Origin of the sequence: uncultured Pontibacter sp., assembly GCF_947499215.1 — a bacterium.
Lineage (GTDB): Bacteria > Bacteroidota > Bacteroidia > Cytophagales > Hymenobacteraceae > Pontibacter.
Window position 1 is genome coordinate 1,672,009 of sequence record NZ_CANMNI010000001.1, and the last position, 115,343, is coordinate 1,787,351.

Below are 115,343 nucleotides of genomic sequence, written 5' to 3' on the forward strand. Positions count from 1 at the left end.
GATCAGGGTAGTCCCATTTGATCTTGGCTTTGCGCAAACGGGGAAAAATAAACAGAAACTTATCCTCCCGCAGACTTAATGGCTTTGCCGGCTTGGCAGTACCCATCCAAGGCATCACCGGCTGCAGCGCCGGGTAGCGGTATAGGTCGTGCTGCAGCGAATCGCGGAAGCCGGCCAAGTTGTTGGTAAGGGAGCGGGAGCTGAAATACACACTGCCCTGTACCCGCGGATTATCGCGCAGGTAGCGCACTTGGTTAGGGAGCTGCTGCCGGTCACGCCAGCCATCGCGGTCTTCCATGGCGCGGTAAGCACCCTGCCCTATGTACACATGTTTGCCGTTGGCGTTGGCAGCCCACCAGTCGAGCAGTTTCTCATAAGGAGCCGGCGCATAGCCAAACGGGAAATACAGCTGTGGGTTAATATAGTCTACCCAGCCCTCCTGCACCCATTTGCGGGCATCGGCATACAGGGCGCTATACCCTGACAGACCGTTGCTCTCCGAACCCAGCGGATCCTGCGACTTGTTGCGCCAGATACCGAAGGGGCTGATACCGAACTTCACATGCTTTTTTTCAGCTTTGATGCTCTCGGAAAGGTCTTTGATGAGCTGATCCACATTGTGGCGGCGCCAGTCCTCTATGTTCTTATACCCTTGCGCATGTAGTTGGAAAGTAATTGAATCAGGCAGCAGTTCTTTACCCGGGTACGGGTAAAAATAATCGTCGAAGTGGATGCCGTCTACGTCGTAGTTGCGAACTACGTCCATGATCACATCCACGAGATAATGCCGCACCTCGGGCAGACCGGGGTTGAAGTACTGTTTCTCTCCATAGGTAAAGAACCAGTCGGGCTGCACGCGGGAGATATGCTCGGTGCTCACAAGCGAATCAACGAGACTGGTGGAAGCGCGGTATGGGTTGATCCAAGCGTGCAGCTCCATACCGCGCTTGTGGGCTTCCTCGATGGCAAACTCCAGCGGATCGTAAAACGGCTCAGGTATGGTACCCTGCTTGCCCGTTAGGAACATGCTCCACTGCTCCCGGCCCTTGGCATAGAAGGCGTCGGCTGAGGGGCGCACCTGCAGCATAACGGCGTTTATACCTGTTTTTTGGTGAGCGTCGAAAATATCGATCAGCTCCTGCATCTGCTGTTCGGAGTCTACGCCCTGCTTCGGTTTGGATGGCCAGTCGATGTTTTGCACGGTAGCGATCCAGACGCCTCTGAATTCGCGCTTAGGTGGTTCCTTGCTTTGCTGTGCATACAGACTTGCCGAGCTGAGCAGCATTGCAAGTAATAGGATCAAGTTTCTGTTCATTGTTCCGGTTAGGTATAAGGGTGGCATATAGTGAAAAACCCTCCGTCACTGCATGATCGAGAGGGTTTTTCTTATCTAATCATATTCAACTGGTAAACATTTTAAAACAGGCCTGCAAAGGCCCAGTGCACAGGGGGTGAATTAGTACTTTCTCCCCATTGCATCATTGGCGGCTTTCAACAGAGAGTTAGAACCGTTCGCATCTTGGTAGAACTCCCACATCATGAGGCCATTTGCTTCTTCTTTGGCAAACGCAGCCTTCTGCTTCACGGTCTCAGTGCCATTGTAGTAGTAGGTTGCTCCGTTGCTGTGCGTAAAGCTGTCTTCAGCCGGATTGGCCCCCGCCCACAGCAGATCGCGGTAGGTAATGGCAGCATTGGTGCTTATGTGTCTTCCATAGGCTGGCAAACCAAGTACAGCCTTCTCTTTAGGAAGACCTTTCTGCTTCCAGATATCCAAACTCACCTCCATCATTCTGTAAGAGGCGTGCTGGTTTGGATCTTCCGTATCCCAGCCTCTGCCATCGTACATCATGATGTTGAAGAAGTCGATATATTCCATGGATTCCTCAGCGATACCGTCGCGCACAGAGCCTGGGTACACAGCTGGTGTTACAGCCACGCTCACGAACTTGTGCCACTTGTGCAGCGAGTCAGACATCTCTTTCACGAGTGCGTTGAACGTGATGTTATTAGCTTTGGAAGCACGTGGGTACTCCCAGTCGAGATCGACTCCGTCTAAGTCGTTATCCAAAACAAATTTAAGCACATTTTTCACAAAGTTGGTACGGTAACCCGGATTAGCGGCCATAGCAGAGTAAGTACCCTCAGGTCCCGCCAATGAAATACCTACTTTCACACCGTTCTCACGCGCCACTTTCATTACTTGCTGGAAACGCTCCGGCTGATCAAGCGGCTTTAGGCTTCCGTCCACATTCGGGTACAGGAAGGCATAATTCAGATGGGTAATCATTTTATACTTGCCTACCTCTACTGAGTCCGGGTTGCGACCAGCGGGGAAGTAAGCCACTATTTTAAAGGAATTGTCTGCGGTATAAGCGCCTGCCGGAGGAGTTTTTGCTTCTACCGGCATATCGTCCGGCACCCAGTCAATCTCCTTTTCACAGCCCATCAAACCGAGCAGCGCTGGCACTAATAGATAAAAGATACGCTTCATGTTGCTATTCTTAATCGTTCCGCTTCCCGACTGGGAGGCGGAACGGGTTATACATTTATTTATGACAGGCTTATCTTCTCACGTGGTCGATGGCGATACCGTAAGGTATAAAACCCTTCACGAAGAACTCGGCGCTTCCTCCATTCAGTGGATAGCGTTTCACACCAGAGTTGCTGCCGTCGCCTACCACAACACCCGACGCGCTCACATCAGAGGCATCGCGGAAACCATAGTATAGGTAACCTGCACTGCCATCGTCCGGGTTTGTGTCAAGTGCCATATCTGTCACATAGGTCTGCTCATTGGCACCACCCTGCTCCGAAAAGCCAGCCAGATCATCGATCAGCTGAATATTCGTACCATCAATGTTACTTACATACAGGCCTTTATTCAGGCCGCCACCTGCAAAGTTCACAGCGAAGTAAATTTTGCCGTTTTGCGTATCGATCGCAAAACTTCTGAGGCGCACATCCTGCAGCGGCGTTATTGACTCTATAAACTGACCAGCCGTGTTGAACTTGTAAAGACCTCTACCGGCAGAACCATGCTTCGAGTACCATACGACACCATCAGCAACCTGTACATAGCCATCTAACCAACCGAATACTGATGTGGCACCGGCATGGGCAGCGGCAAGCGTAAACTTAGCAGCAGGGTATGGCGCTTCTCTGGAGGCGATTGGTGCGGAGAACACACCGTTTCGGCGGGTTACCCACCACACGTTGCCGTTCTGGTCTACTGACGAAGAGAAGGGGTCATTCTGATAGTCGCCTGTGCCGGATGTGATTGTGTATTCGTCCTGTCCGTTAAGGTCTGTTGTAAACACGCGGCCATCGGCTGCACCAGCGGCAGCAAATGACACGTTTGCACCCGCGTTTGACATGACAACACGGTTGTTGTAAACACTCACACCAAGTGGATGCTGGCCAATATTCACTGGCAATTGCATCGGCTGGCTTTCCTGTGCCTGTGTGAAGCGCTGCTTATAGAGACGGCCCGTGCGCACATCCGTAAAGTAAATCGTCTTCACGAGTTCGCCTTTCACAACAGCGGCAGCCGTAGTTGTGATTGTCTCCTGTCCGTCGTTGATGGTAAGGGTAACGGTATAAGTACCCGCATCTTCAAACACGACTGTCGGACGGGCTTCTGTAGATACTACACCATTGCCGAAGTCCCACTCGTAAGTCACTGCCTGCCCCGGATACTGGAACACCTCAGCACTAAACTCCACATCCTGTCTGAACAGAATATTTTCAGGCACAATAATACGTGGCTGCAACTTGAGCACCTCAACAGTCTTTGTAAGTGAGTCAACTGTCCCGCCCTGCTTTGCGATTACACGCACTTTGTAGGTGCCCGGCAGTTCGTACACAATGGTGTCTGGCACCACACCTGTGCTCTTGCTCACATCCTGTATTCCATCAGCTGTCAGGGCTTTTCCTCCCGGAAACTCCCATTCGAAGCTTTCGCCATACTTAGAGCGGTTGGTCAATACCACTTTGGCAGGTGCGTAAATCGGGCCTTCAGGAAAATCGAAGTTCGCCAAGAACTCGCCATCAGGGGCGATGGTGGTGATATCATCCTTATCACAGCTTACCGCCGTGAAAAGCATTATCATCAAAAAGAATAGTCTATATAGTTTCATACCTTCTGCTTAGTAAGTCGTTTTAAACTCGCTGCTTGTCTGGGCTGACACGCCGGAGTCGGTTGTTACCCGTGCCGTTACGATAGAGCCCAGCGCACCTTCTTTTCTGATTGTCTTAAAGCCCTTCTCGATCAGAAGCGCCTTGCTCAGGTTATCTTGCAAGTAGGCTCTTCCCTCTGCTGAGATACCCGTGCGCGTGGTACCAGACATGGTAAAGTGGCTGTCCGGCGCTTCCGGGAACAGGTTGTTGTATTCCGCCACAGAGATGGCATAAGACAGCTGGTTCAGCAGAATGCTGTAGGCCTCAGCCGGCAACTGGTTCAGCAGCTCCTCGCCTTCAGCGCTATAGGTACCGCCTTCTGGCTTAAAGTGGGTATAGTCTGCCTGCACCACGTAGTCGTTTGTGCTCGTCACGAAGTAGTCGTTCAGCGTTTTGCCGCCCTCAGGCACGCTTCTCCAAGCTGTGTTCTTGGCGATCGTATCCGTCACTACCATCAGCGGGTCGGTTTCGCTCCAAGTCTGCAGCTTGGTGGTCTCCAGTTCAAAGTACACCCCGAAGTCCTCGTACAGCTTGTGCAGAAGTTCGATCTTCGCAATTTTATCATTGCGCTGCCACGTGCTTACCGTGAAGGTAACTGTGTCGCCCAGCTCAGGATTGCGGTTGCTTAAAGACATGCGCACTTCCGGTCTATACTCGTCCGTGTATTTTCCCAGCATTTCGATAGGCTCGTCCTTCTCGCAGGCCACGAGCGACAGGGCAGCCACCGGAATCAAAAATAATCTATATAGTTTCGTCATTTCTCAGAAATTTTAAAGCGATGAATTCTCAAAAACCCACATTGGTTTAGTCACCCAATCGCGCGCCGTGGCACCCAATCGCGCTACTTCCTGCGGGTTGTAGATGTACTCTGTCTGCGGGTCGTATGGCAGGCGCTGGATCCAGCGACCGGCGAACTCAGGCAGTACGTTGGAAGGATATTCGATACCCGGGTATGCTGTTGCTTGGTACTGGTATCTTCTCATGTCCACCCAAGCCTCCGGCTGCAGGTATAGCGCAATGTACTTCTGTGTCATGATGTCGCTGATCTGCAGCTCGGCAGCCGTTTTCTTCACCTTAGGTGAAGCCATGTAATTGTTCAGGCTGTCCTGTGGCACGTTCAGGCGCTGCATGTTCGTGGTGATACCCTCTCGGTAGGCCTCAAAAGCTGTTCCTTTGTCACCTTTATGGAAAGCTGCCTCTGCTTTGATGAAAAGAAGCTCCTCTTTCAGCATGTAAGGAAGTGGGGAGTTATCAGATGTCCAGTAGCCGTTGTAAAGGTTAGGAAAGTCATCCATTACCTTGCCTTCTAAGCCACGCGATACGACAGCACCTTGGTACACATTGTTCTTACCCGGCGTCATGAGCTTGTACACACGCGGGTCACGCTTGATGTTCGGCTCATTCACGATCAGGTAGTTCATAAAGAAAGTGGTCGGCACCGTGTTGTCCAGCATGTTTACCACATCGGCGAAGTTCCACTGCGGGCTAGCCTTAGCAGGCCCCCACATGTTGCGCTCCCAGTCACGCTGCGGATTGGAGCTGTAGTTGTAGATCGGATCTCTCCAATTGTTCAGAGCCAGATTCACGTGGTTCAGCACATTGTCGTAACCATTGTTGAAGCTGGCAGTGTGTAGGTACATGCGCGCCTTCAGGCCATTCGCAAAAGCCACCCACTTACCCAAGTCACCTTGGTAGATCAGGTCAGAGGCTGCATTCATGGTACGCGCCTCAGCACCACTGCGCTCAATGTCGGCTATACCTTCGTCAAGCAGGCGGGCCACCTCTTCGTACACATACTCTTGCGTATCGTACAGTGGGCTAAAGTCACCTGTATAAGCTTCCTTAACCGGCATTTCGCCAAAAGAAGAAGTTGCAGTCAGGTAGGAGAAGCCGAGCATGATCTTGGCCACACCCATGTAGTTAGCAGAGTTTTCTAACTCAGCACGGTCAATCAGACCAATTGCGTTGCTTCCCACATCAAAGTAGTGCCAGCGCCAAGCACCGAGACGGGTGATTTGGTTGTAGTCCCAGCGGTCTTCAATGGCACGCGTTCCATACCTGCTCGTCAGGTACATGGAGTGATAAGAAGAGAAGCGGGCATGGGAATAGATGTGGTAGGCCATGTTTCCCTGAATGCCCGGCAGCATGAGGTTGGCCGAGGTGGTAACAGGCTGTACCGGGTTCGTATTGATGTCGAGCTTGTCCTCACAGCTCATCAGCGCCATCAACAACACCGGAAGTATATAAAATATGCGTTTCATATCTGAATGTGTTCTTAGTCTATTGGAAATACTAGAATCCTACTGTGATACCGAATGAGTAAGACTTAGCCAGCGGGATAGCACCGAAGTCTACACCCATTGTACTGCCACCCTCGGCTCCACCGGCGTTAGGACCGGCACTGTTCACTTCCGGATCGCCTCCAGAATAGTTGGTGAATAGAAGCGGGTTCTGAGCGGAAAGCTCCAATCCTACCTTGCCTACCTTCGCTAAGCTGGTCAAGTGAGAAGGCAGCGTATAGTTCAGCGTCACGTGGCGCAGTCTGGCCCAGTTCACTCGCTCCACGAAGTTGGTTCCTACGGCAGTGTAGTTTGTAGCGAAGTAGTTGTAGTCCAGCACTACCGTCTTGGTGTTCTTGCTGTAGCTTCCATCGCCGTTGTCAACCACGCCGTTGAACACGAACTCACGGTCTCTCCATTGGCCTACATCCTCCGAAATACCGTTAGAGATCATACCCAGACGTGTTGCGTTATATACATCGCCGCCGAAACGGAAGTCCCACAGGAAGGAAAGCGAAAGGCTCTTGTAGTTCATTCTGTTCAGGAATCCAAAGTTCAGTTTCGGCTCTCTGTTGCCGATGTACTGCTGCCTGTCAGCAGAGTTAATCACCGGATAACCATTTTCACCGATGACCATGTAGCCGTCTTCGTTGCGCAGGTAGTCTGTGCCTACTATACCCAGCACTGGCTGGTCGAGGGCAGAGGCGGCAATGGCCGACGAGTAAGGCTGACCAAAGGTATAAGGGAACACGCGCACTTGGTCCGGCAGCTCGAGCATGCGGGATTTGTTTTTCCAAGTATTCAATGTTACGTTCCAGCTGAAGTCACCGACCTGCACTGGCGTACCGCCTATGGAAATCTCGAAACCTTTGTTGCGGATGCTACCTGCGTTAAAGGTCTGGATAACATAACCTGTCGTGAGCGGCACTCTGGCTCTGATGATCTGGTCTTCGCTCATGGCATCGTACAAAGTGGCGTCGATGCTCAATCTGCTGTCGAAGAATCTGAACTCAGCACCGAGTTCTTTCTCGGTGGTAGTTTCTGGCTTCAGGTTAGGGTTACCGGCTGTTGCGTCTTTCACGAAGCCGCCGCCTATACCCGGATATTTGATCAGGTTGGCATCAGTGCTGTAGATCGGGGCGTCCTTACCTACCTGTGCGTAGCTGGCGCGAAGCTTACCGTACCAGCTCTGAGACGGCAGCAGCTCAGAGAAAGCGAAGCTGGCGCCATAGGAAGAGTAGTAGAAAGATCTGTTGTCGCGAGGAAGCGTGGAGCTCCAATCGTTACGACCAGTGTAGTTCAAACTCACAAGGTTTTTGTACTCCAACTTGAAGTCGCCATACGCGGCATAACGTCTGCGGCGCGGGTTACCTTCGCTTGTCACGATGTTGATCGGCTCGATTACGTTGACACTGTGGATGTCCGGGTTTTGGAAACGCTCACCGGAGATGGCATTGGTCTGCGCCTCATAGTACTCTTGGCTTGTACCCAAGATAACCGTGGCGTGGAAATCGTTCAGGAAAGATTTGCTTATAGTCGTATTCAGGATGGAGGTTGTGTTCACAAAGTTGCCCTTGCTCTCGTACAATCTGCCTTCCCAACTTCCCGGAGTACCCGGAATGTATACATAACCGTAGTCTTGGTTGTAGTAGTCCTGACCCAATCGGTAAGACACGTTCAGCCACTCTGTCGGATTGTAGTTCAAGAGACCGTTCAGCACGATGCGGCGCGTCTGGGTGTTGCGCGGGTTGCGCATCACGTTCCACATTGGGGAGATAATGGCTACGTCGTCAATCGCCACATCAGGCGTCTGGTTGTCGTAGTAGTACTCGTAGTTCGGAGCACCGTTCGGGTACTGGTAGTTACGGATGTCGTAACGCAGTGGATAGCGGTAAATACTATTCGCCCAACCACCTGAACCAGAGCCGATCAGACCCTCCTGAATTGTATTGTCGATGTAGTTAGCTGAAGTTGTCAGTTCAAGTTTCTTAGAAAGCTTGGCAGAGCCTTTGATCAACAAAGAAAGACGCTCACTCTCTGTGTTCGGGATAGTGGCTGTACCGCCACGGTAGTTACCGGACACATAGTAGTTATAGTTTTCCGTTCCGCCGTTCACGTTAAAGTTCACGTCGTTCACTACACCCGTCTGGAAGAAACGGGAAGGGTTGTCATAAATCAGCTCATCGCTGCGGAATTTTCTACCCCAGTTCGACGTGGTGCTTGGGTCGTATATACCGCCAAAACCAGAGGTATACAGTTTCTGCTGCTCAGGCAGGCGTCCCACTGTCTCTACAAAAGACCGTACAGAGGCATTGATCGCCATTTTGCCAGCCTTGCCTTTTTTAGTCGTGATGATGATGGCGCCCGAAGCGGCGTCGATACCATAAAGCGCCGATGCGGCGGCACCTTTCAGCACGGTAATATTGTCAACGTCCTCAGGGTTAAAGTCAGCCAGACGGTTTACTGTGCCGTTGGTAGAGGCATTACTCACACGGATACCGTCCACGATAATAAGCGGCTGGTTGTCTCCTGTCAGGGAAGAAACACCACGTAGTACGATTTCAGAAGGAAGGCCGGGCGAACCACCGGAAGAAGAGATCTGCGCACCGGCGATCTGGCCTTGCAGGGAGTTCACGATGTTCGCCTGATTAGAGCTGCGCAGGTCCTCACCCTGAATATTCTGTATGGAATAAGTCAGTGTTCTTCTATCACGCTCAATACCGAGGGCGGTCACCACCACCTCACCCAGACTCTGAGCGTCATCTTCGAGGGCCACATCAATGGTAGTGGCGTCTCCGACTGTCCGCTCCACCGGCTTCATACCGATAAATCGGAATACAAGCACATCTTCTGGGCTGGCTTGGATTTGATAAGCACCATTTGGGTCGGTGGCAGTACCTCGCGATGTTCCCTTAACAACAACCGAAACCCCCGGAAGAGCGGAGTTATCGGATGTAGCGGTCACTGTTCCACTCACCGTAGTGCCTTGAGCGGCACTTTGGAAATGAACCAGCAGAAAACAGACCACCCATAACAGGCAGTAACGTATTTGTTTTATCATAACAGCGTGGCTATTGGTTAAGATTATTGTGAGAAAAACTATTTGAATTCTTTTTAAAAACTGCAATGTCTCAAGCAAACAGTCACTTATAAAAGAGTAAGCTGTTATGTATACACGGAGTGCATCTATACGCCCCCTGTTATGCACCAACTCATTGACTGCGGAATCAACTCCTCCTGCTTAGCAAACTCATCAACTACACTTTCGATGTCTAACACTTGATTTCCAACAGCTATCTCTCTGTTCCACAACACGATACTGCCCGTCAACACTGCATGAACCTGCATGTTTATACTTGAGTCATGCGTTTTCACACAATAAAGTAAAGAATTTTAGACCTTTAACTCCAAAATTTCTGCTCATTATTTTGCGAAATCCGCAAAAACATGCATTAAACCAACTTAATAATTGCCAATTTGTCAACTAAGGCAAAAAAATAAGGGCAGGTACAGCTTGCGCCATACCTGCCCTCACGAACTTGAGTCTAGGGTCTACCCTACCAGAAAATAATGTAGATAGCCGCCAGCGCCAGCACGATAGCAAAAGAAGCTACGTTGAAAATCATATCGGTTTTGAACAGAGCCCTGTCATATTGAATCGGATTAGCTGGCACGATGCCCCGCACTCTGTTTTCGTAGAGCGAGTACACGATCATAAGCGTGGCCAGCAACAGGAATACAATGCCCATCTGGTCAAGGAAAGGCATAGCCGGGAACAGCTGGTCGATAAAGATACTGAATGGTACCGAAGCGATGGCCGTAGCCAAGGCAGCATTTGAAGTGGCTTTTTTCCAGAACAGACCAAACACGAACAGCACCACGATACCCGGGCTCACATAGCCGGTATACTTCTGGATAAACTGGAAGATCTGCTCCTCTCCGCCCAGTAGTGGCTCGGCCACCAGCACGGCAATCGTTACAGCCGCCAAACTCACCAGTCTGCCAATAATCACGAGCTGCTTCTCGTTGGCGTCCGGCTTCAAGTGGGCTTTGTAAATGTCCATAGTAAAGATGGTCGCCGTGGAGTTCATCATAGAACTGAGCGAAGACAGGGCCGCCGCCATCAGTGCCGCAAAGGCCAACCCTTTCAGGCCAGTTGGCACCAAGGTGTTCAGCAACCATGGATAAGCTTCGTCGTAACGGCTGATCTCGGCGTTGAGGGCAAAGGCGGCTATACCTGGAATTACCACCACCAACGGAATAAGCAGTTTCAGGAAAGCGGCGAATACCAGACCCCACTGCACTTCTTTCAAGCTTTTGGCCGCCAAGGCGCGCTGCACGATGTACTGGTTAAAGCCCCAGTAGCTGATGTTGGCGATCCACATACCACCGAACAGTACCGTCATACCCGGCAGGTCTTTGTAAAAGGGATTCTCCTCCGAAAGAATCATGTCAAACTTCTCCGGAGCCTTCGCCAGCAGCATGCCCATACCGCGCATCGGCCCTTCGCCTCCACTTACAGCATCCAAAGCCAAGTAGGTAGTTACTAAACCACCCATTATCAGAAACACCACTTGAATTACGTCGGTCCAAGCCACGGCCTTCAGACCACCGTAAATTGAATAGGAAACAGCCACTACAGCGAGGCCTACAATAGCCCACATCGTACTCACACCGAATACCACGCTCAAAGCCAGCGCCGACAGGTATAGCACGGTGGTCAGGTTCACGAAAATGTAGAGCATGATCCAGAAAATGGCCAAGCTTGTGCGGATGCGGTCGTCGTAGCGCAGCTTCAGGAACTGCGGCATCGTGAAAATCCCTTCCTTAATATAAATTGGCAGGAAGAACTTAGCCACGATGATGAGCGTGGCCGCCGCCATAAACTCGTAACTGGCGATGCCCAGACCGATGGCAAAGCCCGAGCCAGACATACCTATGAACTGCTCCGCTGAAATGTTGGAGGCGATGAGTGAGGCGCCTATCGCCCACCAAGGCAGCGACTTACTGGCTAAGAAGTAGTCGGTTGAGTTTTTGATGTGTCCTTTTTTCTCGCGGGACACCCAAATACCCACCGCGATGATGAGCACGCAATAGCCAATGAAAATGGCAAAGTCAAGAGTAGAAAAATTCATTACACAGTTATTTAGAATAGCTAATATATAGTATATGTTTTTAATTAAAGAGTCTATAGCCTGATTATTTTAAAATAGGCTGTTCCTCATCCATATTATCACTAGCTCTTATCCAGCTGAAAACTTAACGCCTGAGGGCTCATGCCTTCCTTAAAACCAGACCTTTGTTATTTATAATTAGACTAATCCGTGAAATCATCTTTTCTAAAGTGCTCTGCGGCGATTAGTGTTTTAAGGGCTTTGTTTAAGCCTTAAGTCTTTGCTAATTTAGGGGCTTCTAAATGAAGCACACGCTGCACTCCATGCTGTCTTTCAGTATACACGCTATACATCTCTCCGGATTTTGCCCCCTAGCTAGGCGGCTTTAGCGACGTGATGCCCAGTCCCGGCAGCCTGATTTTGAAGCTACCAGTGTTTAAACATACTTACATCACCCGAATTGCACACCTTACCTTATATGAAAAAGAGTTTACTTCTTTTTTCTGCCCTGATCTTACTTATTAGCCAAGTAATTGCCCAAGAGACGTCCTCCGGCAAATCTTCCAAGTCGCAGAAGCCAAGCAGCATGAAGCTGATTTTTCCGAACAACCTTGGTTGGAATATTTTGAAAGAGGGACAGCAGCTCCAATTTAAGTTGAAGACCGCAGGAGGATCGGACACCCTGTACACGTATAGCATTAAGCAGGGCAAGACAGAAGGCATGGTCTTCGACTCGCTCGGCTATTTTTCTTGGACACCCGGCTTTGATTTTGTGGATCGCCTGAGCGGCGGACGCACGGTGCAGTTGATATTTGAGGCCCGCAACGAAAGCGAGGAAAGTGTGAGTCAAGTAGTGGACTTTAAAGTAGAGCACGTGAACCGCCCGCCGGTAGTGGGTGAGCTGAAACCACTTTATGTACGCTACAATACCCAGAACACCTATACCATAGAGTCGGCGGCAGTGCAGGACGAGGACGAAGACCCAATTGTTTTTGTGCCAATACCTGACGGTATGCCCGAAGGTGCGAAGCTCTCCTCACAGGGCGAATTCACTTGGAAGCCGTCGCTAACGCAGTTTAACCGCCTGCGCAACAACCCGATCAAAGTGGAGTTCTATGTGGAGGACCAGCCTAACAAAGCTCGTACTCGAGGTAGCTTTAAGGTAGAGGTTACACAGCAGGATCTCCCTCCTTCCCTGCAGATGATCCCATCGCAGAAGCGATTTGTGTATAAGGAGGACGCCACCGTGAACCTTAAGTTCCAGATCTACGACCCGAATGGCGAGGCCGATATTGCCTCGTTCAGCTTTATATCGAGTAACACCAATGTGCCCGCCACCGCCTTGGTAAAGAACACGCCATCGCAGTATGAGTTCATCTGGAAGCCGGGTTACGACTTTGTGCGCGACCCGCTCGACTCAGTGGCTTTTGACGTCACGTTTTTTGTGCTCGACAAATCGAACAGACGCGATGAACGCTCTGTCTCCTTCACCATTCTCAATGCCGTAAACGAAGGTGAGAAAGACCAGAAGCTATACAATGAGTACCGTGCGGCGCTGGTAAGGGCATGGGACCTGATGGAGCAGCTCAAAGAAACGGAGAAAGATCTCAAAAAGAAGTATAACCGCGCCCGCAAAGGCAAGAAAGGACGCTCGCTGGCCAATGCCTCCATGGGTGCCGTAACCGGTATCGCACCTGTAATAATAGACGAGCCGACCACCAGCAAGAAGATTACTACCATTGGCGGCACCACCGTGATGACCATCGGCACGCTAGAGGCTACGGAGGTAATCGGCCGCTCCACCAAGGATCTAGTGGAACGCCTGAACTACATCATTGAGAAGCGAAACGAACTACAGACCAAAGGCGATGTATTCGCCCGGAAGTATGCCCTTAAATCATCGCGCCGCAAACCGGACTTCCTTAAAGATGTGGATGACTTCGTAGCCCTCATGAACTTGAAAGGCTTAGTAGCGCTGGAACTGGATGCCAACTGGAAAAACAAAAGCAAGGCCTCAGACGAGAACATAGCCAAGACCTTCAAGGACTTTGGCTACGAGAGCCAGAACTAAAAACCGAAGTCATTGATTGGCCAAAAGAAAATCTAAAAGGACAAAACATCTCTGACCGTATTCTTAGCTCCATGTAAACAAAAAGCTGAAAGCAAACCTTACGGTGCTTTCAGCTCTTTTACTTTTAGCCAAACTTTGATTAGAGTGTCAGAATCTTTCTGGCCAGTACCAATTCTTCCTGCAGAATAGTATGCGGTCTGCCCGGGTAGACTTTGCGGGTCACCTGCGCCCCCATACCTTCCATTTGTTTTACGGTTTCATCGACCCGGCTTACCGGCACATGCGGATCGGCGTCGCCGGTGGTAATGAGCACAGGTGTGCCTTCAAAATTTCCGTTGTAGTTGCCGGTGTCCAACTGCTGTCCGATGAGGCCACCGGTGAAGATGAGCAGCCCACCGTAGCGCTTCGCATGACGTGTGGCATATTCTGATGTGAGGCAGGCACCCTGCGAAAAGCCCAACAGGTAAATGTCCTTACTGGCTATACCTTGGCGCAGTATACCTTGCACGGTCTCGTCGATCAGTTCGAGAGCCGAGTCGAGAGCGGGCTGGTTCTGCACCGTGGGTGCCATAAAGCTGTAAGGATACCATGTGTTGTTGGTGGCCTGCGGCGCGTATAGCGTGAAATCATTCGCCCCCACTTCCTGTGCCAAAGGCAGTATGCTGGCAGCTGTGGCCCCTCTCCCGTGCAGCAGCACGAGCGCCTTGCCGGTTTCCTCCAGCGGCTTGCCCTTCGTCAGGACTTTCTTTTCGTGTGTATACATGTTCTCAAGTATAAGGTCAGTGTAACAAAAAGGCTTCTAGTCCAGCTTCGGTAAAACCGCCTCTATCTTGGCGCGGTGCGGTTCATACTGTGGTGGCAGCAACAGCTTTTGGCCCAGCTCTTCCACGGATTCGTCTATGGCGAAGCCCGGATTGTCAGTAGCGATTTCGAAGAGCACGCCGCCCGGCTCACGGAAATAGAGCGAGTAGAAGTAGTTGCGGTCGATCTTTTCCGTAATGTTATGGCCTTTCGCCAGTACTTTCTCTCTGAATTGCATCAGCACCTCCTCGTTTTTCACCCGGAAAGCGATGTGGTGGTTGGTACCGGCACCGCCTTCGCCACGACCAATATTCGGATTCTCTACGATATCGATAATGCTGGCTCCTTCCACGGCATCGGTGCTATACCTGTAGTTGCTACCTGCCTGCCCCTGCAAGGTATAGCCAAAGATGTCGGTCAGGATAGCCGCTGTCTTTTCAGCCTTTTGCAGCGTGAGCGTCACACTATGGAAACCCTTGGTTGCCACGTCGGCTTTCACCTCCTCGGTTTCCCAAGGTTTGCGGCTGTCCGTGTTCTTAGGTATAACCAGTTCCAAAAACAGTCCGTCCGGGTCTTGGAAGGGCAGGTACTGCTCCCCGAATTTCTCGGAAGGACGACCATAACTCACTCCATGTGCTTCGAAGCGCTTCATCCAGAAATCGAAGCTGCCCTCCGGCACGGCATAGCCGATGTGCGTGGCCATACCTGTTCCGGCTTTTCCGCGACGGGCTGTTTCGTAAGGGAAAAAGGTCAGGATCGTTCCCGGACTGCCCGCCTCATCGCCATAGTAAAGGTGATAGGTGCTGGGGTCGTCGAAGTTGACCGTCTTTTTGAGCAGCCTCAAGCCCAGCACCTTGGTATAGAAATCAAGATTCTTTTTGGCTGAGCTGGCAATGGCCGTGATGTGGTGTATACCTAATATGCTGTCTTCCATGATAAAAATTTTAGCCGTTTTAAGGTATACGCATGCCACCTCAGTCACTGTTCGAACCAGTGCCGACTTTCTGGCTATACCTTATAATAAAAAGGGAATGATAATAAAGGGGAATGGTCAGCCGCTGCGGTGCAGCCGACTACCATTCCGTTCTAAGCTTAGCCCTGCTTTACCAGCTGCACTTCAGCCTGCAGTTTGATCTCATCGCTCACGACCACGCTGCCAGCCTCGGTTACGGCATTCCAAGTCAGTCCGAACTCTTTACGGCTAATCTTGCCTGTTACCGTGAAACCGGCTTTGTGCTGTCCGTAAGGGTCTACTACCGTACCGCCGAACTCCACATCCACTGTCACTGGCTTGGTCACGTCACGGATAGTCAGATCGCCGTGCAGTTTGTAGTCGTTGCCGCCCACATTCTCGTAGCTTTTGCCCACAAAGCGGATCTCATCGTGCTTCTCCACATCGAAAAAGTCAGCTGACTTGAGGTGCGTGTCACGCTGCTCGTTGTTGGTGCTGATCGAATTCACATCGGCTGTGAACACGATGTTGCCAGCGCCGTTGAAATTTTCGTCTTCACTCTCCGCCTCTACCGTGAACTTCTCGAAATAACCTGTCACCGTGGTGATCATCAGGTGCTTTACTTTAAACTGTACTTCGCTGTGCATTGGGTCAACCGCCCATTTTACGTTTGCCATAATGTTGTTTCTTATTTTGGTTATTGATATTTCGGTTGCAAATCTACAATAAATGTATAAACCTTTAATGTATATACATGTATTTTTTTAAAAAGGTTCGTTCATGTCCGTCTGATAGCCACTATTTGCATCAAAAAGGCCATTAAACCCCACGTTTCACTAATTGTGGTTTTTCTGCTAGTGACACATACCTTTGCTGAGCCTATGGCTGTCACGAGCGCTTGGATTGTAGACAGTGAAGTTTGCATGGACAAAAAAAGCCCTCGCATGACATCATACGAGGGCTTTTCTAAATCATGCGGTAACTTATCCACCGAATTGTTTTGGCTATAGCACCTGTAACTCGGTTACCTCTTTCAGGTTATAATAGTTTTTAGCAGAAGGAACAAACACTTCGATATCCTGCCAGCTGATTCTCACCGTTTTACCAATATAATTCTTGGTGTTACCCATAAACTCGTCAGATCCGGCAAATTGGCGAAGCCAGATAAAGGATTTCTCCTTGTTGCTATTGTCGGTAATCACAAAGTAATTAAAATCTTTCGTCTCAATTCTTTTTAGGCGACCCTCAATCACGCCGCTCCCGATATCACCTGCTGTCTCAGTCTGAGCCATGGCCATCGACAGCTTCATAAAACCCTCGCAATTCTGCTGCATTAGATTTTTGCCGATCCCAACTCCCAGTGCACGCATCGCCGGCTGATCCGTGATCTCCACATTACGCTCATTGGCCACATCCAGTATCATGCTGCCCTGTGACGCGAAGCAGTCCATAAAAGCTTTTTCAGCGGTTTGCTTGTTTGTGACTTTGCTATAATCGAGCCTAGAGATACAATCGCAGATATTATCCGTGATTTGCTGTTCTTTAGGCCCCGGCGCTGTTTGCGCCCACAGTAATGGTGTAATCAAGAAAGTAAATAATAACAAGAGTAAAGATTGCTTCATAAAAAGGTACTTGATAAAGATTGATAAATGGGTTAGTTATAGAATATAGCTTATGCTATATAATCAGGAAACAATATACCTGTAATTATGATATTGCCGAAGATTTTCCTTTAAAATAGTCGGACAGCCGTCTCACTGCTAAACAAAAAGGCCCTGCCAGTTTATCACCGGCAGGGCCTTTTAGCTTAGGATTAGTGGAGTAGCAGGGATTCGAACCCTGGTCCAGACAAGGAAATCAACGGGCTTTCTACATGCTTAGACTTATTCGGATTGTCGGGAGCTTGCAAGTATAAGTCAAACTTATGCGCACTCCTTAGATGCTTTATTTCGCCTGTGTACCACACCCTTACACAGACTAGTCAATCGAGTCGAAGCCTCTGATGTGCAAGCAGATTCACGAAACCTGCACGAGACTATGGCTAGTGCTTAATACCTAGATTAAGCAGCCATGGCGTAGTTATATTCGCCAGTTATTGTTCGAACGGATTTTTAACAGGTGGTACGTTCATCACCCGACATGCTTACACGCAATCTGCACAAGCTGTCAATTCCAGTCTACCCCATAAATTAAAGAACGTCGTATTCTTACGTGTTATACTTCAAGAAGTATGCCACAAAGATACACTATTTCTCCGGCATTCCTCCCTTTTGCATACGCATAAAACATCCTTGCACCCGCAATTAGTTTCCTTTTATTATACCGAGACTGTGTGCTATGTTTTCGCCTCTAGCCCTCCCTGTCCACTTATTTTTATCTCATTGCATACCAATCACATAAGCAATTATCGCTTAGTAATTTGACTTGTAGAACCTGCTGAAAAAGCTGCCGTTACATGCCTATATAGGAGCTTACATATTTTTAAAAGGGAAATTCTTGTGACATGAAGCAGCAAAGTCTAAGGCAGCAGGTTACAGACATGTTGGCAACAGCGGGCATAAAAGTGAACGGTCCTGCCCCTTGGGACCTGCAGGTGCATGACGACAGATTCTACAAAAGGGTGCTCAGCCAAGGTTCACTGGGTTTGGGGGAGGCCTATATGGACGGCTGGTGGGACTGTGACCGAATAGATGAGTTTGTGTTCCGAGTTATCCGCGCAGACTTATATAGACAAGCCAAGTTTGGCTGGAAAACTATACTTGAAGTACTGTTGGCCAAAGTCGTCAATCTGCAACCCAAAGGCAAGGCCGCCCGAAATGCCCAGCGCCACTACGATATAGGCAACGGTTTGTACCAGCGCATGCTCGACAAACGCCTCGTCTATAGTTGCGCCTACTGGAAAGATGCCACTACCCTTGATCAGGCACAGAAGCACAAGCTCGACTTGGTATGCAGAAAGCTCCGCCTGCGGCCCCGGCAGCGGGTGCTCGACATTGGCTGCGGCTGGGGCAGCTTTGCCAAGTATGCGGCTGAAAGGTATGGTGTAGAAGTCGTGGGTGTAACCGTGTCAAAAGAGCAGGCGGCACTGGCAAGTGAGCTATGCAAGGGGCTGCCCATCGAGATACGCCTGCAGGACTACCGTGACGTGCGCGAGCAGTTCGACCATGTGGTTTCGATCGGTATGGCGGAGCATGTGGGCTACCGCAATCACCGCACTTATATGCAAACGGCAGCACGCTGCCTCAAAGACGACGGCCTCTTCCTGCTGCATACCATCGGAGTCAACTTCTCCAAAACCTCCCCCGACCCTTTCATCGACAAGTATATTTTCCCGAACTGCCTCATCCCCTCGCTCCGGCAACTCAGTGCCGCCATGGAGCACATTTTTGTGGTGGAGGATCTACACAACTTCGGCCCGGACTATGACCGCACCCTAATGGCTTGGCACCACAATTTCAATCAGCATTGGCCTGAACTGCAAGGTGAGTACGAAGAGCGCTTCTATCGGATGTGGAACTACTATCTCCTCTCCAGTGCAGGCTCCTTTCGGTCGCGCAACAACCAGCTTTGGCAATTTGTGCTCTCTAAAAAAGGTATACTGGACAGATATGAAGCAGTGCGGTAGCATTTAGCCATAAATAGACAGCCCTAGCTGAAGCAGTTTTGGCATCAGCTAGGGCTGTCTATTTCCCCTTAATCAGGAACGCTCTATTTAATCAAAAGCATCGTGCCTGAGCGAGTACTGCTACCGTTCACGATTCTGTAGATGTACATACCGGTCTCACGCCCTACCGCATTAAATGTCTGCTTGTAGGTTTCGCCTTGTTGCACATCCCCTTCAAATAGTGTCTCCACTTCCCGGCCTGTGATGTCGTATACCTTGAGCACAGTATGACCCGACTCCCTTGCTTTAAAGCTGATCGTAGTGCTTTCTGAGAACGGATTAGGGTAGCTCATTAAAATCTCCCGCTCGTTCAGGTCAGAAGATTCTAGGGCTTGGCTTGCTGTTGCAGTGAGCGAATAGTTTTCCGGAAGGTCAAAAGCCTCCACTTGGTCAAATCTGTAATAGCTCAAACCTTGGCTGGCGCTATAGCCCACTCCTCTTCTGGCGAAGGCTCTCCAGATGAGCTCCTGATTTGCACCGCCGTAGTTTAACTGATCAGCCAAAAGGATAGCATCGCGACCATCTACGAAGCCAGGGTAGCATGGCTGTAATTTCAAGCCGTCAATTACCAGCTGCATCGCCATGTTGTTACCGCCTTTGCCATTGTACAGGTCCTCGTCAAAGCCATACTGATCGATCATGTCCCAAGTTATCTCCCAAAGAATGGTCGCAAACACAAAGCCGATACCGTGCGGCGCTGATAGCGATGGGTTATTGGTGGCGCCGTAGGTATAGCTGTTTACGCTAAAGTCTGTAGTGTAAGGTGCCGGTCTGATGCCACGCCCTGTAGTTGGCTCATTGATGGCGTAGGTGCCGATGCCTCTGATCTTCTCGCGGGTATCGCCCTTCTTCATGGTCATCATCAGGCCGAACCAGTCACTCCAGCCCTCTCCCATTTGTTCGGTTGTCAACACTTGGCCGCTGGCCAGCACCTGCGTCGGAAGACAAGACGTAGTACCGGGACCGCCTGTCAGTCTGTTGGAGATACCATGGCCGTATTCGTGCACGATAATACCATTGTCGAAGTCCCCATCCACTTCAGGGCCTGAACCATCATCCTTCAGGCTTACAGTCACTTCTTGGTTATCATCCAGCAACGCTCTGATGCTGGCACCGATCACGTCACTGATCATAACAGAAGGAATCGTGACAGAGGGGTCAGCTCCGCCCATGGCACCTGGAGCACCCGGCGCGTTGTTAATAACCACCACCGCGATGGCACCGGCATCCTGAGCGTTTTTAACTTTGATTGTAAAAGCACACGTACCTCTGTAAACCACCGCTATGTTACCTGCCACATCTGCCGCATTAAGTACCGCACCGCATCCCTCCACAGCGCTTGCGCCTTCGCTGTTTACCAGTACTAACTTTCCGGTTATTGGAGTTGGGGAAAGAGCAGGGCCAAAAGCCGCTGTTCCCGCAGGATAGCTGCCCGCGATAGAGGCTGGAGCCGTTATTTGGAACTTGTCCGGATCCGGCTTGCCGCTCCAGAGGTACATCTGCATTCTTGGCCGTCTGCCATCGATGGGTGTCGCGAAGTTGGCGTTGTTTCGGGAAACTCCATTTCTGTTATCCTGCGCCTCTGCCATTACATGGTCACCACCGAGTCCTCCTTTCCCAAAGTTGTCTGTCTGGAAGTTACCACTCGCCTCATCAAAACCATACTGGTACCACATGTCGTGTATAATGTTATTCCAGTAAAAGAGGTTGGTGATAGCGGCATCCCGATAAGCTTCTGGCTCTTGCGAAAAGTCCACAGGATATTTAAAGACCCGCTGTGTGCCTCCATCTGGGCTATGGCCGTGCACCACATCCGCACCATTATCATTGTTGCTGGCTATGTGGCCTGTATTATTCGGGTCTTCATAAGCATACACGTTGTTGCCTCTGGTAATCGTATAGCTTGTGCTTCCCGCTGTGTGCCAGCCTGACGGAGAGGCTATCCTATCCGTTACCGCGGCCGCATTCATTGGTTTGCGGTTGCCATGTATTGGGCTTTCGATGGGCATTGGGTATACCTCGTACAGGCCGGGGGTATTTCCATTGTTTACCGGTCCAGCCGTGGGTGCGTAGGGGGCCATGTCCAGTTCCTGCTCAAGCGGAGACGAGGTTGCGTGACGATGCGTGTCGTGCATCAATTTGCCATCTGCCCCATCGTTTTCAAAAAGGCAGTGCACTACCATGTTATCCTTGTCCAAGAGTTCACCTGTGGAGGCATCCACTCTTAAATTCCACCAGTTCTGAGCGTCTAACTCATAAATGGACACTTCCCAAGCAAGTCGAAGTGTACCGTCCAACATGGGCTGGTAAACCAGCTTGGCAGGTATAGGCTCTAGTGAAATGCCTCCATTAGAAAGCAACACTTCTCGATTCTTAGCATTGGTATTTTCCAGCACGGTCAAGGACTCGCTCACTGAAACACCAAGATGGCGGGCCGCCGCCGCCACAGCTCCATTTGCATCGAGGGCAGGCTGCTTCCCACTAACCTTACTATCAATATCCTCTTGAAAACGATTGCCAACCGTCACCACTTCACCACGGCTGTTAACGCTCATGTTCGTAATAGCACCATGGATTTCGATGCCGTCATACTGCTGCTTAATGTAATAGTGCTTGACACCGCTTCTTTTACTTTCGGATTCACCGCTAAGCGCTAGATCCGACACGTCTTTGTCTTTTACCTTAAGCTTTGCCTTGTTTTTATTAATGTGGTCAAGTGCTACTTGGGGTACCTGCTTTTTACCTGCCGGTCTGTTCCCCTGCGCAAAAGAAACGGTGGTGCCTGACAGCATAACCACAATAAGGGCTAGCTGCAAATACATGCGTAATGCTCTGGTCATAGTCAATAATTTTAGTTAGGAATAAAAGAATATGAGATAGAACTTTATTACGCCGTTTTATACCTATAGTTATATTATAATACTTTATTCTATAAAAAAAATTTCTTTTATAACAATTGACAATCAACCACTTATAATTAATATAAATCTATATTGCTATATACTGATTGCACTAATCATCTTGTATAATGCAAAACACCATACTCATTCAAACACCCGGTGTTATGAGATCTGCTTTGTGGATAACCTCTTGGATAACTACTGGATAAAAAGCACTCCCATCTGAGCTTCAGATTGATTATCTTTGTAGTAATGGAAAATTTTGTAGTATCAGCGCGTAAATACCGTCCGGCCACGTTCGATAGCGTGGTGGGGCAGCACCATATCACCAACACCCTCAAAAACGCCATAAGCAGCCACCATTTGGCACAGGCTTTTCTTTTTTGCGGGCCGCGTGGCGTGGGCAAGACAACCTGTGCCCGAATTTTGGCAAAGACCATTAATTGCCAGAACATCACTCCGGAGGTAGAGGCCTGCAATGAATGCGAGTCGTGCCGCAGCTTCAACTCTAACAGCTCGTTCAACATCCACGAGCTCGATGCCGCTTCCAACAATTCCGTGGAGGACATCCGGAACCTGGTTGAGCAAGTGCGCTATGCGCCGCAGACCGGCAAGTATAAGATCTACATCATAGATGAGGTGCACATGCTCTCGAATCAGGCCTTCAATGCATTTCTGAAGACCCTCGAGGAGCCGCCTGCCTATGCCATTTTCATCCTAGCGACCACCGAGCGCCACAAGATCATCCCGACTATCCTGTCGCGCTGCCAGATCTTCGACTTCAACCGCATCCGGATCGAGGACATGGTGCGCCACTTAGGCAACATCGCCCAAAAAGAGAACATACAGGCCGAGCCTGACGCCTTGCACCTAATCTCGCAGAAAGCGGACGGCGCTCTGCGAGATGCGCTGTCTATCTTCGACCAAATGGTGACTTTCTCGGGCCACAACGTGACCTACAAAGCCACGGTCGAGAACCTGCACATACTCGATTACGATTACTATTTCCGCCTGACAGACCACCTGCTGGAGCAGAACCTGTCGGGGGCGCTACTGCTGTTTGATGAAATTCTGAAAAACGGTTTCGATGCCCACAACTTCCTGATAGGTATAGGCGAGCACTTCCGAAGCCTGCTGGTATGCAAAGATCCGCAGACGGTACAACTGCTCGAGGTATCGGACAACATCAAGGCTAAGTATGCCGAGCAGTCGCAGAAGTCCTCGGTGTCGTTCCTGCTATCAGGGCTCAACTTGGTGAGCACTTGCGATACCAATTACAAGAGCAGCAAAAACCAGCGCCTGCATGTGGAACTGTGCCTGATGAAAATGGCGCACCTCAATGCGGCCTTTAGTTTTGCGCAGGAAGGAGCTGAATTAAAAAAAGCTAAGGTAGTAGCCCCGGCACCAGCCGCTACCAAACCTGCAGGTGCCCCAACTATACCTTCGGCGGCGATGCAGCAGCCGAGTGCCGGCACAGTGCCATCAGCTGCCATGCAGGGCGGTGGCGGTATTCCTTCCGTGGGTTTGCAGCAGCCGCACCAGCAGGGCCATGTGCCTTCCGAGGATTTGCAGCAGCCACATAAGCCACAACAGGTAACGCCGGATGCCCATCTGTCGCCGCCAGAGGCAAAGACAGCCCCTGCCCCTACTATGCAGCGACCGTCTATACCTGTGCCGCCGCAGAAAAAACTTGGAAAACTGCCTAGCCTCAAGGACCTGCAAAACCAACCTGTGACTGTGGCCGACACTGCTGTGGCCGAGGAGGAGGAAGACACTAATTATGGCACTGTAGTACCTTTGGACCCTAGCCGTGTAAATACGGTATGGCATGCTATCCTTCGCCGCAAAAAGGCGGAAAACATGATGGAGTATACCTTGCTTAACCGTCAGTTTCACATAGGCCAAGACAACGAGATCGTCCTGCACTTGGAGAACCACGTGATGATGGACCAGTTCACCAGCCTGCGCCCGGAAATACTCCGCGAATTGAAAAAAGAAACGGGCAACCGCAGCATCAAACTGAAGGCGGAGGTAATAGAAGTGCAGGAAGGAAACAAACTTTACACTTCGCAGGACAAATTCAACTACTTGGCCGAGAAATACCCAGTGCTCGTCGATATGAAGCAACGCTTTGGCCTCGACACTGATTTCTAATTGAAGAAAAATTTTATATTTGTAAAGTTCTAATTAAAACACAGTGGCAAGTCACGGGGTTTTCCAATTGAAGACCCCATGACTTGACATTCTTGTTCTCAAAATCCTATACCCATACCCTAACAACAAACCCATGAAAAAAGGATTATCGTTGTTTTTGGTTGCGTCTTCTCTTGTGCTGACGCAATGCAAGAACGAAACGTACCAGACAACCTCTTCTACCGAGACAGCTACGGCGCAGAAGGAATATAAGTATGAGTCTGTACCCAACGACCCGCTCAACGCTCGTGTCTATACCTTGGAAAATGGTCTGAAGGTATACCTGACAGACTATGAGGACGCACCGAGAGTACAGACTTATATTGCTGTGCGTGCCGGAAGCAAGAATGACCCGGCCGATGCAACGGGCCTAGCCCACTACTTGGAGCACATGGTGTTTAAAGGCACTAGCCAGCTCGGAACGCAGGATTGGGAAAAAGAAAAAGCAGAACTCGACAAGATTGAGGCACTGTATGAGCAGCACCGCAACACCACCGATCCAGCGCAGCGCAAAAAAATCTATCACCAGATCGACTCTATCTCTGGTGTGGCGGCTACCTACGCCGTGGCTAATGAGTACGACAAGATCTTGGGTGCCATCGGTGCCAAAGGAACCAACGCCTATACCTCAGTGGAGCAAACAGTCTATACCAATGACGTCCCTAGTAATCAACTGGAGCGTTGGGTGGCCTTGGAAGCGCACCGCTTCGGTGAACTTGTACCTCGCTTATTCCACACAGAGCTGGAGGCGGTGTATGAAGAGAAAAACCGCACACTCGACAACGACGGCTGGAAAGTGATGGAGACGCTGAACGCTGCTATGTTCCCAACGCACCAGTACGGCACGCAGACCACCATTGGTACTGTGGAGCACTTGAAAAACCCTTCTATCACAGAGATCAAGAAGTACTTTGATGCCTACTATGTGCCAAACAACATGGCTATCGGTCTGAGCGGTGACATCGACTTTGACGAAACTATCCGTGTAATTGATGAGCACTTCGGCAAACTGAAGCCTAGTGCCGCCCCTACTTTTACAGTGGCACAGGAGCAGCCGATAGCACAGCCGATCGTGAAAGAAGTAACCGGCCCAAGCGCTGAGAACATCTCTATTGCTTACCGCTTCCCGGGCATGAGCTCACGCGACGCGCAGGTACTGAGCATGATCAGCGCCATCCTCTACAACGGACAGGCTGGCCTGATCGACTTGAACCTGAACCAGCAGCAGAAGGTGTTGCAGGCTTACGGTTACGACAACCAGATGAAGGACTATTCTGTTTTCCGTTTGGGTGGTTCGCCACGTCAGGGCCAGAGCCTCGACGAAGTAAAAGACATGCTGTTGGCGCAGGTGGAGCTAGTGAAGCAGGGTAAGTTCGACGATGACCTAATCCCGGCTATCATCAACGACAACAAAATCAGTTTGATGCGTGCCTACGAGCGCAACTCAAACCGTGCCGACGCTTTTGTGACTGCTTTCATTTATGACATTCCGTGGGCCGACTATGTGAACCGTCCGGAAGAGTTTGCCAAGATCACAAAGCAGGATGTGATGGCGGTTTCCAACAAGTACCTCAACAACAACTACGTGCAGGTATACAAGCGTACCGACAAGAACGCCGCTGGCCAGAAAGTAGAGAAACCAACCATCACGCCAGTGCCGGTTAACCGTGAGGCCCAGTCAGCTTACTATAGTGAGTTTATGGCCAAAGAGGCTTCTGAGCTTTCACCTGTTTTTGTAGACTATAAAACCGACATCAAAGAGGCTAAGCTGAAGAACGACATTCCGCTGCTATACACCAAGAACAGCGAGAACGGCTTGTTCCAGCTGTACTACATTCTGGACATGGGCACTGACAATGACCAGAAACTGGGCATGGCCGTGAATTACCTCAAGTTCTTGGGCAACGACAAGTACACGGCTGAAGAGCTGAAGAAAGAGTTCTACAAGCTGGGTACTTCTTTCAACGTGTCCACTTCCGGCGACCAAGTATATGTGACGCTGTCTGGGCTTGATGAGAACTTCGAAAAGGCGTTGGCACTGTTCGAAAACACCCTGCAAAACCCGAAAGCCGACCAGAAAGCTTTGGACGACATGGTGCAAGGTATACTGAAAGCCCGTAACGATGCGAAGCTGAACAAAGGTGTGATTCTGAACCAAGCATTGGTAAACTATGCCAAGTACGGTCCTAAGAATCCGTTTACAACGGTTCTTTCTGAGAAGGAACTGAAGGCAGTGAAGCCGCAGGAACTGGTGAATCTTATTAAAAGCATACCTACCTACGAGCACCGCGTGCTTTACTATGGCCCACGTGAAACAGACAATCTGGTAGCTGCTCTTAATGCAGGTCACATTGTGCCAGCTAAACTGAAGCCGGTTCCTGCCGAAAAGGTATACGCCGAACTCGACATCAAGCAGCCGATGGTCTATTGGGTAGACTACAACATGGTACAGGCCGAGTTGATGTTCCTAACCAAAGCAGATGCCTTCAACAAAGCCATGGTACCGACCATCCGTCTGTACAACCAGTACTTCGGGGCAGGTATGAGCTCAATCGTGTTCCAAGAGCTGCGTGAGTCGAAGGCCCTCGCCTACTCTGCCTACTCCAGCTACAGCACAGCCGCCAAGAAGGACCGATCTAACTACATCATGTCATATATCGGTACGCAGTCAGACAAACTGCCGGAGGCGATGGCAGGTATGCAGGAGCTCCTAACGAACATGCCATTGGCGGAGGCTAACTTCGAAATCGCAAAGGCCTCGCTGCGCAACAGCATTTCTTCGGAGCGTATCACGAAGTCGTCTATCCTGTTCGACTATGAGCGTGCCAAGCGCCTCGGACTGGACTACGACATCCGTAAGGACGTCTACGAAAGCGCCAACAGCTTGACATTCGACCAGCTGCAGGCATTCCAGAAGCAGTTCGTGAGCGGTCAGCCACAAGCTATTTTGGTGATCGGTTCAAAGGATCGACTGAACTTCAAGGAACTGGAGAAATACGGCAAGGTACAGCAACTGACACTGGAGCAGGTGTTCGGTTACTAAGCCTTAGTGCTATACCTTATAAATGGAAGCGGCAGCCTAGTTGGGCTGCCGCTTTTGTTTTAACGCTACTCTCATCTCTACTGGCCTTTGCCATCGCTCAAATTAAGCCAATCATCTTTCGTAAGCGACCTGAAAAAGCTGTTATCGGCTGTTACCAGATCGGTGGCGAGCTTAGATTTGTTCTGCTGCAGTATCTGTATTTTCTCCTCCACCGTGTTAGGGCAAATGAGTCGCACGGCGATCACTTTTTTCTCCTGACCGATTCTATAGCTTCGGTCTATGGCTTGGTTCTCCACAGCTGGGTTCCACCATGGGTCCACAATGAACACATAATCGGCAGCGGTTAGATTAAGGCCCGTTCCGCCCGCTTTCAGGCTCACTAAGAACACACGGATCTCGTCATCCGTCTGAAACTGGTTCACGACCTCGCCCCTGTTGCGGGTACTGCCTGTGAGGTAGGAGAATTTGATATTTTCCTGCACTAGCTCTTTCTTGATCAGGTCCAGCATGCCCACAAACTGGGAGAAAACCAGCACCTTGTGGTACCGCGCTACATTCTGTATCTGCTGCATAAGCACCTGTATCTTGGCAGAAGTATCCGAGAAAAGCTTCGCATCGCCAGTGAGGAGAGGTGAGTTGCAGATCTGCCGCAGTTTGGTGATGCCACGTAACACGTGCATCGGGTGCTTAGTCAGTTCCTCTTCCCCATTGGCTGTAATGTAGTCTCTGAATTCCTGCTCGGCAGTGTCGTATACTTTGCGCTGCTCCTCTCCCATTTCGCAGTAAAGGATCATCTCTGTTTTGTCGGGGAGTTCTTTGGCTACCTCGGCCTTTGTTCTTCTCAGCACAAAGGGACCAATCTTTTCCTGCAGGGCCTTCGCACTTTTCCTGTCCTTAAACTTATCGATGGGCATGGCATAGGTGTTCCGGAAGTAGGTCCGGGTGCCCAGCAAGCCGGGATTGGCAAAGGAAAGCTGCGCATAAATATCGAAGGTGTTGTTTTCGAAAGGCGTACCTGTGAGCACGACCCTGTTGTAGGACTGCAGTAGACAGGCTGCTTTATAGCGCTGCGAGTTCGGGTTCTTGATGTTCTGCGACTCATCTAGGAAGGTATATCCGAACCCGAACTTCTTTAGAAATCCAATGTCGGAGAGCAGGGTATTATAGGTGGTAATCACCACATCATACTCCTGAAAAGCGACTGTGTCTTTTGCTCTATTCGGACCGTGGTGTATGTGCACTTGCAAAGACGGAGCAAACTTTTGCAGTTCAGCCTGCCAGTTCGGTAGGAGCGAGGTGGGCACGACCAGCAGATGTGTTTGCTTCTCCCGCTTCTCACGTAGCAATAACATAAACGCGATCACCTGCACTGTTTTACCCAAGCCCATGTCGTCGGCGAGACAGCCGCCAAACTGCAGGTCGTCTAACAAGTTGAGCCAGCTCAGACCTTGTAGCTGGTATGGCCGGAGTGCGGTCTGCAGACCAGTTGGTACGGGTGCCAGGGCAATATTTTCCACGTTGCTCAGCTGTGCTTGGTACCACCATAGCTCTTTCTGTACCTGCTTGTTCAGCATATAGTCCTCGAACAGCTCTGTGAGCACGGCAAAGTTTGTTTTGGGAATCAGCAGCTCCTCCTCCACGACCGTCCCTGTTTCGAAGTAGCCCTGCAGCCGCTGCAGCCACTCTTCAGGTATAATGCCCATGGTGCCATCGTCGAGCAGCACGTATTTGCTTTTGTTTACAACGGCTTTCTTCAACTGTTTGATTGAGGCCTTTTTGCGGCCAAATTTTACCTGAACAGTCACATTAAACCAGTTTAGGCCGCTGTCTACTTGAATGGCCACCGTGGCTTTGTGCTGGTTGAGCTTGTTCCCCTGCAGGTCGTTGAAACCCAGAATAGTCACGCCATGCGCAGCCAGATTGTCAAAGGCATCGAGAAACCACATCTCGTCCAGAAATCGCGTCTTGTGCAGGTAAAAGTAATCAAGCATGTTGTCCAGCTGCTCCCAGAAGTGCGGGTGTTGCTGTATCAGCAGCTTTGTAAAGGCCGCTTCCATCTCTGTGTTACGCGCCACAAAGAAAGGCCTGCCCATGTTGTCTTGGTCATAAATCAGCTTATTAGATAGCAGTGGGATCTCGATTTCACCATAGCGCATAAAAGGATGCAGCAGCACGTAGTTCTCGGACTCTATCAGGTATAGCACCTTTTCCGGCGGCTGGTTAAAGCCTCTGCTCCTGAGTTGAGCTTTAGAGGCTGGTTTGAGGTAGGTATGCTCCACAGGCACATGAGACTCCATTTTGGAAAGCACCTGCCGCTGAAATTGCAGGAAGGCATCGTGCGATAGCTGAAGCTCGTTCCCGTGCTTTTTGAAATAAGCCACCACAGAAGGCAGTTGCGGTTTAGAGCACAGGTACCAAGCATCGTCGGCCACCAAAAAATGATCATACCGGACGCTGATGCGGCTAAGGGGGTAATAAGTACCGTTTATAAACAGATCGCTTGTGACACTGAACACGTCACTATCCAAGCCGATGCGTACTTTAAAATCCATCTGCGGCTGCGTAACCTGAACAGGTACAATAGAGCGCGGCGTTATTTTCTCGGAAACTTCGCTGTCGTGCAGGTAGAAGGCGTAGCGGAGTGGGTTGCGCACCAACGCCTTTAAGCTGGCTGTATCGGTAGCTGATTTCTCGTAGAAGCTCTGAAAGCGGGTAATGGCACTGTAAAACTTTAATTCGTCCTGCTGCTCGGTTCGCCACACTAGTTCAAGGGGGTTTAGCACAGTAAATGGTGTTTTTAACTCACCGGTGCTACTCAGGCTGCAGGATACGAGCTGGGTGCTGAACAGGTTGTAATAGCGGTGCCTGCCCATCACAATGATCGTTTTGGAATCAGCAGAAGCCCCGGCCAGCTGTGGTTGAGAAGCAAGGTGCGCGGCAAAGAGCGACTCCGGGTCGTTTGTGCTGTCAAAAGGTTCGAAAGGTGGATATTGCTCTTCCATTGTTACTTCTTAGGCAGCCGCTGTACTACAGGAGTTGGCTAGGCCTTAGCTTCAAAGTTAAGCAAATGCAAATTCAGACGCCGGATTTTAGCTGCTTATTCACATCTGACACCACTCTCCTGTATAAGAAATATGACGGAAGGCTTTCTGATGCTTAATTTGCAGAATTCAGTCCGAAAAGTGACTTATGAAGAGCGTTGGGAAGCCAAACCAACTAAGCGTGCAATAACAATTGCCGGAAACAAAATTCCAATAGCGGACAGGAAAGTAGCCAGCATTTTAGCAGCTGTACTTATAGGGTAAATATCTCCAAAGCCTACTGTGGTTAGCGACGCGAGACTAAAGTAGATGAAGTGACCATAATCCCGATCTGTCCCTGTGAGTAGGACATTGCCTCCTATGGAGACACCTGTAACAGCATGAATTACCTCCAGCGTGAGTGCTCCCATAAGTGCCAATAGCAGGTACACATTAACTGCTCCTATGATGCGGTATATATTTACGCTTTGGTCACGAAACAGTAACCGCAAGTTGATATACAGGAATACTGCGGTGTTGGCGATGGCTATCACGTTTTCCAAGGCGTAGTACGAATAAGGGTTCTCTCCGAAGCGAATGAGGCGCAAGGTCAGGTGCACACCGAATAAAACCGCGGAGAGCATCATCACCCAATAATTGTTAGTTGCAAAAATTCCTGACAGAAACACGCTTAACAACAGCACATTGAACAACAGTACGCCATGCTCGCTGATTTCCATCACAATGGGAAGCACAAATACGACCGCAGCCAGCATGACCAACAAAACGACAAAACTGACATCGCCTAACCAGTAAGACCGGAATTTCTTGAGCAAGTGAAGCATAGGGTATACACAGCTTTGTTAGTTCTCTAATCGACAACTCTAATGTCGTCCACAAAATAAGTATATTAACCGGACTAACATAAATAAGAAAGGCTGCCCAATCGCTCAGGCAGCCTTTCCTTTTCTATAATTTATACCTAATGACCAAAAGCTAGCCGAAGCCGCATCAACGTCTCAACTTGGACTTATGGCTTTGCTGACTTTAACAGAGAAGGTACAAGTTTCAAACTTGTACTAGCTTTGAGGTTTCCCTGCTATTCAGAAAATTGGCAAACCGAAGGATCCCGATTAAATACCTGCTGACCTTGTCACGACAAATCAGAAGCCTAACAACAACTGGTTTTAAGCCCTTAAAGCATAAGCGGCGACCCTACCCAAGCCGCCGCTTATGCTTTCATCCAATGCATCAATCTGCCGATGTTTGACTTGCTATCCATAAATCAGCTCAAATGCCCACTCATACTGTTCACCATTTTCTGGACGGCACTAACAAAAAATGTAGAACAAACTGAATAACAAGGTGTTAAATAATACAAAGACGCGACCAAAATGTATTATTTTTTACCTTTAACCATAATGCCTATGTTGAACAACCTATCCAAAATCAACATTTTTACGCTAATGTTGGTGCTCAGCACCGTTGTCCTTACCGGTTGTAAGGACGATGACGACTCTCCATTGCCTTTCCCTAATACGAAAGTATATGATCTGGAATCAGTAGCGGTTGAAACAATAGAAGGTACCGCCACATTTGTGAGATTAAATGAGAGGACAACCTCCATCACAATAGTTTTAACAGGAACGCCCACAGGAGGCAGACACCCAGCCCACATACATGCCAACACGGCTGCAGAAGGAGGCCCTATTGTTATATCATTGACACCAGTAAATGGTACGACTGGAACTAGTACAACTATCGTTCAGAGGGCAGATGACGGAACACCGGTATCATTTGAAGACCTGATGCACTACGATGGTCACCTGAACGTGCATTTTAGTGCAGAACAGCTGGATGTTATTGTAGCGCAGGCCGACATCGGGCAGAATGAGCTGACAGGGAAGTCCAAGCGATATGACTTGGAAGAAGCAGCTGTACCGGGCATAAGCGGCTTCGCTCTCTTTGAACAAAGAAGGAATGGAGAAGCCTTAGCCACCTTATCTTTGGTGAACACACCTGAAGGAGGCGTGCACCCTGCACATATCCACAGAAACTCAGTTGAAGAAGGAGGAGGCATTGCGCTAACTTTCAATCCTGTGAATGGCACCACAGGCATGAGCAAGTCCAACGTGGCTGAACTAGATGACGGCACGCCTTTCGGATATAAGGATGTGCTGAAATACGACGGTCATATTAATGTGCACCTGAGTCCTGAACAACTGCAAGTCTACGTTGCGCAAGGTGATATCGGCTCCAACGCAGATTAGACATATATTTAATAAAAAGGAAAGGCTGCCCAATTTCTCAGGCAGCCTTTCCTTTTTATTAGTAACTCTTCAGATTAGAAGCTAGCCAAAGCCTTATTCAAGGTCTCACTCGGACGCATGGCTTTGCTGGTTTTCTCTTCATTCGGGTGGTAGTAACCGCCGATATCAACGGGCTTGCCCTGTGCGGCGATCTGCTCGTCTACGATCTTCTGCTCGTTGTCGGTCAGCTCCTGCGCCAGCTTCGAGAACTTGTCTTTGAGCTCTTGGTTCTTTGACTGTTCCGCCAGCGCCTGTGCCCAGTACATGGCCAAGTAGAAGTGGCTGCCGCGGTTGTCGATGCCGCCTACTTTACGAGCTGGTGACTTGTCGTTTTCCAAGAACATGGCGTTGGCTTTGTTCAGGGCTTCTGCCAGTACTTCAGCTTTCTCGTTTTTGGTCTTGTAGGCCAAGTCCTCCAGCGATACGGCTAGGGCTAGGAACTCACCCAATGAATCCCAACGCAGGTAGTTTTCTTCAACGAACTGCTCCACGTGCTTCGGCGCAGATCCACCGGCACCTGTCTCGAACAAACCACCACCATCTAGCAGCGGAACGATCGAAAGCATTTTGGCACTAGTGCCCAACTCTATGATCGGGAACAGGTCAGTCAGGTAGTCGCGGAGTACGTTACCGGTTACCGAGATGGTATCTTTGCCCGACTTAGCACGCTCGCAGGTATAGCGCATGGCTTCTACCGGCGACATGATCTTGATCTCAAGACCGTTGGTATCGTGGTCCTGCAGGTATTTTTCTACTTTTTGGATCAGGTTGGCATCATGCGCACGCTGTGGGTCCAGCCAGAAGATAGCAGGTGTGTTGGTGATACGGGCTCTTGTAACGGCCAGCTTCACCCAGTCCTGAATCGGAAGGTCCTTTGTCTGGCAGGCTCTGAAGATATCGCCTTCTTCTACTTTCTGCTCCATTAACGTGTTGCCGTTGGCATCTATAATGCGAACAGTACCAGCAGCTGCCATTTCGAAAGTCTTGTCATGGGAGCCGTACTCTTCAGCTTTCTGGGCCATCAGACCAATGTTCGGCACAGTACCCATGGTTGTCGGGTCGAAAGCACCGTTTTCTTTATTGAACTGGATGACCTCTTGGTAGATCTGGGCATAAGAGCGGTCCGGAATGATCGCTTTGGTGTCATGCAGTTTGCCGTCCGGCCCCCACATCTGGCCAGATGAACGGATAGCGGCAGGCATAGAGGCGTCAATGATCACGTCACTTGGCACGTGGAGGTTAGTGATGCCTTTGTCGGAGTTTACCATTGCCAGTTCAGGGCGCTTCTCCATCTCCGCTTTCAAATCAGCTTCGATCTCAGCACGCTTCTCTGCTGGCAGATTTTGTATTTTGGCGTATACGTCGCCCAAGCCGTTGTTCGCGTCAACACCAAGTTCTTTGAACGTAGCGCCGTGCTTCTCGAAAGTCTCTTTGAAAAACACTGTTACCGCATGGCCGAACATAATAGGGTCAGATACCTTCATCATGGTAGCCTTCAGGTGCAGCGACAACAGGATGCCTTGCTCCTTCGCTTCCGCAATTTCCTTCTCAAGGAAAGAACGCAGGGAGTTGCGGCTCATCACAGAAGAGTCCATCACCTCACCAGCCTTCAGGGCCACTTTGTCTTTCAGCACTTTAGTCTCGCCATTGGCGCCAACAAACTCGATGCGCACGTCGGTTGCTTTATCAACCACAACAGACTGCTCGCTGCCGTAGAAGTCGCCGCCTGTCATGTGGGCTACGTGCGTTTTAGAGTCAGAAGACCACTTGCCCATGGAGTGCGGGTGCTTCTTGGCATACTGCTTCACGGCATCGGCCACACGGCGATCCGAGTTACCTTCACGCAGCACCGGGTTCACGGCGCTACCCAAAATCTTGGCGTAGCGGGCTTTCACGTCTTTCTCGGTGTCGTTTTTCGGGTCGGCCGGGTAGTCAGGTATGTTGTAGCCCTGCGACTGCAGTTCTTTTATGGCCGCTGTCAGCTGCGGAATAGAGGCGCTGATGTTTGGCAATTTAATGATGTTAGCCTCTGGTGTTTTAGCCAATTCGCCTAGGTATGCGAGATCGTCCGACTGCTTTTGCGCTTCGGTTAGGTTCTCTGGGAAAGTAGCAATAATACGGCCGGCTAGGGAGATATCTCTAGTTTCTACTTCAATATCAGCGGCTTTCGTGAAGGCCTGCACAATCGGCAGGAAAGAGCGCGTTGCCAAGGCAGGCGCTTCATCCGTAATGGTATAGATGATTCTAGATGCTTTTGTCGTCATTATCAGGTCTAGTTTTTAACATTTTACAGCCAATCCTTATAGGGACCAAGGAGCTGTCGTGCGCCCTGAGTCTGTAGTGATTGGTTCAGTTAGCAAATATAAGAGTCTTTTTGATACCGGCTAACCTTCGCTTCGTGTTTCCATTACGCCGGTTTTTGTTTTCTTCAACCAAACAGAATTGCACAATTATAAGCCGACCCCAATTCAAAATTGTAACAGAATTCTCTACTTCTCGTTTTTAGGGTCAACCTATATTCACCTTTTTTGAATTTGCTTACATCATATGTTTTCAATAATTAAACAATATCAGAAATCTGTTTTCTTTATTCTATTTGTACTACTCTCAGCTAGTTGCACCGATGATGAGTCTCGGGAGGAGATAGAGCCTCAACTAGAACCAAAAACCCTGCAAATCATGACCTTGGGAAATTCCATCACGCAAGGTGGGGAGACGCACCCAAGTTACCGCTATGAACTTTGGAAGATGCTGGTCGATGCAGAGATTAATTTTGAGTTTGTGGGCTCAATGGACACGAACTGGTATCGCAATGCCCCCGACACGGAGCAGGGTGCAGACGTTGCCTCTCCTGTAATGGGAGAAGAGTATAAAGGCAAGACCTTCACCAACAAGCACGAAGGCCACTGGGGCTGGACGACACAGGAAATCCTGAATGGAAAGGAAAACCCGACGAGTTACAAAAGGGACAAAGGGAAACTGAACGACTGGTTGAAGGGCTACACACCGGATGTGGTGCTCATGCATCTTGGCACCAACGACATCATCCATAGCAAAGGGACTGTCAACACTATTGAAAGAATAGAATCGATAGTGAACCAAATAAGGGCCGACAATGATGAAGTTGTTATTCTACTGGCTAAAATCACCCCTATACCTGCCACTTATGCCCCTGCGGACTCGACGCAGCGCTTCTTATCACTTATACCCCAGCTTGCCTCCAGACTTTCTAGCTCTAAATCTCCGGTAATAGTGGTTGACGTCAACACTGGCTATAACCCCGACACACATACCTTTGACTCGCTTCACCCCAACCAAGCAGGCGAGAAATTTATAGCCAAGCGCTGGTTTGATGCCATTATGGCCAACAAAGAGGACATGTAAATAACTTAGAACAACAAAACCTTAAAAATTGTATTAGCTGCACGCTTTAGAAATCCTCTAGCGGGAAAGGCCAAGCGCTTATTATAAGTGTCTGATTAAGGGTATAGTCACAACCCACTGGCTGTATAGTCGTTTTAAAGAGCTACTCAGTACCAATTACTTAGCTTACACTTTATGCGCTCCAAATTGTACCGCTTCAGAAAACAAGCTTTCAGCTTCGTAATCACTCTTTTTGTACTAATCAGTTTCGAGGCCCAAGCTCAATCCGAGCCTTTGAAGATTATGCCGCTTGGGAATTCGATTACGCAGGGGAACATGCAGCATGTTAGTTACAGATACCCTCTTTGGAAAAAGCTGCTTGACGCTGACGTTAATTTTGAGTTTGTAGGTTCCCATACTGAAAACGATGGAGGAGCACCTTCTTTTAATCCATATAAAGGACAAACGTTCAGCAACAGAAATGAAGGTCACTGGGGGTGGAGTACTGATGAGGTTCTGAATGGTAAAGATGGAAAAGGAAATCTTTCTCAATGGCTGCAGGGCTATTCCCCAGACATTGTGCTGATGCATTTGGGCACGAACGATATGTTTCGTAATCAAGATATTGAACAGACTATAGGCGAAATAGAAACCGTCATCAATACAATTGCTGAAAAATCCCCCGGGGTGACTATTTTTATAGCAAAGTTAATTCCAGCTCACTTACAAAAAGTTGGACCAGACGCTGTTAGAAATATCGAAAATCTCAATCAACGCATTGAGCAATTTGTAAAAGAGCAAAGCTCAAATGGACCGCCTATTATTTTGGTAGATCAAAATACCGGCTTCGATGCAACAGAAGGTGTAGACACTTATGATGGAGTTCATCCCAATGGCAGTGGCATGGAAAAAATGTCTCAGCGCTGGTTCGATGCCATTCTGGATGAAATCATTATCCCGCTTCCGGTAGAACTGGTTAGTTTTAAAGGCAAACCCACTCTCAACGGCGTCAGCCTTTCTTGGCAGACCGCCTCTGAGCTCGACAACCATTATTTTGAGGTACAGCGTGGAGAAACCTCTTTCGACTTTAAAGCTGTAGACCGTGTGGAAGGCAGTGGCACAACATCGCTTCCGCAGCAGTATACTTTTGAGGATAAGAAAGCCACGAACGGGGTTAACTACTATCGTCTTCGTCAAGTGGATTTTGACGGAACGGAGAGCTACTCCCCTGTTATAGCGGTCAGTCTAGTGCAAGCTACTACAGAAGACATGCGCGTATACCCGACGCGAGTACAGAGTAAAACACCTGTCACACTTCAGTTGCTGGCACTTCAGCCCATGGAGAAATTCAATATTGGTATTTATACCCTAGAGGGCAAGCTGATCAAAGAGTTTGAAGCCGAGGCCGATGCGAGGGGAAATTTTATTCAGCTTATTGATCCTTCAGAATTGGGTGATGCCACCATGTACATGGTACGGGCAACCTTGCCGGACCGCTCCTTTATCCGTCATTTGCTTGTAGACCGTTAGGCTGGTGCTATACCTATTCTGTGGCCGCCTGATGCCGCAGCAGTTCAATTACCTCTTCATCGCTTGTTTGCGAGAATTCTAGGTAAAACTGCCCCACCGCCTGAAAAAAAGGAGGCACCAGTAGGCAGACTACCTCATCTACAATGGCTTTGAAGCGCTCGATGGCGGAATAGGGCGCAACAGGTACCGCCACAATTATTTTTCTAGGGTGCTTTTTCTTTACCATCTCCAACGTGGAGAGCAGCGTTTTACCTGTCGCGATGCCGTCATCGACTATAATCACAATGCGGTCCCGCAAATCAACCGGTTGCCGGTTGCCCATAAAGAGCTTATACTTCTTGCGCAAGCTCTCCTGCAGCCGGGCTGTTTCGGCCCTAATGTATTCTTCGGACACGTCAGAGCGATGGTCTACCTCCACATCCTCCAAACTAACGGCGCCAATGGCAAACTCTGGGTTAGCCGGGTGTCCGATCTTTTTGGAGACAATCACTTCGAGGGGCATACCTAAGCGTTTGGCGATGGGCGCAGCCACAGGAACCCCGCCCCGAGGTATAGCCAGCACTACTCCCTTCTGCCCCTTATATTGTGCCAGCCGATCGGCCAGCATCTCTGCCGCCTCCTCTCTGTTTCTAATATAGTCCATGGTTTCTTAATTTTGAATGACTGAGATATTAACTTACTCTCTCAGTGGGTGCTGTTTGCCCGGCTCGAGGTATTTCCTGAACCAGTCTGTCGCCAGTTGGGCCGCCATTTCGAGTGCGCCCGGTTCTTCAAATAAATGCGTGGCGTCGGGCACGATTTCAAGGTCCTTGAGACATTGCATCTGGTCCTGCGCCTGTCGGTTGAGATCCAACACTTCCTCATCCAGCCCGCCTACAATGAGCAGCGTGGGGCTCCGCACTTCTGCCAGCACAGGTCCGGCTAGATCGGGTCTACCACCCCGGCTAACCACTGCAAAGATAATATCGCTGCCCAACGCCGCGGCTGCACCAAGGGCAGAGGCGGCACCCGTACTGGCTCCAAACAGACCAATATGCAAGTCTTTAACTTCATCCAAGTGCTGCACCCAATTAACTACATCAACTAGGCGCGTGGTAAGCAAGGTGATATCAAAGCGGTTTTCCCGGTACTGATCTTCTTGTTCGGTCAACAGATCGAAAAGCAGTGTTGCAAAGCCGGAGCGCTGCAAGTGCTCCGCCACAAAGCGGTTGCGGGAGCTGAGCCTGCTGCTACCGCTGCCGTGCGAGAATATTACAAGACCCTTAGCCCCTTCCGGCACGGCTAGATCGCCGGTTAGCTGCACACCACTTATCGTAATGCGCATACTATCATTGAATTTTAAGTTTGCCATTGTGTTTGTTTTCATACGTTAGCTACTACCTACACCCTATTAATTAAATTTACGTCTTGGTATTTTTATAGTTAAGATAAACCTAACTATCCTTCGCTATACCTGAGTTCAATCCAAGGGCAAATGACCGCGTATAGACAGTATACCTCCACCTGTTTAATATGACTCGCTTCCGATATACTTACCTTACTTTGACACTAATGCTGCTGTGGCTAGGGGCTTGTGGTACCCGAGAGGACAGCTTGGCGACTGAACAGTCGGAAGAACAGAAGCGGCTGGAGGAAGTGCAGGAGGAGCACCTGCGCCGGAACAATGCAGCCGGACCCGACACGGTTAGCTTTGAAACTGCTTTTGCCCGTTTTTTTCAGGCACTACATGCTTCTGATACGGCTGCGGTCAACCAGTTTATACACCCCGATTATGGTATATGGATCATTGAACAGCCCGGCGCTATGCCCAAAATGACGCACACTACAGACATCCGACACTTTAAGCGCGAGTACCAAGACAGGTCTCTCTTCACAGTGCGGGAAGAGGTAAAGGCTTGTGACCTTCAAGATGAAGCATGGCCGACCTTTGACTGTGCTGACATGAATTATGACAGTGGCCAATCAGGGTATAGCAAAGACGGCTGCTTTGTATCTGGGCCTGATAAGTTTCAGAAAAGCGGTTACTGGGACTACGCCAGCTTATCCGAGCCCGACATCAAACGTATCAGAGCCTCCTTGCCTCTTCTACAAAAGTCGGTTCTCCATACAGCCACCTCCTTCGAATTTCATTTTGGACAAGTGGAAGGTCAATGGCAGCTGCTTTTCGCCAAACTGATTTACCCCTGCAGTGCGTGACTAATTTTGAATGAGTGATTGAGTGGATGGTCAAATTGGCTTTACACCTAATTCCAATGTCTTTTGAGGAGAGGAGCAGAAGAAGATGCACAATAAATTGAACCGCTCTGAACCCCCAACGTAATCCCGAATTAAAAATATTCACTTATCTACTCATCCACTCAATCACTCATTCAAAATTCACCTCCATGGCCTACTACCGACGCTTCGACGAGCCTGCCCCCGATCCTGTCTTACTCGCCCAGCTTAAGGCACAGCAACAAGAAATGCAGGCGCGCGTCATTCTCCAGAAACCTGATTTCGACTTGAGACTCATTGCTGGTTGTGATTCTTCTTTTGTAGGAGAAGACCATATTTTGTCGGTGTTTGTATTGCTCTCTTATCCTGAACTAGAAGTGCTGGAGAAGGTATGGCACTACGGTGAGGTGGAGCTTCCGTACGTCCCCGGCTTCCTCTCCTTCCGCGAGGCCCCGAATTTGCTTGAAGCCTACGAAAAGCTGCAGCAGAAACCCGACCTGATCATGGTCGATGGCCACGGCATCTCCCATCCACGCCGCCTAGGTATAGCCACGCACTTGGGGTTGCAGTTGAACACACCCACCATGGGCGTCGCCAAAAAAGTACTGGTCGGCAAATACAAAGAGCCGGATTTGCTCAAAGGCGCTGTTTCGCCGCTGGAGTACAAAGGGGAAGTGGTGGCAAACGTGTTGCGTACCAAAGATAAGGTAAAGCCCGTGTTCGTATCTCCCGGTCATCTCATGGATCTAGCATCAGCCACGGAGATAGCCATGGCCTGCGCCGTAAAGCACAAATTGCCCGAGCCGACAAGGTTGGCGGATCATTATGCGGCGGTGTTTAAAAAGGATGTCTGAATCAGACAATTTGGCTGCAATTCAATTGCCGTTATTATTAAAACCTGTCATAATTTCAGTAAAATCACCTTTAAATCCCATTGGTGTATCCTTTGCTGTGGTGCTCGTAGAACTAAAACTAGAGGGAAAACAGCAAAGGCTATGAACTTTAACAACTATACCATCAAAGCGCAGGAGGCCATCCAGAAGGCCACTGAGATAGCAGGCGGCTTCCAGCAGCAGGCTATCGAAACTGGGCACATTTTAAAAGCGATTCTGGAGACGGACGAGAACGTCACCAGCTTTTTGCTGAAGAAACTTAACATCAATGGAAACATACTGCACACCAAGCTGGACGAGGTAGTAGCGGCTTACCCGAAAGTAAGCGGAGGCAGCCCGTACTTGGCCAACGATGCTGCGGCTGCATTGCAGAAGGCAACTTCTTATCTAAAGGAATTCGGCGACGAATATGTGGCCATCGAGCACATCCTGCTAGGCATCATGGCGGGCCGCGAGAAGGTGGCCGGCCTGATGAAGGATGTAGGCTTCAACGAAAAAGACCTCAAAAAAGCCATCAAAGAACTGCGCGGCGGAGCCAAAGTAACCGACCAGAATGCTGAGGCGAAGTACAACTCGCTCAAGCGTTATGCACGCGACCTGAACGAAATGGCCCGCAACGGTAAAATTGACCCGGTGATTGGACGTGACGAAGAGATTCGCCGTGTGCTGCAGATCCTGAGCCGCCGCACCAAAAACAACCCGGTGCTACTTGGTGAGCCCGGTGTGGGTAAGACCGCCATCGTGGAGGGCCTTGCCCAGCGCATCGTATCAGGCGACGTGCCCGAAAACCTGAAGTCCAAGACCCTGATGAGTCTGGACATGGGCTTGCTCGTGGCAGGCGCCAAGTATAAGGGAGAGTTTGAGGAGCGCCTGAAGGCCGTGATCAAAGAAGTGGTGGATGCTGAGGGCGATATCGTGCTCTTCATCGACGAGATCCATACCCTGATCGGAGCTGGTGCTGGTGGTGAGAGTGCTATGGACGCGGCCAACTTGCTCAAGCCGGCACTGGCGCGAGGCGAACTGCATGCCATCGGCGCGACGACACTCAAAGAATACCAGAAGTATATCGAGAAGGACAAGGCGTTGGAGCGACGTTTCCAAGCCGTGATGGTGGACGAGCCAAGCGTACCGGACGCCATTTCAATCCTGCGCGGTATCAAAGACAAATACGAAGTGCACCATGGGGTGCGCATCAAAGACGACGCCATCATTGCGGCTGTAGAGCTTTCACACAGGTATATCACCGACCGCTTCCTGCCCGATAAGGCCATTGACCTGATGGACGAGTCGGCTGCGAAGTTGCGCATCGAGATCGACTCGCTGCCAGTGGAACTGGACGAACTGCAACGTCGCATCATGCAGCTTGAGATTGAGCGTGAGGCTATCCGTCGTGAAAATGACAAGGACAAGGAGACTATACTCTCTAAGGAAATCGCCGAGCTCTCGACCAAACGTGATGACCTGCAGGCCAAGTGGCAGAATGAAAAGCAGATTATCGAAGGCATCCAGAAAGCGAAGGAAAACATCGAAAACTACAAGCTGGAGGCCGAACAGGCGGAACGCTCTGGTGACTATGGCCGCGTGGCCGAGTTACGCTACGGCAAGATTCAGGAAGCTGAGGCTCACCTGAAGGAATTGCAAGAGCAAGTGCACCAAATGCAGGGCGAAAACCCGATGCTGCAGGAGGAAGTGACCGCTGAAGACATTGGTGAAGTGGTAGCCAAGTGGACAGGTATACCGGTAAGCAAAATGCTGCAAAGCGACCGTGAGAAACTGTTGCACCTGGAAGAAGAACTAGGTAAACGTGTAGCCGGACAGGAAGAAGCCATACAAGCCATTTCCGATGCGGTGCGCCGTAGTCGTGCCGGTCTGCAGGACCCGAAACGCCCGATCGGTTCGTTCATCTTCCTCGGCACTACCGGTGTAGGTAAAACCGAGCTGGCCAAGGCGCTGGCCGACTACCTATTCAACGATGAGAACGCCATGGTGCGTATCGACATGAGTGAGTACCAAGAGCGCCATGCTGTGAGCCGTATGATCGGAGCGCCTCCGGGCTATGTGGGCTACGATGAAGGTGGTCAGCTGACCGAGGCCGTGCGTCGCAAGCCATATTCCGTGGTGTTGCTCGACGAGATCGAAAAAGCGCACCCGGATGTGTTCAACATCCTGTTGCAGGTGCTCGACGATGGTCGCCTAACCGATAGCAAAGGCCGTGTGGTGAACTTCAAGAATACGATCATCATCATGACTTCCAACATCGGTTCGCAGATCATTCAGGCGAATTTTGAGAAGATGACACCGTTCAACCAAGACGAAATGCTGGAGCAGACTAAGGACGAGGTGTTTGAGATGCTGAAGAAGTCTGTAAGACCGGAGTTTCTCAACCGCATCGACGAACTGGTGATGTTCCGTCCGCTGAGCCGTGGCGACATCCGCAAGATCGTGACCATACAGTTTGCTCACATTCAGGAGCGATTGGAAGAGGCTGGCATACAGCTTGTCGCGACCGACGAGGTGCTGGACTACTTAGGCGAACAGGGCTACGATCCGCAGTTTGGTGCCCGTCCGCTGAAGCGCGTGCTGCAGCGTCAGGTGCTCAACGAGTTGTCCAAAGAGATATTGGCCGGCCACATTAATAAAGATTCTGTGGTAGAGGCGGTACTAGACAAGGGACAGATTCGTTTCAATAACGTGAACATTGAGTTACCCACCGAAGGGTAAGTTGATTGTGTAATAAGATTAAAGTTTAGTTGAGCAAAAGGCCTTCCCGCTTGGGAAGGCCTTTTTGTTTTTAAGAACCACAGGTATAACTCAGCCGTAACCAAAGCACGAGCAATCTCTAAACCCTATACCTCTATGGACGAATTCATGCAACTGGCGATTGACGAAGCGAAGAAGGGCCGTAGCGAAGGCGGTATACCTATCGGCTCGGTGCTGGTGAAGGACGGCAAAGTAGTAGCGACGGGGCATAACAAGCGGGTGCAGGAGAACAATCCGATTCTGCACGGCGAGATGGACTGTCTGAACAATGCCGGCCGCATCGGATCCTACCGCAACACCGTGATCTACTCTACTCTGATGCCTTGCTACATGTGCGCGGGCACTATCGTGCAGTTCAAGATCCCGAAGGTGATTGTGGGCGAGTCCAAGACCTTTAGCGGCGCCCGTGAGTTTATGGAGTCACATGGCGTGGAAGTGGTCGACCTGAACCTGCCCGAGTGCATCGAGATGATGGAGGATTTTATAAAAGAGAAGCCAGAGCTTTGGAGTGAGGATATCATGGAGCTGGAGTAATTGCCTACTTCTCCCCTTCTAACACATATTTCATTGCTTGTTGTTTGTCCGCTAGGTCGAAGTAGCGTATGCCATGTTTCTTTACTGTGCTGGCGAGTTTGGCGGATAGCTCCTGCCACTTTTTCTCTCCCACCATGGCCACCCGGCCGTAGTCCAGCCCATGGATGATGTCGAACAGCCCATTTTCAATCGCCGCCACGGGATTTATCCAATCCACATCCACCATCTCGTAGTAGATGTGCGTTTCCTTGTTCTTGAGCATCAGGTCGCGCACCATGTTGCGGTACTTATCAAAATCAGGTATAGACAGTTCTCCCTTTACCCGCACAGCGAGCATGTTATCGTGGGTTTCAGGCAGTATTTCCAGCATAGATCTCCGAATTAAGTTAAACCGTCTTCCCTTTTACGAAACTTACTTCTTCCATAGCAAAGATTCACCGATGCAGTTCTCCAACTTGCGCCCAAATTCCTTATTTTGCAGTTCCGCTATACCTTATAGATAATGCAACTCATCCGCTATACCCTCACCCTACTTTTCGCGCTAATTTTCTTATCCGCCCAAGCCAAAGTTGATACCCTCGCCATCCAAAGCCTTTCGATGCAGAAAACTTTAAAAGCTGGCGTTGTGACACCCGAAAGCTATCAGAAGAAAAAGAACGGTCCTTACCCGGTGCTATACCTGTTGCACGGCTACGGCGGCAATTTCAGCAACTGGCTAAAGGTGCCACCCAAAAAAGACTTGCTCCAGAACATGGCCGACAAATACCAACTGATCATCGTGACACCCGACGGTGGCAACAGCTGGTACTATGACAGCCCCATGGTCATAGACAACCAGTATGAGACCTTTATCACGCAGGAGTTGCGACAGGAGATTGAACGCAGGTATAGGGCTGTATCGGATCGCAGCGGCCGCTTTATTTCTGGCTTGAGCATGGGCGGACACGGGGCGCTGTACCTATCGGCACGTAACCCGGAGCTATACCTAGCCGCCGGCAGCATGAGCGGCTCCGTGAATGTGGCAGGTATAGACCGCCAGAATTTACTGCCTAGTATAGAGGCTGCGCTCGGTCCGAAGGCGGAGTACGAACAGGTATACCGTGCTAACTCCATCGTGCACATGGTGCCACAACTCAAGCAAAGCGGCGTGCAGTTGATCATCGATTGTGGCGTAGACGATTTCCTGATAGAAGACAACCGCGAACTGCATCGCCGGCTGGTCTACGAAAAGGTGCCCCACGAGTACATCGAGCGCCCCGGAGCACACAGCTGGGCTTACTGGGGTAATGCACTGGAATACCATTTATTGTTTTTCCAGAAGGTGCAGATGGCCACCCAGCAGCAACAGGCTTTTAATTAGTCAATGGCCTTACCTAAATGCTGGTACTACCTGCAGGCATACTGGTTTCGACACTTTCACCTCCTGCCCGGTAGGCATTAAACGACCGCTGGCTTTATCCACTTTAAAGGAAACTATAGAATTGGAGCGCTCGTTGGCGACCAGCATGACGTTGCCAGTCAGGTCGAGGGTAAAATCGCGGGGCCAGTCGCCGGATGTGTCTTGGTGCTGCACCAGCGTGAGTTTTCCGGATTCGCCATCGATGGCGTACACCACAATGCTATTGTGCCCTCTGTTGGAGCCATACAGGAATTTCCCGTCTGCCGATACTTTTACGGCCGCACAATAGTTCTCTCCTTTGTAATCAGCGGGCAGGGTGCTGATGGTTTGAAGCTCGTTGAATTCACCTTTCTCGCCATCATAAGCCAAGGATGTCATTGTAGAGTTAAGTTCGTTGATAACATAGGCAAAACGGCCGCTCGGATGAAAAACCATGTGCCGCGGTCCTGCACCGGGCTTGGCGGCAAAGGCAACAGCTTTACTATAGGTTTCAATTGTTACAGCCGACCTTTCCGAGTTAAGTTTATACCGCAAGACCTCATCTGTGCCTAAATCCACTGCAAAAGCAAATTTGCCATCCGGGCTGGGGCCGATCCAATGCGCATGAGCTGACTCTTGGCGTTCTTTGTTAGGGCCTGAACCAATGTTTGGGGGGTGAACAATTGGCTGTTCCCCTACAGTCCCATTTTCCATAACAGGAAATGCCACAATATTGCCGCTTGTATAATTGGCCACCATGATCGTTTTATTGGGTTCATCCAAAGAAATGTGGCAAGGCGCCATTCCTTGCGAAGGCACTTTGTTCAACAGCTTCAAGTCCCCCGTTTTCTGGTTGATGGCAAAAGCAGTCACAGCGCCATTTTTCTTACCTTGATAATCATTTGTTTCGTTCACGGCATACAGGAAGCGTCGCTCCTTGTCCAGCGCCAGATAAGACGGGTTTTCACCCGCTTTTAAACCCAGCACCTGTTGGAGTTCGCCAGTTTCTGTATTGAGCCTGAACAGCCAAATACCCTCCTGATTATGTTCAGCATAAGTGCCCACGTATACCATGGCGGTGGTTGAGTTTTCAGTAGATTGAACAGTGGCTGTATTGCCTGTGTCATTCTTTTCAGATTGGGGCGCATTACAGCTTGCTAGTAAAAGAGCTATACCTGCCAGAACCACTTTCCCATAACTGCGTTGCGTGTGTATCATATACCTTATCTTTTACCAAACCTTAGGCTGAATGCTCTAATAAACAGAAAAAAACTGTAGTAAACATCAGGTATATAACATCAACCAAATGATTATCTTTTTATACCTACGCGACTGCCAATTTTCAGCAACGAGCTATACCTACCGCCGCACTCTTGCAAACGTCCCAAGTATGCATTAATTTGCACCTTAGCTTTATTCACCTTTTTGTAATCCACCATTTTGTCTTCGGTTTTCTCTACTTACATCGAGCTGGGCTTTTATCATATTTTTGATTTCAAGGCCTATGACCACATGCTCTTTTTGCTGGCCCTTTGCGCCATTTATACTTTGAGCGATTGGCGTCAGGTAGTAGCGCTTGTGACCAGCTTCACCATCGGACACTCCATCACGCTGGCGCTTTCCACTTTCAACATCATCAAGTTCGATACGGCGCTTATCGAGTTTCTGATCCCGGTTACGATTCTGTTCACCTGTGTTATCAACTTTTTTAAGCTGAATGGTGCCGCTTCGAAACAGCACCCGATCTGGTCATTCCATAATTTACTGGCGATCACCTTTGGCCTTATCCATGGCGTGGGCTTCTCGAACTTCCTGAAGTCGATGCTCGGCCGCAACGGTAACACATGGCAGCAGCTATTGGCTTTCAACATCGGCATTGAGTTGGGACAGCTTTTGATCGTGAGCATTTTGCTGGTGGCCGGCTTCCTAATTATGAACCTGTTCCGGGCTAAAAAGCGCGACTGGATCTTAGTGCTCTCGAGCGCCGCAGCAGGCATTTCACTGATCCTGATGATCGAGACCAATATTTTCTAGACAGCACTTAAATTTAAAAAACACACAATCTATACCTACACGCTAATCTAAACACACCTTATACCCTCCATGAAAAACCTAATCAGAGGATTGGCATTTTTCGGTTTGCTAGCCGGGCCTTTTGCAGCCATGGCACAAGACACCAAATTCGGCCAACTTGGGCAGGAGCTCCCTACCCCGAACACTTACCGCACCGCTTCGGGCGCTCCCGGCCACCAGTATTGGCAACAGCGCGCCGACTATACCATCAAGGTAGAGCTCAACGACGAAAACCAGTCCATCACTGGTTCCGAGACTATCACCTATACCAACAACTCACCTGACGTGCTCACCTACTTGTGGGTGCAGCTCGACCAGAACATCTACGAGCCGAAGTCGATGAGCAACGTGACGCGCACCGGTGAACTTCAGGAGCGTATGTCGACTACGGCGATTGACTACATGACCCGTGAGGCTTTTGACGGTGGGTATAAAATCAAAGCGGTGAAAGACCGTGGCGGTAAGGACCTGAAGTATACCATCAACAACACGATGATGCGTATTGACCTGCCTGCGCCGCTCAAGCCGAAGCAGTCCTATACCTTCAGCATCGACTGGTTTAACTTCATCAACGACCAGAAGGCACTGGGTGGCCGCGGCGGTTACGAGTACTTCCCGGGCGACAACAACTACCTGTACGAAATGGCGCAGTGGTTCCCACGCATGGCCGTATACGATGACGTGAATGGCTGGCAGCACAAGCAGTTCCTGGGAGCCGGTGAGTTCGCGCTGCCTTTCGGCGACTACAAAGTGAGCATCACCGTACCGGCCGACCACATCGTGGCCTCTACCGGCGAGCTGCAGAACGCCAGCCAAGTGCTAACTTCTGCGCAGCAGAAACGCTTTGCAGACGCTGCCAAAGCCGACAAGCCAACCCTGATCGTAACACAAGAGGAAGCTACACAAGCTGAGAAGAATAAAGCGAAAGGCAAGAAAACATGGGTATATAATGCCAAGAATGTTCGTGACTTCGCATGGGCAAGCTCCCGCAAGTTCATCTGGGATGCCATGAACGTGAAAGTGGGCAACCAGAACGTACTCGCCATGTCATACTACCCAAAAGAGGCGAACCCACTTTGGGGCCAGTATTCTACCGAGTCTGTAGCGCACACCCTGAAGGTATACTCGAAGCACACCATCGACTACCCATACCCAGTGGCCATTTCGGTGCACGGCCCGGTGGGCGGCATGGAGTACCCGATGCTGTCGTTTAACGGCTACCGCCCGGAGGCAGACGGCACGTACTCGGCCAACACCAAGTATGGTCTGATTACGGTAATCATCCACGAAGTAGGCCACAACTTCTTCCCGATGATCATCAACTCCGACGAGCGCCAATGGACGTGGATGGACGAGGGTCTGAACACCTTCATGCAGTACATCACGGAGCAAGAGTGGGAAAAAGGCTATCCATCGCGCCGCGGTGAGCCTGCCGACATTGTGGACTACATGAAGAGCGCCAAAAACACGCAGGTGCCGATCATGACCAACTCAGAGTCAGTACTGCAGTTTGGCCCGAATGCTTATAGCAAACCTGCTACTGCCCTGAACATTCTGCGCGAAACCGTGATGGGCCGCGAGCTGTTCGACTATGCCTTTAAAGAGTATTCGAACCGCTGGGCTTTCAAGCACCCGATGCCAGCCGATTTCTTCCGCACCATGGAAGACGCATCCGGCGTGGACCTTGACTGGTTCTGGAGAGGCTGGTTCTACACCACTGACCACACCGACATTGCCATCGAGGGCGTGAAATGGTATACCATCGACTCGCAAAACCCAGATTTTGTAAACGCCCAAAAGCGTGAGCAGCAGAACAAAGCGCCTCAAACGCTTTCACAGCAGCGCAACCTGCAGGACATCCAGCGTACCAGATTGGACGAGCGCCCTGAACTGGCTGACTTCTACAACAAGTATGATCCATTAGCTACCACGGCTACTGACAAAGAGCGCTACCAGAAATTCTATGCTTCGCTGTCTGATAATGAGAAGAAAGTGCTGGACTCTGGTCTGAACTTCTATGAAGTAGGCTTTAAGAACGTCGGCGGACTGGTAATGCCATTGATCGTGCGCATGGAATATGAAGACGGTACTGACGAGGTAGTGAACATCCCCGCCGAGATCTGGCGCTACAACAACGAAGAAGTGACTAAGGTGTTTGTAACCGAAAAGCCGGTAGTGAGCTTCACGCTGGACCCGTTCCTGCAAACAGCTGACACGGACTTGTCGAACAACAGCTACCCACGCCGCATGGCACCTTCTCGTTTCGACATTTTCAAGCAAAACCGTCAGCAGCAGCCAAACCCAATGCAACAGCAGCGTCAGGAAACGAGCCGCAGTGGCAATAGTAATAGCGGTTCAAATCGCTAAGGCTTACTCACACTGGCTTAACCTGCCCCTCCCAATAGGGGAATAAAAAAAACGCCTCGGATAAGATTATCCGGGGCGTTCTTGTTTGAAGGTATGTTGTGTGATTACTCTTGATTAGTAATAACCTTAGCTATCGAATCTATCCCAGTTTCTCTGTTGAGCCGCCTTGTAGGTTTCCGGTATTGCGCAGCGATATTGCGACCGTCAGGGTAGCAAAGGAAAGATACACAGCGGCGATGCAGAGAAACGATGCCCCGCGGCATGAGCGCTCCGAGTGAAAGACGAAGCTGTACATGTAAGAGCACTGTATTAGCATTATCTATGCGACGAATATGGCGAAAGCCAACCACACTCCCCCTACTCCATATTATACTTATTAATAAACTGCCGCTTCGTTCGATCCCCTTTCCGGACGAAAGGCCGGATGATCAGGCGGGTGCCGTTCTCATAAGTAAAGAACTTATAGACCCAGTTGCTGAGCACGACCAGCTTGTTGCGGAAACCGATCAGGTACATGATGTGTACGAACAGCCACGTCACCCACGCAAAAAAACCACCCAAGTGGATGTCTTTCGGCAAGTCAGCCACGGCGCGGTTACGTCCGATAATAGCCAGTGAGCCTTTGTCGAAGTACTCAAACTCTTCCAGTTGATCCCCTTTTATCAATCGCTTCAGGTTCTTGGCCAGCAGCTTTCCTTGCTGAATCGCAGGCTGTGCCACGCCCGGATGCCCTTTTGGCCACTTGTCCGTTTTCATCAGGGCTATATCACCGATTGCGAAGATGTCATCATAGCCCAGCACCTGATTGTAGCGGTTTACGAGAATGCGTCCGCGATCCACCGACTCGGCAGGCAGACCATCAATGAGCGCTCCCTGCACACCAGCTGCCCACACCAAGGTCTGGGTATGGATCTGTTCACCGCCTTTTATAGTAGCCACATAGCCATCATAAGACTCAACCAGCGCATTCAACTTCACCTGTATACCTAGTTCCTGCAGGTATTTAAGCGTCTTCTCACTCGACTCCGGCGACATAGGCGGCAACACGCGGTCCATACCCTCTATCAAGTAGATATTCATTCTATTGAAGTCCACACCCGGATAATCTGTCGGAAGGATGTGCTTGCGCATCTCGGCCAAGGCGCCGGAGGTTTCCACACCAGTCGGGCCGCCCCCTACAATCACGAAGTTAAGGAGACTTTGTTGTAACTCTGGGTCAGCGGTCATGCTGGCCTGTTCGAAGCACTGCAACAGCTGACTGCGCAGGTTCAGGGCATGTGGAATCTGTTTGAGCGGAAAAGCATTCTTCTTTACCTCCTCATTGCCGAAGTAATTGGTTTTGGTGCCCGTCGCGATGATCAGGTAATCGTAAGGTAGGTCACCTACCAAAGTATGCACAGTCTTCGCGATAGGGTTCACGCCATTCACTTTTACCAATCGGAAGTGGAAATCCTCGAACTCGTCGCTGCCGAACATTTTGCGGAGCGGCTCAGCGATGGAGTCAGGTTCGAGACCGGCAGTGGCTACTTGGTAAAGCAGCGGCCAGAAGCCGTGGTAGTTCTGGCGGTCGAGCATCACGACCTGAAAGTCTTTGCCTTTCAGTTTCTGGGCTACGTTTATCCCACCAAATCCGCCACCGATAATCACGACGCGGGGTTTGGTGGTATCAGGTATATTGAGCGATAATTTATCTACATCAAGCATAAGGTGATTTTTATTTATTTGAAAGCACGCAAGGCCGAAGCCATGGCGAGGTCAATCTGTATACGTTTCTTTCTATATTGGGGGATAACGCAGCCGGTTAATGTTGGTTACTTTCAGTGCAATTCGGTGCTATGCGCTTGTCCTGCAGGCCATAAAAAAGCCCGGCTCAGGTACAACTGTACCTGAGCCGGGCTCCTATAAATCCTTAGACGATTACTTCTTGTTATTAAACTCTCCGTTTTTGAGCATATCGAGCAATTTGATGATCGCGAAGGGACTGACCGTCGGGAACATATTCCGTTGCTCCTGTCGCTGCACGTGCTGCATGTTCCAAGCCCTGAAGTTGGCGTTTCCGTCCATCGGTGTTACGCTAAAGAGCTCTTCCAGCCGTTTTGGATCAAGGTTACGCATAGCGATGGCCATGCCGTCGTCCGGCAGCTTCACAGCCAGCACGGCCTCCCGAAAATCGCGCTCCGTAGGCCATGGGAACACCGTAACCTCGGGCAGCTGCGTCGGGTCTTCCTGCATCTGCATAATAATGGAGTAACTCTGGCTCTGGTAGTTCTTCGGTATTTTCAGGTACTGTTTCTTGTAACCAATGGCGCTGAACACGACACTGTCGCCAGTGAGTACAGGCACTGAGAAAAACCCATAGGCATTGGTTTGCGCTCCACGGCTGGTTTTCGGCACATACACGTTCACGCCGGCAACCCCGTAGAGGCTGTCGCCGATGGTCACGAAGCCAGTCAGCTGTACCACCCGTTTGTGGCCCTGCGCCGCCGCCTCGTTAGGCGCCCCCATCATCAGGAAAGCAAAAAAGGCCAAGGGCAACAGAAAGCCGAAGGCGCGTTTATTCGTAAGTAGTAGTCTTTGTAAATCGGGCATCATGTAGTACAATAATACTTCATATAATTTTATTATAGCATCTTTTGGCTAATTTTGTTCTGACACGCTTTCAATTATGAGGCTCAAACACTTCAGTCTTACCTTCGGAGAACAGGTTTTAAAAGCACTCGCAGACGACTCGCGGCTACGCATGCTGCACCTGATTCTGCGCAACAAGGAGATGTGCACCTCAGACCTAGAGCATGTGCTGGATTTCACCCAGACCAAGACCTCGCGCCACCTCGCCTACCTGCGTAATGCCGGGTTGGTAACGCCCCGCAAACTCGATCAGTGGGTATACTATTCCCTAAAGGAAGAAGCCTCCGATTTCGTTCAACAGATCTTTACATACCTCGAGCGCGACACCATCCTGCAAAAAGATCAGGAAACTTACCGTATCCTGTACTCTAACCGTGAACTGGCCGTTAACCGCATGCAAACCCGCCGCTGGACAGACAGTTAGCTACTGTAAGACAAATTTCTGGTTCATTGGTTTAAACAGTGACATAGAACTTTTAGTATACTTTAGCCTGTTGCTGTTGCACATATTTTTTAAACATACCGCCCGCCAAGTCGTTTCTATTTAGCTGAGCCCTTACTTATGAAGCCATACAAACACATATTTTTTGACCTCGACCACACCTTGTGGGACTTTGAGAAAAACTCCGAGGAGACACTCTATACCTTGTACCACGAGTTTGGCTTGGCTGAGTTTGAAAACTTATTCAATCGCGAATCCTTTTATAAAAAATATAAGTTCGTGAATCACCTCCTGTGGGATCTCTATAATAAAGGAAAGATCGATCAGAAAGAGTTGCGCGAGTCCCGTTTCGTTAAAACCCTGACCGGACTGGGCCTTGCCCCACATCAGGTACCAACAGGTATATCCGAAGCCTATACCGACCTGTGCCCGCAGAAAACGGCCGTGTTCCCCTATACCTTCGAGGTGCTGGAATATCTGAAGCCGAAGTATGGTCTGCACATCATCACCAATGGTTTTAAGGATGTACAGTACATCAAAATGAACGGCTCCAAACTGACGGATTATTTCGGGGAGATTGTTACCTCGGAGTGCTGCGGGTATAAGAAGCCTGACAAGCGCATATTCGAACATGCACTGGACCGCATTCAGGTACACTCCCAAGACTGCCTGATGATCGGGGACAACTTGGAGTGCGACATCGACGGCGCCCGTCTCGCAGGTATGGATCAGGTTTTCTTCAACCCGGAGAAAAGCAAAAGCAAGCTCTCGCCCAAGCCTACCTACCACATCCACTGCTTGAGCGAACTGCAGGCTATGTTATAGCAAAGCTATACCCTTCGCAGGCCGGAAAATAAAATAATTCGCCTTACCTTTGTATAGCAGGTTGCCCCGAGCGGTCTGTCGAATGTCTTATTCTGAATCTGTAAAATATCAAAAAAGATGGCAACAGGATTTTTTAGAGTACCCACACCAATAAACGAACCTGTAAAATCGTATGCACCGGGTTCACCGGAGCGCGAGGAACTACAGCGTACTTATAAAGAACTTAAGTCGAAAGAGATCGATGTGCCTATGTACATCGGTGGCGACAAGGTATACACCGACAACAAAAAGCCGCTGGTTCAGCCGCACGACCACAAGCACATCTTGGGTCACTTCAGCGAAGGCGATGCGTCCCACGTGGAACAGGCGATCAACGCAGCACTAGCCGCTCGTGAAGAGTGGGCTGCCATGGGCTGGGAGCACCGTGCTTCTATCTTCCTGAAAGCTGCCGAACTGTTGGCCGGTCCTTGGAGAGCTCGCTTGAACGCGGCCACTATGCTAGGTCAGTCGAAGAACGCCTATCAAGCGGAGATCGACGCTGCCTGCGAACTGATCGACTTCCTGCGCTTCAATGTGCAGTACGCTACTGAAATTTACCACATGCAGCCGGAGTCATCGCCGGGTGTATGGAACCGCATGGAGCACCGTCCGCTGGAGGGCTTCGTGTTCGCGCTTACTCCTTTCAACTTCACGGCCATTGCCGGCAACCTGCCGTCTTCTGTGGCCATGATGGGCAACGTGGTGGTATGGAAGCCTGCCAATACGCAGATCTATGCCGCGCAGATGATCATGGAGCTGTTCCGTGAGGCTGGTCTTCCGGATGGCGTGATCAACCTCGTGTATGTAGACGGTCCAACGGCAGGTGATGTGATCTTCAACCACGCTGATTTCGCGGGTATTCACTTCACAGGCAGCACCGGCGTGTTCCAGCACATCTGGAAGACCATCGGTATGAACATCCAAAAGTATAAAACTTACCCACGCATTGTTGGCGAAACAGGCGGTAAGGACTTTATCGTGGCGCACCACACGGCTGATGCCAAGCAGGTAGCGACCGGTATCGTGCGTGGTGCTTTCGAGTACCAAGGCCAGAAATGCTCTGCCGCTTCGCGTGCCTACATCCCGAGCAACCTGTGGGAAGATGTGAAGAACTACGTGGTAGAAGACCTGAAGACTTTCAAAATGGGTCCGCCGGAAGATTTCTCTAACTTCATCAATGCGGTAATCGACGAGAAGTCATTCGACAAGATTGCTAAGTACATCGACAACGCTAAGGAGAGCAACGAGGTGGAAGTGATTGCCGGTGGCAACTACGACAAGTCGAAAGGCTATTTCATCGAGCCAACCGTGTTGCTGTCGCACAACCCGCAGTATGTGACCATGTGCGAGGAGATCTTCGGACCGGTTATCACAATCTACGTGTACGACGAGAACAACTTCGAAGAAACGCTCGAGTTGGTGAACTCAACTTCGCCATATGCTCTGACTGGCGCTATCTTCAGCCGCGACCGTTATGCGGCGGAGTTTGCCACGAAGAAACTGCAAAACGCAGCTGGTAACTTCTACATCAACGACAAGCCAACCGGCGCCGTGGTAGGACAGCAGCCATTCGGTGGCGCCCGTGCTTCTGGTACCAACGATAAGGCTGGTTCTATGCTAAACCTGTTACGCTGGGTATCTGCCCGCTCTATCAAAGAGACGTTCGTAACGCCAGTAGACTACCGCTACCCGTTCTTGGGTGAGAATAAATAAGGTATAGCTATACCTGAAACAGAAAGCACCACGCTCGTATAGGGCGTGGTGCTTTTGATTTTATATCCATGTTCCAACACCCACCCCGTTATACCTGAAGAGCTTCTGAAAAACCAGCCGGTTTTAAACCAACTCCATCTCCCTCAGTCCAAAACCTAACAGAATTGCATTCACACCAGCCCATTCCACTTTAGAACAATTTTAAACGCTATTTACATTGGATATAGTCTTTTGATTGTTGGCTATTTATACCTAATTTTGCTCCCAAATTTCAATAAAGCATTACAGCAATATGGAAACTACTGGTACTCAGTATCTACCGTCGGACTACCTTCCTATTTTGATACAATTTGCGGCAGCGATTGGCTTCGTTATTTTCGCGCTGGTGGTGACCCATTTACTCGGCCCGAAAAGAAAAAGTGAGGTAAAAGACGCCTCTTGGGAAAGCGGTGTGGAATCGGTGGGCGATGCGCGTACCCCTATCTCCTACAAGTACTTCATCACGGCCATCCTGTTCGTGCTGTTCGATATTGAAATTATCTTCATGTACCCTTGGGCGGTGAACTTCCGCGAATTCGGTCTGGAAGGCTTTCTGCCCATGATGTTGTTCCTTGGTGTGATCCTTGCAGGTTTCTTCTACGAGATCAAAAAAGGCATTCTCAAGTAGTTGGGCATTGTTAAACTTTTATGGGGTTAACGGTGTTTTTTCAGGGGTAAATGCAGATTTAAACTCAGAATTTTAGAAACATGAGCGATACAAATAAAGATATAAACATGGCAGAGGCACCAGAGGGCCACAGCGGCGCTGGTTTCTTTGCCACTTCCTTCGAAAAAGTGATCGGTTTGGCCCGTGCGAACTCGCTTTGGCCATTGCCTTTTGCCACTTCTTGTTGCGGTATCGAGTTTATGGCGACCATGGGCTCTACCTACGATATTTCACGCTTCGGTTCGGAGCGCCCAAGCTTCTCGCCACGTCAGGCCGACATCCTGTTGGTAATGGGCACCATCGCCAAAAAGATGGGACCTGTTGTGAAGCAGGTATACGAGCAGATGGCGGAGCCACGCTGGGTGGTGGCCGTGGGTGCTTGCGCTACGTCAGGCGGTATTTTCGACTCTTACTCTGTGCTGCAAGGTATAGACCGCGTCGTGCCGGTAGACGTGTACGTGCCGGGTTGCCCGCCAAGACCGGAGCAGATTCTGGACGGTTTGATGCGTGTGCAGGATTTGGCGAAAAACGAATCACTGCGCCGCCGCCACTCACCTGAATATCAGGCACTTTTGGCTTCTTACAACATTAAATAAGCAGCATGGAGCTTACGAACGAAAACGTACTCGGTAAACTGGTTGCGCAGTTTGGAGAAGAAAACATACGGGACGCTTACAACCCGGATGGCATCATGACTTTCACGACAAACCGTGAGAACATCATCGCCCTGATCCAATTCCTGTATGACGACAAGGACTTGCAGGTGCAGTTCCTGACCACGATGGCAGGCGTTCACTTCCCGGACCATAAGGGTATGGAGATGTGCATGATGTACCAGTTGCATAGCCTGCGTCACAATTTCCGTCTGCGCATTAAGGTATTCGTGCCTGCAGAGGACCCGGTTTTGCCGACGCTAACCAATATTTACGCCACCGCCAACTGGATGGAGCGTGAGGCCTATGACTTTTACGGTTTCATCTTTACCGGTCACCCGAACCTGATCCGCATCCTCAACATCGAGGAGATGGAGTACCACCCGATGCTCAAGCAGTATCCGCTGGAAGACCAGACGCGGGAAGACAAAATCGATACGTATTTCGGACGCTAAGCCAGATAAACCACTATGGCTACTGATAATAAAACAGCTGATACTGATCAGTTACAGGAATTCCGCGACAACCGCGACCTGAAACTGCAGGACAAAAAGAACGAAAACCTGACGACCCTGAACTTGGGTCCGACACACCCGGCCACACACGGTATTTTCCAGAACATCCTACAGATGGACGGGGAAGTTATCATGGACGCCGTGCCGACCATCGGGTACATTCACAGAGCTTTCGAGAAGATTGCCGAGCGCAGACCGTTCTACCAGATTACGCCGCTCACGGACCGCATGAACTACTGTTCGTCCCCTATCAACAACATGGGGTACCACATGACAGTGGAGAAGCTTTTAGGTATAGAAATCCCGAAGCGTGCGCAGTACATCCGCGTGATTATGATGGAGCTGGCCCGCATTTCCGACCACCTGATCTGTAACTCGATTCTTGGTGTGGACTCCGGCGCTTTCACCGGCTTCCTGTACGTGATGCAGGAGCGTGAGCACATTTACGACATCTACGAAGAGGTTTGCGGTGCCCGTCTGACGACCAACATGGGTCGTATCGGCGGCATGGAGCGCGACCTCTCTCCAAAAGCGTTGCACCTGATTGGTGAGTTCCTGAAGCGCTTCCCTAAGGTATGGGCGGAGTTTGAGAAAATGCTGACCCGTAACCGTATCTTCATCGACCGTACGGTGGGTGTGGGTGCCATTTCGGCTGAGCGTGCCCTGAACTACGGTTTCACAGGTCCTAACCTGCGTGCCACGGGCGTTGACTACGACGTGCGCGTGATGAACCCTTACTCTTCTTACGAGGACTTCGAGTTTGAAATTCCGGTTGGCGAGAAAGGCGATACTTACGACCGCTTCTTAGTGCGCAACGAAGAGGTATGGCAGAGTTTGAAAATCATTGAGCAGGCTTACAAAAACCTGCCGGAGGGCTCTTACCATGCCGACGCCCCGCACTACTACCTGCCACCAAAGCAGGAGGTATACACCAGCATGGAGGCGCTTATCTATCACTTCAAGATTGTGATGGGTGAGATTGACGCTCCGAAAGGCGAGGTATACCACAGCGTGGAAGGCGGCAACGGCGAACTTGGTTTCTACCTGATTAGCGACGGCGGCAGAACGCCATACCGTCTGCACTTCAGAAGACCATGCTTCATCTATTATCAGGCTTACACCGAGATGATTAAAGGCGGTCAGCTGGCCGACGCGATTTTAACGCTGTCTAGCCTGAACGTGATTGCCGGCGAACTGGACGCATAACACATTATTATATATCATCTAACACCGGCTCCATGTCGGTGACATTTACAAAGATGGCAGAGACTATAAACGCATTTAAGTTTTCTGATAAGGCCCTTGCTGAGATTCAGCGCTATATCAGCCATTACCCGGAAGGACGCCAGAAGTCTGCCCTGTTGCCTGCCCTGCATGTTGCACAGGCGGAAAACAACGGCTGGGTGAGCCCGGAGGCAATGGACGCGATTGCCGAAATCCTGAACATACAGCCAATCGAGGTATACGAGGTGGCTACTTTCTATACCATGTTCAACCTGAAACCAGTTGGCAAGCACGTGCTCGAGGTATGCCGCACAGGTCCTTGCTGCCTGCGTGGTGCCGACCAAATGATTGAGACTTTCAAACAGAAACTCAACATTCAGGAAGGTGAGACATCGGCTGACGGTATGTTTACCCTGAAGCCAGTGGAGTGCCTTGCTTCTTGCGGAACAGGCCCAATGCTGCAGGTGCGCGAAACCTACTACGAGAATCTGGACAGCGAAGAAGCGGTGGACCAGTTCTTGGAGATGATGCGCAACAAAGAGGTGGAAACGCCGGAGTGGGCGAAGTAATTCATTGATAAATCAGGCAGCTTGCCCTAACACAGCGACTGCCGAGCTATATATCCTGTCACAATGGGAATCAAGATATTAACCGAACATATTAACGTACCGGGTATCGAAACCTTGGAGGTGTATCGTAAGCATGGCGGCTACCGCTCGGTAGAGAAAGCCATCAAAACGATGACGCCGGACGAGGTGGTGGAAGAAGTGAAGACATCGGGCCTGCGTGGTCGTGGTGGCGCTGGCTTCCCGGCCGGTATGAAGTGGAGCTTTTTGGCGAAGCCAGAAGGCGTTCCGCGTTACTTAGTTTGCAACGCCGACGAATCGGAGCCGGGTACTTTCAAGGACCGTGTGTTCATGGAGAAAAACCCGCACGCCCTGATCGAAGGTATGATTACATCGAGCTATGCGCTGGGTGCGAATACGTCTTATATCTACATCCGCGGTGAGCTATTGTTCATCCTGCGCATTCTGGAGAAAGCAATCGCTGAAGCGTATGCAGCCGGTTTGCTCGGCAAGAACATTCTGGGTTCAGGTTACGACCTAGACCTGCATGTAGCACCGGGTGGTGGTGCGTACATCTGCGGTGAGGAAACCGCCCTGTTGGAATCACTGGAAGGCAAGCGTGGCAACCCGCGTAACAAGCCGCCATTCCCAGCGGTGAAAGGTCTTTTCCAGTCACCAACAGTGGTAAACAACGTGGAGACCATCGCTTCTGTGCCGTGGATTGTAAACAACACGGGTGCAGAGTATGCCAAAATAGGTATAGGCCGTAGCACGGGTACCAAGCTGATTTCTGCCAGCGGTAACATCAACCGTCCGGGCGTGTATGAAATCGACTTGGGTGTTCCGGTAGAGGAGTTTATCTACTCTGACGAGTACTGCGGTGGTATCTGGAAAGGCAAACAACTGAAGGCCGTTGTGCCGGGAGGTTCTTCTGTTCCGATTCTACCAGCTGACCTGATTTTGAAAACAGCTGCAGGCGAGCAACGCCTGATGACGTACGAATCGCTGTCTGACGGTGGTTTCGTGAGCGGCTCTATGCTGGGTTCAGGTGCCTTTATCGTGTTCGACGAAGACCAGTGCATCGTGCGTAACACGTGGAACTATGCCCGCTTCTACCACCACGAGTCATGCGGACAGTGCAGCCCTTGCCGCGAAGGTACAGGCTGGATGGAGCGCGTGTTGCACCGCATCGAGCACGGTCACGGACATCAGCAGGACATTGATCTGTTGGTTAGCGTAGCCAAGCAAATCGAAGGTAACACCATTTGTCCGCTAGGTGACGCAGCAGCTTGGCCAGTAGCCAGCGCGATTCGTCACTTCCGCGAGGAGTTCGAGTGGCACATCAAACACCCGCAAGAAGCTACGGCTCCGGGCGCGGTGTACAGAGGACAGTTAGCAGCAGCTACTGTATAATTTAAAGTTAAATTAACTGCTCACTATACCTTGGTTGGTGAGCTTTGGATAAAATTAAGATGGCTAAAATAACATTTGACGGCATCGAGGTAGAGGTTGAAGATGGAACTACCATCCTGCAGGCCGCCCGTAAAATCGGTGGTGATGTAGTGCCCCCTGCCATGTGCTTTTATACCCCGCTGAAAGGCAGTGGCGGTAAGTGCCGTGTGTGCCTGGTGAAGGTAACACAGGGTTCTGCCCGCGACCCACGCCCTATGCCTAAACTGGTCGCTTCGTGCATCACGCCAGTACAGGACGGCATGGTGGTGGAAAACACAACCAACGAAGATGTACTGAACGCCCGCAAGGGTATCGTAGAGATGTTGCTCATCAACCACCCTCTGGATTGCCCTGTGTGCGACCAGGCCGGTGAGTGTGACCTGCAGAACCTGTCCTACGAGCACGGTGTGAGCGCTACGCGTTACGAAGAGCCGCGCCGTACTTTCGACAAAGTAGATTTGGGTCCCTACATCCAGCTGCACATGACGCGTTGCATTCTGTGCTACCGTTGCGTGTACACCGCCGATCAGATCACCGAGAAGCGTGTACATGGTGTACTGGGCCGTGGTGACGCAGCTGAGATTGGTACGTACATAGAGAACGTGATTGACAACGATTTCTCCGGAAACGTGATCGACGTGTGCCCGGTAGGTGCTTTGACAGACAAGACGTGGCGCTTTAAGAACCGTGTGTGGTTTACGAAGCCGATGAATGCACACCGCGACTGCCCTACCTGCAGCGGCAAAGTAACGCTTTGGGGCCGTGGTGACACGGTGCTTCGCGTAACTGCCCGCAAGGACGAGTACGCCGAGGTGGAAGAATTCATCTGCAACACGTGCCGTTTCGACAAGAAAGAGATGAGCGACTGGACCATCGAAGGACCGCGCCACATCGACAGAGGTTCTGTTATCTCGGCTAACCACTACGAATTGCCAGTGGTGAACGTGCCGATTGTGCCGAACCTGCCTAAATCTACTGTTAAAAAAATGCCAACGGAATAAAGCATGGATTCTGTAGTTCTCATATACAAGGGTATTTACATTCTGGCCATTTTCGGTATTTCGTTACTGATTGCGACCTACTCGACTTACTTTGAGCGTAAGATTGCCGCTTTCATTCAGGACCGTGTAGGCCCGAACAGAGCGGGTCCGATGGGTTTGCTGCAGCCACTGGCTGACGCCGGCAAACTGTTCTTCAAAGAAGAATTTATACCTGCCAAAGCGAACAAGGTACTCTTCATTCTGGGTCCGGGGATAGCCATGCTGGTGGCGGCCATGTCAAGTGCGGTAATTCCGTTTGGGGATACGCTAATTCTAGGAGAAACGACCTTTGACCTGATTGCCATTGACGTAAACATCGGTGTGCTTTACATTTTTGGTGTAGTGTCGTTGGGTGTGTACGGCCTGATGATTGGTGGTTGGGCATCGAATAACAAGTTCTCCTTGCTGGGCGCTATCCGTGCCGCATCGCAGAACATTTCGTACGAACTGGCCATGGGTCTGTCGCTGATTGCGGTGCTCATGTTGAGCGGCTCGCTGTCGCTGAAAGTGATTGCAGAGCAACAGGCTGGCTTTAACTGGAACATCTGGTACCAGCCGCTGGGCTTCCTGATTTTCCTAATTTGTGCCTTTGCAGAGACGAACAGAACACCATTTGACTTACCTGAATCAGAAGCAGAACTGATTGGCGGTTACCACACAGAGTATAGTTCCATGAAACTGGGTATGTACCTGTTTGCGGAGTATATCAACATCTTTGTGGTGTCGGCTGTGATGGCGACGCTTTACTTTGGTGCTTACAACTTCCCATTCATGGATAACCTGCGCAATGCGTTTGATGACCCTGTTTTGGGCAACAACGTGGTAACAATACTAGGTGTGGGTGTGATGTTCGCGAAGATCTTTGCTTTCATCTTCTTCTTCATGTGGGTACGCTGGACACTGCCGCGTTTCCGTTACGACCAGTTGATGAAGCTAGGCTGGAACATTCTTATTCCGCTGGCGATTTTGAATATCCTGCTTACGGGCGGTGGCATTCTACTCTACGACTATTTTACAAAAGGATAACGACATTTGAATGCTGCCTTGCTTTGCGCTGTTGTAGACAGACAGTATAGACAGTAATCATAATCGAGATACAATGGAACCACTATCGAATAGAAAAAAGAACGTAGCACAAAAGGAGATGACGCTTTCGGAGCGCATGTACTTGCCTGCTATCGCTCAAGGTTTGGGAATTACGATAAAGCACTTCTTCAAGAAGAAAGCGACAATAAACTACCCGGAGGAGACGCGTTCGCGCAGCGAAATCTGGCGCGGCCTGCACGTGCTGAAGCGCGACGAGAACGGCGCCGAGCGTTGCACGGCCTGTGGTCTGTGCGCCGTGGCCTGCCCTGCTGAAGCCATCACGATGACGGCTGGTGAGCGCAAAAAAGGGGAAGAGCACCTGTACCGCGAAGAAAAGTACGCCGTAACCTACGAAATCAACATGCTGCGTTGCATTTTCTGTGGTCTGTGTGAAGAAGCCTGCCCTAAGGCTGCTATCTTCCTGCAGGACGACAAATTAGCACCAGCCCGTTACGAGCGCGACGAATTCATTTACGGCAAAGACCGCTTGGTAGAACCGTTAAAAACCACTGAAACCAAATAATCCGATGACAGAAAGTCTGTTTTTCTTCTTTGCATCGCTAACGCTGCTTTGCGCTGTAATGGTAGTTATTTCCAAGAACCCCGTGTACAGCGTTATCTTCCTGATTCTGACATTTTTCACTATATCAGCGCACTACATCCTGTTAAACGCCCAGTTCTTGGCGGCAGTGAACATCATCGTGTATGCGGGCGCCATCATGGTACTTTTCCTGTTCGTACTGATGTTCATCAACACAGGTAAAAACGTGGAAGGCACCATCAAACAAAATGTACTAGCCAAAATAGCGGGTACTGTAGCTGGTGGCTTGCTATTCACGGTATTGGTAGCGGCTCTAAAAGACGTAACACTTGGCAACCCAGACCCAGCCACCTTCAATTCGCAGGTAGGTATGGTAGAGAACTTGGGCAAGGTGCTTTTCACGAAGTACATGCTGCCGTTCCAGTTAGTAGCGGTGCTGTTTCTGGTGTCAATGGTAGGTGCTGTGATGATAGGTAAGAGAGAAGCGGGAGAACAGAACTTCTAAGTGAGGTATAGTTTAAGAGATTGAGAAAGCCAGCGCTGTGAAGTGCTGGCTTTTTTTGTTTAACCTTCCCCCGACCCCTCCTAAAAACAGGAGGGGGAACTATGCACGATTGTCATCCCCCTGCCCCCCTTCGAAGGTGGACTTTTTCTGTAATTGCCAACACACAGGTACAAGTCTTATAGTTTTTATAATGCACCACTGGCACGCATTGAAAGAGCAACTCGCGCACAAGCTACAAAGCAGATAACTGTGCAAGGTGCACTAAATGACACTCCACTGTTTGAGCGGTCAGCGAGTTTGGAGAGTCTTGACTTTTTTGCTCACTTTTTGTGTCAAGACAAAAAGTGAGTGCCCGCCGCACAGGCGAAGCAATGAAATAAGGCAAGTTGCCTAACATAATAGCTGCCCCTACAAAGCAAGGTGATAGCTCAAGTTAAAGATATAGAATCCGCGACTAATCTACACTCAGCAACACCTCCAACAATTCCGATCCCCCCATATCATCATCCGAAACCACTACCAGCCTATACCTTCCCCTCCCTTCCCGCTTCTGCACAACCAGCGATTCTGCCTTGCCGGTATAAGGATCGGCTTGAAGTATCAGTGTGGCGGGCACATCCAAAGTATCCTGCTTGCCAATCCATGAAAAGGGGATGTAGCCGATGTAGCTGCCGAGCACTTCACCGTCAGCGTAAGCATCGTTGGTATCTTCTAAGGACGCGGTGAAGAACAGTTTGTCGTCATACACATAGGCTCCAGAAAAACCAGCTTGTAGGTTGTTGATGTCGGGCAGGCGGAAATAGCTAAGCTCTGGCTGAGGGGGTTGAGCGTTAGCTTCTTCTAAGAGATAAGGTATAAACTCTGACAAGCGGTAGGAAATCAGCACATTCTGACCAGTGCCGATAGCTCGTTGCAATAAATAGAGCTTGCCGTGGCCTGCCGCTACGCCCTCAATGTTGAGCAAGCTGCCGCCTAAGGTATCGGATTTTTGCTCTAGCTGTTGATAGAGCTTGTCAATATTGATTGTCTTGGCTCCGTGTGCGCCCGCTCCTTCACGGCAAATATCATCGCCGCAGATGTTGTACAGGTAAGCCTTGCGGCGGGCGGGAGCCGAGCCGGAGCCCATCATTAACAGGTAAGGCTTGCCTTGATGCTGCAAGAGCGTTATCCCTTCCAAATCAGCTTTATCGGCTTTGGCTACACGGCCGTTTTCAAAGCCTGCCGTGTCGAAAATAGCCTCTTGTGATTCTAACCGAAAGTTTTTGTCTAAGCGATACAGGTAGGGCGAATCATCTCCGACTACATAATAATGGTCGCCCAGCATTTCGAGGCCCGAAGCGGAGGGCAGGGTATCGTAGTGCAGCTGTTGTGTAATGGTAGCTTTCATGTTGCGTTCAGGTATAGCGGACTCGTTATTTAAAAGAGCGGCAGGCTGCTGGCATGAATGCAACAACAGCGAGAGCAAGGCAAGGTATAAGAAACCTAAAAATCGATTCATAGAAATTGAATTCAAAATAAGGTATAACGGCAGCTGATGCGAAATGACACGAACAAGGTATAGGCTCGCTAACAGCCACGCAAGTTGACAAAAAACAATCTGCAAATAAGATTTATACCTACGCAAAAGCCTTGGTAAGGTATAGGGCAGCCTGTAACACCGAACATCCATCAACAGCCAAAATATAAATCTTCCGGGAGGGCAGGCATAAGGGAAAACTCCCCAAGAAGATTAGAAATATGTTATGGATTTTACAAAAATGGGGATAACTTTGCGACTTGATTTCAGAATTGTAATTTACCAGTAATACGTTCAGCACCCTAGACGATGAACCAAATGCCAGAGGTTATCCGGACCATCCCGCTTGAATTCTACTTATACTTCAGCACAGCCCTTTTCGCTATTGGCGTAATCGGCGTTCTCACCAGACGAAACGCGATTGTCATCTTTATGTGCGTGGAGCTGATGCTCAATGCCGTGAACATTCTTATGGTTGCTTTGTCGTCTTATCGCTCTGACCCGAACGGACAAATCTTTGTGTTCTTCATCATGGCGGTAGCGGCGGCGGAAGTAACGGTTGGTCTGGCCATCATCGTGATGATTTACCGCAACCTGCGCACCACCGATGTGCAACTGCTGAACTACCTCAAGTGGTAGCCCATACCTTATCTAACCTGAATAGCTTAACTAAATCATACGCTAAATGCAAGAAGTAGTAATGCCCATCAACAATCAGGAAATGGCGCTGCTGTGTTTGCTTGTGCCGCTCCTGCCGTTCATAGGCTTTCTGATTAACGGACTTGGTAACCGCAAATTGCCCAAGGCCCTTGTAGGTCTGCTGGGCTCTGGCACGGTGCTGGCCTCGTTTCTGATATCGGTATACCTGTTCATCGACTTCACATCCAATGGCAGCCGTCCTTACATCGTCGACCTGTACAACTGGTTCACGGTAGGCAGCCTTGAGATTGGTTTCTCATTCATGATTGACCAGCTCACCCTGCTGATGTTGCTTATGGTGACAGGCATCGGTTTCCTGATTCATGTGTACTCGGCCGGCTATATGAGCCACGACGAAAACTACGGCAAGTTCTTCTCTTTCCTTAACCTGTTCATGTTCTCGATGTTGCTGCTCGTGATGGGCTCTAACTACGTGATGATGTTCGTGGGCTGGGAAGGCGTTGGTCTTTGCTCCTACCTGCTGATTGGCTTCTGGAACAAGAACCACAACTATAACAATGCCGCCAAGAAAGCCTTTATCATGAACCGTATCGGTGACTTGGGCTTCCTGCTGGGCATTTTCCTTATTTTTATCACCTTCGGCAGCGTAAGCTACCCGGAAGTGTTCCTGTCTGCTTCGCAGATGACGGGCATGACCGACAGCGGTGTGATGATTGCGATTACCATGCTCCTGTTTGTTGGTGCGATGGGTAAGAGTGCGCAGATTCCGCTCTTCACATGGCTTCCTGACGCGATGGCGGGTCCAACGCCTGTTTCGGCTCTGATTCACGCCGCGACCATGGTGACGGCGGGTATCTACATGGTGCTTCGCTCGAACGTACTGTATGTGCTGGCCCCGACTACGATGGAGTTTATCGCTATTATCGGTCTGATTACTGCTCTAGTAGCCGCTACGATTGGTCTGGCCCAAAATGACATCAAGAAAGTGCTGGCTTACTCTACCGTTTCGCAGCTGGGCTTTATGTTCCTAGCGCTGGGTGTGATGGCCTTCTCTTCTTCTATCTTCCACGTACTCACGCACGCTTTCTTCAAGGCCCTCCTTTTCTTGGGTGCTGGTTCTGTGATTCACGCCGTGAGCAACGAACAGGACATCCGCAACATGGGTGGCCTGCGCAAGTGGCTGCCGATTACGTTCATCACCTTCCTGATTGGTACACTCGCGATTTCAGGTATACCGCCGTTTGCTGGTTTCTTCTCGAAAGACGAATTGCTGGCGCATGTGTTTGAGCACAACAAGCTGATGTGGGGATTGGGTCTGCTGGCTTCGTTCATGACCTCGTTCTACATGTTCCGCCTCCTGTTCCTGACTTTCTTCGGCAAGTTCCGCGGCACGGAAGCGCAGCGCTCGCACCTGCACGAGTCACCATCTTCTATGACCATTCCGCTGATTGTACTGGCTATCCTTTCCACTATAGGTGGTTTCATCGGTCTGCCAGCCGTTTTCAGCGACACACATACCTTGGGTAACTTCCTGTCGCCAATCTACAACTTTGCGCGTCAGGCCAACGGTGCCGCACTGGAAGCTCCGCACATCGACCACACCACTGAATACATCCTTATGGCTGTTTCGGTAGTGGTATCGGTTATCGCCATTATCATTGCTTATGTGATGTATGTGAAGAAAGAAACAGTGCCAGCTCCGGAAGGAACACGCCTGTCTCCTATCCACAACCTGATTTACAACAAATACTACGTCGACGAAATTTACGACACCGTGTTCGTGCGTCCGGTAATGGCTATGTCATCGGCTTTCCACCGTTTTGTGGATGTGATTGTGGTGGACGGTATCGTGAATGGCTTCGGCAAACTGGTGATGGCAAGCGGCCGTGTGCTGCGCCTCACGCAGAGTGGCGTCATTGGCTTCTATGTGTTTGTGATGGTGGCCAGCATCGTTCTGATTCTATTTTTAAACTTCTTTATCGCTTAAGGTTCTAAGAAGATGATTACAGCTCTATTACTTTTCTGGCCTGCCCTCGCTGCACTGCTGGTGTTGCTTATCAAAGGCGAAAGTGCCAAGAAAGTGGCTTTTATAGCAACGCTCGTTGAGTTTGCCATTGCCCTGTTTGCAATCGTAAACTTTGTTCCGGACGCCACCACACAGTTCGCCCTCGATATGCCGTGGGTGGAGCGTGCAGGTATCGGCTTCAGCATCGGTATGGACGGCATCAGCCTCCTGATGGTGCTCCTGACGACTTTCCTGGTACCGCTTATCGTGCTTTCTTCTTTCAAGCACGATTACAAAAACCCGCACGTGTTCTACGCGCTGGTGCTGTTTATGCAGACGGGCCTGATTGGTGTGTTCGTGGCCATGGACGCGTTCCTGTTCTATTTCTTCTGGGAAGTGGCCCTTATCCCGATTTACTTCATCGCTGCCATTTGGGGCGGAGCACGCAGAATTCCGGTTACATTTAAGTTCTTTATCTACACGATTTTCGGTTCGCTTTTCATGCTGGCCGCTTTCGTATACCTGTACTTCCAGACGGCTGGCACCGAGCTGGCAGCGCACTCGTCTAACGTGAACGCTTTCTACCAACTGACGCTGGACAGCGCGACGCAGAGCTGGATTTTCTGGTTCCTGTTCCTCGCCTTCGCCATCAAAATGCCGGTTTTCCCTTTCCATACGTGGCAGCCCGATACCTATACCGAGTCTCCTACGCAGGCGACGATGTTGCTGGCTGGTATCATGCTGAAGATGGGTATCTACGGTGTGCTACGCTGGTTGCTGCCTGTTGTGCCAATGGGCGTAAGCCAGTGGGCTGATACGGTGCTGGTGCTCTCTATCATCGGTATCATCTACGGTTCCATCATCGCCATTCGCCAGAGCGACATGAAGCGCCTGATTGCTTACTCTTCAATCGCACACGTTGGCCTGATTGCGGCGGGTATCTTCACCCTGAACGAGCAAGGTCTGCAAGGTGGCGTCATTCAGATGCTGAGCCATGGTATCAATGTGGTGGGCTTGTTCTTCATCATCGACATCATCTTCCGCAGAACCAATACAAGAGAGATTGCCAGCTTGGGCGGTATTACCCAAACCACGCCAGCGCTTTCTATTGTGTTCCTGATTCTGTTGATGGGTTCGGTGGCGCTTCCGCTGACAAACGGCTTCATCGGGGAGTTCCTGTTGCTGTCGGGTGTATTCCAGTATAACTACTACTTCGGCGCTGTGGCTGGCCTGACCATCATTTTGGGTGCGGTATACATGCTGCGCATGTTCCAAGGCGTGATGTTCGGTACGAAGTCAGAAGCCACCGAAGGCTTCGCTGACCTAACCTTCCACGAGAAAGCCGTGTTGATTCCGCTGGTGATTATGGTTTTCTGGATTGGTTTGTTCCCGAACACTTTCCTGAGCATTTCAGAGCCTGCGGTTGGACAACTGCTAAGCATTATCAACCGATAGTCCGCACGATAAAAGAAACGATATACGACATGATTTCGATTATACTTCTATCTGGATTTGGGATTATCAGCCTCTTCGTAGGCTTCCTGAAATCTAAAAGAATCCTGTTGCCGCTGTCGCTACTGTTTTTAGCGATTGTGTTCGGCATCAACCTACTCGACTGGAACGATACCCAGAGCTACTTTGAGAACATGATAACCATCGACAATTTTGCGGTGGCTTTCACGGGCATCATGGTGCTCTCGACACTCCTGATTCTTCCTTTCACGCAGCATTACATTACCCGCAACGACGAAAACATCGGCGAACTTTACGCCCTGATTCTGTTCTCGCTGGTGGGCGCCATCATGATGGTGAGCTACAACAACATGCTCATGCTGTTCATCGGTATAGAGATTCTCTCGATTGCCATGTATGTACTGGCTGGTAGCGACAAGGGTAGCCTGCGCTCCGGGGAGGCTGCCCTAAAGTATTTCCTGATGGGTTCTTTCTTCACAGGCATACTGCTGTTCGGTATCGTGATGATATATGGCGCGACAGGTACCTTTAACATTGCCGAAATTGCTGGTTCAGCTGAAGCCATGGGTACGGACGGAGTGTACAACGCCATGTTCCTGCTGGGTGTGCTAATGATTATCATCGGCATCTCTTTCAAAGTTTCTGCCGCTCCTTTCCACTTTTGGACGCCTGACGTGTATGAAGGTACGCCAACGGTATGGACGGCTTATATGTCAACGGTAGTGAAAACTGCTGGTGTAGCCGCTTTCTACAAATTGATGGACGCCGCCTTTGCCGCTTCTTATGCTAGCTGGATGCCAACACTGGTCGCTATCATTGTGCTGACGCTCCTGATTGGTAACATCGGCGCCGTGGTGCAGCAAAGCATGAAGCGTATGCTAGCTTACTCCAGTATCTCGCACGCGGGCTACCTGCTGATGACGCTGCTTGCTTTCAACGAATTCTCTACTTCTGCTATCCTGTTTTACTCCTTCGCTTACTCTACTGCTTCTATTGCCGCTTTCGGTGTGCTACAGCTCGTATCAAGACAGCGTCAAAGCGAGAACTACGAAGCCTTCAACGGCTTGGGCAAAACCAATCCACTGCTGGCATTTGCAGTAGCGGCATCGATGCTGTCGCTGGCAGGTATACCATTGACGGCTGGTTTCTTCGGTAAGTTCTTCGTGTTCTCTGCCCTGATAGAGAACCCGGATATGATGTGGCTGATTGTTGTAGCGGTAATTCTGGCTGCTGTGGGTGTGTACTATTACTTCCGCGTAGTTATCGCGATGTACCTGCACCCAGTTAATGAAGATCATGCTCCGATTAGGTCCACTAGCTTTATCAATGTGATGCTGATCATCATTTCAGTTCTGACAATTCTACTAGGTATAGCACCTGCACTGTTGAGTGATGTGCTGTAAGGTATAGCGAGATAATATGGAAGCGGCTGCTCTGGAAAGGGCAGCCGCTTTTTTGTTTAATACTTATTCTTTGCTAGCGTAGTTATGACTGTTGCAGGTATAGCAACCTGATTTGTTTTATAGCTTGGCTTGGCCAGCCGGGCCTCACTTTTTTCCTTGATGAAAAAAGTAAGCAAAAAAATCAAGACTATCCAAACTCGCTGAACGCTCAAACAGTGGATAGTCATAAAGGTGCACATGGCAAATGTGGTTTGTTACATAGCCAGCGTGCGAGTTAGTCTTGCCATACCTGCCAATGGTAGTTTGCTAAATTGCTTTCACCTTGGAACTGGCAATTGCTAATTCCCCTCTTGGGAGGGGCAGGGGTGGGTTGATCGTGTACGAGAATCCTATCAATCCTTAAATCCTGTAAACCCTTAGATAGGGGCCCTATGTTTAGATTCAGACAAAAAAAGCCAGCGCTTTTCAGCACTGGCTTTCTATCTCTTGAAGCTATACCTATACCCTACGACGGCAAATTCTTCATCTTAATATGCAGTTCATCCAGCTGCGCATTGGCAATCGGAGATGGCGCATCAATCATTACATCGCGGCCTGAGTTGTTTTTCGGGAAGGCGATGTAGTCGCGGATGGAGTCGGAGCCCCCGAAGAGCGAGCAGAGGCGGTCGAAACCGAAGGCAATACCACCATGTGGCGGTGCGCCGTACTCGAAGGCATCCATCAGGAAGCCGAACTGAGTTTTGGCCTCGTCGTTAGAAAAACCGAGTAAACGGAACATCTGCTCCTGCAGACGGCGGTCGTGGATACGGATAGAACCACCACCAACTTCCACACCGTTAATCACCATGTCATAGGCATTAGCGCGGATGTCACCCGGACGGTCGTCGATCAGTTCCAAGTCTTCCGGCTTAGGTGACGTGAATGGGTGGTGCATCGCGTGGAAGCGGTTGCTGTCCTCATCCCACTCCAGCAGTGGGAAGTCCACTACCCATAGCGGCGAGAATACATTCTTATCACGCAATCCCAGACGCTCACCCATTTCCAGACGAAGCTCGTTCAGGGCTTTGCGTGTCTTGTCTCTGCCACCGGCAAGTACCAGAATCAAATCCCCCGGCTCGGCGTTGAAAGCAGTTGCCCACTCCTGCAGGTCTTCAGTGGTATAGAATTTATCAACTGATGACTTCACCGTACCGTCATCCTGCACGCGGGCGTATACCAAACCTGTTGCTCCGATCTGTGGACGCTTCACAAAATCAGTCAGTTCGTCGAGTTGCTTGCGGGTATAGCTTGCAGCGCCTTTGGCGTTTATACCTACCACCAGCTCAGCATCATCAAACACCTTGAAGCCTTTGTTTTTCACCAGTGGATTCAACTCCACGAAACGCATCTCGAAGCGAGTGTCCGGTTTGTCGGATCCGTAGAATTTCATGGCGTCGGCGTAGGTCATGCGCGGCAAATTGGCAATGTGCACGCCTTTTACTTTCAGGAACAGGTGACGGATCAGGCCTTCAAACGTGTTCAGAATATCTTCCTGCGTTACAAAAGAAAGCTCGCAGTCTATCTGGGTAAACTCTGGCTGACGGTCAGCACGTAGGTCTTCGTCGCGGAAGCACTTTACGATCTGGTAATACTTATCAAATCCAGACACCATCAAGAGCTGCTTGAACGTCTGCGGTGACTGTGGCAGGGCATAGAACTCACCCGGGTTCATGCGGCTTGGCACCACAAAGTCGCGGGCTCCTTCTGGCGTAGATTTGATCAGCACTGGGGTTTCTACTTCGATGAAGTAATGCTCGTCCAGATAAGAGCGCACGGCACGCATCATCTGGTGGCGCAACTCGAGGTTGCGGCGTACAGGCGTACGGCGCAGGTCGAGGTAGCGGTACTTCATGCGCAGGTCGTCGCCGCCGTCTGTCTCGTCCTCTATCATGAAAGGAGGCAGCTTGGCAGCATTCAGCACTTCCAGTTTAGAAACATGCAGTTCGATGTCGCCTGTCGGTATCTTGTCGTTTTTGGAGTAGCGCTCGATCACTTTGCCGATCACCTTGATCACGTACTCACGACCAAGGCCACGAGCCTGTTCGAACAGGTGTGCCGGCGTCAGGCCATCCTCAAAAGTTAGCTGCGTGATGCCATAGCGGTCGCGCAGGTCGATCCAGAGCATGCCGCCCTTGTCGCGCAGGCGCTGTACCCAGCCTGTCAGTACAACCTCTTCGCCTACATTATCTATTCTTAGTTCACCGCAAGTATGTGTCCGGAGCATAAATGTCGTTTTGTTATGATATAGTGCAAAAGTAATAATTGTTTCGCTGTCGTGCCTCGAAAAACGACAGCCTCAAGGGGTATAATCTTGTAGCGTTTATCTTAAACTCAACCAAACACGTTATTATACCAATATATATGGTTCAAACAGAGAGAAACCAACGCTATGAAACCGAATTTGATTACAGTCCGCAACATCGCGCTGGCGATTATCATGCTCGCACTGCTTCTGATGCTGGTAGGATAAATACCCTAGTCGCTACCCAACAGCGAGCGCATGCGCTTTACATTGTCTACCTGTATGGCGTCGGGCTCCATCTCCAGCATTTTGGCAATGCTCCCCTTCGACTTGCTCCCAAACAGCACCACCTGCAAGCCCTGCGCACGGGCACGCATAACCTGCTCTTCACTTACTTTCTTGCCGCTAGCACATACGCCATCCAATTTGTTATTCAGTGCCTCCTGTATCGACACGTCAACATCATTCCCGGCATCCAACATCAAAACAGCCTCCGGCTCCAACTCTTTAATGGCGTGCAGAATGGCCGGGTTAGGGTAAATAAATGCCAGTTTCTCTGTCGGATAATTGTATTTACGCAGCAATGTTATTACCGATTCAGCGTAAAAGGTGTTCCGGTTATTATCGTGGTTGCGCACATCGATGTGCAGGTATGGTAACTCCGGATAAGTTTGAAAGCGCTGCAGCATCTCTTCCATCGTGATGATCTTTTCGCTGTGGAACAGGTCGTAAAGCACTCCGCCTTTATACCTTAATCCAACCACTTCCGATGCGGGCAGTTCCGCGATGACACCCGTGCCTTCGCTCATGGTTTCCAGACTGATGTCGTGGTAGAGTATCGGCACACCGTCTTTGCTCACATGCACGTCCACCTCCACCCCATCGGCACCGTCCTCTTCCATGGCTTTCACAATAGAGGCCATGCTGTTAGAGGGCAGCGGATTGTAAGGGTTAAACGGCGAGAAAAACCCTGATCCGGCATGGCCCATCACCAAAATGTTGCGGGAATAAACACCCGACTCAGGCTGCATGATGTTGTATACGCTCAGTGAAAGCGTTACTATACCAAGCACCATTATAAGTAGTGTAGTGCCTTTGCGGGTGAGGAAAGTTTGCTTCGTCTTGGGTTCGGAAAGTTTCATGCACAAACTTAGCTTTATCTACTTGAACTTTACATCGTATTTTCTTAAAAAATTACTGTGATAGCCATATAAGAACATTCCCAGTATGCCACAATCTAAGCAAAGCACACCTCTCCCATTTCCTCCTGCGCAAACGGCGGACAAGGCGGGGCCACACAATAGGGTCATGATTTCCCTACCCATCATTATGCTGATTGCTTTTGTAATCCGGATGCTGGCTGCTTTTTTCTCGAAGGGTTTCGCGTTTCACGACGACCATTTTGATGTGATCACCATAGCCCAGAACTGGCTATATGGCTTGCCATCGTGGCTGCACGAACCCTTGCCACCGCGCCACAGCATGTTTTATACAGGTATACACTATAGCTTATTTTACCTGATGGAGAGTCTGGGTCTCACAAATCCAGACATTAAAATGACCATCGTGCGGGTACTGCACGGCCTGTACTCGCTTTTAATTGTGTACTATGGCTATAAAATTACGGAGCGGCTCTCTAATCATGCCAACGCCCGCATTGTAGGGCTTATGCTGGCACTTATATGGTTTATGCCTTTCATGAGTGTTCGCAACTTGGTGGAAATGGTGTCCATACCACCCTACCTTGCGGCTTTCTACTATATGCTGAAGACAGACGAGCGTAACCGCAAGTGGCACTTCCTGTGGGCGGGCGCCTTGTTTGCGCTGGCTTTTGTGCTGCGCTATCATACGGTGCTGTTCTTAGCGGGCGCGGGCGTGGTGCTACTATATTACCGCCAGTGGAAAGAGATTCTCTGGCTCAGCCTAGGCTTTTTGTTCATGGCCATGCTGGTGCAAGGCACGATCGACCTTGTGTTCTTCGATTACCCTTTCCACTCTGTGGTAACTTACTTAATGTACAACATCGAAAATTCCCACAACTACAGCACAGGCCCGATCTATCGTTTCGCACTGACGATTCTGGGCTTTCTGGTGCCGCCTATCAGCGTATTCCTTTTATTGGGCTATAGCCGCGTGGCCAAATTGGCTCCGATGCTTTTCTGGGCTAGCCTTATATTTTTTGTGGCGCATTCGCTGTTTCCTAACAAACAGGAGCGCTTCATTTTACCGCTCTTTCCGCTCATCATGATTTTAGGTGTGATTGGCTGGCAGGACTTTGTGCGTACCGCCCGCTTCTGGCAAAAACGCACAAAACTGCTTGCCGCCAGCTGGAGCTTTTTCTGGATCATCAACGTCTTGGCAGCGTTGGGCATGGCATTCACCTACACCAAAAAGAGCCGTATAGCGCCACTGGTATACCTGTCGGAAAGGCCAAGCATGGACGCCGTTCTGCTGGAGTTTGGCAACCATTCCATGAAACAGCCACCCCTCTTTTATCTTAACCGCATGGCAGCCGAGTTCCAAGACTACCATTTCAACCAAAAGCGTGACTGGGACGAATACAAAGCGGGCAGGCCGCTTCCGGACGATTTTGTAATGATGTATAGTCTCAACGGTGAAAAGTCACTGGACAGTCTGCAGTCAGAGCTCAGTTTATACCCATACCAGCCCGACTATGTAGTGGTGGTCGGCCAAAGTGATCTAGAGAAACGCTTGGCTCGAATCAATGCCCTTTACCCTTCCTTGGAGTTGGAGAAGACTATCAGTCCCTCCCTTTACGACCGAATACTGCATTTCCTTAACCCTAGGGTACACAAAGACGAGCGGGTGCGTATCTACCGCGTTCAGAGAGACTAACTTACCATGTGAAGGTGTAGAGATAGTTGAGCAGGAAATTCCATATGAACACCAGCACGATGGCTATGAACTTGGAAATGTAAAAGTTGAACTTCGCCTTTTCGGTGAGCAGGTATACAACGAGGTTGTTGAGTAGCAGCCCTGCCAGAGCAATCAGCAGAAATTTAGAAAACTGCCAGCCAATCTCGGGGTCAGTGCTATGAAACGTCCAAAGGCGGTTAAGGGTATAATTGTTGATGCTAGCCAACATAAAACCTAGGCTATTGGCCACATACTTGTTCCAGCGGAGTCTCTCTTTTGCTATAAAAGTTACACTGAAGTCGATAATGAGCCCTGTAAAGCCGACTAAACCAAACTTCAGTAATTTGAAAAAGAAAGTGCTTATACCTTCGGACATGCCGGGAATTGCTTGTGTATGGCCAGTTAACCTAAGTTGTAACAAATAAAATTAAGTACTTTAACACATATTGCCAACCCCAGCGAGTAAGCAACCAATTTGCAGGTTTAGTCGAAAAAAAACTTCTATTTGTAGAGTAAATTTTGAAATGTCACTCCCAGTACCGTATTTAGCTCAGCAAAGGTTCGCCGTGTAGCGAACCCTTAAATAGGAATACCACTTCTCTAGTACCCAGCTTGGTTTTCTAATTGAATTTAACACTATCTTCGCGCCGCGATTTTGGTCGCGTTATGGCTGACGCATGTTTTTCAGGTCATGCTGGGCTGGATGTTACAGATTCTGAACAAATTGTAAACTTTTTAGAACCCTGTTTGGTTAAGAAACAATATAAAGGGATTATACTCAGTTTTTTGTCGAAACTGATTAAAGACATTGCCATGGAGCTCCCCGCTCCGGCAATTATAGGCATACTTGTTTAAGGTGAGATGTAAGTAAGTTGCCGACTTGCAACCAAAAATACTACGACACAATTAAAGAGAAGCCATACCTTTTAGGTATGGCTTCTCTTCTTTTCAATATAACTGCTGGGTACTCTATTTAAAAAGCCCGCCGAGTTTGTCTCCCAAACCTTTAGGCAGTTTGTCTGTAATCCCACCTCCGAGCATCCCCATTACATCGGACTGCCCCATGCCTTCGGCATTTACTTTTCCACCAATTTTGTCCATCAGAAAGGTTACTACAAACGGCCCCACCTGTTTTGCCATTGACTGAGGTATACCAACCTTGGAGGAAAGGTCTCCTACATAGTTCTGAATCATGCCATTGATGGCCGGGCTGTCCTGTGGTGATTTCTGTCCTTTCAGCATATTCATAATTCCACCGACGTCGCCCCCCGACGCTTCTTTCTTTAGCCCTTCGGTCATGTGGTCTTTGGCTAGGTCCACAGACTGGTTGGCCTGCCCCGGGTCCAGTTTGAATTTGTCCTGCAGTTCACCGGTGAGCTGTCCTTTTACATTGTCAATAATGTTTCCTAACATAGCTTGTACTTTTAATTAATTATAGATTGCAAATAGCTGACACTAAATAGGTAAAGTGCCTGTTAAGGTATAAACGTTGATCAATAGCATAAGATGTCAGCCTACACTTCTCACCATTTCTGACTGCGATGTTTCGATTCTGGCAAAATAATTGCTATTAATAAACCCAGTCCTGATTATTTGATACCTTTGTCCTGACAAACCTATGAACATGCGCTACTTAGCCTTTTTAGTTATTATCCTGATAGCAGGTGTGGCCCTTGCCGACACCAAACTGAAGAAAACCCAGATTACCAAAGAAGTGAGTGTGATGCTTCCGCGTGACTTCACACCCCTGCCCGATGAGGGCATTGCCCGTAAATACCCAGCGGCCAACCGTCCGGTGGCAGTTTATTCCAGCCCTAGCGGACAGGTGGACTTCAGCATGACGCAGAAAAAGTCGCAGTTCGGTCCGCAGGATCTCAACATGCTGCGTGATATTTATAAGGCCAACCTAATGGAGCGCTTCACAAAAGTGGATTTCATTCGTGATGATGTGACCAACATTAACGGTCGCGACTACATTGTGTTTGAGTTCGTGTCGGTATTGGCCGATGAGCGTGGAGCCAGCCACTTGGCACCGGTGCAGAAATACAGCATCATGCAGTATACCATCCAAGGGAATCAGTTGATCATCTTTTCGATGCACCTGCCCTTTGTCATGAAGAACGACTGGCAAAACACCGCCCGCGAAATCATGGGCTCTGTCAAGATGAAATAAACATACCTGTAGTTCATACAAAGAAGCCTCTCCTTTCTCGGAGAGGCTTTTTTTTGTATCTTGTGCAATAGCATACTTATACCTTATCCCGTGGACTTACTATCAATACACAGCGACGACCATTTTATGCAGGAGGCTTACCGACAGGCGACTTATGCCTTTGAGGAGGGCGAGATCCCGATCGGGGCCGTGATTGTGAGCAACAACCGCATTATCGCCAAAGCCTACAACCAGACCGAAAAACTCAACGACGTGACCGCCCATGCAGAGATGCTGGCCCTTACGGCCGCCGCCGAATATCTTGGTAACAAATACCTGAATGACTGTACCCTGTATGTGACTGTGGAACCTTGCGTGATGTGCGCTGGCGCCAGTTACTGGGCGCAACTCAAGCGGGTGGTTTTTGGAACATCCGAGCCCAAACGCGGTTACAGAAGGGTGGGCAATCTGCTGCACCCCAAAACCGAAATGGTGAGCGGCATCATGGCGCAGGAGTGTGCCGAGCTGATGGCCTCGTTCTTTGCAGCAAAAAGAAAATAACTATCTTTGAAACTCACATTTCAAATGCATACGTACACCTATAAATCTGTACGCATGCTATTTTTCACACATAAAACCACATAAAACTATGGCTTTCGAATTACCGAAACTACCTTACGCCTACGACGCGCTTGAACCACATATTGATGCGCGCACTATGGAAATCCACCATACAAAACACCACCAGGCCTATACCGACAACCTGAACAAGGCAATCGCGGGCACTGAGATGGAGAACATGAGCATCGAGGAGATCATGCGCAATGTGAAGGAAGACAACAAAGCGGTTCGCAACAACGGCGGTGGCTATTACAACCACAATTTGTTCTGGACTGTCCTTTCGCCAAACGGCGGTGGTCAACCATCAGGTGAACTTGCCGACGCAATCAACTCCGCTTTCGGTTCTTTCGACCAATTCAAGGAGAAGTTTAACGCTGCTGCGGCTACCCGTTTCGGCTCTGGTTGGGCTTGGCTGTGCGTAAACAACGGCAAACTGGACATCTGCTCCACACCTAACCAAGACAACACGCTGATGTCATTCGCAGAAGGTTGCGGTGGTCAGCCGATCCTTGGTTTAGACGTATGGGAGCACGCTTATTATCTAAACTACCAGAACCGTCGTCCGGACTACATCAGTGCTTTCTGGAACGTGGTGAACTGGGAAGAAGTAACCCGTCGTTTTAACGAGGCGAAGTAAAAAATCGGATGTCTGACATCCTTTTAAACAAGAAAGCCCCACCTGAAAAGGTAGGGCTTTCTTGTTAATAGACTGCACAGTGTTTAGACCTGTAAGGTCTATTTCTTCGCTACCTGTTGCTGCTTGTTATACGCCTCTACACCGGCATCCAAGAACTTCACGAAGTTCTCCACACTTAGGTCATAGGCGATGGGCTTCACCAGCATATTCTCGTTCTCGTCCATTAGCACGTAGTAGGGCTGGGCATTCACGTTGAACTTCGTGATCTGGTAGTCCGCGTACTTCTTACCGAGGGTTTTCTTCTCTTTGCCGTCATACTCACTCACATACCAATCGCTTTCGGGCAGTTCGCTTTTATCATCCACATAGAGAGCGGCTATCACATAGTCTTCCTGCAGGCGTCTCAATACCTCTGGGTGCGACCAAACATTAGCCTCCATCTCGCGGCAGTTCACGCAGCCATGGCCGGTAAAGTCAATAAAGATCGGCTTGCCCTGCTCGGCGGCACAGCGCTTAGCCTGCTCCAGATCGAAATAGCCCTGCAAGCCGTGCGGCAAGTGCAGGAAGTCAGCATATTTGGGCGGTTCGCACAGCTGGTTAGTTGAGGTATACTGCGCCGAGCTTCCTCCCCCACTCTGACGCACCAAAGCATTGATATCGAAGTCGTGGGTAGACTGCGGTGGCAAGTAACCGGACAGTGCCTTAAGCGGGGCTCCAAACATACCCGGGATCAGGTATATCACGAAGGCAAAGGTCGCGATGGCCATGAAAACGCGGGGTACGCTGATGTAGGGTAGCTCAGAATCATGTGCGAACTTGAGTTTACCCAGCAGGTAGAATCCCATCAGGGTAAATATTACAATCCAGAGTGCTAGGTATACCTCCCGGTCCAATATACCCCAATGGTATACCTGATCGGCAATGCTCAAGAACTTAAGCGCCAAGGCAAGTTCCAAGAAGCCCAGCACCACTTTCACGGAGTTGAGCCAGCCACCAGACTTAGGCAGGCCGCTTAGCCACGACGGGAAGATGGCGAACAAGGTAAAGGGCAGCGCAAAGGCCAGCGAGAAGCCAAACATCCCCACAATCGGGCGCAGCGTTTCGCCGCCTGCTGAGGCCACTAAGATACTGCCTACAATAGGGCCCGTGCACGAAAACGAAACCAGCACCAACGTAAAAGCCATGAAGAATACCCCTAGTATACCGCCCTTGTCGGCTTGCGCGTCGGCTTTGTTGAGCCAAGAGCTTGGCAGCGTAATCTCGAACAGGCCGAGGAAGGACATACCAAAGATCACGAACACAGCAAAAAAGAGCACATTGGGCAGCCAGTGTGTGCTCAGGAAATTAGCTCCGTCGGCACCGAACATTTTAGCGACCACAGTACCGGCCACAGTATAAATAGCGATGATGGAGATGCCATACAGCAAGGCCTTGCCAATGGCCTGCGCCCGACTTTGGCTGCTACCCGTGAAAAAGCTCACCGTCATTGGCACCATTGGGAACACGCAGGGCGTCAGCAGGGCCACCAGACCCGATCCAAAGGCGACCAGCATAAAAGCCCAGATATTCCCACCGGATTCATCTTCATCCGAAAAATCGATCAGCGCAGGAGCGATGCTTTCACCCTCCTCAGCTGCGGTATCAGCTATAGGTGTAAGCTCCTCTTCAGCAGCCAGTACAGAGTCCTGTGGCAGCATGGCAGGCACAGCCGTGTCGAGGCCGTCTGGAGCGGTGGCTTGGGTAGTGGCCTCCTTCGGAGCTTTTTCAATTGCTTCAACCGTTGTGTTGGTCGGTGCTGTTGGGCCAGCCGCCGCCGTTACTTTTATCTGGCTATTGGTAAAACTGAATTCATCATCAAAGGGAATGCACTTGCCGTCGATATCGGTACAAACCTGATATTCATAAGATCCCTTCACAACCAAGTCAGGCTGCAGCACTTTTACTTTCTGCCGGAACTGCGCCGTGCCCACAAAATAGGTATACTCCCCTTCCCAGAGCTCATCATACTTCTTTTTGGGATTCATGGGCTTGATCTTACCAACCAATTGGTAAGAAGGGTGCTTGGCAAATGTAAACTCCGTCACCATCGGCCCCAGATCCGGGTCGAAGTCGGAAGAGTACAAGTACCAGTCTTTATCAATTTTGACATTGAAAATGAGTTCGACCTCATCGCCTACTTTCACTTCCTTTTTGGAGACGTCGTAGCTCCAAGAGGCGGGCTTGAGCACCTGCGCCTGCGCCGCTATGGTTGCCATGAACAGCAACAGCACGAGGGATAGGTATTGCCTCATATTATTTCTCATAAGGGTATAGCTAATTAAATCAATCCGTGTTTTTCGGCTTGCGGATGTATCTCCACAAAAGTATGGATTTTTGAGCGAAAGCCACACCTGCAGACACGCTGCGTAAACGCTTAAAGACATAAAACCGCCCGCAGCCTGCCAATGCACTCGCTCACGCTATAGATAACACGGAAGTCCGGGGAGTGGTTTCTAATACACCATTCTAGGCGCTTTTGCAACTGCCCTCTTGGCAAGACCTACTCAAAAAAAGAAAGGTATGCTAGCATACTAACGCATTGATTATCAATAACATTACTTTCACATCTAAAATAATGCCGTTCACGGATAAAAGTGGTTTTGATAGGTATAACCGGAATTCCAGACGTTAGTTATTTGTCTTTTTACAAGACGATCTATAACCCTACTAAAATAAAGCTATGAAAAAAAACTTTCAGCCACAGGAAACCTTCACCATCCGCACCACATGCGGAAGAGAGTTTGGTCAGATGTTTAAAGCCATGAAACTGGTGCGTGACGAACAGCACAATTTTCACATTGTGTACAAGACCTTCTCAGACGAGTTTATTTACTCTTTCTGCAATCCGTTTCAGGATAGCGCCGCAGAGCATGCCTACCGACTTATTTCGGAAGACGAAGCCAGAGCCATTTTTAAGGATCGACTCTCAGAGGAAAATGCCCGCGAACTCTTCAGCACGACCCCGGTTCCCTCCATGCGGCTACTGCTATAGACCGGTTAAGCGTGTGCTAAAGCGAAAGGTGCCATTCGGCACCTTTTCTTTTTTTACACCTTGGCTATTCGCTATCGAAATGGCTTTGGAAGGCTGCTGAAGCCTATTCTTATCGATACCACATACATATATAGCGAAAACACGTATTTTAGCTTAATTTTACGCTGCCGGCAGCACACACCGCTCGCATCACACTATGATCCTTAACATTCTACTCACTATATTTCTGGTATTGCTCAACGGCTTCTTTGTGGCTGCGGAGTTTGCGATCGTAAAGGTACGCTCCTCACAGATCGAACTTCGCGCACAGGCAGGCAGCTCCATGGCCAAGCTGGCGCAGCACATGCTCACGCACCTCGACGCCTATCTGTCGGCTACGCAGCTCGGTATTACGCTGGCATCGCTGGGTCTGGGTTGGATTGGGGAGAGTGTGGTCTCCGAGATTGTCATTAACGTGATGGAGTTTTTCGGCTTCAGGGGAGGTGAGGCGTTGGCTCATAAAATAGCCCTGCCAATCTCCTTTGCCATCATTACGGTACTGCACATCGTGTTTGGCGAACTGGCCCCTAAATCGCTGGCCATACAGCGCTCCGAAGCGACCACGCTGGCAATTACGCTGCCGCTCCGCTTTTTCTACTACCTGTTCAGGCCTTTTATCTGGATCCTCAACGGTTTCGCCAACTTGGTTTTGCGCTCAATGGGCATCCGCCCTGTGCATGGTTCTGAGGTACACTCTCCCGAAGAGCTGCGCCTGCTGTTTGAGCAAAGCGCCGAGGGTGGCTTGCTGGTAGACTCGCAGCACGAACTCCTCGAGAATGTGTTTGAGTTTAATGAGCGCATGGTAAAGCAGGTCATGGTGCCACGAACCCGTATGGTGGCCATTGATGTGAACATATCGGAGCACGATCTGATGGAGATAATCTTTGAGGAAGGCTACTCCCGACTACCTGTATACGATGGGGCCATCGACAACATTGTTGGGGTGCTTTACGTGAAAGACATCCTGAGCCTCATGCGCCTCAACGAGCCAATCATTATCGAGAAGCTCATGCGTCCGGCCTATTTCGTGCCGGAAACCAAAAAAATACCGCGTCTGCTACAGCAGTTCCAGCGCCGCCACATGCACATGGCTATCGTAACGGATGAGTTCGGAGGCGTATCGGGTATTGTGACCATCGAAGACATTATTGAGGAGCTCGTGGGAGAGATTCAGGATGAGTATGATGAGGAAGTGCCGATAGTGGAGCGTGTGGGTGACTTTGAGTACCGCGTGAACGGTGCGGCGCCTGTATCTGACACCAATGACTACATGCCTTTCCCGCTGCCTGAGGGTGAGGACTACGAAACCGTTGGTGGATTCGTGACGATGATCTACGGCCACATACCAGACGATGCAAACGAGATAGCCGAGTTCAATGAATATGAGATTCGGGTATTGGAGAAATCTGACCGCCGCGTGGAATGGGTACTCTTTACGATCAAAGAGGATTTCCAGTCGCAGATAGAGCCGCAAACAGAGGAGCCGACGCTTTAACTTCCCGCTATACCTAGCCCTTCATGAGCGCAAGGTATAGCGGTGGGCTTATTTAAATTTAACTTGTAGCTATCCCTCCGGATTGGTGAACCAGCCGCTGTACATCACATAATTGTTGGCTACTTTGTCCAGCCCGTCAATTTGCTCTTGGCTGAGTTGTTTTACTTTGCGGGCAGGTATACCGGCGTAGATGTAGCCCGACTCGCACACGGTATTCTCCAGCACAATGGCTCCTGCTGCCACAATGCAGTTCTTCTGCACCAAGGCATTGTCCATCACAATAGCTCCCATCCCGATCAGCACATTGTCCTCCACGGTGCAGCCATGCACAATGGCATTATGCCCGATCGACACGTTGCTGCCGATAGTAGTAGCGGCTTTCTGGTAAGTGCAGTGGATCACGGCGCCATCCTGAATGTTGGTCTTGTCACCTATCCGGATCGCGTTCACATCACCCCGAATCACGGCATTGAACCACACCGAGCATTCACGGCCCATCAACACATCACCCACGATCGTGGCGTTCTCGGCAATAAAACAATCATCGCCCATTTGCGGCATGACACCTTTCACTGGCAGTATTATAGGCATAGTTTGAGTTTAGGAGTTTGAGATTTTAAGAGTTAAGGGGTTTAAGAAATTGATATTTAGCGACGTTACCCTGTAAGGTCGTGGAGCTACGAAGCATTTCCGTTTCCTTGTGGGGACAAGTTGCGACCTGTCCGAATCGTGCACCGGAATTCCCCTCTTTGGAGGGGCTGGTGTGGGTTAATCATGCGCCATACAATTAGCAATTTAACTGTTCAACCAATTAACAATTAACAATCAGCCATCAAAAATTAAATTAACCTTTTCCAAGTCCCTTTGCTCAGGTTGTACTTAAGCGTACTGGGCAGGGCTTTCCAGAAGTACTTGTTTATTTCTACGGCGAAGCTGGGTTGCATGTAACAGTTGATCGTGCAGCCTTCGCAGGCCGGCAGCCGTCCCTCCTGCTCTTTCAGCGCTTTCACCTCTTGGCTCAGGTATAGTGCCCGCAAGTTGCCCTGTATCGGAAAGCTCTTAGTTCCGAGGTGGTAACAGGGTAGCACCAGTTCGTTTTCCGGGGAAATAACCAGTGTGGTGCTGGCGGCTTTGCACACCGGGTCCGACACCTTGTTGCCGCCGTCGCGCCGCAACTGCACGAAGCCCTCGTTCAGGTATACCCCCTTGCGTTTTCCGAAGGCGGTTAGGTAATCTAACTCCTCCTCGGACAACTGCTCTCCCACGGCCACATCATTGTACTCAAAGGCCGGATTGATGATGAGCATGAGTTTGTTGGGCTGTGTGATGCTACGGTACACCTCCTCCAGTTGATCCAGATTGTGCCGGAACACGGTGAAGAGAATATCCGGCCGCTCGCCTAGCCGCTCCGCCACTTGGATCGACTCCATCACGAAATCAAAACACGCCACGCCACGTCCGGTGTCATGCTCTTCTTTGTGGGCAGAGTCCAGCGAGAAGTGCAGCATGTCTACCTTGCCTTTCAGCCGCTCGGCTAGCTTAGGGTATAGGAGTCCGTTGGTGGTTAGAGTGGTGATGAAGCCCATGTTGTGCGCCATACCTAGAAACTGGTCGATTTGACGGTGCAGCAAGGGCTCTCCTCCCGTAAAATCAATCACCTGCACACCCAAACGTTTCAGGTCACGCAGGTTCTGCGCCACGTCTTCTAAGGTAATGTAGGGCGAAGGCTTTTCCCAGATGTCGCAGAACGAGCACTTTGCGTTACAGCGGTAGGTAACGTAGTAGTTGCAAAGCACAGGTTTGGAAGTTAGGCGCATCTTGTCTGAGTGTCTGTCCAAAATTAAGGATAATGTACGAGTATAGGCCATGATGCCGACCACGAATTTAGAGGCCTTCTAAAACACTTTCAGAAATTCTTATATTTATACCTGATGGTTGAAGGTTAATTGTTGAATAGCTAAATGGTTAAATGGTTAGTCGTTTATTGCTTGGTGCACGATTCAGACAGGTCGCGACCTGTTCCTACGCGCTATACTTATTCCGACGTTACGGTGTAACGTCGCTACATTTCAACTTTTAAACTTTCTAACTTCCCAACTTTCTAACTTCTTAGACTTTCAACTCTATGCAAAGACAAAACATATCATCCGGCGCCGTATGGGAAGACACTATTGGGTATAGCCGAGCTGTGCGCATGGGCAACGTTATCGAAGTGGCTGGCACCACTGCCACCGATGGCGATCAGGTAATAGGTATAGGTAATGTCTACGAACAAACAAGGTATATCCTTCAGAAAATAGAGAAAGCCCTGCAACAGGCGGGCGCTAGCTTGCAGGATGTGGTGCGCACTCGCATTTACGTGACTGACATCAGCCAGTGGGAAGCCGTGGGGCGTGCGCATGGAGAGTATTTCCGAGATATAAAGCCCGCCTCAACTATGGTCGAAGTAAACAGGCTCATCAAGCCAGAGCAGCTGGTGGAGATAGAGGCTACTGCCATACTTAAAGCTGAAGATAAACTGATCAACCCCGCAGCTACCCCCTATGATGAAGTATAAACTTTTACTCGCCTTATTGCTGCCGCTTTGTATCGCATGTTCCAGCACTGCCCCAGTTTCGCAAAGTACAACCGCTACCGAAGCAACAGCACCTACGCAGGTCATGCTGCTGGCCACTTTGCACGGCCTTCACAAAAGCAATCCGAACTATACCTACGACAAGGTATACGAACTCATTCGGAGGTATAACCCTGACGTGATCGGCGTTGAGATCAGGCCCGAAGACATAGGAAAGGACACTACATACCTGAAACAGATGTACCCCTTGGAGATGCGTCAGATCACAGTGCTTTTCCCAAAAGAGAAGGTATACGGCGTGGACTGGTATGGAGAAGAAGCTGCTGGACAGCTTCTGCCGGCAGATGCTTTTAAAGGAGGCAACAAGCAATTAACCGAGATCAAGCAACTGGAGCGCGGACTTAACACCGATACCACGCTTAGCTCCCGCATGAAGCTGATTGCGGTGTTCCCGCAGAAAATGGTCGAGCTTGCCAGCACCAGTACGCCCGCGCAGTTCAACAACTCGGGCCACTACGATTTGGTTGTAGAGCTCTTTTACAACCAAATGGATATCATGCTGCAGGGCACACCATACGAAGCCTATGCTCAGTTCAACCGCCGCCGCGATGAGCATATCGGCCGCAACATCGTCTCGCTGATCAAAGAAAACCCCGGCAAAAAACTCATATTCGTACTAGGCGCCAATCACCGCTTTGCAGCGGATAAGACTATTCGGGAGCAACTGGGGGAGCAGGTGCAGCTGGTGGAGGTACCTGAATTTTAATTGCCCAGCCATGATTTGATCGAGTATTTTACTATATTAGTTTGTCATTATATAGTAAATAAACTCTTTATCTTTTACAGGCAGTTTTGGCAATGGAACAGCGCGAAATTGAAAACGCGGAGAAGCACATCCGCAACGCATGGATTGTAGGCATTATCTCCACCGCTATGACCGTCGTGGTTTCGCTGGTAGGGGCTTATGATGAGGATTTCAGGTATAGCTCCGGTTTTGACACATGGACTCTGTTTGACGCAGCACTTATCGCGGCCCTTACTTACGGCATCTATAAGAAAAGCAGATTCAGCGCTTTGGGCCTGCTTATCTATTTTGTACTCTCCAAGTTTATCGCTGCAGCCTCCGACGGACAGTTTCCTTTTGGCTTAGGAGCACTCTTATTCGGCTATTTTTACCTGATGGGCACCATCTCCGCTTTCAAACTGTACGCCCATAACAAGCGCCTTACTGAACAAGAAAGCGGTCCTAAGAAACGAAGCGTTGTATTTTATGCACTAACCGGTTTTGGCGTGCTGGTAGTAGGGCTGTTTATCTGGGTGATCGTGATCAGCGCCGATGGTCCCGGCACCGAGGTAATTCCCGGCAGGCAGCTTAAAGCAAAATACGTGGAATTTGCCTTAAACGAAGGCCTGTTGGACCCGGAGGAGCGAATTCAATTCTGGTATTCCGATGCCTTCAGCGACTTCACAGACGGCTTCTATTTCTTCACAGACAAAAAGGTGGTTGTTTACAACAAAACATGGGAGGAACCCGCGCTTCTCATGCCTTTCGACTCTATCCAGAACATCAGTTTTAGGGCAGATCCATCTTTTCTGGAAGATAGCCAACTGTTTCTGGAACTGACAGACGGCACCTACGTCAACTTCCCTGTATCAAGCGACAAGGGAGGCGATCAGCGCTTTCACAAGCGGTTGCGGACACTTTGGAAGAAGACACAGGCTGCGCAGCTAACCGATACACACCCAGAGCAGGAGGAGGAGCAAAGCGAAGTAACCGTTGTATCTTATGAATAACTAGGATTTTGAGTTAGCCCCACTTATTAAAACACCGAATCTTTGAATATTTCTATAAACACACTTATTATACCCTATATCTACAAGGTTACGTACTAAAAAGCTATTTGTAATTCGTTATACCCTTGCTTAAGCCCGCAAGGGTATAGCTATTTTAGATTTAAACAAATAGAGATATGAAAAATTTAGTGCTAACCCTGTTTGCCCTGTTCGCCTTGAGTACCGCGGTGCAGGCGCAGTTTCTAACGGGTGGTGTGAAAGCCGGTGTCGGTTCCTCTAGTGTGGGGGTGCGCGATGCGGTTAACAACCCTTCTGAATACGCTAAGAAAGAATCCGTAACGAGTTATCATGCCGGTGCCTTTGCCCGCGTGAATGTACTGGGCCTGTTTATACAGCCCGAAGCCATATTTACCCAAACAGGAGGGCGACTGGAATCTAACCCTGATGCGACGTTGGCCAGCCGTGTGGCTGACATTAAGTTCAACCGATTGGACGTGCCCGTGATGGCAGGTATTAGCTTTGCCAACCTGATCCGCATCCAAGCCGGTCCGGTGGCCTCCACACTCCTGAGCGCACGCCAAGACGGACAGAACATCAAAAGCTTTATGGAGAACTCCGACTGGGGTTATCAGGCCGGTGTGGGTCTCGACTTGCAACGCCTCACCGTTGACCTGCGCTACGAGCGCATCAGCCGCAACTACGAAAACCCCGCTGACCAAAGCAATTACGATCTGGCTAACCAACAAATTCTGTTGAGCGTTGGTCTGAAGTTGTTTTAGTAACAGGTATAGATCACCTGTCCCTGAAGAGGAGCTATACAAAACCACAGACAGAAAAGGCCGGTGTTGCTAAATGCGACACCGGCCTTTTCTATTTATAACTAAGCCTTACTAAGGCTGCATATACATCTCGGCACCCGGGCCTATCGGCAGCCCGAGCAAAATCCAAACAATCAGCAGGATCACCCAGCCAATGAAGAACACGATCGAGTAAGGCAGCATGGTCGAGATAACAGTGCCTATACCTGCGTTCTTGTCATAACGCTGGATAAAGGCCACGATCAGGGCGAAGTACGACATCATCGGCGAGATAATATTGGTCACGCTGTCACCGATGCGGTAGGCTACCTGTGTGAACTCCGGCGTATAGCCCAGCAGCATGAACATCGGGATGAAGACCGGTGCCATGATCGCCCACTTGGCCGAAGCCGAGCCCATCACGAGATTGATCACAGCAGCCACCAAGATGAACATGATCATCAGCGGAATCTCGCTCAGGCCCATCGTCTGGAGCACATCAGCCCCGTTGATGGCCAAAATCAAACCAAGGTTTGTCCAGTTAAAGTAAGCCACAAACTGGGCCGCGAAGAATACGAGCACGATATACGAGCCGAGTGTTTCCATGGACTTGGACATACCGCGCATCACGTCGCTGTCGTTTTTGATGGTTTTAGCGCCTATGCCATATGCGATACCGCCAATGGCAGAAAGCAGGAAGATGAAGGCTACAATGCCCGACATAAACGGCGAGTTCAGCACTTCGCCCGTCTCCGGGTTGCGCAGGTAGCCGTCTTCCGGCAACAAACCTCCCAATATGAAAGCGATAGAAGCCAGAATAGCCAAGGTAGCATACAATAGTCCGCGCTTCTCATCTCTGTTGAGGCGATCAATGCTCTGTGGTTTTTCGTCACCAGTGTACTCACCCAAGCGAGGTAGCACTATTTTCTCCGTCACCCAAGTACCCAGACCGGCTACTAGGAAGGTCGACACGAACATGAAGTAGTAATTGGCCGCCGGATTCACAGTATAGTCTGCATCGATGATACGGGCTGCCTCCGTGGACAGACCAGCCAAAAGCGGGTCGATGGTACCCAAGAGCAGGTTGGCGCTGTAGCCACCTGACACACCGGCAAAAGCCGCCGCTAGGCCTGCCAGCGGATTACGGCCAGCCGCGAGGAAGATCACCGCCGCCAGTGGCACGAGTAGTACGTAACCAACTTCAGAAGCCGTGTTGGAGATAACACCCGCAAACACGATCACAAAGGTGAGTAGTTTTTTTGGCGATGAAAGCACCACCAGACGCAGCACCGCACCAATCAGGCCAGTGCCTTCGGCTATACCTATACCCAGCAATGAAACCAGCACCGTACCCAGTGGGGCGAAACTGGTGAAGTTGGTCACCATCTTAGTCAAGATCAGGTGCAGGCCTTCGGTGGAGAGCAGGTTAACCGGTGTTATGGTATCGCCTGTGCCCGGGTGTGTTACCGCCAGATCGAACAGACTGGCCACCCACGACAGGATGATAACGAGCAGCGCAAAGCCTGCAAATAGCGTGGCAGGATGCGGCAGGGCATTGCCGATGCGCTCCACCACCGATAGGAATTTGTCAATTCCTGACTTTTTTTTCTTGATTTGCGTCATAAAAAGTTTTTTTAAGGTTCCCGCTCGCACAGCGCTTGTTCAGATACAGGCGGCGGGCAAAGAGGCCATCGCAAACGGGTTCCGAAATTGCCCAAAATTTTGCAGCCTCGCAAATTTTAGCAAAAAGCCATACCTTCGTTTATCATCAAAAATTGCTTTCCCTATGATCACACCCCTCCAGCCCGGCGACAAAATCGCCATCATCGCCACCGCCCGACTCATCAGCCGCGAAGAAATTGCAGCCGCCATCGATATTCTGCAAGGCTGGGGACTGGAGGTTGAGGTTGGTCCTACAGTAGGCGCCCATTACGGTGTGTTTGCCGGCGACGATGCACTCCGCCTGCAGGACCTGCAGCAGGCCCTCGACCGTCCAGACATCAAAGCCATAGTCTGTGCCCGCGGCGGCTACGGTACCACCCGCATCCTTGACCAAGTCGACTTCAGCCGCTTTGAGCGCAACCCTAAATGGATAGTCGGTTTTAGCGACATCACTTCCCTCCTTTGCCACATCCACGGTTTAGGTATAGAAAGCGTGCACGGCATCATGCCTTTGCTCTTTCCGACAGGCACCGAAGCTGCGCTGGACAGCCTGCGCCGCGTGCTCTTCGGAGAGGAACTCAGCTACAGCACCGGCCCCCACGCTTTCAACCGCACAGGTATAGCCGAAGGCCAGCTTATAGGCGGTAACCTCGCGCTCCTGCACAATGTATCCGGCACCAGCTCTGACTTCACCACTAAGGGCAAGATCCTGTTTCTGGAAGACGTGGATGAGTACCTCTACAGTATCGACCGCATGATGGTGCACCTCGACCGCGCCGGTAAATTAAAGGATCTGGCAGGTCTCATCGTCGGCCATTTCAGTTTAATGAAAGACAATGCCGTTCCTTTCGGCAAAGACGCATACGAGATCATAGCTGAGCACACTGGCAAGTACAACTACCCCGTTTGCTACAGCTTCCCGACCGGTCACGAACCGGATAATCTGGCCTTGGTTTGCGGGAGAAGAGCTAGGTTGGAAGTTGCAGAGAATGGGGTGAGGTTGGAGTACGTTTATTCCGCATAACAAGCTATATTGGATGTTATATGGAGTAGTTCCTTATATAATAAAGTTGTGTGGAATAAAATGATGACAGAAAAGAGTAGGCAAGAAAGAATTAGTCATTTAAGACAGCACCAAGAACGGAAGCACTTTCTTGGTGAATTTTTATTGTCTTTGTCACAAATCGTAGGAAAAGAACTTACTGAAGAATCCGTGTTGACACTTGAAGAAACAAATACAGTTATAAACAGAATACATTACAGAGATTCTCAGGTACCGACTTTCAATTTCACTTTTCCATCATCACAAGCAGATAGTTTTAGGGAGATTTTTTCCTGCCTTATTCCAGAAATTACAAATCCAAAGACCTATTTTACCACATCGAGAATTTATAGGTCATTCTTCCTTCAAATGAATTGTTCATTTGCGATTCCTAATTTTGAAAAGATTATCGAGTTAGATACGAATACATTTTATATATTTCATAAAGACTTAACGAATGGGCTGTGGGTTGACTACAATGAAGAAAATTGGTCAGAAAACGGAAAAACAGAATACGTGTGGACTTATGAATTACGGGTATGGGGTAAAGAATGGGTGAATAAGGTACATACAGCCTATAACAGCCGTACATAAAAACTACTTCACACAACAAAGTTCAGCCTGTATGCTCTGCTACGCCTCGCCCATAGGCTGCACCAGTACGTTAGTACCCACTTCGAAAAACAGAATGGATAACATCTCAATAAAAAGAGTTGCCCTCAACGACATAGACCAACTGCAAAAAATCAGCAGACATACTTTCTCTGAAACATTCTCAGCTGGCAATACAGAGGAGAACATGCGGAAATATTTAGAGGAAGAGCTTTCTGTCGAAAAGCTGACTGCCGAACTCAGTGACAAAAACTCTACATTCTATTTCGCGACAATCGATGATCAAGTAGTTGGTTACTTAAAACTAAACATTGGTCAAGCACAGACAGAGTTGAAAGACGGCAAGGGCCTTGAGATCGAGAGGATTTACGCGTTAAAAGCATACCACGGAAAAGGTGTAGGCCAGTTTCTTTATAAACACGCCATCCACGTTGCAAAGCAGTTAAGTGCCGATTTTGTTTGGTTAGGTGTTTGGGAAGAAAACCCAAGAGCGATCAACTTTTATAAGAAAAATGGGTTTGTCGAGTTTGACAAACATGTTTTCAAACTTGGTAGCGACGAGCAGACAGACATCATGATGAAACTCCAACTTTAAACCCCTCACGCCGCCTTATCGATCCCTTTCGTCCGCACCTGATTAAAATAGTTACAGATCCCATTTAGCACACACTTCTCGCACCTCGGGTACGACCAAGTGCACACTTTCTGTCCATGCTTAAGCAAGTGTTTGTGAAAATTAAAGAGCACCAGCGCGTCTTTAGGCAGCATCTCCAGTAGAATGTCGTGGGCTTTGTTGGCCGTGACTTTCGCTCCGATCAGCCCTACCCGCTGGCTTATCCGGAATACGTGCGTATCGACGGGCAGCACCGGCTTCTTGAAGTTGAAGAGCAGCACCAGGGTAGCCGTTTTCAAACCCACTCCCGGAAGCTTGGTTAGCCAAGCGATGGCCTCCTCCTCTGGCAAGTCCTCCAAAAAATCGATATTGAACTCGCCCCGCTCTTCTTTGATCATGCTAAGCGCCTGCTGGATCTGCGGCACCTTCTGTTCGGGGTAGCGAGTCGTGCTGATGGCCTCGGCCAAATCATCAAAAGGGGCATTCATTACGCCTTCCCAGTCACCGAAACGCTCCATCATGGTATAGAAGGCCTGCTCCTCGTCCTTGTGATTGGTGCGGTGCGAAAGCATGGTGGAAATCAGCTCGTGCATGTGGCTGCGGCGCGGTTCCAGCTTCAGCGGCTTGTATTCTTGGTTCAGCAACTCGTGCGTAATCATCACCTTTTCCTCGGCCGCCAGTTCGTGTCCTTCCATCACTTCAGTCATTTAGTCTGTTTCTCCTTAACGTGAGTCCAGATGCCCGCGTTTCTACAGGTATAGTTAACAGCTGCATGACATAGCTTTAAGCTAAAACTTCACTAGAAAAATTATAACATATTACAACAATTTATTGCTTTTCCCGCTATACCTGTAATCTTAGCCCGAAAAGGTACTAATAACGATTACATCTATGCAAATCAAATTCTTAGGAACGGGGGGCGCTTTTGATGTCGACTATCTGAACTCGGCAGCCATACTGACGGTGCGGGAGAAGTGCATCCTGATTGACTGCGGCTTTACGGTATATCAAACCTTGGTACACAAAAACCTGATTCATCGGGTGGACTATATCTTGCTTACGCACCTACACAACGACCACTGCGGCAGTCTGGCCAACATGTTGCTACATAAACATGTAGTGGACAAGGCTCCAAAGCCAACCATTCTATATTCTACCGAACAGTTTAAGTCGCAGGTATATGAGTTTCTGAAAATACAGGTAAAAAATCCGGACAAGTATGTCGAGTTTATGCCACTGGAGGACTTCGAAGGCATACAGGCAATCGATACGTATGGGCTGCATTCGGAGGGTCTTCAATCTTATGCCTTCATATTTGAGGAGGAGGACAACCGTATTGTGTATTCGGGCGACCTCGGAAAGCCCGATGTCTTGTTTGACAAGTTGAGTCGCATCCCGAAGATGCATACCTGTGTGTATCACGACATCACTTTTAACCCTGAAAATACGGGCCATACATTTTACAAAAAACTGCTCCCTTACATGAATGGCGTGGAGATGTTCGGCTACCACTGTGACCCCACTGAGAATCCGGCTGACAACCCGATCAGACTGGTGTTTTATCAAAAAGACCTGCTGGTGTAAGTCTCACGTATTCCTGTATCCATTTGCACAAAACATGTGTATCACTTTTAGGTTATTGCTGCAACAGCATACTTAATCCTATTGCACATGACGTTTATCATGACTATCCGCTCCGAAGACAAACTGCCATTTCTGCGCAGGCCACTGCACATGGTCTACACAGCCATATTCGTAGCTTTCTGGGCGTATACCGGCATCACTACGCCTGACCTGCTCAACTGGGTGCTCGAAAACTCGCTTACGCTTTCCATGGTCATTATCCTGGCGGCCTTTTATAATATTTTCCGATTTACCGACACCAGCTATACTCTCATTTTCCTGTTTATGCTGCTGCACGTGTATGGCAGCTATTACCAGTACGCCGACAACCCTTTCGGGGAATGGATGAAAGGCCAGTTTAACTTCCAGCGCAACCACTACGACCGGATCGTGCACTTCGGGTTTGGGCTATTGCTCTCTTACCCGCTGTATGAGATTGCAAGGCGCGGCTTCAGGCTGAGCTTGTTTCTGAGTAGCGTGCTCGTGCTGTCGCTTATCATGTCGCTGAGCGCGGTGTATGAGATCGTGGAATGGGTAGTGGCCGACCTCGTGTATGACGGCGATGAACAGGGAATGGCCTACTTAGGTATGCAGGGCGATATCTGGGATGCGCAAAAGGATTTGGCGATGGCCCTGTTTGGGGGAGTAATAGCCATTGGGCTGGCCATCCTGCTACGCAAGCAAGAAAAGCCAGCCCCGGCCAACTATTAGTTCAGTTCTCTTTTCTTCTTGTAAGAGTCCGTCTTTATCTTCGACTCGTCCTCGTCAAACTTGGCTTTGCCTTCCGTCGTCTCAATTTTGAGTTCATCATCCTCCATTTTGATTTTCACGAAGTCGTCTTCGTACTTCACTTCCTCAAACTGCTGGTAGTAGGCTTGGCGGCCTCTCATGTGCTTACTGAACTGCTCCAGACTCATGGTGCGAGCCAAGCGGGCATCTTCGCGCAGGGCATCCTGCACCGTTACCAGCTTGGGTTCTTCTTTTACCTGCTCTACTGGCTGGTTGGCTTCTAAGTCATTTTCTGTGTTTTGGTCCATGCGCTCACAGGCGGTGGTACCAAATGCTATTAGGGCGCTGCAGGCCCCTATGTATAGTATCTTTTTCATAAGTCTATAAAAAAGCCAGCTGTACCCAATAGGCACAGCTGGCTCTCTGTTTATGGTTTTAAATTACAAATCGCCTCGCTCGGCGGCTTTCTTCATTTTCTCGTTGGCGAAAATAGCGATCTCCACACGACGGTTCGCCTGACGGCCAGCAGCAGTTGAGTTATCGGCTACCGGGTGGTCAAAAGCCCAGCCCTGCGTTGTAATACGGTTGCGCGACACGCCCTGCATAGCAGCGTAGTTGGCCACAGACTCAGCACGGCGTTCAGACAGGCGCTGGTTCAAATCACGGCTACCGGTGTTATCGGTATGGCCTTCAATGATCACGTTGGTGTCTTCGTACTTCTTCAGTGTCTCTGCCAGACGCGCAATATCGGACTGTGCATTAGGGCGCAGGTCGGAAGAGTTCACATCGAAAAGGATGCCGGAGTCAAATGTAATTTTGATACCTTCGCCTACACGCTCTACCTTCGCATTTTCGAGGTCACGGCGCAGCTCTTCGGCCTGCTTGTCCATGCGGCGTCCGATCAGGGCACCGGCTGTACCACCCACGGCAGCACCTATAATGGCGCCTGCCGCCGTGTTTCCGGCCACTTTACCAATTACACCGCCTACTACGGCACCTGAGCCGGCACCGATTGCACCGCCCTTAGCAGTACGGCTGGCATTACATGAAGTGAAAAGGAAGCCGAGCACGGCAAACATTAAAAGATAAATTCTAATATGCTTCATAGTTCTAGTTTTTAAAATTTCAGATTATAGTTGTCAGATCAAGTGCTTAATACTTAAAATCAAATAAAATGTTTTATCAGTATATAGTGAGGCAACTCTACTTTGTTACAAAATTGTTTGCTTTGATCCGCTACAATTTATGTGACAGCGTTTTATGTCTGACAAGCTGTATACGCAAATGCGCTAAAGAATATTCAATTTCATCTATAAATATGCTTTTATGTACCGTAAAGCCACTGTGCAGGTGCTTGAGATCGGCATAAGCAAAAGCGCCTGCCGGATGAATCCGACAGGCGCTCTGCACATAGGTTTCTATACCTGATTATTCCTTCAGTTCACCGCTTTCGGCGGCTTTCTTCATTTCATCGCTCGCGATAATAATCACCTCTACACGGCGGTTCTGCTGACGGCCTTCGGCTGTAGTGTTGTCCGCGATCGGCTGATCAAAGGCATAGCCTTTTGCCTGCATACGCGATGCGTCCACGCCACGGGTGCGGGCATAGTTGGCAACCGCCTGCGCACGGCGCTCTGACAGCCCTTGGTTTAATTGGCGGCTACCGGTGTTGTCGGTGTGGCCTTCAATGATGATGTTAGTACCTTGGTACTTTTGCAGTGTCTCAGCCAGTTTATCAATGTCTTTCTTAGCAGAGGCACTCAGTTCAGCAGAGTTCACAGCGAACAGGATACCGGAGTCAAAGTTCACGCGAATGGCTTCACCCACACGCTCTACGTTGGCATTCTCCATGCTCTTCTCAAGCTCTTCGGCCTGCTTGTCCATGCGGCGTCCGATTACGGCACCTGTAGCGCCACCCACGGCAGCGCCTATAATGGCACCCGCAGCAGTGTTACCCATTCTGTTACCGATCACACCACCGATCACAGCACCGGAGCCAGCCCCGATGATACCACCTTTTGTGGTTTTATTCATTCCCTGCTTTTCTTCGCCAGTGGTGCTGGTATCAGTTCTATTGCCTGTAGTGGTTGACGTATCGCCTGTACCAGAAGTGGTCTGACGCGTACCTTGGCAAGATGTGAATAGCATGGTTACGGCTAGCATCGATGTCAACGATAGTTTTACTAGTTTCATAGTCTCGAATAAAAATTTAAAATTGGTTTTTGGTTGTTAGTAAAATAGAAACGCGGAGTAAATGCCCCGCATTTTTGCCTTCGCAATACTAATGCCAAATAAGGGCACAATATTGTGCTCTACCCAAACTATTACTTCTCTCACGGTAAAAAGTTCGTTCGAAAGCAATCAGCAAATATTTTATCTGATGCCAATACCATCAAAAAAGCCTGTCATCTTGGTGTGACAGGCTTTTTTTGATTCATATTGATGCAATTTTTAAGACGACTTTGCTGTCTTACGCGTTTTAATGGCGCTTCCGTTTTCAGGTGAGGGAGCAGCCAGCATACCCAGCAGATCATTCAGTCGCTGCTTCAGTTCCTTACGGTCTACAATGAAGTCTAGGAAGCCGTGCTCCAGCACGAACTCTGCGCTTTGAAATCCTTTCGGCAGGTCTTTACCGATTGTCTCTTTGATTACACGTGGACCGGCAAAACCGATCAAGGCACCCGGCTCGGCAATGTTGAAGTCGCCCAACATGGCGTATGACGCCGTTACACCACCTGTAGTTGGGTCGGTGAGCAATGATATATAAGGCAGTTTCTCTTCGGAAAGAAGCGCTAACTTGGCAGAAGTCTTGGCCATCTGCATCAGCGAGAAGCCTGCCTCCATCATACGGGCACCACCCGATTTTGAGATCATTAGGAATGGCGTGCGCGTTCTGCGGGCATGGTCGATAGCACGGGCGATTTTCTCACCCACCACAGAACCCATAGAGCCGCCAATGTAAGCGAAGTCCATACAGGCGATGGTGATGTCAGAGCCACCTGACTTACCGTAGGCTGTGCGCACCGCGTCTTTCAGACCGGTCTTGCGCTGCGTGGCTGCCGTGCGCTCCGGGTATGGCTTGGAGTCCACAAAGTTGAGCGGGTCGCCGGAGGTCATGTCCGCATCCATTTCCGTAAACTTATTGTCGTCGAACAGGAGGGCAAAATACTCTTTTGAACCGATGCGGTCGTGGTGATTGCATTTCACACATGTGTTCAGGTGCTTGCGATGCTCCGTCATGCTGGTAACCGTCTTGCATTCAGGGCACTTGTACCACAAACCATCCGGAGTTTCTTTTTTCTCCTCTGTCGGCGTGATAATTCCTTTCTCTACTCGTTTAAACCAAGGCATCATATTCGTATCGGTCGTGCTTGCCGCACATTAAATGGTTATTCTGCCAAACTCGTCACATACCAACTCAAGGCAGATTTGGGCACAAATATAGCCTGCTTCGGATTACTCACAAAAGAGTAAAGCCAAAGCAGGCCATAAAATTAGTTAATAATCAGCAGTTCTGCTACAGATTACGCAAGTGTAATATCATTGGCAAGGTATACGTCCTGTATCGCGTTCAGCAATTCCACACCAACTTTCATGTCTTTCTGGAACGCTTTACGGCCCGAAATCAAGCCCATACCGCCTGCACGCTTATTAATTACGGCTGTGCGCACGGCATCCGCTAGATCCGACTCACCTTTAGACTCACCACCAGAATTGATCAGACCGGCACGGCCCATGTAGCAGTTCGCCACTTGGTAGCGGGCCAAGTCGATCGGGTTGTCTGAAGAAAGCTCAGAGTACATTTTCTCATGCGTCTTACCGAAACCGATCGCTTTGAAGCCGCCGTTGTTCTCAGGCAGCTTCTGCTTGATGATGTCAGCCTGAATTGTTACGCCCAAGTGGTTGGCCTGTGCTGTAAGGTCAGCGGCTACGTGGTAGTCCACGCCGTCTTTCTTAAAGGCGTTGTTGCGGGTATAGCACCACAGGATCGTGGCCATACCCAACTGGTGTGCTCTTTCAAACGCCTCTGCCACCTCAATGATTTGGCGGGAAGATTCCTCAGAACCAAAGTAAATGGTGGCACCCACAGCGGTGGCACCCAAGTTCCAAGCCTCATCCACAGAGCCGAACATGATCTGGTCATACTTGTTCGGGTAGGTCATCAATTCATTGTGATTGATTTTTACCACAAACGGAATCTTGTGCGCATACTTTCTGGACATCATAGCGAGGTTACCGAAAGTTGTGGCCACTGCGTTACAGCCACCCTCCATCGCTAGTTTGATGATGTTCTCCGGGTCGAAGTAAATCGGGTTCGGGGCAAAAGACGCACCTGCGGTGTGCTCTATACCTTGGTCAACAGGCAGGATGGACAGATAGCCAGTGCCAGCCAGACGGCCCGCGTTGAAAAGCTGCTGCAGGCTGCGCAATACCTGCGGGCTTCGGTTTGACTGGGAGAAAATACGGTCAACGAAGTCAGGACCCGGGGCGTGAATCAGGTCTTTGGATATTGTTTTACTTTCATACTGAAGCAGGTTTTCTGCCTCAGAACCGAGTAAGGAAACGATGTTATCGTACGACATTTTTTTAAATAGTTTATAAAGGGAAGTATGGAATTGTAGAACAAATATATAATGGAACGCTAAATACTTTGCATATTATGACCATTCATTTGGTAAACACCCCCATTTGCAGGGTAGCCGTTTTTCGTAGCCTGTTGTTAGTTTAATAACATCGCTCAGCCGCATGCAAATACTTATGCCCGACTCAAAAAGTTACCCGAAACCTCCCCTTTATTTACACTCTTCGCTTACTACCTTTCCATCTATAATAACGGCGCATACATGAGAGGTATACTCAAACGGATCTCCGTCGAAAAGCACGACGTCAGCATCCTTTCCTTTCTCAAGCGACCCGATGCGCTGCTCCTGCCCGATGATGCGGGCGGCATTGGTAGTAATAGTAGCCAAACCCTGTTCTACTGTCAGCCCATTGGCTACTGCCACCCCTGCCTCAAACAGGATTACCCGCGCTCTGGGTACGTAAGCTTCAAAGCCACTCTGTATAGCTACCGGTATACCTGCTTTGGTTAAGACAGCCGCCGTCTCAAAGGAGATGTTTTTATTCTCGCCATAAGCACGCGCCATCGTTGGGTGAAGGATTACAGGAACGCCTGCCGCTTTGATCTCATCTGCCACCAAGTGCGCTTCTGAAGCACCGTCTAATATGATGTTGAGATTAAACTCCTTCGCCAGTCGCAAGGCCGTCAGGATATCATTGGCTTTGTTAGCCGTTACCACCGCCTTATACCTGCCACTCAGCACTCCAGCCAAATATTCCGATTTCAGGTTGCGATCGGGCCTCTTGCTCACATCCTTGTTCGACATTTTGCGGGTATACTCCTGCGCCGCCTGCAACTCAGCGCGCAGCATCGCCACGCCCTTGGCCGATGTTTTAGGAGAGTTAAAGTTATCCCCTACGGTCGCGCCAATCGTGAAGGCGATCATTGTGGTGGTATCCAGTAAGGTGTGCTGGGCTATGTTTGACGACGTCTTGATCGTCATGGTCTGTCCGCTTACCAAAGCACCCGGCGCATGGCCTGTGTTGATGGTCGTCACGCCGTGGTCTCGTACCCATTTCACGAGCTCTTCCTGTGGATTGTAGGCGTCCAAGGCCCGCAGTTCAGGCTGCACCGGCACTGTCTTCTCCAGTTGCTGCTGGTCGGCGGGCACGTTGTAGATGCCGGCTAGCCCAACAGAGGTACGGGCATCTACGAAACCGGGCGTAACGACTTTGGCGGTATAGCTCTTGTACCCAACGGGCACTTGCAGGCTATTGGCCGCGCCAACAGCTTCTATCTTGCCATCCTTTATCAGTACAAGTCCGTTTTTGATGGGCGTGCCTGCCATAGTATAAACCGTTTCACCGCGAACGGCAATCTGGGCTTCGGCCTGCTTCAGGCCTAATATGGTACCGGCAAGTATAAGTCCTGCCAGTTTTATATTTCTTTTCATGATGCTGCTCAAAACATTTGACAGGTATAGGTAGAAGGTATAGCTATTCCCCTCTATCCCTATACTTTTAAATTTTAACTTTTAACTAACCTAGTGTGCGTGGTAGTGCACTTCCGAATCGTAGGTGTTGTAGCCGCCCACGGCAAACTTTTTATCATCTGGGTTAGCCAAGTCGAAGCGTTTCAAGCCTTCTACCCACGTCTGCTCTACCCGCGTGTACACGCTGAAAGGCTCCCCTGAGAGCACCACGAAATCGGCGTCTTTGCCTATTTCCAGAGAGCCTAACCTGTCCTGCAGTTCCAGCATTCTGGCGCCCACAATGGTCAGTCCCTCCAGCGCTTTTTCGGTGCTCATACCTGCGCGCACTGCGAAGGCAGCATTCCGGAAGAAAAGCCTTGAGTCCGTGATGCCGTCGTCTGTATGAAAGCCCACGATAGCGCCGGCCTTTTCCAGTGCCGCGCCGTTGCCGTTGCTCAACTCCACGGCCTCCGTCTTGCCTCCCGGCGAATCTAGCGTCAGGATAGAGGCTGGTATACCTGACTTGGCGATTTCATCGGCGGCTTTCCACGCTTCGCTCACGTGGTGCAGCACCATCTTAAAGCCGAATTCCTTTTGCAGTCGAATTGCCGTCAGGATATCATCGTAGCGGTGCGTATGGAAATGCACCACCCTTTTGCCGTCCAGAATCTCCACGAGCGGCTCGAGGTGAGGCTTGCGCTCGGGCATTTTCTTCTCTTTCCCTTTTGCCGCCATTATTTTATTGTTGTAAGCCTGCGCGTCTAGAAACAACTGTCTCGCCATCGCTGCCGACTTGGCTCGCGTCCCCGGGAATGGTGCGGCCTTCATCGGGTTGGTGCCGTTGGCCATTTTCATACCGCCGCAAATCCCACTCTGAACATCATCACAAAATGTGAGGTCACCAATGGTTTTGCCCTCCCGCATTTTTAAGTATACCGTCTGCCCACTCATCAGGTGTCCGGATCCCGGCATCACGTTCACCGTGGTAATGCCTCCCGCCAAGGCCCGCTTAAAGGAATCGCTAATCGGGTTGATGCCGTCGATGATACGCACATCCGGATGCAGTGCCGCCGAGGCGTCGCCGCCCGAGCCTTCGCCCAAGTGTGAGTGCGAATCCACGAGGCCCGGCATCACGACTTTGCCGGTCACATCAAACGTTACAGCGCCTACCGGTATGTTGACTTGACCTGCAGTGCCGATGGCTGTTATTTTTCCGTGCTGCACAACCAGTACGCCGTTCTCAATGGGCGAGCCGGTGATCGGTACTATCCGGGCACCTGTGAACACATGCGGCTGGTCCTGCGCCAAGGCTGGCATGGCACTTACCAGCGAAGCGAGCCCCAGCGTTACCCAAAACTTGGATTTGATCTTCATGAATTGAATTAAGGTATAGGTGAAGCGTAGATTAATCCCTTAACTTAAAGAGTTTGAGCTTCAAAATAAAAGAATTGAATTTAAATATTGCTAAATAGGCTTTGCCAAACCTCCGTTGCCTTTTGCCACATCCTATACCCTCTAAAACCGTTATAAAGAATATACAAAAAGTTATAGCGATGAGAATAACACTTTCTAAGGCTCAGACTAGCATCATGAACTTGGCGGCAATCATGGTGCTGAGCATAGTCCTCTCCGGCTGCGCTTCATCCACACAAATTCTAGGCTCTTGGAAAAGCCCGGAGATAGCCGCTCAAAATTATCAACGCATTGTAGTGGCAGCACTTACGGATAATGTACTGGCCCGGCAAGAGGTGGAGGATGACCTGCAGGCACAGTTGCGGCTTCGCGGCATTGAGGCCACCCGTAGCATCGACCTGTTCCCACCGTCCGCCGCGTCCAAAACTGGGCCCGATGTGAACCTGCTGCTAGATCGCATTAAAGAAAACGGGCATGATGCTATCCTAACAGCCGCTTTGGTGGATGAGCAGACGGAAACCCGCTATGTGCCCGGCAACATGGGTTACCGCCCCATGACACGCTTTGGGTGGTATGGCAACTTTAGGGGTTATTATAATTTCTGGTACCCTACCCTCTACCAGCCGGGCTACTATACCGAGGAAAAGATATACTATCTTGAAACCAATCTGTATGATACGAACTCTGAACAGCTAGTATGGTCAGCCCAATCCAAGTCGTACAGTCCAAGCAGCCTGCGCAGGGCTGCAGCCAAGTTTGCGGAGATAACGGTGCAGAAAATGACAGAAGACAACGTGCTGCCCGCTCAGGCACGACAATAAAAAAAGGCGCTCCAAGGAGCGCCTTTTTGCTTTCTTCAGGTATATCCTACTCGTTGTAAAGCACGTGCAGTACGGTCTGCCCCACTGCTTTCAACGTGTTTTTGCTGATAATGTCCATGGTGTCGGTATGACGGTGGTGATACGGGCCGAAATAGTCATCCGGATCGGCCATGTTATACTCGATGATATCGATCATGCGGATACCGGCGACCGTGTTTACATAGTAGTGGTCATCCGTAATGGCGGGGGCATTGACATACTTGAAGTAGTCTGAATAACCGATCTTGTTGCCGGCGCGCCATACCTTGTCCACGATGTTGCGGGCATACTGCATGGAGGTACCCTCGCGGGCAAACTTGGCATTTTCGGCGCCCACCATGTCAAGCAGAATGCCATACTGCGGTTTGTAGTTAGCCACATGCTTATTCTTACTCCAATACTGAGAACCCAAGCACCAAGTGTCGTTTTGGTAAGGGTACTCGCTTTCGTCAGGCTGCCCGTAGTCCTCGCCGTCAAATAACACGATATCCACACCTATACCCGGCTTCTGCTCCGTCGCCTGAATGACACGCGCTATTTCGAGCAGCACGCCTACTCCACTGCCACCGTCGTTGGCACCATCAATCGGTTTGTTCTGGTTCTCATCGTCTTTATCGGCAAAGGGGCGGGTATCCCAATGGGCCGCCAGCATCACGCGCTTGGTCGCATTCGGATTAATGCTAGCGATGATGTTGCGCAGGTTGAGCATCTTGCCATCGAAGGCCCGCATCTGAAAACTCTGCACCTGTACCTCAGCCCCATAAGAGCGCAACGTCTCGATCAGCCACTCTCCGGTTTTGTAATGTTCTGCCGTGTTAGGCACCCGCGGCCCAAAAGCCACCTGTCGCTCTATAAAATAGTAAGCAGAGTCAGCATTGAACTCAGGCGCCTTCACAGTGGCCTCCTCTTCTTCCACGGCGGTTACAGTTTCGCTGCTACCATTTCGTTCGGATGAATCGCAGCTGTTAAGGCTTAAAGCACTGAGCAGCAGCATGGCCAAAAACTTCATATTATTCTTCATAAGCCCAGTCAATTCCGGTTTTCAGATCCTTGATCACGATGCCTTGTCTTTTCAAGTCAGCACGGATGGCATCCACCTTGTCATAAGCCTTGGTCTCCTTGGCTTCTTTGTAAAACCCGAGCACCAGCTCCAGCATTTCCTCCATGTCGCCGGCTGGTTCCTCTTTCAGCCCCAGCACATCTGTCACCAACTCGGTATAGGTGGTGCGCATATGGTCGAAAGTGCCACGGGTAAGCGAACCCATCTGCAACTGTCCAAGGTATAGGCTGTTAATCTTTTTGAGCAGGTTGAACAATGAGGCAATGGTACGCGCTGTGTTCAGGTCATCATTCATACCCCGGAAACAGTCTTCGGTCAGTTTCAGCAGCTCTTCGTTCAGTTTCTCATCCGGTGTGATTTCGACATCTTCCGGATAGGCCATTTTGTCGAGCACACGCAATCCGTTCATCAGTTTTCTATACCCTTTCTGTGCAGCCTGCAGTGCCTCGTTGCTAAAATCGAGGGTACTGCGGTAGTGTGCCTGCAGAATGAAGAAGCGGATGGTCATCGGGCTGTAAGCTTGCTCCAGCATCTTATGATTGCCGCTGAAAAGCTCGCTCAGGTTGATGAAATTGCCCAGTGATTTGCCCATCTTCTGGCCGTTCACCGTGATCATGTTGTTATGAACCCAGTAGCGGGCCGCATCGCTGTGGCTGTGGCTGGCTTGGCTCTGCGCGATCTCGCACTCGTGGTGCGGGAACATCAGGTCGAGTCCGCCACCGTGTATATCAAAAGTCTCACCGAGGTACTTGCGGCTCATGGCCGAGCACTCGAGGTGCCAGCCCGGGAAGCCGTCGCTCCACGGCGAAGGCCAACGCATGATGTGCTGTGGCGATGCTTTTTTCCAGAGCGCGAAATCCAGCGGCGAACGCTTTTCGCCCTGCCCCTCTGTGTCGCGGGTATTGCTCAACAGGTCCTCGATAATGCGCCCCGACAGTTTGCCGTAGTTGTTGTTTTTGTGGTAGGCCGGCACGTCAAAGTATACCGATCCGTTCACTTCGTAAGCCATGCCGTTCTCGAGTATCTCCTGTATCATCTGGATCTGCTCGATGATGTGACCGGAAGCCCGTGGCTCAATATCCGGAGACTTCACATTAAGTGTGGCCATGTCCTTTTGATAGACATTGGTGTAGTGCTGCACCACCTCCATCGGTTCGAGGTGTTCTAGCTTGGCTCTCTTCTGGATTTTATCTTCTCCTTCGTCAGCGTCGTTCTCCAGATGACCTACGTCTGTGATGTTGCGTACGTAACGCACTTTGTAACCCAAATACTTGAGGTAGCGGTACAGCACGTCAAACGTCACGGCGCTGCGGGCATGGCCTAAGTGCGGCTCACCGTATACTGTCGGACCGCAGACATACATCCCCACAAAGGGAGCATGCAGCGGTTCGAACAATTCTTTTTTGCGCGTAAGCGTGTTATACAGGTTCAGTTTATGTTGCATGGTTTGGCTATGCAAAGAACGCCTAAAAGCGCTCTCCATTTTATACATGATAAATTAATGACGCCTCCGCTGAGGCAAATCAATCTTCAAAGCTAAAAAAATATCCCTTCCCCGGCCTACTCTTCCTCCTTTGACTTGATGATGTAAGTAGCGGATATAGGGAAGTGGTCTGACAGCGGCATCTCATGGTGGGTTCTGAAACTGTGCGCTTCAAGCCCCTCGCTGTAAAACTGATTATCAATACGCAGAAAAGGCAACGGCCCGTTGTAAGTGGCACCAACTCCTGTTCCTGCCTCCTCAAAGGAATTTTTCATCTTGCCCACTAATTGGCTATAGGTATAGCTGAAAGGAATGTCATTAAAATCGCCCGTTAGGATTACCGGGTAGGGAGAGCTTTCCACATGATCGATCAGCTCCTGCACCTGCACCGCTCTTGACTTAAAACCCATGCGCAAACGACGAGCTAAGTTGCGACTCTCCTTCTTGAAGCTCTCCTCGTCCCCAATGGCCGAGTACGTGTTTTCGATATCCTCCGCTTTGATACTCATGGACTGCATGTGCACCGCGTATACCCTAACCGTGTCACCATTCACGTTTAAGTCAACCCAAGCGGCACGGTTAGCGCTGCGTTTCGACGTGTTTGAAAAGTGAATCGTATTCCCACTTACAATCGGATACTTGGAAAATATCACCACACCAACGTCAGATACAATGCGATCACTCCTATAAGTTGAGGAGAAAACATGTCGGTTATACCTTTTCCCGATTCGATTAAAGTTATTGAATTCTGCTGAGTTGACACGGCTGTAAAACTCCTGCAGACAGAACACATCGGCTGGATGCGTAGCTACCCAGTCGACCATTTCTTCCGACACGCGCGGCACGCCTTCCACTATCTTATCGTAGGCGTTAAACACATGCACATTAAAGCTTAGCACCTCCAGTGTTTTGGCTCCCTGCGGCAGTTCCTTTTCCCAGCTAATAGACATGAGCCGACCATAGTGGTTCCAACCCAAACCGATGACGGCGAGCGGTAGAAAAACATACCATGAGCGCTTAAAAAGCCAGTAAATAAAAAAAAGAAAGTTGAGCACCAAGGCACCCGGAAGGGAAAAGGCCATAAAGCCCGCTGGCCAAAACTCATAGGGAGGAACGCGCATGCTTAGCACACCCAGCAGCAGCCAAAGCACCACCAGTATGTTCAGAATCAGCCAGACCCTTCGGCGTATTTTTTTGAATGTACCTGCCACGGTGGCAAACTTACAAATTATGCGTGTAGGATTATCACGCCATCACATAGAATATCTTTCCTGTATGTATTGATTCCGCTCAAAAGCAGAACTTTTGACAACCCCGAGCTTGTTACAGATGCGACACCCCTCCAGTACCCTGCTATTGCTGCGCAAATGCTACTCGAATTCTCCTGAAACTATATATTTACATCGCTCTTAAACACATATTGTTGTTTATATAATGTTTTTATAGTAAATTTGTGACATTATTTCCAGGGAGATGAGGGGACGCGAGGTCCCCTTCTTTATTTTCTTAAATTTGAATATGGCAATAACGGCACAAAGTATTCGCGCAATGGCGGAAGCTAGTCTTCCGGAAAATGACCTGTTCATCGTGGATGTGGCGGTATCTGATTCAGCTGTGCGCCCGAAAATAACGGTGCTGGCTGATGGCGAACAAGGCATCACCATCGATCAATGTGCAAAGATCAGCCGTCGCGTTAATGCAGGCATTGCTGAAATGTATGGCGAGGAAGTGTCTTACGTGCTGGAGGTGAGTTCACCGGGCGTGGATTTCCCGCTTACGCAACCGCAGCAGTTCAAGCGCAATATCGGCCGCAACCTGAAACTGAAAATGCAGGACGGCACCGAAAAGATCGGCAAGCTGGAGGAAGTAACGGAAACAGGTATAAACCTGACAGAGGAAATTAAACAAAAAGGCAAGAAGGCAACGTATGAGCCTGTGCAAATACCTTTCGGGGATATTGTAAAAGCAAATGTTGTAATATCATTTAAATAAAAAGATAATGAACAGTTCAGTTCTAATCGAGTCGTTCGCTGAATTTGCGAAATTCAAGAACATAGACCGCCCGACTATGATGCGCATCCTCGAGGATGTGTTCCGTACCATGATCCGCAAAAAGTGGGGTACCGACGAGAACTTTGACATCATCCTGAACGTGGAGAAAGGTGACCTCGAGATCTGGCGTAACCGCGAAATCGTGGACGACAACTCGGAGGACATCTGGGATCATGATAAGATTGCCTTATCGGAGGCACAGAAAATAGAGCCTGACTTTGAGGTGGGCGAAGAAGTATCGGAGGAAATCCAGTTGGAGGACTTCGGTCGCCGTGCCGTATTGACCGCTCGCCAGACCCTGATCCAGCGCATCAAGGATATGGAGAAGGAACTGCTGTTCCAGAAGTACAAGGACCTTGTGGGCGAGATTATCTCTGGTGAGGTATATCAGGTATGGAACCGTGAGGTGTTATTGCTTGACCAAGAAGAAAACGAACTGCTTATACCGAAAGGAGAGCAGATCCCGAAAGACCGCTACCGCAAAGGCGATGTGGTGCGTGCTGTGGTACAGCGTGTTGAGATCGTAAACGGTAACCCAAAGATCATCCTTTCCCGTACATCTCCAGCGTTCTTGGAGCGTCTGTTTGAGAACGAGGTGCCGGAGATTTACGATGGATTGATTGCGATCAAAAAAATTGTGCGTGAACCCGGCGAGCGTGCCAAAGTAGCCGTAGAATCGTTTGACGACCGTATTGACCCAGTAGGCGCCTGTGTGGGCATGAAAGGTTCTCGTATACACAGCATCGTGCGCGAGCTGGAGAACGAGAACATTGACGTGATTAACTACACCGATAACCTAGAGCTATACATTCAGCGTGCGCTTAGCCCTGCTAAGATCACCAGCATGAAGATAGACAATGAGAATGGCAGAGTATCCGTGTTCCTGAAGCCGGACCAAGTATCGCTTGCGATCGGTAAAGGCGGTCAGAACATTAAACTGGCCAGCAAACTGGTTGACATGGAAATCGACGTATTCCGCGAGTCCGAGGTATACGAAGAAGACATCAGCCTAGAGGAATTCACCGACGAGATCGAAGACTGGGTGATCGCAGAATTGCGCCGCATCGGTCTGGACACAGCCAAGAGCGTGCTGGCGATTTCTAAGGAAGACTTGCTTCGCAGAACAGAACTTGAAGAGGAGACGATTGAAAGCGTTCTCTCTATTCTGCGCGAAGAGTTGGAAGAAGAAGACAATCAATAGTTGTGAGTTGCGCTCCGTTCCTATAATTTTGAAGGAAATTACGGACGGGGCTCTATTCCGTACCTCAGCGAGGAGACTATTACCATATTAAAAGAATAATAAAGACAGCATATTAGAACATGGCAGAAGACAAAATCAGGAGGCTCAAACAGGTTGCAACTACTTTAAACATTGGTACAGCTACCATTGTGGATTACCTCTCTGCTAAAGGCTTTGACGTGGAAAACAAACCCACTACCAAAATCACGGCAGAGCAGTTCAGTATGCTGGCTAAGGAATTCGCCTCTTCTATGCAGGATAAGATAGAGGCAGAAGAGCTCAACATCGGAAAGAAACCACAAGGCAACCAAATTGTGGAATCGGAGCCGCATCATGAGCCAAAGAAAACAACAGACCCTGAGCAGGAAATCCTGATCAAGAGCGTGCACCAGCCGAAAGGCGAAGCCGCTGAGGCTAAACCAAAGGCGCCAACAATGCCAGAGCCGGCTCCTGTTGAGTCAAAACTTCCGGGCATCAAAGTGCTGGGCAAGATAGAGCTCGACTCGAAAGGCCGACCAGTACCTAAGGCGGCACCGAAGGCTGAAGAGCAAAAGGCGCCTGCAGCTGAGACACCAAAAGCCCCAGAAGCGAAAGCGCCTGAACAGCCTGCTGCAATGCCTCCTAAAGAAGAAAAACCTGCTGAAAAACCAGCCGCTCCAGCTCCTGTTCAAGAAGCTCCAGCGGCCCCTAAGGCTGAAACTCCGAAGACTGAGACTCCTAAGGTAGAAAGCCCTAAAGCAGAAACACCACAGCAACCGGCAACGCCTCCTGCCCCAGCTGCGGAACAAAAACCAGTACAAACAGATAAAGCTCCTGCGCAAGCAGCGGCACCAAAGGCCCCGGAAAACCCGGAAACACCTACTCCTGCAGAAAAAGGACCAGAACAAATAGAAACAATTACAGCAAAAGCCGACCAGCTGAAAGGCCTTACGGTGCTTGGCAAGATTGAACTGCCAGACAGCTCCCGTAGAAAAGGCACTAAGCCGGTAGCGTCTTCCGATGACAGGAAGGCCGGTAAGAAGAAAAAGCGCAAGCGCATTATTGTGGCCAGCCCAGAGCAGACTGCTCAGGACCAACAACAGGCCAACCGCCCTCACCAACCAGCACAACAGCATGGCAACCGTCCAGGTGGCGGTCCTCGTCCGGGTGGTGGACCGGGTGGCCGTGGCGGCCGTGGTGGACAGCATGCTCCACGCGTTGAGAAAGCAGAGGTTACCGACAAGGAAATCCAAGAGCAGATTAAGGCTACGCTGGCTAAACTCAGTGGCGGCAAAGGTGGCGGTGGAAACCGTGCCAAATACCGTCGTGAGAAACGTTCCGCTATAGCAGACGCAACCGAAGAGCGTCGTCTGATGGAGCAGGCAGAGTCTAAGACACTGCGTGTAACGGAGTTCGTATCAGCCAATGACTTGGCTTCTCTTATGAACGTAAGCGTGAACGAGGTGATTAAGGTGTGTATGCAGCTGGGTATGTTCGTATCCATCAACCAACGCCTCGACGCCGAAGCCATCACTGTTATCGCAGATGAGTTTGGCTATACCGTAGAGTTCATTACAACGGAAGAAGAGCAGGCACTCGAAGAAACAGTTGAAGAAAACGAGGCAGACCTAGAGGACCGCGCTCCAATCGTGACCATCATGGGTCACGTTGACCACGGTAAAACCTCTCTTCTGGACTACATACGCGATGCAAACGTAACAGCCGGCGAGGCCGGTGGTATTACGCAGCACATCGGTGCCTACAAGGTAAAAACCGAAAGCGGCCGTACCGTTACTTTCCTCGATACGCCGGGTCACGAAGCCTTTACGGCCATGCGTGCTCGTGGTGCAAAAGTAACAGACGTTGTAATTATCGTGGTAGCAGCCGACGACTCGGTGATGCCACAGACAAAAGAAGCGATTAACCACGCACAGGCAGCTGGTGTTCCAATCATCATCGCCCTGAACAAAATAGACAAGCCTACTGCCAACCCGGACAAGGTTCGCGAAGAACTCGCCCAGATGAATATTCTGGTTGAAGAATGGGGTGGTAAGTATCAGTCGCAGGAAGTATCTGCCAAAACTGGTCTCGGTGTGAATGACCTGTTGGAGAAAGTATTGCTCGAAGCAGAACTCCTAGAATTGAAGGCCAACCCAGACAGAAACGCGGTAGGTACCGTAATCGAAGCGTCTCTTGACAAAGGCCGTGGCTACGTAGCCACTGTACTGGTGCAAACGGGTACACTTAAAATCGGTGACGTGGTATTGGCAGGCTCTCACTACGGTAGAGTAAAAGCCATGACCGACCACCGTGGCCGCAAAATGAAAGAGTCAGGCCCATCTACTCCGGTGCAGTTGCTCGGTCTTGACGGAGCACCACAGGCGGGCGATAAATTCCAAGTGATGGAATCTGAGCGCGAAGCCCGTGAGATTGCAACGAACCGCGCACAGGTACAGCGTGAGCAAAGCCTGCGCACCCGTAAGCATATTACACTGGATGAAATCGGCCGTCGTTTGGCAATCGGTACGTTCAAGGAGCTTAACGTTATTGTGAAAGGTGACGTGGACGGTTCCGTAGAGGCACTTTCTGACTCCTTGCTAAAGCTTTCTACAGCCGAGGTGCAGGTAAACATCATCAGCAAAGGTGTAGGTGCTATCTCTGAATCAGACGTACTGCTAGCTTCGGCTTCGGATGCCATTATCATCGGCTTCCAAGTACGCCCATCGCAGAATGCGCGTAAACTGGCAGAGCAAGAGCAGATTGACGTACGCCTGTACTCTATCATCTACGACGCCATCAACGAGGTGAAGGATGCGATGGAAGGTATGCTTGCCCCTACCATGAAGGAGGAGATCATAGGCAACGCCGAAGTACGCGATGTGTTCAGGATATCAAAAGTGGGTACCATTGCAGGCTGTATGGTAACAGACGGCAATATCCAGCGTAACTCTAGAGTACGCTTGGTGCGTGACGGTATCGTGGTGCATGATGGTTCAATTCTGGCTCTTAAACGCTTCAAAGACGATGTGTCTGAAGTGAGACAGGGCTACGAGTGTGGTATCAGTCTGAAAGGATACAACGAGATCGAGATAGGCGATATCATTGAAGCATACGAAGAGAAAGAAGTGAAGCGTAAACTGTAACGGTTGCGGCTACATAAAACAACAAATGCCCTTGCGAAAGCGAGGGCATTTGTTGTTTTATGTATGCGGACATGATGTAGCAAATTTAGAGGTCCTTAAACACAAAGCCCCGTCTAGTGAATTAGACGAGGCTTTGTGTTTGTATCTAGCTAGAGCTAATACAATTAAAGTGACATACGGGCTAACCGGCGTTTATCGCGCTTGTGCTTTTTATGCATTTGCTTTTCTTTCTTCAGGATAGCCTGCATACGCTTGCTGCCCTTGACACGGTCTTTTGTGAAGCGGCTGCGATTGGTATTCTCATAGGCATTCCAACGTGTATCCAAGCCAGAAGCACGAGCACCTACTGCATCAGTTGTGCTTCCTTTTTCCTGCGCTCTGGTTGTTCCCCAATATTCATCTTTACCTGCGTTCAGCGTAGAACTCGAACTAGAGGTCTGTGCCATGGCATCTGAAATAAACAGGATAAAACCGAGGCAAAATATAGCTGATATGATTTTCTTCATGAATCCAGTTTAATTGATGTATCTATACAACGTACATCGGTCACTAAAGTATACATTTTTAGCGAATAACAAGAAATTCAGTCCAAAAGTTTACTACTCAAATTTATAAGAAAGTCCTATTCCCAGTGTTTCCTTCAACTGCAAGCGGGGGCCTTTTCCATCCATAGTACCATCACCACTGCGGTCCACGTCAATCAGAATATCATCGTCGTAGATCATATGCACAAATATGCTGGCCGACACGAATTTGTTCACTTTAAAGTCCACCAAGTTCTCCCAGTTCAAGTCTACATTCTGGGGATTCTTTAGGTAATTGGAGAACAAATCCGCTTTCGACTGTAGGGTAACATTTTTGAAGATCTCATGCCTGAAGCGTACGTTGACAAAGCCGCCAAACTCCTCACGCAGGCGCTCCCCGGTTCCCCGGATCAGATTTCCCTCGCCATCCCGCTCAGCTCGGCGCACGCCAAAGGCCCCTTGGTCAGCCATAGCTTGATCCAAAACGGCTGTGAACTTGCCCGTGAAAGGGGAAATAAACACGGAAAGTTTCGGGTTAGGCTTATAGTCCATGCCCAGAGAGGCGAGGATAAAAGCCGGCGACATAAAATTAGAGAGTATGGAGTCGCGGGTGGGTGTGTAGGTTGGGGTAAGCTGAGTGCGGGTGTTAAGCTGTCCGGTATAAAACCACTTACTGGACGCCTGCCGACCATACTTCAGGTTCAGCTCCAAGCGGTCATCACTTTTCCGCAAGCGCTGCCCCTGTAGTTTCACACTTCCATAAGTCAAGTCTAGTGTGTTGTTCCAAGTGTTTTTGCCCTGCTTGTAGTTTCCGTACAGATTCAGAATGCCTAAGGCGGACAGTGAGTTTTGTCCGCCAGCAGCCCAATTATTGAGGCTTACTTGACTGAAATTAACCGTGCCTGTACCTCCAAAGTCCCAGATATTGCGTACAGCCACCGTGTCTACTAATGTATCTTGGGCCATAGCGGTAAGAAGGCTAAATTTCAGGATAAGAAAAGAGACTAACGAGAAGCGTAAGAAAGCAATGAACATGAAAATAAGGTATGTGTAAGTTAAAATCCCTAAATAAACCGCAAATATAGCAAAACACTGACGCAAGGCAGATGTAATACGGGAGCAGCCTAAGAGATTGAACAGGACCACTGCTGGATTGCACTTTAGGGATTTAACTAAATCAAGCTTATATTTGCTGCTGAAAATGTACGTTTACAAAGAGCTCAATAAACTATGTCAATATTCGAAAATCTGCTGCTGCAACTCGAGAATGGAATCCTTGTTATTACCATTAACCGTGCTGATAAGCTCAATGCACTAAACATCGATACCATAAAGGAGATCAAAGCCGCTATACAGCAAGTCTATGACGATCCCGCAGTTCGTGGTGCCATTTTCACGGGCGCAGGCGACAAAGCTTTTGTGGCTGGTGCAGACATCTCGGAGATCGCAGAGCTAAGTGAGGTGAACGCCCGCAGTTTTGCAGAGCGCGGACAGGAGGTTTTCAGCATGATTGAGCGTTGCACCAAGCCAGTGCTTGCAGCCGTGAACGGCTTCGCATTAGGAGGCGGTTGCGAACTGGCCATGGCTTGCCATATGCGTGTAGCCAGCGAAGGCGCACGCTTCGGTCAGCCGGAAGTGAACCTCGGGCTTATACCGGGTTACGGTGGCACACAGCGCCTGACGCAATTGATCGGCAAAGGAAAGGCCATGGAACTGATGATGACGGCTGACATGATTGGTGCCGGTGAGGCGAAGGCCCTAGGTCTGGTAAACCACGTAGTGCCTGCCGTGGAGTTAATGCGAAAGTCAATGGAGATCATGAACAAGATCCTATCCAAAGCCCCACTGGCGATTGGCTTGGTGATCGATTGCGTGAACGCCGTGTATGACAAAGACGAGGACGGCTACCAGACGGAGGCGAACTCCTTTGCTCGCTGCTGCTCTTCACAGGATTTTGTAGAAGGCACCAACGCATTTCTAGAGAAGCGCAAGCCTGCATTCAAAGGCGCTTAATTTTATACCTGCAACAACGCGCTATACCTATCATAAAAGGCAGGTATAGCGCGTTCTGTGTTTTTCTGCTGACACCTATACCTTCCTGCCCCAAAACAAACGCATGAGCATAGCCAAAAAACTGGTCGGGCAAACGGCTGCCTACGGACTGAGCAGCATTGTGGGCCGTGCGCTCAACTACCTGCTTGTGCCGGTCTATACCTCTGTCTTTTTACCGGCTGAGTATGGGGTGGTGTCTTATCTGTATGCCTTTGTGGGCTTCTTCAACATCCTCTATACCTATGGTATGGAAACGGCCTTCTTCCGGTTTGCAAACAAACCCGGGGCAGACCAGCACA

The 115,343-nt window shown here is 49.9% G+C and carries 95 protein-coding genes and 1 other RNA gene (2 of these 96 only partly in view); 52 read left to right on the plus strand and 44 right to left on the minus strand.

What is annotated here, in order from left to right:
- The 7 genes from Q1A04_RS07330 to Q1A04_RS07360 all read right to left on the minus strand — a co-directional run.
- A protein-coding gene (locus Q1A04_RS07330; protein WP_299703251.1) for a family 10 glycosylhydrolase crosses the window boundary here: on the minus strand, positions 1-1,315 show its 5' portion. It extends 251 nt beyond the left edge of the window; 1,315 of the gene's 1,566 nt are visible here — the first part of the coding sequence; the start codon lies at positions 1,313-1,315; the stop codon falls past the left edge of the window.
- 141 nt (positions 1,316-1,456) lie between these two features.
- Positions 1,457-2,491, minus strand: coding sequence for a glycosyl hydrolase family 18 protein (locus Q1A04_RS07335; RefSeq protein WP_299703254.1), 1,035 nt, complete (start codon positions 2,489-2,491; stop codon positions 1,457-1,459).
- Positions 2,492-2,561: 70 nt separating this feature from the next.
- Positions 2,562-4,136, minus strand: coding sequence for a PKD domain-containing protein (locus Q1A04_RS07340; RefSeq protein WP_299703257.1), 1,575 nt, complete (start codon positions 4,134-4,136; stop codon positions 2,562-2,564).
- A 9-nt stretch (positions 4,137-4,145) separates the two neighbouring features.
- Entirely contained in the window at positions 4,146-4,934 is a 789-nt protein-coding gene (locus tag Q1A04_RS07345; protein WP_299703259.1) for a hypothetical protein, read from the minus strand.
- Positions 4,935-4,946: 12 nt separating this feature from the next.
- Positions 4,947-6,437: a SusD/RagB family nutrient-binding outer membrane lipoprotein gene (locus Q1A04_RS07350; protein WP_299703262.1), complete on the minus strand. Its 1,491-nt coding sequence runs from the start codon at positions 6,435-6,437 to the stop codon at positions 4,947-4,949.
- 31 nt (positions 6,438-6,468) lie between these two features.
- Positions 6,469-9,516, minus strand: coding sequence for a SusC/RagA family TonB-linked outer membrane protein (locus Q1A04_RS07355; protein WP_299703265.1), 3,048 nt, complete (start codon positions 9,514-9,516; stop codon positions 6,469-6,471).
- A 496-nt stretch (positions 9,517-10,012) separates the two neighbouring features.
- Positions 10,013-11,590: a sodium/sugar symporter gene (locus tag Q1A04_RS07360; RefSeq protein WP_299703268.1), complete on the minus strand. Its 1,578-nt coding sequence runs from the start codon at positions 11,588-11,590 to the stop codon at positions 10,013-10,015.
- 457 nt (positions 11,591-12,047) lie between these two features.
- On the opposite strand from Q1A04_RS07360, the gene Q1A04_RS07365 reads away from it, so the two are divergent.
- Positions 12,048-13,640 carry a hypothetical protein gene (locus Q1A04_RS07365; RefSeq protein WP_299703270.1) on the plus strand — a complete coding sequence of 531 codons (1,593 nt, stop codon included), beginning with the start codon at positions 12,048-12,050 and terminating at the stop codon, positions 13,638-13,640.
- A gap of 139 nt (positions 13,641-13,779) precedes the next feature.
- Here Q1A04_RS07365 and Q1A04_RS07370 read toward each other — a convergent pair whose 3' ends face one another.
- The 5 genes from Q1A04_RS07370 to ssrA form a co-directional block, all read right to left on the minus strand.
- A complete protein-coding gene (locus tag Q1A04_RS07370; protein ID WP_299703273.1) occupies positions 13,780-14,403 on the minus strand; it encodes a dienelactone hydrolase family protein in 624 nt (207 codons plus the stop codon).
- Positions 14,404-14,439: 36 nt separating this feature from the next.
- On the minus strand, positions 14,440-15,375 hold the full coding sequence (locus Q1A04_RS07375) for a ring-cleaving dioxygenase (protein WP_299703276.1): 936 nt from the start codon (positions 15,373-15,375) through the stop codon (positions 14,440-14,442).
- Between the two features lie 158 nt (positions 15,376-15,533).
- Complete coding sequence (locus Q1A04_RS07380) at positions 15,534-16,070, minus strand: YceI family protein (protein WP_299703279.1); 537 nt, start codon at positions 16,068-16,070, stop codon at positions 15,534-15,536.
- A gap of 327 nt (positions 16,071-16,397) precedes the next feature.
- The gene (locus tag Q1A04_RS07385) at positions 16,398-16,979 is read right to left on the minus strand and encodes a hypothetical protein (protein WP_299703282.1); all 582 of its coding nucleotides are present in this window, start codon (positions 16,977-16,979) and stop codon (positions 16,398-16,400) included.
- A gap of 228 nt (positions 16,980-17,207) precedes the next feature.
- Positions 17,208-17,577, minus strand: a transfer-messenger RNA (tmRNA) gene (ssrA, locus tag Q1A04_RS07390).
- A gap of 319 nt (positions 17,578-17,896) precedes the next feature.
- Here ssrA and cfa point away from each other — a divergent pair.
- Positions 17,897-19,018: a cyclopropane fatty acyl phospholipid synthase gene (gene cfa, locus Q1A04_RS07395; RefSeq protein WP_299703285.1), complete on the plus strand. Its 1,122-nt coding sequence runs from the start codon at positions 17,897-17,899 to the stop codon at positions 19,016-19,018.
- Positions 19,019-19,101: 83 nt separating this feature from the next.
- Here the strand turns inward: cfa and Q1A04_RS07400 are convergent, their stop codons facing one another.
- The gene (locus Q1A04_RS07400) at positions 19,102-21,897 is read right to left on the minus strand and encodes a T9SS-dependent M36 family metallopeptidase (protein ID WP_299703288.1); all 2,796 of its coding nucleotides are present in this window, start codon (positions 21,895-21,897) and stop codon (positions 19,102-19,104) included.
- A 312-nt stretch (positions 21,898-22,209) separates the two neighbouring features.
- On the opposite strand from Q1A04_RS07400, the gene Q1A04_RS07405 reads away from it, so the two are divergent.
- Positions 22,210-24,111, plus strand: coding sequence for a DNA polymerase III subunit gamma/tau (locus Q1A04_RS07405; RefSeq protein WP_299703291.1), 1,902 nt, complete (start codon positions 22,210-22,212; stop codon positions 24,109-24,111).
- Positions 24,112-24,244: 133 nt separating this feature from the next.
- The gene (locus Q1A04_RS07410; RefSeq protein ID WP_299703293.1) at positions 24,245-27,193 is read left to right on the plus strand and encodes a pitrilysin family protein; all 2,949 of its coding nucleotides are present in this window, start codon (positions 24,245-24,247) and stop codon (positions 27,191-27,193) included.
- A 77-nt stretch (positions 27,194-27,270) separates the two neighbouring features.
- Here the strand turns inward: Q1A04_RS07410 and Q1A04_RS07415 are convergent, their stop codons facing one another.
- On the minus strand, positions 27,271-30,195 hold the full coding sequence (locus tag Q1A04_RS07415) for a DEAD/DEAH box helicase (protein ID WP_299703296.1): 2,925 nt from the start codon (positions 30,193-30,195) through the stop codon (positions 27,271-27,273).
- A 185-nt stretch (positions 30,196-30,380) separates the two neighbouring features.
- A complete protein-coding gene (locus Q1A04_RS07420; protein WP_299703299.1) occupies positions 30,381-31,058 on the minus strand; it encodes a potassium channel family protein in 678 nt (225 codons plus the stop codon).
- A 582-nt stretch (positions 31,059-31,640) separates the two neighbouring features.
- Between Q1A04_RS07420 and Q1A04_RS07425 the strand changes: the two genes are divergently transcribed.
- A complete protein-coding gene (locus Q1A04_RS07425; RefSeq protein WP_299703301.1) occupies positions 31,641-32,483 on the plus strand; it encodes a CHRD domain-containing protein in 843 nt (280 codons plus the stop codon).
- A gap of 74 nt (positions 32,484-32,557) precedes the next feature.
- Here Q1A04_RS07425 and Q1A04_RS07430 read toward each other — a convergent pair whose 3' ends face one another.
- Positions 32,558-34,786 (minus strand): NADP-dependent isocitrate dehydrogenase, encoded by a 2,229-nt coding sequence (locus tag Q1A04_RS07430; RefSeq protein WP_299703304.1) that lies wholly within the window; start codon positions 34,784-34,786, stop codon positions 32,558-32,560.
- A 415-nt stretch (positions 34,787-35,201) separates the two neighbouring features.
- Here Q1A04_RS07430 and Q1A04_RS07435 point away from each other — a divergent pair, with 415 nt between their 5' ends.
- Together Q1A04_RS07435 and Q1A04_RS07440 are read left to right on the plus strand one after the other, a co-directional pair.
- Positions 35,202-35,906 carry an SGNH/GDSL hydrolase family protein gene (locus Q1A04_RS07435; RefSeq protein ID WP_299703307.1) on the plus strand — a complete coding sequence of 235 codons (705 nt, stop codon included), beginning with the start codon at positions 35,202-35,204 and terminating at the stop codon, positions 35,904-35,906.
- Positions 35,907-36,080: 174 nt separating this feature from the next.
- Positions 36,081-37,415 (plus strand): SGNH/GDSL hydrolase family protein, encoded by a 1,335-nt coding sequence (locus Q1A04_RS07440; RefSeq protein ID WP_299703310.1) that lies wholly within the window; start codon positions 36,081-36,083, stop codon positions 37,413-37,415.
- A gap of 13 nt (positions 37,416-37,428) precedes the next feature.
- Here the strand turns inward: Q1A04_RS07440 and Q1A04_RS07445 are convergent, their stop codons facing one another.
- Both Q1A04_RS07445 and Q1A04_RS07450 read right to left on the minus strand, forming a co-directional pair.
- Positions 37,429-38,058: a phosphoribosyltransferase gene (locus tag Q1A04_RS07445; RefSeq protein WP_299703313.1), complete on the minus strand. Its 630-nt coding sequence runs from the start codon at positions 38,056-38,058 to the stop codon at positions 37,429-37,431.
- A gap of 33 nt (positions 38,059-38,091) precedes the next feature.
- On the minus strand, positions 38,092-38,766 hold the full coding sequence (locus Q1A04_RS07450; protein WP_299703316.1) for a dienelactone hydrolase family protein: 675 nt from the start codon (positions 38,764-38,766) through the stop codon (positions 38,092-38,094).
- A gap of 161 nt (positions 38,767-38,927) precedes the next feature.
- On the opposite strand from Q1A04_RS07450, the gene Q1A04_RS07455 reads away from it, so the two are divergent.
- The 4 genes from Q1A04_RS07455 to Q1A04_RS07470 all read left to right on the plus strand — a co-directional run bounded on the left by Q1A04_RS07455 (position 38,928) and on the right by Q1A04_RS07470 (position 43,816).
- A complete protein-coding gene (locus Q1A04_RS07455; protein ID WP_299703320.1) occupies positions 38,928-39,611 on the plus strand; it encodes a hypothetical protein in 684 nt (227 codons plus the stop codon).
- Positions 39,612-39,799: 188 nt separating this feature from the next.
- Positions 39,800-40,483 (plus strand): deoxyribonuclease V, encoded by a 684-nt coding sequence (nfi, locus tag Q1A04_RS07460; protein ID WP_299703323.1) that lies wholly within the window; start codon positions 39,800-39,802, stop codon positions 40,481-40,483.
- A gap of 141 nt (positions 40,484-40,624) precedes the next feature.
- Entirely contained in the window at positions 40,625-43,243 is a 2,619-nt protein-coding gene (clpB, locus tag Q1A04_RS07465) for an ATP-dependent chaperone ClpB (RefSeq protein WP_299703326.1), read from the plus strand.
- Positions 43,244-43,378: 135 nt separating this feature from the next.
- On the plus strand, positions 43,379-43,816 hold the full coding sequence (locus Q1A04_RS07470; RefSeq protein ID WP_299703329.1) for a nucleoside deaminase: 438 nt from the start codon (positions 43,379-43,381) through the stop codon (positions 43,814-43,816).
- Positions 43,817-43,820: 4 nt separating this feature from the next.
- On the opposite strand, the gene Q1A04_RS07475 is transcribed toward Q1A04_RS07470, so the two are convergent.
- The gene (locus Q1A04_RS07475; protein WP_299703332.1) at positions 43,821-44,186 is read right to left on the minus strand and encodes an STAS/SEC14 domain-containing protein; all 366 of its coding nucleotides are present in this window, start codon (positions 44,184-44,186) and stop codon (positions 43,821-43,823) included.
- 132 nt (positions 44,187-44,318) lie between these two features.
- Here Q1A04_RS07475 and Q1A04_RS07480 point away from each other — a divergent pair, with 132 nt between their 5' ends.
- The gene (locus Q1A04_RS07480; protein WP_299703335.1) at positions 44,319-45,176 is read left to right on the plus strand and encodes an alpha/beta hydrolase family protein; all 858 of its coding nucleotides are present in this window, start codon (positions 44,319-44,321) and stop codon (positions 45,174-45,176) included.
- A 9-nt stretch (positions 45,177-45,185) separates the two neighbouring features.
- Here the strand turns inward: Q1A04_RS07480 and Q1A04_RS07485 are convergent, their stop codons facing one another.
- Positions 45,186-46,412 (minus strand): lactonase family protein, encoded by a 1,227-nt coding sequence (locus Q1A04_RS07485; RefSeq protein WP_299703338.1) that lies wholly within the window; start codon positions 46,410-46,412, stop codon positions 45,186-45,188.
- A gap of 222 nt (positions 46,413-46,634) precedes the next feature.
- Here Q1A04_RS07485 and Q1A04_RS07490 point away from each other — a divergent pair, with 222 nt between their 5' ends.
- On the plus strand, positions 46,635-47,228 hold the full coding sequence (locus Q1A04_RS07490) for a HupE/UreJ family protein (RefSeq protein ID WP_299703341.1): 594 nt from the start codon (positions 46,635-46,637) through the stop codon (positions 47,226-47,228).
- A gap of 69 nt (positions 47,229-47,297) precedes the next feature.
- Positions 47,298-49,634, plus strand: coding sequence for a M1 family metallopeptidase (locus Q1A04_RS07495; protein ID WP_299703345.1), 2,337 nt, complete (start codon positions 47,298-47,300; stop codon positions 49,632-49,634).
- Positions 49,635-49,991: 357 nt separating this feature from the next.
- Here Q1A04_RS07495 and Q1A04_RS07500 read toward each other — a convergent pair whose 3' ends face one another.
- A complete protein-coding gene (locus Q1A04_RS07500) occupies positions 49,992-51,338 on the minus strand; it encodes an NAD(P)/FAD-dependent oxidoreductase (RefSeq protein ID WP_299703348.1) in 1,347 nt (448 codons plus the stop codon).
- Between the two features lie 213 nt (positions 51,339-51,551).
- Positions 51,552-52,226, minus strand: a complete 675-nt coding sequence (locus tag Q1A04_RS07505) for a carboxypeptidase-like regulatory domain-containing protein (protein WP_299703351.1) — start codon at positions 52,224-52,226, stop codon at positions 51,552-51,554.
- A 73-nt stretch (positions 52,227-52,299) separates the two neighbouring features.
- On the opposite strand from Q1A04_RS07505, the gene Q1A04_RS07510 reads away from it, so the two are divergent.
- From Q1A04_RS07510 to Q1A04_RS07570, 13 genes are all read left to right on the plus strand, one after another.
- Positions 52,300-52,686 (plus strand): metalloregulator ArsR/SmtB family transcription factor, encoded by a 387-nt coding sequence (locus Q1A04_RS07510; protein WP_299703354.1) that lies wholly within the window; start codon positions 52,300-52,302, stop codon positions 52,684-52,686.
- Between the two features lie 138 nt (positions 52,687-52,824).
- A complete protein-coding gene (locus tag Q1A04_RS07515; protein ID WP_299703357.1) occupies positions 52,825-53,529 on the plus strand; it encodes a YjjG family noncanonical pyrimidine nucleotidase in 705 nt (234 codons plus the stop codon).
- 117 nt (positions 53,530-53,646) lie between these two features.
- The gene (pruA, locus tag Q1A04_RS07520) at positions 53,647-55,281 is read left to right on the plus strand and encodes an L-glutamate gamma-semialdehyde dehydrogenase (protein WP_299703360.1); all 1,635 of its coding nucleotides are present in this window, start codon (positions 53,647-53,649) and stop codon (positions 55,279-55,281) included.
- Between the two features lie 292 nt (positions 55,282-55,573).
- Positions 55,574-55,948 carry an NADH-quinone oxidoreductase subunit A gene (locus tag Q1A04_RS07525; RefSeq protein WP_196117186.1) on the plus strand — a complete coding sequence of 125 codons (375 nt, stop codon included), beginning with the start codon at positions 55,574-55,576 and terminating at the stop codon, positions 55,946-55,948.
- An 80-nt stretch (positions 55,949-56,028) separates the two neighbouring features.
- A complete protein-coding gene (locus Q1A04_RS07530) occupies positions 56,029-56,583 on the plus strand; it encodes an NADH-quinone oxidoreductase subunit B (protein WP_299703369.1) in 555 nt (184 codons plus the stop codon).
- Between the two features lie 5 nt (positions 56,584-56,588).
- On the plus strand, positions 56,589-57,095 hold the full coding sequence (locus Q1A04_RS07535) for an NADH-quinone oxidoreductase subunit C (protein ID WP_299703371.1): 507 nt from the start codon (positions 56,589-56,591) through the stop codon (positions 57,093-57,095).
- 15 nt (positions 57,096-57,110) lie between these two features.
- Positions 57,111-58,361 carry an NADH dehydrogenase (quinone) subunit D gene (gene nuoD, locus Q1A04_RS07540; protein WP_196117182.1) on the plus strand — a complete coding sequence of 417 codons (1,251 nt, stop codon included), beginning with the start codon at positions 57,111-57,113 and terminating at the stop codon, positions 58,359-58,361.
- A gap of 53 nt (positions 58,362-58,414) precedes the next feature.
- Complete coding sequence (gene nuoE / locus Q1A04_RS07545; protein WP_299703376.1) at positions 58,415-58,948, plus strand: NADH-quinone oxidoreductase subunit NuoE; 534 nt, start codon at positions 58,415-58,417, stop codon at positions 58,946-58,948.
- Positions 58,949-59,011: 63 nt separating this feature from the next.
- Positions 59,012-60,358 (plus strand): NADH-quinone oxidoreductase subunit NuoF, encoded by a 1,347-nt coding sequence (nuoF, locus tag Q1A04_RS07550; RefSeq protein WP_299703379.1) that lies wholly within the window; start codon positions 59,012-59,014, stop codon positions 60,356-60,358.
- Between the two features lie 59 nt (positions 60,359-60,417).
- Positions 60,418-61,398, plus strand: a complete 981-nt coding sequence (locus tag Q1A04_RS07555; RefSeq protein WP_299703382.1) for a 2Fe-2S iron-sulfur cluster-binding protein — start codon at positions 60,418-60,420, stop codon at positions 61,396-61,398.
- Between the two features lie 3 nt (positions 61,399-61,401).
- Entirely contained in the window at positions 61,402-62,463 is a 1,062-nt protein-coding gene (gene nuoH / locus Q1A04_RS07560) for an NADH-quinone oxidoreductase subunit NuoH (RefSeq protein ID WP_299703384.1), read from the plus strand.
- Between the two features lie 73 nt (positions 62,464-62,536).
- Positions 62,537-63,046: an NADH-quinone oxidoreductase subunit I gene (locus Q1A04_RS07565; RefSeq protein WP_299703385.1), complete on the plus strand. Its 510-nt coding sequence runs from the start codon at positions 62,537-62,539 to the stop codon at positions 63,044-63,046.
- A gap of 4 nt (positions 63,047-63,050) precedes the next feature.
- Positions 63,051-63,569 (plus strand): NADH-quinone oxidoreductase subunit J, encoded by a 519-nt coding sequence (locus Q1A04_RS07570; protein ID WP_299703388.1) that lies wholly within the window; start codon positions 63,051-63,053, stop codon positions 63,567-63,569.
- Positions 63,570-64,023: 454 nt separating this feature from the next.
- Here Q1A04_RS07570 and Q1A04_RS07575 read toward each other — a convergent pair whose 3' ends face one another.
- The gene (locus Q1A04_RS07575) at positions 64,024-65,067 is read right to left on the minus strand and encodes a hypothetical protein (RefSeq protein WP_299703391.1); all 1,044 of its coding nucleotides are present in this window, start codon (positions 65,065-65,067) and stop codon (positions 64,024-64,026) included.
- A 327-nt stretch (positions 65,068-65,394) separates the two neighbouring features.
- On the opposite strand from Q1A04_RS07575, the gene nuoK reads away from it, so the two are divergent.
- From nuoK to Q1A04_RS07595, 4 genes are read left to right on the plus strand one after another with little or no spacing between them, the layout of a single operon-like run.
- Positions 65,395-65,724, plus strand: coding sequence for an NADH-quinone oxidoreductase subunit NuoK (gene nuoK, locus Q1A04_RS07580; protein ID WP_299703393.1), 330 nt, complete (start codon positions 65,395-65,397; stop codon positions 65,722-65,724).
- A 46-nt stretch (positions 65,725-65,770) separates the two neighbouring features.
- Positions 65,771-67,732 carry an NADH-quinone oxidoreductase subunit L gene (gene nuoL / locus Q1A04_RS07585; RefSeq protein WP_299703396.1) on the plus strand — a complete coding sequence of 654 codons (1,962 nt, stop codon included), beginning with the start codon at positions 65,771-65,773 and terminating at the stop codon, positions 67,730-67,732.
- A gap of 12 nt (positions 67,733-67,744) precedes the next feature.
- Entirely contained in the window at positions 67,745-69,205 is a 1,461-nt protein-coding gene (locus tag Q1A04_RS07590; RefSeq protein WP_299703399.1) for a NuoM family protein, read from the plus strand.
- A gap of 29 nt (positions 69,206-69,234) precedes the next feature.
- Positions 69,235-70,626, plus strand: a complete 1,392-nt coding sequence (locus tag Q1A04_RS07595; RefSeq protein WP_299703402.1) for an NADH-quinone oxidoreductase subunit N — start codon at positions 69,235-69,237, stop codon at positions 70,624-70,626.
- A 505-nt stretch (positions 70,627-71,131) separates the two neighbouring features.
- On the opposite strand, the gene aspS is transcribed toward Q1A04_RS07595, so the two are convergent.
- Positions 71,132-72,889 carry an aspartate--tRNA ligase gene (aspS, locus tag Q1A04_RS07600; protein WP_299703405.1) on the minus strand — a complete coding sequence of 586 codons (1,758 nt, stop codon included), beginning with the start codon at positions 72,887-72,889 and terminating at the stop codon, positions 71,132-71,134.
- Positions 72,890-73,140: 251 nt separating this feature from the next.
- Positions 73,141-74,049, minus strand: coding sequence for a glycerophosphodiester phosphodiesterase family protein (locus Q1A04_RS07605; protein ID WP_299703408.1), 909 nt, complete (start codon positions 74,047-74,049; stop codon positions 73,141-73,143).
- Positions 74,050-74,215: 166 nt separating this feature from the next.
- On the opposite strand from Q1A04_RS07605, the gene Q1A04_RS07610 reads away from it, so the two are divergent.
- The gene (locus Q1A04_RS07610; RefSeq protein WP_299703411.1) at positions 74,216-75,763 is read left to right on the plus strand and encodes a glycosyltransferase family 39 protein; all 1,548 of its coding nucleotides are present in this window, start codon (positions 74,216-74,218) and stop codon (positions 75,761-75,763) included.
- 1 nt (position 75,764) lies between these two features.
- Here Q1A04_RS07610 and Q1A04_RS07615 read toward each other — a convergent pair whose 3' ends face one another.
- Both Q1A04_RS07615 and Q1A04_RS07620 read right to left on the minus strand, forming a co-directional pair.
- A complete protein-coding gene (locus Q1A04_RS07615; protein ID WP_299703414.1) occupies positions 75,765-76,160 on the minus strand; it encodes a GtrA family protein in 396 nt (131 codons plus the stop codon).
- 593 nt (positions 76,161-76,753) lie between these two features.
- Complete coding sequence (locus Q1A04_RS07620) at positions 76,754-77,197, minus strand: hypothetical protein (protein ID WP_299703416.1); 444 nt, start codon at positions 77,195-77,197, stop codon at positions 76,754-76,756.
- Positions 77,198-77,408: 211 nt separating this feature from the next.
- Between Q1A04_RS07620 and Q1A04_RS07625 the strand changes: the two genes are divergently transcribed.
- The 3 genes from Q1A04_RS07625 (at position 77,409) to Q1A04_RS07635 (ending at position 79,194) form a co-directional block, all read left to right on the plus strand.
- Positions 77,409-77,957: a hypothetical protein gene (locus Q1A04_RS07625; RefSeq protein ID WP_299703419.1), complete on the plus strand. Its 549-nt coding sequence runs from the start codon at positions 77,409-77,411 to the stop codon at positions 77,955-77,957.
- A 90-nt stretch (positions 77,958-78,047) separates the two neighbouring features.
- Positions 78,048-78,497, plus strand: a complete 450-nt coding sequence (locus Q1A04_RS07630) for a nucleoside deaminase (RefSeq protein ID WP_299703424.1) — start codon at positions 78,048-78,050, stop codon at positions 78,495-78,497.
- An 88-nt stretch (positions 78,498-78,585) separates the two neighbouring features.
- Complete coding sequence (locus Q1A04_RS07635) at positions 78,586-79,194, plus strand: superoxide dismutase (protein WP_299703427.1); 609 nt, start codon at positions 78,586-78,588, stop codon at positions 79,192-79,194.
- Positions 79,195-79,292: 98 nt separating this feature from the next.
- Here Q1A04_RS07635 and Q1A04_RS07640 read toward each other — a convergent pair whose 3' ends face one another.
- Positions 79,293-81,497 carry a thioredoxin family protein gene (locus Q1A04_RS07640; protein ID WP_299703430.1) on the minus strand — a complete coding sequence of 735 codons (2,205 nt, stop codon included), beginning with the start codon at positions 81,495-81,497 and terminating at the stop codon, positions 79,293-79,295.
- A 416-nt stretch (positions 81,498-81,913) separates the two neighbouring features.
- On the opposite strand from Q1A04_RS07640, the gene Q1A04_RS07645 reads away from it, so the two are divergent.
- Both Q1A04_RS07645 and Q1A04_RS07650 read left to right on the plus strand, forming a co-directional pair.
- The gene (locus Q1A04_RS07645; protein WP_299703433.1) at positions 81,914-82,225 is read left to right on the plus strand and encodes a hypothetical protein; all 312 of its coding nucleotides are present in this window, start codon (positions 81,914-81,916) and stop codon (positions 82,223-82,225) included.
- A 196-nt stretch (positions 82,226-82,421) separates the two neighbouring features.
- The gene (locus Q1A04_RS07650) at positions 82,422-83,759 is read left to right on the plus strand and encodes a hemolysin family protein (RefSeq protein WP_299703436.1); all 1,338 of its coding nucleotides are present in this window, start codon (positions 82,422-82,424) and stop codon (positions 83,757-83,759) included.
- A gap of 69 nt (positions 83,760-83,828) precedes the next feature.
- Here Q1A04_RS07650 and Q1A04_RS07655 read toward each other — a convergent pair whose 3' ends face one another.
- Complete coding sequence (locus tag Q1A04_RS07655; protein ID WP_299703439.1) at positions 83,829-84,350, minus strand: gamma carbonic anhydrase family protein; 522 nt, start codon at positions 84,348-84,350, stop codon at positions 83,829-83,831.
- A 248-nt stretch (positions 84,351-84,598) separates the two neighbouring features.
- On the minus strand, positions 84,599-85,576 hold the full coding sequence (locus Q1A04_RS07660; RefSeq protein ID WP_299703650.1) for a radical SAM protein: 978 nt from the start codon (positions 85,574-85,576) through the stop codon (positions 84,599-84,601).
- A 308-nt stretch (positions 85,577-85,884) separates the two neighbouring features.
- Between Q1A04_RS07660 and Q1A04_RS07665 the strand changes: the two genes are divergently transcribed.
- From Q1A04_RS07665 to Q1A04_RS07680, 4 genes are all read left to right on the plus strand, one after another.
- The gene (locus Q1A04_RS07665) at positions 85,885-86,316 is read left to right on the plus strand and encodes a RidA family protein (RefSeq protein WP_299703442.1); all 432 of its coding nucleotides are present in this window, start codon (positions 85,885-85,887) and stop codon (positions 86,314-86,316) included.
- Positions 86,303-87,100: a hypothetical protein gene (locus Q1A04_RS07670; RefSeq protein WP_299703445.1), complete on the plus strand. Its 798-nt coding sequence runs from the start codon at positions 86,303-86,305 to the stop codon at positions 87,098-87,100. The genes Q1A04_RS07665 and Q1A04_RS07670 overlap by 14 nt, the downstream gene beginning before the upstream one ends.
- Before the next feature lie 92 nt (positions 87,101-87,192).
- Positions 87,193-88,128 (plus strand): hypothetical protein, encoded by a 936-nt coding sequence (locus tag Q1A04_RS07675; protein WP_299703448.1) that lies wholly within the window; start codon positions 87,193-87,195, stop codon positions 88,126-88,128.
- A gap of 176 nt (positions 88,129-88,304) precedes the next feature.
- Positions 88,305-88,907, plus strand: coding sequence for an outer membrane beta-barrel protein (locus Q1A04_RS07680; RefSeq protein WP_299703451.1), 603 nt, complete (start codon positions 88,305-88,307; stop codon positions 88,905-88,907).
- A 111-nt stretch (positions 88,908-89,018) separates the two neighbouring features.
- Here the strand turns inward: Q1A04_RS07680 and Q1A04_RS07685 are convergent, their stop codons facing one another.
- Positions 89,019-90,548: an AbgT family transporter gene (locus tag Q1A04_RS07685; protein ID WP_299703454.1), complete on the minus strand. Its 1,530-nt coding sequence runs from the start codon at positions 90,546-90,548 to the stop codon at positions 89,019-89,021.
- Between the two features lie 163 nt (positions 90,549-90,711).
- On the opposite strand from Q1A04_RS07685, the gene Q1A04_RS07690 reads away from it, so the two are divergent.
- The 3 genes from Q1A04_RS07690 to Q1A04_RS07700 all read left to right on the plus strand — a co-directional run bounded on the left by Q1A04_RS07690 (position 90,712) and on the right by Q1A04_RS07700 (position 92,836).
- Positions 90,712-91,611, plus strand: coding sequence for an LD-carboxypeptidase (locus Q1A04_RS07690; RefSeq protein ID WP_299703457.1), 900 nt, complete (start codon positions 90,712-90,714; stop codon positions 91,609-91,611).
- 60 nt (positions 91,612-91,671) lie between these two features.
- Positions 91,672-92,223, plus strand: a complete 552-nt coding sequence (locus Q1A04_RS07695; RefSeq protein ID WP_299703461.1) for a hypothetical protein — start codon at positions 91,672-91,674, stop codon at positions 92,221-92,223.
- A gap of 94 nt (positions 92,224-92,317) precedes the next feature.
- Entirely contained in the window at positions 92,318-92,836 is a 519-nt protein-coding gene (locus Q1A04_RS07700) for a GNAT family N-acetyltransferase (protein ID WP_299703463.1), read from the plus strand.
- A gap of 5 nt (positions 92,837-92,841) precedes the next feature.
- On the opposite strand, the gene Q1A04_RS07705 is transcribed toward Q1A04_RS07700, so the two are convergent.
- Positions 92,842-93,561 (minus strand): endonuclease III, encoded by a 720-nt coding sequence (locus Q1A04_RS07705; protein ID WP_299703466.1) that lies wholly within the window; start codon positions 93,559-93,561, stop codon positions 92,842-92,844.
- Between the two features lie 184 nt (positions 93,562-93,745).
- On the opposite strand from Q1A04_RS07705, the gene Q1A04_RS07710 reads away from it, so the two are divergent.
- Together Q1A04_RS07710 and Q1A04_RS07715 are read left to right on the plus strand one after the other, a co-directional pair.
- Positions 93,746-94,438: an MBL fold metallo-hydrolase gene (locus Q1A04_RS07710; RefSeq protein WP_299703468.1), complete on the plus strand. Its 693-nt coding sequence runs from the start codon at positions 93,746-93,748 to the stop codon at positions 94,436-94,438.
- 87 nt (positions 94,439-94,525) lie between these two features.
- Complete coding sequence (locus tag Q1A04_RS07715; protein WP_299703471.1) at positions 94,526-95,188, plus strand: DUF2238 domain-containing protein; 663 nt, start codon at positions 94,526-94,528, stop codon at positions 95,186-95,188.
- Here the strand turns inward: Q1A04_RS07715 and Q1A04_RS07720 are convergent.
- The 7 genes from Q1A04_RS07720 to Q1A04_RS07750 form a co-directional block, all read right to left on the minus strand.
- Positions 95,185-95,583, minus strand: coding sequence for a hypothetical protein (locus Q1A04_RS07720; protein WP_299703474.1), 399 nt, complete (start codon positions 95,581-95,583; stop codon positions 95,185-95,187). The genes Q1A04_RS07715 and Q1A04_RS07720 overlap by 4 nt on opposite strands.
- Before the next feature lie 63 nt (positions 95,584-95,646).
- Positions 95,647-96,312, minus strand: coding sequence for an OmpA family protein (locus Q1A04_RS07725; RefSeq protein WP_299703477.1), 666 nt, complete (start codon positions 96,310-96,312; stop codon positions 95,647-95,649).
- Between the two features lie 322 nt (positions 96,313-96,634).
- Positions 96,635-97,399 (minus strand): OmpA family protein, encoded by a 765-nt coding sequence (locus Q1A04_RS07730; RefSeq protein ID WP_299703480.1) that lies wholly within the window; start codon positions 97,397-97,399, stop codon positions 96,635-96,637.
- Positions 97,400-97,657: 258 nt separating this feature from the next.
- The gene (accD, locus tag Q1A04_RS07735; protein ID WP_299703654.1) at positions 97,658-98,557 is read right to left on the minus strand and encodes an acetyl-CoA carboxylase, carboxyltransferase subunit beta; all 900 of its coding nucleotides are present in this window, start codon (positions 98,555-98,557) and stop codon (positions 97,658-97,660) included.
- A 173-nt stretch (positions 98,558-98,730) separates the two neighbouring features.
- Positions 98,731-99,789, minus strand: a complete 1,059-nt coding sequence (locus tag Q1A04_RS07740) for a class I fructose-bisphosphate aldolase (RefSeq protein ID WP_299703483.1) — start codon at positions 99,787-99,789, stop codon at positions 98,731-98,733.
- Between the two features lie 210 nt (positions 99,790-99,999).
- Positions 100,000-101,220: an amidohydrolase family protein gene (locus Q1A04_RS07745; protein ID WP_299703486.1), complete on the minus strand. Its 1,221-nt coding sequence runs from the start codon at positions 101,218-101,220 to the stop codon at positions 100,000-100,002.
- A 90-nt stretch (positions 101,221-101,310) separates the two neighbouring features.
- The gene (locus tag Q1A04_RS07750; RefSeq protein ID WP_299703489.1) at positions 101,311-102,612 is read right to left on the minus strand and encodes an amidohydrolase family protein; all 1,302 of its coding nucleotides are present in this window, start codon (positions 102,610-102,612) and stop codon (positions 101,311-101,313) included.
- 179 nt (positions 102,613-102,791) lie between these two features.
- On the opposite strand from Q1A04_RS07750, the gene Q1A04_RS07755 reads away from it, so the two are divergent.
- A complete protein-coding gene (locus Q1A04_RS07755; RefSeq protein WP_299703492.1) occupies positions 102,792-103,472 on the plus strand; it encodes a hypothetical protein in 681 nt (226 codons plus the stop codon).
- 46 nt (positions 103,473-103,518) lie between these two features.
- On the opposite strand, the gene Q1A04_RS07760 is transcribed toward Q1A04_RS07755, so the two are convergent.
- From Q1A04_RS07760 to Q1A04_RS07770, 3 genes are all read right to left on the minus strand, one after another.
- Positions 103,519-104,532, minus strand: coding sequence for a M28 family peptidase (locus Q1A04_RS07760; RefSeq protein WP_299703495.1), 1,014 nt, complete (start codon positions 104,530-104,532; stop codon positions 103,519-103,521).
- A complete protein-coding gene (gene cysS / locus Q1A04_RS07765; RefSeq protein WP_299703498.1) occupies positions 104,522-106,015 on the minus strand; it encodes a cysteine--tRNA ligase in 1,494 nt (497 codons plus the stop codon). The genes Q1A04_RS07760 and cysS overlap by 11 nt, the downstream gene beginning before the upstream one ends.
- Before the next feature lie 116 nt (positions 106,016-106,131).
- On the minus strand, positions 106,132-107,265 hold the full coding sequence (locus Q1A04_RS07770) for an endonuclease/exonuclease/phosphatase family protein (RefSeq protein ID WP_299703501.1): 1,134 nt from the start codon (positions 107,263-107,265) through the stop codon (positions 106,132-106,134).
- A gap of 337 nt (positions 107,266-107,602) precedes the next feature.
- On the opposite strand from Q1A04_RS07770, the gene Q1A04_RS07775 reads away from it, so the two are divergent.
- The 3 genes from Q1A04_RS07775 (at position 107,603) to infB (ending at position 112,468) form a co-directional block, all read left to right on the plus strand.
- On the plus strand, positions 107,603-108,046 hold the full coding sequence (locus Q1A04_RS07775; protein WP_299703504.1) for a ribosome maturation factor: 444 nt from the start codon (positions 107,603-107,605) through the stop codon (positions 108,044-108,046).
- Between the two features lie 7 nt (positions 108,047-108,053).
- The gene (nusA, locus tag Q1A04_RS07780) at positions 108,054-109,307 is read left to right on the plus strand and encodes a transcription termination factor NusA (protein ID WP_299703507.1); all 1,254 of its coding nucleotides are present in this window, start codon (positions 108,054-108,056) and stop codon (positions 109,305-109,307) included.
- 119 nt (positions 109,308-109,426) lie between these two features.
- Positions 109,427-112,468 (plus strand): translation initiation factor IF-2, encoded by a 3,042-nt coding sequence (gene infB / locus Q1A04_RS07785; protein WP_299703510.1) that lies wholly within the window; start codon positions 109,427-109,429, stop codon positions 112,466-112,468.
- Between the two features lie 164 nt (positions 112,469-112,632).
- Here infB and Q1A04_RS07790 read toward each other — a convergent pair whose 3' ends face one another.
- Both Q1A04_RS07790 and Q1A04_RS07795 read right to left on the minus strand, forming a co-directional pair.
- Positions 112,633-112,974: a hypothetical protein gene (locus Q1A04_RS07790; RefSeq protein ID WP_299703513.1), complete on the minus strand. Its 342-nt coding sequence runs from the start codon at positions 112,972-112,974 to the stop codon at positions 112,633-112,635.
- 93 nt (positions 112,975-113,067) lie between these two features.
- Entirely contained in the window at positions 113,068-113,958 is an 891-nt protein-coding gene (locus Q1A04_RS07795) for a DUF3078 domain-containing protein (RefSeq protein ID WP_299703516.1), read from the minus strand.
- A gap of 264 nt (positions 113,959-114,222) precedes the next feature.
- Between Q1A04_RS07795 and Q1A04_RS07800 the strand changes: the two genes are divergently transcribed.
- Together Q1A04_RS07800 and Q1A04_RS07805 are read left to right on the plus strand one after the other, a co-directional pair.
- A complete protein-coding gene (locus tag Q1A04_RS07800; protein ID WP_299703519.1) occupies positions 114,223-115,005 on the plus strand; it encodes an enoyl-CoA hydratase-related protein in 783 nt (260 codons plus the stop codon).
- Positions 115,006-115,108: 103 nt separating this feature from the next.
- Positions 115,109-115,343: the start of a polysaccharide biosynthesis C-terminal domain-containing protein gene (locus tag Q1A04_RS07805; protein WP_299703522.1), read on the plus strand. The gene runs 1,265 nt beyond the window's last position; only the first 235 of its 1,500 coding nucleotides appear in the window; the start codon lies at positions 115,109-115,111; the stop codon falls past the right edge of the window.

Bases quoted from the DNA above. Each gene is read 5' to 3' on its own strand.
- Q1A04_RS07710 (WP_299703468.1), top strand. From the start codon at position 93,746: ATGCAAATCAAATTCTTAGGAACGGGGGGCGCTTTTGATGTCGACTAT.
- Q1A04_RS07365 (WP_299703270.1), top strand. From the start codon at position 12,048: ATGAAAAAGAGTTTACTTCTTTTTTCTGCCCTGATCTTACTTATTAGC.
- infB (WP_299703510.1), top strand. From the start codon at position 109,427: ATGGCAGAAGACAAAATCAGGAGGCTCAAACAGGTTGCAACTACTTTA.
- Q1A04_RS07435 (WP_299703307.1), top strand. From the start codon at position 35,202: ATGACCTTGGGAAATTCCATCACGCAAGGTGGGGAGACGCACCCAAGT.
- Q1A04_RS07670 (WP_299703445.1), top strand. From the start codon at position 86,303: ATGATGAAGTATAAACTTTTACTCGCCTTATTGCTGCCGCTTTGTATC.
- Q1A04_RS07700 (WP_299703463.1), top strand. From the start codon at position 92,318: ATGGATAACATCTCAATAAAAAGAGTTGCCCTCAACGACATAGACCAA.
- Q1A04_RS07500 (WP_299703348.1), bottom strand. From the start codon at position 51,338: ATGCTTGATGTAGATAAATTATCGCTCAATATACCTGATACCACCAAA.
- Q1A04_RS07375 (WP_299703276.1), bottom strand. From the start codon at position 15,375: ATGGAAGACAGCATATTAGGTATACACCACATCACGGCCATTGCCAGC.
- Q1A04_RS07640 (WP_299703430.1), bottom strand. From the start codon at position 81,497: ATGAGAAATAATATGAGGCAATACCTATCCCTCGTGCTGTTGCTGTTC.
- cysS (WP_299703498.1), bottom strand. From the start codon at position 106,015: ATGCAACATAAACTGAACCTGTATAACACGCTTACGCGCAAAAAAGAA.
- Q1A04_RS07355 (WP_299703265.1), bottom strand. From the start codon at position 9,516: ATGATAAAACAAATACGTTACTGCCTGTTATGGGTGGTCTGTTTTCTG.
- Q1A04_RS07725 (WP_299703477.1), bottom strand. From the start codon at position 96,312: ATGAAGCATATTAGAATTTATCTTTTAATGTTTGCCGTGCTCGGCTTC.
- Q1A04_RS07720 (WP_299703474.1), bottom strand. From the start codon at position 95,583: ATGAAAAAGATACTATACATAGGGGCCTGCAGCGCCCTAATAGCATTT.
- Q1A04_RS07680 (WP_299703451.1), top strand. From the start codon at position 88,305: ATGAAAAATTTAGTGCTAACCCTGTTTGCCCTGTTCGCCTTGAGTACC.
- Q1A04_RS07360 (WP_299703268.1), bottom strand. From the start codon at position 11,590: ATGAATTTTTCTACTCTTGACTTTGCCATTTTCATTGGCTATTGCGTG.
- Q1A04_RS07595 (WP_299703402.1), top strand. From the start codon at position 69,235: ATGATTTCGATTATACTTCTATCTGGATTTGGGATTATCAGCCTCTTC.
- Q1A04_RS07525 (WP_196117186.1), top strand. From the start codon at position 55,574: ATGGAAACTACTGGTACTCAGTATCTACCGTCGGACTACCTTCCTATT.
- Q1A04_RS07535 (WP_299703371.1), top strand. From the start codon at position 56,589: ATGGAGCTTACGAACGAAAACGTACTCGGTAAACTGGTTGCGCAGTTT.
- nuoH (WP_299703384.1), top strand. From the start codon at position 61,402: ATGGATTCTGTAGTTCTCATATACAAGGGTATTTACATTCTGGCCATT.
- Q1A04_RS07750 (WP_299703489.1), bottom strand. From the start codon at position 102,612: ATGAAGATCAAATCCAAGTTTTGGGTAACGCTGGGGCTCGCTTCGCTG.
- Q1A04_RS07565 (WP_299703385.1), top strand. From the start codon at position 62,537: ATGGAACCACTATCGAATAGAAAAAAGAACGTAGCACAAAAGGAGATG.
- Q1A04_RS07350 (WP_299703262.1), bottom strand. From the start codon at position 6,437: ATGAAACGCATATTTTATATACTTCCGGTGTTGTTGATGGCGCTGATG.
- Q1A04_RS07410 (WP_299703293.1), top strand. From the start codon at position 24,245: ATGAAAAAAGGATTATCGTTGTTTTTGGTTGCGTCTTCTCTTGTGCTG.
- Q1A04_RS07610 (WP_299703411.1), top strand. From the start codon at position 74,216: ATGATTTCCCTACCCATCATTATGCTGATTGCTTTTGTAATCCGGATG.
- Q1A04_RS07480 (WP_299703335.1), top strand. From the start codon at position 44,319: ATGCAACTCATCCGCTATACCCTCACCCTACTTTTCGCGCTAATTTTC.
- Q1A04_RS07555 (WP_299703382.1), top strand. From the start codon at position 60,418: ATGGCTAAAATAACATTTGACGGCATCGAGGTAGAGGTTGAAGATGGA.
- nuoE (WP_299703376.1), top strand. From the start codon at position 58,415: ATGGCAGAGACTATAAACGCATTTAAGTTTTCTGATAAGGCCCTTGCT.
- Q1A04_RS07645 (WP_299703433.1), top strand. From the start codon at position 81,914: ATGAAAAAAAACTTTCAGCCACAGGAAACCTTCACCATCCGCACCACA.
- Q1A04_RS07415 (WP_299703296.1), bottom strand. From the start codon at position 30,195: ATGGAAGAGCAATATCCACCTTTCGAACCTTTTGACAGCACAAACGAC.
- Q1A04_RS07380 (WP_299703279.1), bottom strand. From the start codon at position 16,070: ATGGCAAACGTAAAATGGGCGGTTGACCCAATGCACAGCGAAGTACAG.
- Q1A04_RS07425 (WP_299703301.1), top strand. From the start codon at position 31,641: ATGTTGAACAACCTATCCAAAATCAACATTTTTACGCTAATGTTGGTG.
- Q1A04_RS07625 (WP_299703419.1), top strand. From the start codon at position 77,409: ATGCGCTACTTAGCCTTTTTAGTTATTATCCTGATAGCAGGTGTGGCC.
- Q1A04_RS07495 (WP_299703345.1), top strand. From the start codon at position 47,298: ATGAAAAACCTAATCAGAGGATTGGCATTTTTCGGTTTGCTAGCCGGG.
- Q1A04_RS07620 (WP_299703416.1), bottom strand. From the start codon at position 77,197: ATGTTAGGAAACATTATTGACAATGTAAAAGGACAGCTCACCGGTGAA.
- Q1A04_RS07775 (WP_299703504.1), top strand. From the start codon at position 107,603: ATGGCGGAAGCTAGTCTTCCGGAAAATGACCTGTTCATCGTGGATGTG.
- Q1A04_RS07740 (WP_299703483.1), bottom strand. From the start codon at position 99,789: ATGTCGTACGATAACATCGTTTCCTTACTCGGTTCTGAGGCAGAAAAC.
- Q1A04_RS07760 (WP_299703495.1), bottom strand. From the start codon at position 104,532: ATGAAGAATAATATGAAGTTTTTGGCCATGCTGCTGCTCAGTGCTTTA.
- nuoK (WP_299703393.1), top strand. From the start codon at position 65,395: ATGAACCAAATGCCAGAGGTTATCCGGACCATCCCGCTTGAATTCTAC.
- pruA (WP_299703360.1), top strand. From the start codon at position 53,647: ATGGCAACAGGATTTTTTAGAGTACCCACACCAATAAACGAACCTGTA.
- Q1A04_RS07370 (WP_299703273.1), bottom strand. From the start codon at position 14,403: ATGTATACACACGAAAAGAAAGTCCTGACGAAGGGCAAGCCGCTGGAG.
- Q1A04_RS07430 (WP_299703304.1), bottom strand. From the start codon at position 34,786: ATGACGACAAAAGCATCTAGAATCATCTATACCATTACGGATGAAGCG.
- nuoF (WP_299703379.1), top strand. From the start codon at position 59,012: ATGGGAATCAAGATATTAACCGAACATATTAACGTACCGGGTATCGAA.
- Q1A04_RS07405 (WP_299703291.1), top strand. From the start codon at position 22,210: ATGGAAAATTTTGTAGTATCAGCGCGTAAATACCGTCCGGCCACGTTC.
- Q1A04_RS07475 (WP_299703332.1), bottom strand. From the start codon at position 44,186: ATGCTGGAAATACTGCCTGAAACCCACGATAACATGCTCGCTGTGCGG.
- Q1A04_RS07685 (WP_299703454.1), bottom strand. From the start codon at position 90,548: ATGACGCAAATCAAGAAAAAAAAGTCAGGAATTGACAAATTCCTATCG.
- Q1A04_RS07655 (WP_299703439.1), bottom strand. From the start codon at position 84,350: ATGCCTATAATACTGCCAGTGAAAGGTGTCATGCCGCAAATGGGCGAT.
- nfi (WP_299703323.1), top strand. From the start codon at position 39,800: ATGGCCTACTACCGACGCTTCGACGAGCCTGCCCCCGATCCTGTCTTA.
- Q1A04_RS07605 (WP_299703408.1), bottom strand. From the start codon at position 74,049: ATGAAACTTTCCGAACCCAAGACGAAGCAAACTTTCCTCACCCGCAAA.
- Q1A04_RS07515 (WP_299703357.1), top strand. From the start codon at position 52,825: ATGAAGCCATACAAACACATATTTTTTGACCTCGACCACACCTTGTGG.
- Q1A04_RS07340 (WP_299703257.1), bottom strand. From the start codon at position 4,136: ATGAAACTATATAGACTATTCTTTTTGATGATAATGCTTTTCACGGCG.
- Q1A04_RS07485 (WP_299703338.1), bottom strand. From the start codon at position 46,412: ATGATACACACGCAACGCAGTTATGGGAAAGTGGTTCTGGCAGGTATA.
- accD (WP_299703654.1), bottom strand. From the start codon at position 98,557: ATGCCTTGGTTTAAACGAGTAGAGAAAGGAATTATCACGCCGACAGAG.
- clpB (WP_299703326.1), top strand. From the start codon at position 40,625: ATGAACTTTAACAACTATACCATCAAAGCGCAGGAGGCCATCCAGAAG.
- Q1A04_RS07790 (WP_299703513.1), bottom strand. From the start codon at position 112,974: ATGAAGAAAATCATATCAGCTATATTTTGCCTCGGTTTTATCCTGTTT.
- Q1A04_RS07705 (WP_299703466.1), bottom strand. From the start codon at position 93,561: ATGACTGAAGTGATGGAAGGACACGAACTGGCGGCCGAGGAAAAGGTG.
- Q1A04_RS07615 (WP_299703414.1), bottom strand. From the start codon at position 76,160: ATGTCCGAAGGTATAAGCACTTTCTTTTTCAAATTACTGAAGTTTGGT.
- nuoD (WP_196117182.1), top strand. From the start codon at position 57,111: ATGGCTACTGATAATAAAACAGCTGATACTGATCAGTTACAGGAATTC.
- Q1A04_RS07470 (WP_299703329.1), top strand. From the start codon at position 43,379: ATGGACGAATTCATGCAACTGGCGATTGACGAAGCGAAGAAGGGCCGT.
- Q1A04_RS07745 (WP_299703486.1), bottom strand. From the start codon at position 101,220: ATGAAAAGAAATATAAAACTGGCAGGACTTATACTTGCCGGTACCATA.
- Q1A04_RS07660 (WP_299703650.1), bottom strand. From the start codon at position 85,576: ATGCGCCTAACTTCCAAACCTGTGCTTTGCAACTACTACGTTACCTAC.
- Q1A04_RS07715 (WP_299703471.1), top strand. From the start codon at position 94,526: ATGACGTTTATCATGACTATCCGCTCCGAAGACAAACTGCCATTTCTG.
- Q1A04_RS07335 (WP_299703254.1), bottom strand. From the start codon at position 2,491: ATGAAGCGTATCTTTTATCTATTAGTGCCAGCGCTGCTCGGTTTGATG.
- Q1A04_RS07730 (WP_299703480.1), bottom strand. From the start codon at position 97,399: ATGAAACTAGTAAAACTATCGTTGACATCGATGCTAGCCGTAACCATG.
- Q1A04_RS07590 (WP_299703399.1), top strand. From the start codon at position 67,745: ATGATTACAGCTCTATTACTTTTCTGGCCTGCCCTCGCTGCACTGCTG.
- Q1A04_RS07795 (WP_299703516.1), bottom strand. From the start codon at position 113,958: ATGGCCCAAGATACATTAGTAGACACGGTGGCTGTACGCAATATCTGG.
- Q1A04_RS07445 (WP_299703313.1), bottom strand. From the start codon at position 38,058: ATGGACTATATTAGAAACAGAGAGGAGGCGGCAGAGATGCTGGCCGAT.
- cfa (WP_299703285.1), top strand. From the start codon at position 17,897: ATGAAGCAGCAAAGTCTAAGGCAGCAGGTTACAGACATGTTGGCAACA.
- Q1A04_RS07650 (WP_299703436.1), top strand. From the start codon at position 82,422: ATGATCCTTAACATTCTACTCACTATATTTCTGGTATTGCTCAACGGC.
- nuoL (WP_299703396.1), top strand. From the start codon at position 65,771: ATGCAAGAAGTAGTAATGCCCATCAACAATCAGGAAATGGCGCTGCTG.
- aspS (WP_299703405.1), bottom strand. From the start codon at position 72,889: ATGCTCCGGACACATACTTGCGGTGAACTAAGAATAGATAATGTAGGC.
- Q1A04_RS07450 (WP_299703316.1), bottom strand. From the start codon at position 38,766: ATGGCAAACTTAAAATTCAATGATAGTATGCGCATTACGATAAGTGGT.
- Q1A04_RS07455 (WP_299703320.1), top strand. From the start codon at position 38,928: ATGACTCGCTTCCGATATACTTACCTTACTTTGACACTAATGCTGCTG.
- Q1A04_RS07665 (WP_299703442.1), top strand. From the start codon at position 85,885: ATGCAAAGACAAAACATATCATCCGGCGCCGTATGGGAAGACACTATT.
- Q1A04_RS07530 (WP_299703369.1), top strand. From the start codon at position 56,029: ATGAGCGATACAAATAAAGATATAAACATGGCAGAGGCACCAGAGGGC.
- Q1A04_RS07400 (WP_299703288.1), bottom strand. From the start codon at position 21,897: ATGACCAGAGCATTACGCATGTATTTGCAGCTAGCCCTTATTGTGGTT.
- Q1A04_RS07755 (WP_299703492.1), top strand. From the start codon at position 102,792: ATGAGAATAACACTTTCTAAGGCTCAGACTAGCATCATGAACTTGGCG.
- Q1A04_RS07505 (WP_299703351.1), bottom strand. From the start codon at position 52,226: ATGATGCCCGATTTACAAAGACTACTACTTACGAATAAACGCGCCTTC.
- Q1A04_RS07345 (WP_299703259.1), bottom strand. From the start codon at position 4,934: ATGACGAAACTATATAGATTATTTTTGATTCCGGTGGCTGCCCTGTCG.
- Q1A04_RS07510 (WP_299703354.1), top strand. From the start codon at position 52,300: ATGAGGCTCAAACACTTCAGTCTTACCTTCGGAGAACAGGTTTTAAAA.
- Q1A04_RS07695 (WP_299703461.1), top strand. From the start codon at position 91,672: ATGATGACAGAAAAGAGTAGGCAAGAAAGAATTAGTCATTTAAGACAG.
- Q1A04_RS07635 (WP_299703427.1), top strand. From the start codon at position 78,586: ATGGCTTTCGAATTACCGAAACTACCTTACGCCTACGACGCGCTTGAA.
- Q1A04_RS07690 (WP_299703457.1), top strand. From the start codon at position 90,712: ATGATCACACCCCTCCAGCCCGGCGACAAAATCGCCATCATCGCCACC.
- Q1A04_RS07570 (WP_299703388.1), top strand. From the start codon at position 63,051: ATGACAGAAAGTCTGTTTTTCTTCTTTGCATCGCTAACGCTGCTTTGC.
- Q1A04_RS07420 (WP_299703299.1), bottom strand. From the start codon at position 31,058: ATGCTTCACTTGCTCAAGAAATTCCGGTCTTACTGGTTAGGCGATGTC.
- nusA (WP_299703507.1), top strand. From the start codon at position 108,054: ATGAACAGTTCAGTTCTAATCGAGTCGTTCGCTGAATTTGCGAAATTC.
- Q1A04_RS07440 (WP_299703310.1), top strand. From the start codon at position 36,081: ATGCGCTCCAAATTGTACCGCTTCAGAAAACAAGCTTTCAGCTTCGTA.
- Q1A04_RS07575 (WP_299703391.1), bottom strand. From the start codon at position 65,067: ATGAATCGATTTTTAGGTTTCTTATACCTTGCCTTGCTCTCGCTGTTG.
- Q1A04_RS07800 (WP_299703519.1), top strand. From the start codon at position 114,223: ATGTCAATATTCGAAAATCTGCTGCTGCAACTCGAGAATGGAATCCTT.
- Q1A04_RS07675 (WP_299703448.1), top strand. From the start codon at position 87,193: ATGGAACAGCGCGAAATTGAAAACGCGGAGAAGCACATCCGCAACGCA.